Annotated in this window: 98 protein-coding genes and 1 tRNA gene (2 of these 99 only partly in view); 55 read left to right on the top strand and 44 right to left on the bottom strand. The window is 69.9% G+C overall.

The window, feature by feature from the left end; translation table 11 throughout:
- Together Ga0609869_RS12590 and Ga0609869_RS12585 are read left to right on the top strand one after the other, a co-directional pair.
- Positions 1-1231, top strand: the 3' portion of a protein-coding gene (locus Ga0609869_RS12590) for an aldehyde dehydrogenase family protein (RefSeq protein ID WP_125402979.1). It extends 146 nt beyond the left edge of the window; the window shows 1231 of its 1377 coding nt (coding positions 147-1377); its start codon lies off the left edge, out of view; its stop codon occupies positions 1229-1231.
- Between the two features lies 1 nt (position 1232).
- On the top strand, positions 1233-2378 hold the full coding sequence (locus Ga0609869_RS12585; protein WP_125402980.1) for an iron-containing alcohol dehydrogenase: 1146 nt from the start codon (positions 1233-1235) through the stop codon (positions 2376-2378).
- A gap of 151 nt (positions 2379-2529) precedes the next feature.
- Here Ga0609869_RS12585 and Ga0609869_RS12580 read toward each other — a convergent pair whose 3' ends face one another.
- The gene (locus Ga0609869_RS12580) at positions 2530-4125 is read right to left on the bottom strand and encodes a gamma-glutamyltransferase family protein (protein WP_125402981.1); all 1596 of its coding nucleotides are present in this window, start codon (positions 4123-4125) and stop codon (positions 2530-2532) included.
- A gap of 687 nt (positions 4126-4812) precedes the next feature.
- Here Ga0609869_RS12580 and Ga0609869_RS12575 point away from each other — a divergent pair.
- On the top strand, positions 4813-5817 hold the full coding sequence (locus Ga0609869_RS12575; RefSeq protein WP_125402982.1) for a BON domain-containing protein: 1005 nt from the start codon (positions 4813-4815) through the stop codon (positions 5815-5817).
- Positions 5818-5933: 116 nt separating this feature from the next.
- Here the strand turns inward: Ga0609869_RS12575 and Ga0609869_RS12570 are convergent, their stop codons facing one another.
- Positions 5934-7190: an aminotransferase class V-fold PLP-dependent enzyme gene (locus Ga0609869_RS12570; protein ID WP_125402983.1), complete on the bottom strand. Its 1257-nt coding sequence runs from the start codon at positions 7188-7190 to the stop codon at positions 5934-5936.
- Positions 7191-7347: 157 nt separating this feature from the next.
- Here Ga0609869_RS12570 and Ga0609869_RS12565 point away from each other — a divergent pair, with 157 nt between their 5' ends.
- Positions 7348-7719 carry a cupin domain-containing protein gene (locus tag Ga0609869_RS12565; RefSeq protein ID WP_125402984.1) on the top strand — a complete coding sequence of 124 codons (372 nt, stop codon included), beginning with the start codon at positions 7348-7350 and terminating at the stop codon, positions 7717-7719.
- Between the two features lie 57 nt (positions 7720-7776).
- Positions 7777-7953 (top strand): hypothetical protein, encoded by a 177-nt coding sequence (locus Ga0609869_RS12560; protein ID WP_170168728.1) that lies wholly within the window; start codon positions 7777-7779, stop codon positions 7951-7953.
- A 28-nt stretch (positions 7954-7981) separates the two neighbouring features.
- Here Ga0609869_RS12560 and Ga0609869_RS12555 read toward each other — a convergent pair whose 3' ends face one another.
- On the bottom strand, positions 7982-8590 hold the full coding sequence (locus tag Ga0609869_RS12555) for a hypothetical protein (RefSeq protein ID WP_125402985.1): 609 nt from the start codon (positions 8588-8590) through the stop codon (positions 7982-7984).
- A 4-nt stretch (positions 8591-8594) separates the two neighbouring features.
- Positions 8595-9458, bottom strand: coding sequence for a hypothetical protein (locus Ga0609869_RS12550; protein ID WP_369022866.1), 864 nt, complete (start codon positions 9456-9458; stop codon positions 8595-8597).
- A gap of 94 nt (positions 9459-9552) precedes the next feature.
- On the opposite strand from Ga0609869_RS12550, the gene Ga0609869_RS12545 reads away from it, so the two are divergent.
- Positions 9553-11013, top strand: a complete 1461-nt coding sequence (locus Ga0609869_RS12545) for a caspase family protein (protein WP_125402943.1) — start codon at positions 9553-9555, stop codon at positions 11011-11013.
- 295 nt (positions 11014-11308) lie between these two features.
- Here the strand turns inward: Ga0609869_RS12545 and Ga0609869_RS12540 are convergent, their stop codons facing one another.
- From Ga0609869_RS12540 to Ga0609869_RS12530, 3 genes are read right to left on the bottom strand one after another with little or no spacing between them, the layout of a single operon-like run.
- Positions 11309-12697, bottom strand: coding sequence for an SPASM domain-containing protein (locus Ga0609869_RS12540; protein WP_125402944.1), 1389 nt, complete (start codon positions 12695-12697; stop codon positions 11309-11311).
- 18 nt (positions 12698-12715) lie between these two features.
- Positions 12716-12892 (bottom strand): hypothetical protein, encoded by a 177-nt coding sequence (locus Ga0609869_RS12535; RefSeq protein WP_170168726.1) that lies wholly within the window; start codon positions 12890-12892, stop codon positions 12716-12718.
- 27 nt (positions 12893-12919) lie between these two features.
- Positions 12920-13321, bottom strand: a complete 402-nt coding sequence (locus Ga0609869_RS12530; RefSeq protein WP_170168727.1) for a hypothetical protein — start codon at positions 13319-13321, stop codon at positions 12920-12922.
- 66 nt (positions 13322-13387) lie between these two features.
- On the opposite strand from Ga0609869_RS12530, the gene Ga0609869_RS12525 reads away from it, so the two are divergent.
- Together Ga0609869_RS12525 and Ga0609869_RS12520 are read left to right on the top strand one after the other, a co-directional pair.
- Entirely contained in the window at positions 13388-15562 is a 2175-nt protein-coding gene (locus Ga0609869_RS12525; RefSeq protein ID WP_125402946.1) for a glycosyltransferase, read from the top strand.
- Positions 15563-15742: 180 nt separating this feature from the next.
- Entirely contained in the window at positions 15743-17752 is a 2010-nt protein-coding gene (locus Ga0609869_RS12520; RefSeq protein ID WP_211336763.1) for a caspase family protein, read from the top strand.
- A gap of 5 nt (positions 17753-17757) precedes the next feature.
- Here Ga0609869_RS12520 and Ga0609869_RS12515 read toward each other — a convergent pair whose 3' ends face one another.
- Positions 17758-18441, bottom strand: coding sequence for an OmpA family protein (locus Ga0609869_RS12515; RefSeq protein ID WP_125402948.1), 684 nt, complete (start codon positions 18439-18441; stop codon positions 17758-17760).
- Between the two features lie 138 nt (positions 18442-18579).
- On the opposite strand from Ga0609869_RS12515, the gene Ga0609869_RS12510 reads away from it, so the two are divergent.
- The 4 genes from Ga0609869_RS12510 to Ga0609869_RS12495 all read left to right on the top strand — a co-directional run bounded on the left by Ga0609869_RS12510 (position 18580) and on the right by Ga0609869_RS12495 (position 25111).
- The gene (locus Ga0609869_RS12510) at positions 18580-19335 is read left to right on the top strand and encodes a PP2C family protein-serine/threonine phosphatase (protein ID WP_125402949.1); all 756 of its coding nucleotides are present in this window, start codon (positions 18580-18582) and stop codon (positions 19333-19335) included.
- A 4-nt stretch (positions 19336-19339) separates the two neighbouring features.
- A complete protein-coding gene (locus Ga0609869_RS12505; protein ID WP_125402950.1) occupies positions 19340-20215 on the top strand; it encodes a M15 family metallopeptidase in 876 nt (291 codons plus the stop codon).
- Entirely contained in the window at positions 20215-22707 is a 2493-nt protein-coding gene (locus Ga0609869_RS12500; protein WP_125402951.1) for an ImcF-related family protein, read from the top strand. Before Ga0609869_RS12505 ends, Ga0609869_RS12500 begins: the two co-directional genes overlap by 1 nt.
- A 112-nt stretch (positions 22708-22819) precedes the next feature.
- Entirely contained in the window at positions 22820-25111 is a 2292-nt protein-coding gene (locus Ga0609869_RS12495) for a type VI secretion system Vgr family protein (RefSeq protein WP_125402952.1), read from the top strand.
- Here Ga0609869_RS12495 and tagF read toward each other — a convergent pair.
- From tagF to Ga0609869_RS12425, 14 genes are all read right to left on the bottom strand, one after another.
- Positions 25104-25601, bottom strand: a complete 498-nt coding sequence (tagF, locus tag Ga0609869_RS12490) for a type VI secretion system-associated protein TagF (protein ID WP_369022865.1) — start codon at positions 25599-25601, stop codon at positions 25104-25106. The genes Ga0609869_RS12495 and tagF overlap by 8 nt on opposite strands.
- Positions 25583-29113 (bottom strand): type VI secretion system membrane subunit TssM, encoded by a 3531-nt coding sequence (tssM, locus tag Ga0609869_RS12485; protein ID WP_125402910.1) that lies wholly within the window; start codon positions 29111-29113, stop codon positions 25583-25585. Before tssM ends, tagF begins: the two co-directional genes overlap by 19 nt.
- A 3-nt stretch (positions 29114-29116) precedes the next feature.
- Positions 29117-30481, bottom strand: a complete 1365-nt coding sequence (gene icmH, locus Ga0609869_RS12480; RefSeq protein WP_125402911.1) for a type IVB secretion system protein IcmH/DotU — start codon at positions 30479-30481, stop codon at positions 29117-29119.
- A 5-nt stretch (positions 30482-30486) separates the two neighbouring features.
- Positions 30487-31821, bottom strand: a complete 1335-nt coding sequence (gene tssK, locus Ga0609869_RS12475; RefSeq protein WP_125402912.1) for a type VI secretion system baseplate subunit TssK — start codon at positions 31819-31821, stop codon at positions 30487-30489.
- 17 nt (positions 31822-31838) lie between these two features.
- On the bottom strand, positions 31839-32294 hold the full coding sequence (tssJ, locus tag Ga0609869_RS12470; RefSeq protein WP_125402913.1) for a type VI secretion system lipoprotein TssJ: 456 nt from the start codon (positions 32292-32294) through the stop codon (positions 31839-31841).
- A 4-nt stretch (positions 32295-32298) separates the two neighbouring features.
- Positions 32299-33654, bottom strand: coding sequence for a type VI secretion system-associated FHA domain protein TagH (gene tagH, locus Ga0609869_RS12465; protein WP_369022864.1), 1356 nt, complete (start codon positions 33652-33654; stop codon positions 32299-32301).
- Entirely contained in the window at positions 33651-34709 is a 1059-nt protein-coding gene (gene tssG, locus Ga0609869_RS12460) for a type VI secretion system baseplate subunit TssG (RefSeq protein WP_125402941.1), read from the bottom strand. Before tssG ends, tagH begins: the two co-directional genes overlap by 4 nt.
- The gene (gene tssF, locus Ga0609869_RS12455) at positions 34673-36553 is read right to left on the bottom strand and encodes a type VI secretion system baseplate subunit TssF (RefSeq protein ID WP_125402940.1); all 1881 of its coding nucleotides are present in this window, start codon (positions 36551-36553) and stop codon (positions 34673-34675) included. The genes tssG and tssF overlap by 37 nt, the downstream gene beginning before the upstream one ends.
- Entirely contained in the window at positions 36553-37227 is a 675-nt protein-coding gene (locus Ga0609869_RS12450; RefSeq protein ID WP_245972070.1) for a type VI secretion system baseplate subunit TssE, read from the bottom strand. The genes tssF and Ga0609869_RS12450 overlap by 1 nt, the downstream gene beginning before the upstream one ends.
- A 58-nt stretch (positions 37228-37285) precedes the next feature.
- Complete coding sequence (locus Ga0609869_RS12445; RefSeq protein WP_125402938.1) at positions 37286-37768, bottom strand: Hcp family type VI secretion system effector; 483 nt, start codon at positions 37766-37768, stop codon at positions 37286-37288.
- A gap of 26 nt (positions 37769-37794) precedes the next feature.
- Positions 37795-39309 (bottom strand): type VI secretion system contractile sheath large subunit, encoded by a 1515-nt coding sequence (gene tssC / locus Ga0609869_RS12440; protein ID WP_125402937.1) that lies wholly within the window; start codon positions 39307-39309, stop codon positions 37795-37797.
- A 3-nt stretch (positions 39310-39312) separates the two neighbouring features.
- Positions 39313-39849, bottom strand: a complete 537-nt coding sequence (gene tssB, locus Ga0609869_RS12435; RefSeq protein ID WP_125402936.1) for a type VI secretion system contractile sheath small subunit — start codon at positions 39847-39849, stop codon at positions 39313-39315.
- 31 nt (positions 39850-39880) lie between these two features.
- Positions 39881-41047, bottom strand: coding sequence for a type VI secretion system protein TssA (locus tag Ga0609869_RS12430; protein ID WP_125402935.1), 1167 nt, complete (start codon positions 41045-41047; stop codon positions 39881-39883).
- Between the two features lie 78 nt (positions 41048-41125).
- Complete coding sequence (locus Ga0609869_RS12425) at positions 41126-43225, bottom strand: serine/threonine protein kinase (RefSeq protein WP_125402934.1); 2100 nt, start codon at positions 43223-43225, stop codon at positions 41126-41128.
- A 144-nt stretch (positions 43226-43369) separates the two neighbouring features.
- On the opposite strand from Ga0609869_RS12425, the gene tssH reads away from it, so the two are divergent.
- From tssH to Ga0609869_RS12400, 5 genes are read left to right on the top strand one after another with little or no spacing between them, the layout of a single operon-like run.
- Positions 43370-46141, top strand: a complete 2772-nt coding sequence (gene tssH / locus Ga0609869_RS12420; protein ID WP_125402933.1) for a type VI secretion system ATPase TssH — start codon at positions 43370-43372, stop codon at positions 46139-46141.
- A gap of 12 nt (positions 46142-46153) precedes the next feature.
- Positions 46154-47257 carry a DUF2169 family type VI secretion system accessory protein gene (locus Ga0609869_RS12415; protein ID WP_125402932.1) on the top strand — a complete coding sequence of 368 codons (1104 nt, stop codon included), beginning with the start codon at positions 46154-46156 and terminating at the stop codon, positions 47255-47257.
- Entirely contained in the window at positions 47254-48312 is a 1059-nt protein-coding gene (locus Ga0609869_RS12410) for a 3-oxoacyl-ACP synthase (RefSeq protein WP_369022863.1), read from the top strand. The genes Ga0609869_RS12415 and Ga0609869_RS12410 overlap by 4 nt, the downstream gene beginning before the upstream one ends.
- Positions 48309-49079 (top strand): DUF4150 domain-containing protein, encoded by a 771-nt coding sequence (locus Ga0609869_RS12405; protein ID WP_125404239.1) that lies wholly within the window; start codon positions 48309-48311, stop codon positions 49077-49079. The genes Ga0609869_RS12410 and Ga0609869_RS12405 overlap by 4 nt, the downstream gene beginning before the upstream one ends.
- A gap of 10 nt (positions 49080-49089) precedes the next feature.
- Positions 49090-49668, top strand: a complete 579-nt coding sequence (locus Ga0609869_RS12400) for an ankyrin repeat domain-containing protein (RefSeq protein ID WP_125404238.1) — start codon at positions 49090-49092, stop codon at positions 49666-49668.
- On the opposite strand, the gene Ga0609869_RS12395 is transcribed toward Ga0609869_RS12400, so the two are convergent.
- Both Ga0609869_RS12395 and Ga0609869_RS12390 read right to left on the bottom strand, forming a co-directional pair.
- Entirely contained in the window at positions 49651-50016 is a 366-nt protein-coding gene (locus Ga0609869_RS12395; RefSeq protein ID WP_125404237.1) for a hypothetical protein, read from the bottom strand. The two genes, Ga0609869_RS12400 and Ga0609869_RS12395, sit on opposite strands and share 18 nt — an antisense overlap.
- Positions 50016-50438 (bottom strand): DUF6484 domain-containing protein, encoded by a 423-nt coding sequence (locus Ga0609869_RS12390; protein WP_125404236.1) that lies wholly within the window; start codon positions 50436-50438, stop codon positions 50016-50018. Before Ga0609869_RS12390 ends, Ga0609869_RS12395 begins: the two co-directional genes overlap by 1 nt.
- 423 nt (positions 50439-50861) lie before the next feature.
- Between Ga0609869_RS12390 and urtA the strand changes: the two genes are divergently transcribed.
- From urtA to urtE, 5 genes are all read left to right on the top strand, one after another.
- Positions 50862-52139, top strand: coding sequence for an urea ABC transporter substrate-binding protein (gene urtA, locus Ga0609869_RS12385; protein WP_125404235.1), 1278 nt, complete (start codon positions 50862-50864; stop codon positions 52137-52139).
- A gap of 77 nt (positions 52140-52216) precedes the next feature.
- Positions 52217-54172, top strand: a complete 1956-nt coding sequence (gene urtB / locus Ga0609869_RS12380; RefSeq protein WP_125404234.1) for an urea ABC transporter permease subunit UrtB — start codon at positions 52217-52219, stop codon at positions 54170-54172.
- Positions 54173-54248: 76 nt separating this feature from the next.
- Complete coding sequence (gene urtC / locus Ga0609869_RS12375; protein ID WP_125404233.1) at positions 54249-55481, top strand: urea ABC transporter permease subunit UrtC; 1233 nt, start codon at positions 54249-54251, stop codon at positions 55479-55481.
- A complete protein-coding gene (gene urtD / locus Ga0609869_RS12370; protein WP_125404232.1) occupies positions 55478-56218 on the top strand; it encodes an urea ABC transporter ATP-binding protein UrtD in 741 nt (246 codons plus the stop codon). The genes urtC and urtD overlap by 4 nt, the downstream gene beginning before the upstream one ends.
- 3 nt (positions 56219-56221) lie before the next feature.
- Positions 56222-56917, top strand: a complete 696-nt coding sequence (urtE, locus tag Ga0609869_RS12365; protein WP_125404231.1) for an urea ABC transporter ATP-binding subunit UrtE — start codon at positions 56222-56224, stop codon at positions 56915-56917.
- Positions 56918-56921: 4 nt separating this feature from the next.
- Here urtE and Ga0609869_RS12360 read toward each other — a convergent pair whose 3' ends face one another.
- From Ga0609869_RS12360 to Ga0609869_RS12340, 5 genes are all read right to left on the bottom strand, one after another.
- Positions 56922-57683, bottom strand: coding sequence for an enoyl-CoA hydratase/isomerase family protein (locus Ga0609869_RS12360; RefSeq protein WP_125404230.1), 762 nt, complete (start codon positions 57681-57683; stop codon positions 56922-56924).
- Entirely contained in the window at positions 57680-58984 is a 1305-nt protein-coding gene (locus tag Ga0609869_RS12355; RefSeq protein ID WP_125404229.1) for a phenylacetate--CoA ligase family protein, read from the bottom strand. Before Ga0609869_RS12355 ends, Ga0609869_RS12360 begins: the two co-directional genes overlap by 4 nt.
- Complete coding sequence (locus Ga0609869_RS12350; RefSeq protein ID WP_245972185.1) at positions 58981-59634, bottom strand: TetR/AcrR family transcriptional regulator; 654 nt, start codon at positions 59632-59634, stop codon at positions 58981-58983. Before Ga0609869_RS12350 ends, Ga0609869_RS12355 begins: the two co-directional genes overlap by 4 nt.
- Before the next feature lie 75 nt (positions 59635-59709).
- Positions 59710-61461, bottom strand: a complete 1752-nt coding sequence (locus tag Ga0609869_RS12345; protein ID WP_125404228.1) for a hydantoinase B/oxoprolinase family protein — start codon at positions 61459-61461, stop codon at positions 59710-59712.
- Positions 61451-63517 (bottom strand): hydantoinase/oxoprolinase family protein, encoded by a 2067-nt coding sequence (locus Ga0609869_RS12340; protein ID WP_125404227.1) that lies wholly within the window; start codon positions 63515-63517, stop codon positions 61451-61453. Before Ga0609869_RS12340 ends, Ga0609869_RS12345 begins: the two co-directional genes overlap by 11 nt.
- A 142-nt stretch (positions 63518-63659) precedes the next feature.
- On the opposite strand from Ga0609869_RS12340, the gene Ga0609869_RS12335 reads away from it, so the two are divergent.
- The 6 genes from Ga0609869_RS12335 to Ga0609869_RS12310 all read left to right on the top strand — a co-directional run bounded on the left by Ga0609869_RS12335 (position 63660) and on the right by Ga0609869_RS12310 (position 70010).
- Positions 63660-65048, top strand: coding sequence for a hypothetical protein (locus tag Ga0609869_RS12335; RefSeq protein WP_125404226.1), 1389 nt, complete (start codon positions 63660-63662; stop codon positions 65046-65048).
- Positions 65049-65376: 328 nt separating this feature from the next.
- The gene (locus Ga0609869_RS12330; protein WP_125404225.1) at positions 65377-66669 is read left to right on the top strand and encodes an ABC transporter substrate-binding protein; all 1293 of its coding nucleotides are present in this window, start codon (positions 65377-65379) and stop codon (positions 66667-66669) included.
- A gap of 63 nt (positions 66670-66732) precedes the next feature.
- A complete protein-coding gene (locus Ga0609869_RS12325; protein ID WP_125404224.1) occupies positions 66733-67659 on the top strand; it encodes a branched-chain amino acid ABC transporter permease in 927 nt (308 codons plus the stop codon).
- Positions 67656-68600 (top strand): branched-chain amino acid ABC transporter permease, encoded by a 945-nt coding sequence (locus Ga0609869_RS12320; RefSeq protein ID WP_125404223.1) that lies wholly within the window; start codon positions 67656-67658, stop codon positions 68598-68600. The genes Ga0609869_RS12325 and Ga0609869_RS12320 overlap by 4 nt, the downstream gene beginning before the upstream one ends.
- Positions 68597-69322, top strand: a complete 726-nt coding sequence (locus tag Ga0609869_RS12315; RefSeq protein ID WP_125404222.1) for an ABC transporter ATP-binding protein — start codon at positions 68597-68599, stop codon at positions 69320-69322. Before Ga0609869_RS12320 ends, Ga0609869_RS12315 begins: the two co-directional genes overlap by 4 nt.
- Positions 69315-70010, top strand: a complete 696-nt coding sequence (locus Ga0609869_RS12310) for an ABC transporter ATP-binding protein (RefSeq protein ID WP_125404221.1) — start codon at positions 69315-69317, stop codon at positions 70008-70010. The genes Ga0609869_RS12315 and Ga0609869_RS12310 overlap by 8 nt, the downstream gene beginning before the upstream one ends.
- A gap of 297 nt (positions 70011-70307) precedes the next feature.
- On the opposite strand, the gene Ga0609869_RS12305 is transcribed toward Ga0609869_RS12310, so the two are convergent.
- A complete protein-coding gene (locus Ga0609869_RS12305) occupies positions 70308-70733 on the bottom strand; it encodes a MarR family winged helix-turn-helix transcriptional regulator (RefSeq protein ID WP_125404220.1) in 426 nt (141 codons plus the stop codon).
- Between the two features lie 66 nt (positions 70734-70799).
- Between Ga0609869_RS12305 and Ga0609869_RS12300 the strand changes: the two genes are divergently transcribed.
- Genes Ga0609869_RS12300 through Ga0609869_RS12280 form a run of 5 tightly spaced genes read left to right on the top strand, consistent with a single transcriptional unit; the run spans position 70800 to position 77253 of the window.
- Entirely contained in the window at positions 70800-71690 is an 891-nt protein-coding gene (locus Ga0609869_RS12300; protein ID WP_125404219.1) for an FAD binding domain-containing protein, read from the top strand.
- A complete protein-coding gene (locus Ga0609869_RS12295; RefSeq protein ID WP_211336796.1) occupies positions 71687-74410 on the top strand; it encodes a molybdopterin-dependent oxidoreductase in 2724 nt (907 codons plus the stop codon). The genes Ga0609869_RS12300 and Ga0609869_RS12295 overlap by 4 nt, the downstream gene beginning before the upstream one ends.
- A complete protein-coding gene (locus tag Ga0609869_RS12290) occupies positions 74407-75846 on the top strand; it encodes a 6-hydroxynicotinate reductase (protein WP_125404218.1) in 1440 nt (479 codons plus the stop codon). The genes Ga0609869_RS12295 and Ga0609869_RS12290 overlap by 4 nt, the downstream gene beginning before the upstream one ends.
- Positions 75843-76679, top strand: a complete 837-nt coding sequence (locus Ga0609869_RS12285; RefSeq protein ID WP_125404217.1) for a UPF0280 family protein — start codon at positions 75843-75845, stop codon at positions 76677-76679. Before Ga0609869_RS12290 ends, Ga0609869_RS12285 begins: the two co-directional genes overlap by 4 nt.
- Entirely contained in the window at positions 76672-77253 is a 582-nt protein-coding gene (locus tag Ga0609869_RS12280) for an amino acid synthesis family protein (protein WP_125404216.1), read from the top strand. Before Ga0609869_RS12285 ends, Ga0609869_RS12280 begins: the two co-directional genes overlap by 8 nt.
- Before the next feature lie 75 nt (positions 77254-77328).
- On the opposite strand, the gene Ga0609869_RS12275 is transcribed toward Ga0609869_RS12280, so the two are convergent.
- The 3 genes from Ga0609869_RS12275 to Ga0609869_RS12265 are packed head-to-tail and all read right to left on the bottom strand — an operon-like array spanning position 77329 to position 80618.
- Positions 77329-78276 carry a glucokinase gene (locus Ga0609869_RS12275; RefSeq protein WP_125404215.1) on the bottom strand — a complete coding sequence of 316 codons (948 nt, stop codon included), beginning with the start codon at positions 78274-78276 and terminating at the stop codon, positions 77329-77331.
- Positions 78273-79601, bottom strand: coding sequence for a GH1 family beta-glucosidase (locus Ga0609869_RS12270; protein ID WP_125404214.1), 1329 nt, complete (start codon positions 79599-79601; stop codon positions 78273-78275). The genes Ga0609869_RS12275 and Ga0609869_RS12270 overlap by 4 nt, the downstream gene beginning before the upstream one ends.
- A gap of 3 nt (positions 79602-79604) precedes the next feature.
- Complete coding sequence (locus Ga0609869_RS12265) at positions 79605-80618, bottom strand: LacI family DNA-binding transcriptional regulator (protein WP_125404213.1); 1014 nt, start codon at positions 80616-80618, stop codon at positions 79605-79607.
- Positions 80619-80841: 223 nt separating this feature from the next.
- On the opposite strand from Ga0609869_RS12265, the gene Ga0609869_RS12260 reads away from it, so the two are divergent.
- The 6 genes from Ga0609869_RS12260 to Ga0609869_RS12235 all read left to right on the top strand — a co-directional run bounded on the left by Ga0609869_RS12260 (position 80842) and on the right by Ga0609869_RS12235 (position 87507).
- On the top strand, positions 80842-82191 hold the full coding sequence (locus Ga0609869_RS12260; RefSeq protein ID WP_125404212.1) for an ABC transporter substrate-binding protein: 1350 nt from the start codon (positions 80842-80844) through the stop codon (positions 82189-82191).
- A 30-nt stretch (positions 82192-82221) separates the two neighbouring features.
- On the top strand, positions 82222-83202 hold the full coding sequence (locus Ga0609869_RS12255) for a carbohydrate ABC transporter permease (RefSeq protein ID WP_125404211.1): 981 nt from the start codon (positions 82222-82224) through the stop codon (positions 83200-83202).
- Positions 83199-84353: a carbohydrate ABC transporter permease gene (locus tag Ga0609869_RS12250; protein ID WP_125404247.1), complete on the top strand. Its 1155-nt coding sequence runs from the start codon at positions 83199-83201 to the stop codon at positions 84351-84353. Before Ga0609869_RS12255 ends, Ga0609869_RS12250 begins: the two co-directional genes overlap by 4 nt.
- 9 nt (positions 84354-84362) lie before the next feature.
- Complete coding sequence (locus tag Ga0609869_RS12245) at positions 84363-85994, top strand: alpha-glucosidase (RefSeq protein WP_125404210.1); 1632 nt, start codon at positions 84363-84365, stop codon at positions 85992-85994.
- A gap of 6 nt (positions 85995-86000) precedes the next feature.
- On the top strand, positions 86001-87095 hold the full coding sequence (locus Ga0609869_RS12240; protein WP_125404209.1) for an ABC transporter ATP-binding protein: 1095 nt from the start codon (positions 86001-86003) through the stop codon (positions 87093-87095).
- A gap of 169 nt (positions 87096-87264) precedes the next feature.
- A complete protein-coding gene (locus Ga0609869_RS12235; RefSeq protein WP_125404208.1) occupies positions 87265-87507 on the top strand; it encodes an FmdB family zinc ribbon protein in 243 nt (80 codons plus the stop codon).
- A 93-nt stretch (positions 87508-87600) separates the two neighbouring features.
- Here Ga0609869_RS12235 and Ga0609869_RS12230 read toward each other — a convergent pair whose 3' ends face one another.
- The 3 genes from Ga0609869_RS12230 to Ga0609869_RS12220 form a co-directional block, all read right to left on the bottom strand.
- A complete protein-coding gene (locus Ga0609869_RS12230) occupies positions 87601-89001 on the bottom strand; it encodes a TRAP transporter large permease (RefSeq protein WP_125404207.1) in 1401 nt (466 codons plus the stop codon).
- A gap of 9 nt (positions 89002-89010) precedes the next feature.
- Complete coding sequence (locus Ga0609869_RS12225) at positions 89011-89643, bottom strand: TRAP transporter small permease subunit (RefSeq protein WP_125404206.1); 633 nt, start codon at positions 89641-89643, stop codon at positions 89011-89013.
- 64 nt (positions 89644-89707) lie between these two features.
- Entirely contained in the window at positions 89708-90712 is a 1005-nt protein-coding gene (locus tag Ga0609869_RS12220) for a C4-dicarboxylate TRAP transporter substrate-binding protein (protein WP_125404205.1), read from the bottom strand.
- A gap of 95 nt (positions 90713-90807) precedes the next feature.
- On the opposite strand from Ga0609869_RS12220, the gene Ga0609869_RS12215 reads away from it, so the two are divergent.
- Positions 90808-91572 carry an aldolase/citrate lyase family protein gene (locus Ga0609869_RS12215; protein WP_125404204.1) on the top strand — a complete coding sequence of 255 codons (765 nt, stop codon included), beginning with the start codon at positions 90808-90810 and terminating at the stop codon, positions 91570-91572.
- Between the two features lie 125 nt (positions 91573-91697).
- The gene (locus Ga0609869_RS12210; protein ID WP_125404203.1) at positions 91698-91979 is read left to right on the top strand and encodes a hypothetical protein; all 282 of its coding nucleotides are present in this window, start codon (positions 91698-91700) and stop codon (positions 91977-91979) included.
- Between the two features lie 14 nt (positions 91980-91993).
- Here Ga0609869_RS12210 and speB read toward each other — a convergent pair whose 3' ends face one another.
- On the bottom strand, positions 91994-92956 hold the full coding sequence (gene speB, locus Ga0609869_RS12205; protein ID WP_125404202.1) for an agmatinase: 963 nt from the start codon (positions 92954-92956) through the stop codon (positions 91994-91996).
- A gap of 277 nt (positions 92957-93233) precedes the next feature.
- Between speB and Ga0609869_RS12200 the strand changes: the two genes are divergently transcribed.
- From Ga0609869_RS12200 to guaB, 4 genes are all read left to right on the top strand, one after another.
- A complete protein-coding gene (locus tag Ga0609869_RS12200) occupies positions 93234-94220 on the top strand; it encodes a TDT family transporter (protein ID WP_125404201.1) in 987 nt (328 codons plus the stop codon).
- A gap of 9 nt (positions 94221-94229) precedes the next feature.
- A complete protein-coding gene (locus tag Ga0609869_RS12195) occupies positions 94230-94862 on the top strand; it encodes a Crp/Fnr family transcriptional regulator (protein WP_125404200.1) in 633 nt (210 codons plus the stop codon).
- A 74-nt stretch (positions 94863-94936) separates the two neighbouring features.
- A complete protein-coding gene (gene cowN / locus Ga0609869_RS12190) occupies positions 94937-95215 on the top strand; it encodes a N(2)-fixation sustaining protein CowN (protein WP_125404199.1) in 279 nt (92 codons plus the stop codon).
- An 87-nt stretch (positions 95216-95302) separates the two neighbouring features.
- A complete protein-coding gene (gene guaB / locus Ga0609869_RS12185) occupies positions 95303-96751 on the top strand; it encodes an IMP dehydrogenase (RefSeq protein ID WP_125404198.1) in 1449 nt (482 codons plus the stop codon).
- A 170-nt stretch (positions 96752-96921) separates the two neighbouring features.
- Here guaB and Ga0609869_RS12180 read toward each other — a convergent pair whose 3' ends face one another.
- Positions 96922-97044, bottom strand: coding sequence for a hypothetical protein (locus Ga0609869_RS12180; RefSeq protein WP_281273268.1), 123 nt, complete (start codon positions 97042-97044; stop codon positions 96922-96924).
- A 212-nt stretch (positions 97045-97256) separates the two neighbouring features.
- Between Ga0609869_RS12180 and Ga0609869_RS12175 the strand changes: the two genes are divergently transcribed.
- From Ga0609869_RS12175 to Ga0609869_RS12135, 9 genes are all read left to right on the top strand, one after another.
- Positions 97257-98423 carry a M24 family metallopeptidase gene (locus tag Ga0609869_RS12175; RefSeq protein ID WP_125404197.1) on the top strand — a complete coding sequence of 389 codons (1167 nt, stop codon included), beginning with the start codon at positions 97257-97259 and terminating at the stop codon, positions 98421-98423.
- Positions 98420-99184, top strand: a complete 765-nt coding sequence (locus Ga0609869_RS12170) for a maleate cis-trans isomerase family protein (protein WP_125404196.1) — start codon at positions 98420-98422, stop codon at positions 99182-99184. Before Ga0609869_RS12175 ends, Ga0609869_RS12170 begins: the two co-directional genes overlap by 4 nt.
- Positions 99185-99250: 66 nt before the next feature.
- Positions 99251-100174, top strand: coding sequence for an AAA family ATPase (locus Ga0609869_RS12165; protein ID WP_125404195.1), 924 nt, complete (start codon positions 99251-99253; stop codon positions 100172-100174).
- 83 nt (positions 100175-100257) lie between these two features.
- Positions 100258-101529, top strand: a complete 1272-nt coding sequence (locus Ga0609869_RS12160; protein ID WP_125404194.1) for a vWA domain-containing protein — start codon at positions 100258-100260, stop codon at positions 101527-101529.
- A gap of 351 nt (positions 101530-101880) precedes the next feature.
- The gene (locus tag Ga0609869_RS12155; RefSeq protein WP_125404193.1) at positions 101881-102432 is read left to right on the top strand and encodes a YeeE/YedE thiosulfate transporter family protein; all 552 of its coding nucleotides are present in this window, start codon (positions 101881-101883) and stop codon (positions 102430-102432) included.
- A gap of 3 nt (positions 102433-102435) precedes the next feature.
- A complete protein-coding gene (locus tag Ga0609869_RS12150; protein ID WP_125404192.1) occupies positions 102436-103032 on the top strand; it encodes a DUF6691 family protein in 597 nt (198 codons plus the stop codon).
- 134 nt (positions 103033-103166) lie between these two features.
- Positions 103167-104153 (top strand): XdhC family protein, encoded by a 987-nt coding sequence (locus Ga0609869_RS12145; RefSeq protein ID WP_125404191.1) that lies wholly within the window; start codon positions 103167-103169, stop codon positions 104151-104153.
- The gene (locus Ga0609869_RS12140; protein ID WP_125404190.1) at positions 104153-105151 is read left to right on the top strand and encodes a molybdopterin-binding protein; all 999 of its coding nucleotides are present in this window, start codon (positions 104153-104155) and stop codon (positions 105149-105151) included. Before Ga0609869_RS12145 ends, Ga0609869_RS12140 begins: the two co-directional genes overlap by 1 nt.
- A gap of 103 nt (positions 105152-105254) precedes the next feature.
- Positions 105255-106625 carry a polysaccharide pyruvyl transferase family protein gene (locus Ga0609869_RS12135; RefSeq protein WP_125404189.1) on the top strand — a complete coding sequence of 457 codons (1371 nt, stop codon included), beginning with the start codon at positions 105255-105257 and terminating at the stop codon, positions 106623-106625.
- A 4-nt stretch (positions 106626-106629) separates the two neighbouring features.
- Here Ga0609869_RS12135 and Ga0609869_RS12130 read toward each other — a convergent pair whose 3' ends face one another.
- The 6 genes from Ga0609869_RS12130 to Ga0609869_RS12105 form a co-directional block, all read right to left on the bottom strand.
- A complete protein-coding gene (locus tag Ga0609869_RS12130; RefSeq protein ID WP_125404188.1) occupies positions 106630-107580 on the bottom strand; it encodes an MBL fold metallo-hydrolase in 951 nt (316 codons plus the stop codon).
- Positions 107577-108536 (bottom strand): fumarylacetoacetate hydrolase family protein, encoded by a 960-nt coding sequence (locus Ga0609869_RS12125; protein WP_125404187.1) that lies wholly within the window; start codon positions 108534-108536, stop codon positions 107577-107579. The genes Ga0609869_RS12130 and Ga0609869_RS12125 overlap by 4 nt, the downstream gene beginning before the upstream one ends.
- 19 nt (positions 108537-108555) lie before the next feature.
- Positions 108556-109917, bottom strand: a complete 1362-nt coding sequence (gene hmgA / locus Ga0609869_RS12120) for a homogentisate 1,2-dioxygenase (protein ID WP_125404186.1) — start codon at positions 109915-109917, stop codon at positions 108556-108558.
- A 623-nt stretch (positions 109918-110540) separates the two neighbouring features.
- On the bottom strand, positions 110541-111104 hold the full coding sequence (locus Ga0609869_RS12115; protein ID WP_125404185.1) for a contact-dependent growth inhibition system immunity protein: 564 nt from the start codon (positions 111102-111104) through the stop codon (positions 110541-110543).
- On the bottom strand, positions 111101-112684 hold the full coding sequence (locus Ga0609869_RS12110; RefSeq protein ID WP_125404184.1) for an endonuclease toxin domain-containing protein: 1584 nt from the start codon (positions 112682-112684) through the stop codon (positions 111101-111103). Before Ga0609869_RS12110 ends, Ga0609869_RS12115 begins: the two co-directional genes overlap by 4 nt.
- A 105-nt stretch (positions 112685-112789) precedes the next feature.
- Positions 112790-112879, bottom strand: a tRNA-Ser gene (locus tag Ga0609869_RS12105).
- A gap of 155 nt (positions 112880-113034) precedes the next feature.
- Here Ga0609869_RS12105 and Ga0609869_RS12100 point away from each other — a divergent pair.
- A protein-coding gene (locus Ga0609869_RS12100; protein WP_125404183.1) for a hypothetical protein crosses the window boundary here: on the top strand, positions 113035-113117 show its 5' end (the start). It continues 751 nt past the right edge of the window; only the first 83 of its 834 coding nucleotides appear in the window; it begins with the start codon at positions 113035-113037; its stop codon lies beyond the right edge, outside the window.

Here is a 113117-nt window from a genome sequence, read left to right as displayed (position 1 = left end):
CATCGCCCTTGTCCGCAAGGCAAACCAGATCATCGGCCAGTCGACCGACCGGATGACCCGCGAGCTTGCCCACCAGATGGGCCGCCCGGTGCGCTACGGCGGCGAATACGGCGGTTTCGACGAGCGGCTGAGCTACATGGCCGATGTCGCCCAAGAGGCGCTGGCGCCGGTCGAGATCGAGGCGAGCGACAGCTTTCACCGGATGATCAAGCGCGTGCCATGGGGCACGGTGCTGGTGGTCGCGCCATGGAACTATCCTTACATGACCGCGATCAACACCGTCGCGCCCGCGCTGATCGCCGGCAACACGGTGATCCTGAAACACGCCGCCCAAACCCTTCAGGTCGGCGAACATCTGGCCGAGGCATTCCACGAGGCCGGCGTGCCCGCGGACGTCTTTCAGAATGTCGTGCTCGATCACGACACCACCTCGGCGCTCTTGTCCGAGCGCGCGGTCGATTTCGTCAATTTCACCGGCTCCGTCGGCGGCGGGCAGGCGATGGAGCGCGCCGCGGCGGGCACCTTCATCCCCGTTTCGACCGAACTGGGCGGCAAGGACCCGGGCTATGTCCGCGCCGATGCCGATCTGGACGCGGCGGTCGAGACGCTGATGGACGGCGCGATGTTCAACTCGGGCCAGTGCTGCTGCGGGGTCGAGCGGATCTATGTGCATGACAGCCTCTTCGACGCCTTCCTGGACAAGGCCGTGGCCTGGGTACGAAAGCAGCGGCTGGGCAACCCGCTGGACCCCGACACCACCATCGGGCCGATGGCCAACATCCGGTTCGCACGCGAGGTGCGCGCCCAGATTGATGAGGCCGTGGCCGCCGGCGCCACCGCCCATATCGCGCCGATGGAGGCCGATGACGGCGGCGCCTACCTGACGCCGCAGATCCTGACCGGCGTCACCCACGACATGCGGGTGATGCGCGACGAGAGCTTCGGGCCGGTCGTCGGCATCATGGCGGTGAAGGACGACGAAGAGGCCATCGCGCTGATGAACGACAGCCGCTTCGGCCTGACCGCGGCGATCTGGACCGCCGATATCGAGGCCGCCGAACGCATCGGCGACCGGATCGAGACCGGCACCGTCTTCATGAACCGCTGCGATTATCTGGACCCGGCGCTGTGCTGGACCGGCTGCAAGGACACCGGCCGCGGCGCCGGGCTGTCGAAACTCGCCTACGCGGCGCTGACCCGCCCGAAATCCTATCACCTCCGGAACCTGTGACATGACGCTTACCGCCAACTGGTCCTACCCCACCGCGATCCGTTTCGGCGCGGGACGCATCGACGAGATCGGCCAGGCCTGCGCCGCCGCCTGCATCACCCGGCCGCTGCTGGTGACCGACCGGGGCCTCGCGACGATGGATATCACCGCGCGGACCCTCGACCTGATCGAGGCCGCCGGCCTCGGACGCGCGATCTTTGCCGAGGTCGACCCCAACCCCAACGAGGCCAATGTCGCGGCCGGGCTCGAGGTCTATCGCGCGGGCGGCTTCGACGGCGTCATCGCCTTCGGTGGCGGCTCGGGGCTGGATCTGGGCAAGGTGCTGGCCTTCATGGCCGGGCAGACCCGCCCGATCTGGGATTTCGAGGATATCGGCGACTGGTGGACCCGCGCCGACCCCGCCGGCATTCACCCGATCATCGCGGTGCCCACAACGGCGGGCACCGGGTCGGAGGTCGGGCGCGCCTCGGTCATCACCAACTCCGTCGCCCGCGAAAAGAAGATCATCTTCCACCCCCGGATGCTGCCGGCCGTGGTGATCTGCGACCCCGAACTGACCGTCGGGATGCCCAGGCCGATCACCGCGGGCACCGGGCTGGACGCCTTCGCCCACTGCGTCGAGGCCTATTCCTCGCCGCATTACCACCCGATGAGCCAGGGCATCGCGCTGGAGGGGATGCGGCTGGTGAAAGAGTATCTGCCGCGCGCCTATGACGACGGCACCGACATCGAGGCCCGCGCGCATCTGATGAGCGCGGCGGCCATGGGCGCCACGGCGTTTCAGAAAGGGCTGGGGGCGATCCACGCGCTGTCGCACCCCATCGGGGCGGTCCACCATACCCATCACGGAACCACCAACGCCGTGTGCATGCCCGAGGTGCTGAATTTCAACGCCCCGGCGATTGCCGGCCGTTTCGACGCCGCCGCCGCCTATCTGGGGATCGAGGGCGGGTTTGAGGGGTTCCGCCTGTTCGTGGACGAGTTCAACGCCCGCCTGGGCATTCCGAAAACCCTGACCGATCTCGGCGTGACGGACCCCGATATCGACACGCTGGTCGCCGCGGCCTTGCAGGACCCGTCGACCGGCGGCAACCCGGTCGAGATGACGCCGGAAAACACCCGCGCACTGATCGAGGCGCTGCTGTAGGACGCGCGGCTTGACGGGGCTTGACGGATAGGGCCGTCGGCGCCGTCCCCGGCGGGGGCCCTCTCGGCCTCTCCGGCGATGCTGGCGCTGGAATGGGCCGACGGCGGCGGCAGGCGGGGCGGGATGGTCCTGCCGCGCCGGTCCGGCGATGTCAGAACCCGACCGCCATGCCATCCTTGCGCGGGTCCGACCCGCCGGCATAGCCGCCACCCGGCAGCCGGTGAACCAGTTGCGCACCGCCAAAGCCGAAGGCGGTATCGGGCTCTTCCAGCGTCAGCGCGTGGCCCATCGCGGCCAGCGCCTCCAGCGTGGCGGCGGGCAGGGTGGTCTCGCAGGCCACGCCCAGCCCCTCGGTCACGCGCCAGCGCGGCGCGTCGGCGGCCTGCTGCACGTCCTGGTCCCAGAGCTGGGTCCGCAGCACCATCTGCACATGGCCCTGTGCCTGCATCGGCCCGCCCATCACGCCAAAGCTCATCACCGGGGCGTCGGGCCCCATCAGGAACCCCGGGATGATCGTGTGGAACGGGCGCTTTCGCGGGGCCACCACGTTCGGGCTGGCCGGGTCGAGCGAAAAGCCGCAGCCGCGGTTTTGCATGTGGATGCCGGTGCCCGGCACCGCCACGCCCGAGCCGAAGCCCATGTAGTTGGACTGGATGAACGACACCATCATCCCCGAGGCATCGGCGGTCGACAGGTAGACCGTGCCGCCGCGTTTCGGCGCGCCGGTGCCGTGGTCGGCGGCGCGGGCCGGGTCGATCAGCCTGGCCCGCGCGGCAAGATAGCCGTCGTCCAGCAGGTCGGCGGGCGTCACCGGGGCCATGTGGTCGATATCGCCGACAAAGGCGCGGGTGTCGGCCAGCGCCAGTTTCATCGCCTCGATCTGCAGGTGCATCGCCCGCGGGTCGTCGGCGTCGAGGTCGCGGATCGGGGTGTGCCCGAGGATGCCGAGCGCGATCAGCGCGGCGATGCCCTGGCCGTTGGGCGGGATCTCGTGCAGCGTTGCATCACCGAAGCTCTTGGAGATCGTGCCGCACCAGTCGGCCTCGTGCGCGGCAAGATCGTCCAGCGTCATCGCCCCGCCATGGGCTGCGGCATGGGCCACGATTTCCTCGGCCAGCGGGCCTTCGTAAAAGGCGCGTCCCTTGCTTTCGGCGATCAGCGTGAGGCTGCGGGCAAGGTCGGGGTTGACGAACCGGTCACCCGCGCCCGGAGGCCGGCCGCCGGGCAGGAACGTCTCGGCAAAGCCGGGCTGCTCGGCCAGGTACTCGGCCCCGCGCTCCCAGAGCTGGGCGATCTTGGGCGACACCGGGAATCCCCGCTCGGCATAGCCGATGGCGGGCTCGAAAAGCGTTTCGAAGGGCAGCTTGCCGAACCGGTCGGACATCGCCGCCCAGGCCGACACCGCGCCGGGCACGGTGACGCTGTCCCAGCCCAGCATCGGTATCGCCTCGGCCCCGGCGAACCGCTCGGGCGTCCAGGCGGCGGGGGCGCGGCCCGAGGCGTTGAGCCCGTGCAGCTCGGCCCCGTCCCACAGGATCGCGAAGGCGTCGGACCCCACGCCGTTGCCGGTGGGTTCGACCAGGGTCAGCGTGATCGCCGCGGCGACGGCGGCATCGGCGGCGTTGCCGCCGCGGGCCAGCATCGACAGGCCGGCCTGGGCGGCCAGCGGCTGCGAGGTGGCGACGATGTTGTCGGCCAGGACCGCCGAGCGGCGCGAAGGGTAGGCGTGGGCACTGCGAATCTGCATCGGTCGTGGTCTCCCTGTTATCCGTGTCTGTCGGCGCGCCGCTCGTCTTCGGCAACGCCGAGGCGATCCTATGGGCCGCGCGCGGGCCGCCGGCAAGGGCGGCCTGCCGTTCGTACATCGCAGCGTGGAAGCCGCAGGGGCATCCCCTCCACAAGACCGCGCTCGGGTCAGATATTACTCAAAGCTCCCATCGAATGGGGTCGTTCATCAACGAAGGGTCAGCCGCCATCGGGTGTAAACCCGGACGGCCCCATCAGCCGTACAAGGCCGGTGTCTCGCTCTTTCATCTGTGCCGCCATCGGTGCGGGGGCAAGGTCACTGTGCGCGGCGACTGCTCGGCACAGCAAATTCGGGATACAGACTCCGCCTGATCGGGCTGGTTTCTCAAGGGGCAGAGCGCGCGGCGACGCCCTCTGCCTGGCGGTGCCCCGGACGCGAGGCCGGTGGGCCGCCCGCCCGCAGACGGCGCACCGGCATTGTCACGGCAGGCGGGTCTGCTAGGATGCCGGTGGCGCGGCCGGACCGGTCGGGTTTGCGGTGGCAGGCCATTGCGAGGAAGATGACCGGTGTGTCCTTTCCCCCCGGAGACAGCCCGACAGGACCGGCGCCGTCCGCCGCGCATTCTTTTGACATTTTTTCCTTGTTAAATGACGCGTCGGGCGCGGAAGGGAGCGAGAGAGATCGACCATGGTGACATTGCAGGGACTGGTGAAGGCCGCGTTGGCCGCAATCGCACTCGCCACCGTCAGCATCAATATCAGCGTCCATTCCGCGGCGGCGCAATCGCTGGAATTGCAGGATGGTGGACCGACCTCCACGCTGGATGTCGCGGTCGATACCGCCGTCGTCCTGGAAAGCGACCAGCCCTTTGTGGAACTCTCGATTGCCAATCCCGAGATTGCCGATATCAGCACCCTGTCCGACAGCGCGATCTACGTTCTCGGCAAGACGCCGGGCCGGACGACGCTGATCTTGGTGGGCGAGGATGGCAAGATCCTCAACATCGTCAACATTCTGGTCACCCAGGACATCACCGAGTTCGAAACGCGCCTGCAAGAAATCCTGCCCGGCGAGGACATCACCGCGTTCACCGCCAATGACGGCATCGTCCTGTCGGGGACGGTGTCATCGGCGTCAAGCATGCAACAGGCCATCGCGCTGGCACAACGCTACGCGGGCGACCGCGTGACGAACCTGATGGTCGTCGAGGCGGCCGAGCCGCAAAGCGCAGAGATCGACATCGACGAATTCAGGGCCCGTCTCGCCGATCTGCTGCCGGACGAAGACATCACTGTCGGCGGCGCGAATGGCGGGCTGGTGCTGTCGGGCACGGTCAGCACGCGCCAGCGGCTGGGCCAGGCCGTCGATCTGGCGGAACGCTACGCGCCCGGCAAGGTGTCGAACCTGCTGACATCGGGCGAAGTGCAAGAGGCGCCGCCGGCGGATCTGTTGCTGGAACAGATCCGCGCGGTCTTTCCCCGGGAACGGATTTCAGTGAACACCGTGGCCAACACGGTCATCCTGTCGGGCACCGTGACCTCGGCCGACCGGATCGGCCAGACGCTCGAACTCGTCCGGGTTTTCGCACCCTCGGCAGAGATCACCAACCTGCTGTCGGTCCAGGACAAATGCACCATCAGGACGCGGCGCGGCGGCGAACTGGTCGAGACCACGGTGCCCTGCGCCGACTGAGACCGCGCGCGACCTCGGCAGCTTGCCGTTTCTTCGCCCGTTCCGCCGGATCGCGCTGGGTATCAGCCCTCCGCGGGCCGACATCCGGAAGTGCGTCGGGACGGCGGGCTGGCGGCTCAGCCCTGCACGATATCCTGCATCGCGGCGAGCAAGCGGGCGACCTCGGCTTCGGTGTTGTAGTGGCAGAGCGACACGCGCACGCAGGTCTCTAGCCCGAGGGGCGTCAGGATATTGCCCGAGTAGTGGTCGTCCTTGCGGGTATGGGTGCGCACCCCGGCGGCGTTCAGCGCCGCGACCAGCTCGGGCGCCGGGCGGCCGTCCAGCGCGAACGAGACCAGCCCCTCGCGCGCGGCGTTCTCGACGCCGCCGATCACGGTGACGCCCTCGATCTGCGCCAGGCCGGGCAGGTTGCCGGTGCCGTGCAGCATCGCCTCGGTCAGCCGCTGCTCGTGGGCGTGGATCGCCGCGCCCGCCGCCACGATCCGGGCGCGCCGGTCGTCGTGGTCCGAGACCTGCCCGCCCAGCCAGTCGAGATAGGCCACCACGTCGGAAAAGGTGGCGTAGGCGCCGGTGTCTCGGGTGCCCAGCTCCCACGGGGCGCCGCCCGGCGCGCCCATCAGCCCGTCATGGGGCAGCGCGGCCAGCCGGTCCGACAGCCAGGCCACGCCGTAGCCGTGGCGCGAGAAGGCCTTGTAGGGCGAGACCACGTAGCCGTCGATGCCATAGGCGGCGAGGTCGATCCGGCCATGGGCGGCGTGCTGGATGCCGTCGACGACGATATAGCACTCGGGCGCCACCTTGCGGATCGCGGCGGCGATGGCGGCCACGTCCACGCCGATGCCGGTGACCGGCGAGGTGTGCAGGATCGTGGCCACCCGCGTGTCGGGGGTGATCTCGGGCAGATAGGCGGCCGCGTCCACCGTGCCGGTCGCGTCGTCATGGGCGACCAACACATGGGCCTTGTCAGACAGGGGCGCATAGCGGGCCGCGGCGCTGCGCGAGGCCGGGTGTTCCAGCGTTGAGCCCAGCACCCGGCCCGGCCCGGTGCCCAGGCTCGCCGCCCCGATCAGCCGGAACAAGAGCTCGGTGCCGCTTTCGCCGACGATGAACTGCCCGCCCGGCGCGTTGAAGAACACGGCCATGTCCGCGCGCGCCTTGCCGATCACCTCGGCCAGTGCGTGCGAGGCGGTGTTGTCGCGCCCCTGGTTGTCGGGGATCGCGGCGAACCGGGCCGAGGTCTCGACCACCGAATTCAGAGTCAGCGCACCGCCGGCGTTTTCGAAAAACACCCGCTCGCCCTGGAACGGGCAGGTCTCGACATGGGCAAAGCGCGACCGGATGGCGTCGAGCAGGCCGGGAACGGTGTCGAACATGGGCGGGTCCTTGTCTTGTGCATGGTCTGACGGATGCGGACAGAATACCAACTCGGCGCCGACCGCAAGGTGGCGCAGGCGGCCGGCACCCGCTGGCCTCGGCCCGCGGCTGCGCCTATCCTGCCCCGCGACGACACCGGACACAGGAGACCGCACGATGAGCCAGCGCAAGGAATTCCACAGCCTCGACGATCTCTCCGACGGCCTGCTGCGCGAGTTGGCGCCGGGGCTGTCCACGCGCATCTTTGCCGGCGATCACGCGATGCTGTCGGTGGTCAGTTTCGCGCCCGGTGCAGAGGGCAAGGTCCACCACCACCCCGAAGAGCAATGGGGCGTGCTGCTGGAAGGCTCGGCCACGCGCATCCAGGGCGGCGAGGAGATCGCGGTGCGCAAGGGCGATTTCTGGCGCACCCCCGGCAACGTGCCGCACACCATGCGCGCCGGCCCCGAAGGTGCCCGCGTGCTGGACATCTTCAGCCCGCCCCGCGACGAATACCGCAAGCCGGGCGCGGGCTTTGGCACGGGCTAGCCGTGCGGCGGGGCCGTTCCGGTTGCGGCGCCAGGGCGGGAATGCGAAAGGCAGGGAATGAACAAGCTAGCCAACCGCGAAGCGATCGACGGCGTGCAGCAGATGCATCGGGGCCTGCAGATGGCGCTCCAAGAGCTTGTGCTGCACAAGGATTATGAGCGGGCCGAGGCGATCCTGCGCCAGCTCGACATCGCCATGGTCGACTGGATCGACGAGACCAAGACGCGCCGCTAGGCCTGTGCGGGCCCGATCGGGCCGCCGCTCAGAGCGAACGCAGCAGAACCTTGGTCGAGCCCACCGCGTCGGCGATGCGCTGGTAATGCACCATGCGGCGTTCCGAGTTCTCGGCCGAGCGCAGCAGCGTCGTCTCGGCCTCTTGCAGGATCCCCGCCGCCCGATCGTTCAGCGCGGATAGCGCGTCGCTGCGCACCGGGGTAATCGCGCGAGAGCTGCGCAGCGTCGGCGTGCGCAGCCGGGCGCGGGGCAGGGCGGGGTCGGCATTGCCGCGTGCCAGCGCGCGCAGATCGCGCGCCGCGGCGTCAATCGTCCGGCGGGCCTCGCGGTAATCGCCGCGCAGCGGGATGTTGTCGGCCACCGTGGCCAGCTGGTCGGCCAGGCAGTCGATCACGTATTCCTTCTGCGCGAGGCGCCCGCAGAAATCGCGGGCGGCGGAAATCTCGCGGACGATGCGGTCGGTGGTCTGGACGGTGGCGGTGGCGCGGGTCACGCCGGGCGGCGCGGTGGGCCCGGTCACCGGCGCGGGGACGAAAACGAACTGCGCCGCGGCGACCGCATGCTCGCCCGCGCCGCCGGGCCCGGGCAGTAGGCAGGCGGCCATCGCCGCGATGAGCGTCGGACGGGCATGTTTCATGGCATCATCTCCCGAAAGCGTTGCCGAGGGTCAGGTTGAACGACACGACCACGCGCTGGCTGTCCTCCTGGTCGAAGGCATCGACCAGCGAGGCCGTGAAATAGGCGTTGTCCACGCCGCGGGGGCGCAACGCGGCACCCAGCGTGACGTGGTCGCCGTACCACGCCGCGCTCGCGCCCAGCTCGGGCGTCAGCCCGATGCCGGCGCCGGCGAAGAGGCCCGGATCGGTTTCGAAATCGCGGATGTCGCTGCCGCCGCCCAGCGTGAACATCAGCGGCCAGATGCTGCCGTTACGCCCGGTGAGGGTGGGAAAAGCGGTCAGCGCGACGCTGCCGCTGGGATCGAGATTGGAGGAATCGCCCCAGGCCGCGACCTGGCTGACCGTCAGCCCGGCATAGACCGGCACCGCGCCGGCGGCGACGCGCCGCGAGGCGCTGAAGGCGAGATAGCCCGAATCGCCGGGCGAATCCGAAAGCGAGGTGAGATAGGCGGTCGCCTGGAGGCCCAGCCCCTCTTCGGCACTGCCGTGACCGAAGCCGAGCGCGAGCGAGCCGTCGCCGTCGTCGCTGGGGCCGACCCTGTCGGAACTGATCGAAAGCGAGGCAAAGACCAGCCCGTGCGGGGCCACCGTGGCCGAGGGGGCGCCCAGCAGCGTCACGTTCTTGGGCGCATGGGCCGGGGCCATGGCGTAGGGCTGGTCCTGCGCGGCGGCAGGTGCGGCGGCCAGCGCGCACGCGCTCAGCGCGGCGGCGGCGGCCGCGCGGCGGTGCGGCGGGCGGGGGGGCGGTCCGACGGCGATCATCCACTTTCCTCGGGTCTTGGCCGAACCGGCACGCTCGGCGAGGCCGAGGCTAGCACAGGTCTGCAAGCGGGCCAAACCTCACCGGCGCGCGCGCGGTTCTGTCGCCGGGGTGCGAATCGGATAACATCGGGCCATCCTCGGCACGGGCATGGGGGGTGCGATGCGCGTCTTTCTGATCATGGTTGTTCTTCTCGCGCCGCTGGCCGGCGCCGCGGCCGCGGCCGAACGGGTCGCGCTGGTCATCGGGATCGCCGCGTACCAGACGATTCCGCCGCTCAAGAACACCGTCAACGACGCCGCCGCCATCGCCCGCACCCTGCGCGGCATCGGGTTCGACGTCACGACGATGCTGGATACGTCAGAGGCCGATCTGCGCGCGGCGCTGGCCGATTTCGCCTTCGAGGCCGAAACCGCCGACCTGGCGCTGATCTATTTCGCCGGGCACGGGGTCGAGGTGCAGGGCGAAAACTTCCTGATCCCGGCCGATGCCGAAATCCGCTCGAACCGCGATATCCAGGGCCAGGCGCTGTCGCTTGGCGATCTGCTGCGCGCCGTCGACCGGGCGCGCCAGATGCGCATCGTCATCCTCGATTCCTGCCGCGACAACCCGTTCGGCGACCGTATCGAGATGCGGGCCGAGGCGCCGCGCCGGGGCGGGCTGGCGCCGCCCTCGCCCGACCGCGGCACGCTGGTGGCCTTTGCCGCCCGCGACGGGCAGGTCGCGCTCGACGGCGACGGGCAGAACAGCCCCTTCGCGCTGGCGCTGGTCGACCGGCTGGCCCAGCCTGGGCTGGAAATCTCGCTGATGTTCCGGCAGGTGCGCGACCTGGTGCTCGAACGCACCGGCAACCGGCAAGAGCCGCATACCTACGGCTCGCTCTCGGGACAGCCGTTTTACCTCGCCGGCCCGGCCGAGGCCGAGCCCGATGTCGCCACCGACGACCGCCGCATCGCCTGGTCGCGGCTGCGCCCCGAGCAGGAGGAACAGCTTGCCGCGCTGGCCGAAGAGGGCGATACCCGTTCGATCCTGGGGCTCGCCTATATGCGGCTGAACCCCGCCGAGGCGCGGTTCGACCCGGCCCAGGCGGCCAAGCTGTTGCGCCGGGCCGCCGAGGCGGGCTCGCCCGAGGCGCAGTTCGAGCTGGCCAAGCTCTACGAAAAGGGCCTCGGCGTGGCCCCCGACCCCGACCGCGCACTGGCGCTCTACCGGCAGGCGGCCGACCAGGATTTCGCCGACGCGCTGAACGACCTGGCCTTCATGCATTACCAGGGCGGTCTCGGGCTGCCGCGCGACCCCAAGGCCGCGATCGGGTTTTTCCAGCGCGCCGCCGAGCAGCGCCACCCGCAGGCGATGTTCAACTTCGCCGCGCTGATCGACGACGGGCTGGTGCCGGGCAAGGGGCCGGACGACGCCGCAGGCTATCTCTACGCGGCGCTGCGCTCGGGCAGCGAGGACGTGCTGACGCTGTTGACCGACCGCCCCGCGATGTTTGCCGAGCCCACGCGCCGCGCGCTGCAGGGCCTGCTGCGCGAGCACGACTTCTATGCCGGTGCCATCGATGGCGCTTTCGGCCCCAGCACCCAGCGCGGGCTGCGCCAGGCCTACGGGCTGGCCGAGTAGGGCGGCCGGATGGCCGGAGGAAGCCCCTGGCGATTTCCGGTTTCGCCGCGCTTCGCACCGCGACCCGCCGGGGGCCTTGCCCGGTCGCCATTGTCCCTCGGACCAACGGCGCGACAATGGCGACCCATTGGGTATTTGGACCAAGAAGAAGCCGGCAATGGGTTCTTCTGGCCCCAAATATCCCGGGGGGAGTCCGAAGGACGGGGGGCAGCGCCCCCCATGCGCCGCCGCACGCACGGTGTCCGCCCGGTCCGGCAAAGCGGTCCCCGGGCCTTCGGCGCCGGGCCCCGGGGGCTTACGCCGCCGCCCGGCCTGCCTCCGCGAGCGCCCGTTCCATGCCCCAGAATTCGACGTAAGGGCTGGCCAGCGCGGGGGCGCGCAACACTTCGAGGAAGGCGGCGTAGCCGGGATGGGCAGGGTCGGAGATGTCGGCCTCGGCGAATTGCTCGGGCGTGTAGCTGCCCCAGCTTCGGATCATCTGGAACTTGACCCCGTCGCAGCCCAGCCGCCGGGCCAGCGCCACCACCTCGGGCAATTCGTCTGCGTTGAGCGCCTGCACGACGACGTCGAGGCGGAACGCCTCGACCCGGTCTTCGCGGCGCAGCGCGGCGAAGAAATCGAGGTTGCGGCGCAGCTCGTCCCAGCGACCGCCCCGGCGCAGCACGGCGTAGGTTTCGGGCCGGGCCGCGTCGACCGAGACCAGCAGTTTTCCGACCTTGCCCTCAAGCCCCAGCCGGTCCCACAGGCGCGGGGTCAGCAGCGTGCCGTTGGTTTGCAGATCGACGATCAGGCGCGGGTTGTCGGCCCGGTCGAGATGGCGCAGCACGTACTGGAAATGGGCGCTGCCGAACGGGTCGCCGCTGGCGGTCACCCGCAGGCGGTCGGCGTGGCGCATCAGTGGAAAGAGCACCTTGTCGGCCATGTCGTTCATCGCCGCCTGTTCCTCGCGCCGGGCCAGGATCAGCCCCTTGCGGCAGGAGGGGCACGAGAGGTTGCACGACCGGTCGTGCGACAGTACGATCTTGCGCGGCCCGTCCTTTAGCGTGGTCGCGCCGCTTTCGGCCTGACGGCGCAGCCAGGGCGAGCTCAGCGCCGCGCGCCGGGGCAGGGTGCCCTCCGACAGTTTCGGGCAATGGGTGCGGCTGCAGAACCGGTACGACCCGTCATGGATCGAGGCGCGGATCGCCTGCGCGGCCGGAGAGTTCCAGATCTCGTCGGCGCTTTGGGTGTCGAGATTGCCGATCGGCACCGGCAGCCAGGCCGGGCAGCAGAAATGCACGTCGCCCCCCGGCTCGGTCTCGATATTCTCGAACGGGGCGGGGCAGAACCGGCCGGCCAGCGCGTCGGCCGGGCGCGACCGGCCCTCGGCCGTGTCGAGCAGGCGTTGCAGCGTCAGGTGGTTGGGCGCCCGCGCAAGCGCCCGGCGCAGCAACGCGGCGGCCGCTTTCGGTGTGCCGCCGTCGATCTCGGCGCGCGCGGCCAGCGCCAGGGCGACGACGCTGCCGCCAGCGGCCAGCCGTGTGAGCGCTGCGCGATCGGCGGCGCCCGCCGGGTGGCCCAGCAAGGCGCGGGCGGCGTTTTCGAGCACGCCGTCGCCGGCATCGGGGTCATGCGCCTGCAGATTGGCCGCGGCAAAGGCGCGGTCGAATTCGGCCAGTCGGACGGGGGCGTCGCTCTGTGCCACGGCGGGCGGACCCGGGCCTCAGTACGCGGAGTCGTCGTTGTCGTCGCGCATACCCGCCACGCTGCCGGAGGTCTTGTATCCGGATGCAGCGTCACGGTTGTCGGCCGTGCCGGCCTGTTCGACCGTGCAGGCGGCGAAGAGCGGAAGCATCATCATCGTCAGGCCGGTTTTGGCCAGATTGAAGCGCCGTTTCATGGACCGTTCCCCGCATGCGACAATTTTTCACAGGGTATCCGAAACAAGGCACGATTTCAAATAGTCATCTAAACTCAAGCCATAGGCGACCACCCAGCCCGGCTGCCACTTGCGCTGCAGCATCGCCCAGCGTTCGTCGAGATAGCCGGGCCAGTCGCCCATGCCGCAAAAGCGCTGAACCATCTCGGGCGCGGGCAGGTGTTCGAAAACGCAGCCGGCCTGCTGCAGCGGGCCGATATCGGGATCGGTCACGATGAAAACCGGCCGGTGGGTCTGGGCCGTGGCGTGCCGGGCCAGCGCGCGCGCGACCGCCGCGGGCGGCGCGACGAGCAGGGTGACCAGCACTGCCGGCCGCACCTCGCCCTCGGGCCGCTGCGCGAAAAGACCCGGTTCCGGCGCCGGCCGGCGCGAAAAAAGCCGTGACATCATGGGCATGCCTTGACAAGCCGCGCCGCTTGCCCCCGACACTGAGGGCGTTCGACACACGGTGCCAGAATGCCGCAAAGCCCCAGCCTCGTCTACTTTGCCGATCCGCGGTTTTCCGGCGGCACCTCGACGGCGCTTGACGCAGAGCTGACGGCGCTGGCGCGCGAGGGGGTGGTGCCGGGGCTCTGCCCGGTGCTGTCGGCGGTGTTTCCCGCGCCGCGCCCGCTGCACCCGGCCATTGCCGGCCACCTGGCCGAGGGGCGGGCGGTGCTGGTCGACCCGGCCCGCCCGGCCCGGGTGCCGCTGGTCGTGGTGCATCACCCGCGATGCTTTGAAAACATGCCGGCCGCGCCCTGCGCGCTGGAGGCCGAGCGGCTGGTGCTGGTGCTGCATCACCCGCCGGTCGATGGCCACGGCGCGCCGGAATACGACCTCGCCCGGATCGTCGCCAACCTGCGCGAGGTTTTCGGCGCCGACCCGGTGCTGGCCCCGGTGGGGCCGGCGGTGCGCGCGCGGCTGCCCGCGCCGTTGCCGCCGGGATGCACCGCGCTGGCGGAGGACTGGTCGAACCTCGTCGATTTCGACGCCTGGCCGTTTCGCGCGCCGCGCGCCCCGTCGAGCCAAATCGTGATCGGCCGCCATTCCCGGCCCCAGCGCAACAAATGGCCCGACAGCCGCGAAGCGGCGCTGACGGTCTATCCCGCGGCCGCCGATATCGAGCTGCGCGCGCTGGGATCGAGCGCCGAGATCGAAGACGATTTCGCGCCGTTGCCCGGCAACTGGCGGCTGCGCCCGTTCGACCCAGACCACGTGAAAGACTTTCTCGAAGGGCTGGATTTCTATGTCTATTTTCATGGATCGGACTGGGTAGAGGCGTTCGGGATGGGCGTGCTCGAGGCGCTGGCGACGGGCGTGCCCGCCATTTTGCCCGACAGCTTTCGCCCGTTGTTCGGCGAGGCGGCGCTCTATGCCGCGCCCGGCGAGGTCGAGCCGTTGATCCGCCGGCTGGCCGCCGACCCCGACGCGCTGGCCGAACAGGCGCGCCGCGCCCGCCGCGCGGTCGAGCGCCGCTTTGCGCTGGAAGGGTTCGTGCCGCGGCTCGACCGGCTGTTCCCCGGCTGGCGTGCGGCCCCCGTGCCCGCCGCGCCGCGCCGTCCGCGCCGGGTGCTGTTCATGACCTCCAACGGCACAGGGCTGGGGCACCTGACCCGCGCGATGGCGCTGGCCCGGCGCCTGCCCGAGGGCACCGAAACGGCGGTTTTCACCCTTAGCCAGGCGTTCCGCCTGGCCGTCGAGGCCGGGTTTCTCACCCAGTTCGTGCCGTTTCACCGGCTGACCGGCGCCGGCAACCGGCCCTGGAACGCGGCACTCGGCCTGGAGCTGTCGGATTTCATCGCGCTTTTCCGCCCCGACAGCCTGGTTTTTGACGGCAACGTGCCCTACGCGGGGCTGATCGACGCGCTCGACCGTCACCCCGAGGTGCGCCGCATCTGGGTGCGCCGCGCGCTCTGGGCGCCGGCCAACGAAAAGCTGATCGAGCGCAGCCGGCATTTCGACCTGATCGTGGAGCCCGGCGAGATATCGGAGCGGTTCGACGAGGGGCCGACCCGCGACGGGCGCGCCGCCGCGGTGCCGCCGATCCTGCATACCCAGCCCGACGAGCGGCTTTCGCGCGCGGCGGCGCGCGCCGAACTGGGCCTTGCCGACGACAAGACGGTGGTCGCGCTCAGCCTGGGCGCGGGCAACAATTTCGACCTTGCCCGCATCCGCGAGCGTCTGCTCGCCGCGCTGGCCCGGCACGACGATGTCGAGGTGGTCGAGCTGCTGCCGCCCATCGCCTTTGCGCCGCCCGCCGAGGGGCCGCACAGGCAGATCACCCTGTTCCCGGCCTTTCGCTACAGCCGCGGGTTCGACGCGGTGATTTCGGGGGCCGGTTACAACAGCTTTCACGAATGCCTTGCGGGGGCGGTGCCTGCGCTGTTCGTCGCCAACGAGGCGCCGGAGATGGACCTGCAGATCCTGCGCGCGCGCCACGCGGCGGTGGCGGGCTGGGCGCGGATGCTGCGCGCCTCGGACAGGATCGGCATCGGCGCCGAGGTCGCGGCGCTGCTCGACCCCGAGGCCCGCGCCGCCATGCTGCGCCGGATGCAGCGGCTGGAGATCGGCGACGGCGCGGGCGCCGCGGCCGGGCTGATCCACGTGCTGAGTCACGCCTGCCGGGCGCAGCGCGGGTTGTTGGGCTAACGCCGCCGAGTGCGCCACGACCGGCGACGGCCGTTTGGACGGCACATGATCTGACTCTTGCCCGCACAGCTTGCCGGAATCGCGCAGTGCGGCGATCATGACCGCGGGACCCATGTTCGGCCGTCTTGAGGCCGCGCCTGAAGGGAGGGCGGCAAATTGCTAGAAAAGATTAGAATTATCGTGTTCGGCATCTGGGCGTTGGCGGCGCTGCCGGCAATCGCGCAAGAGCGCTACGCGCTGGTGATCGGCAATGAGGCCTATTCGGTGGGCGCGCTGCGCAACCCGGTGAACGACGCACGCTCGATGACGGCGGTGCTGCTGCAATCGGGGTTCGAGACGACGCTGCGCGAAAACCTCACCGCCGCCGAGTTCGAGGCGGTACTGGCCGAATTCATTGCCAGCGTCCCCGAGGGGGCGGTGGGCCTGTTTTATTACGCCGGCCACGCGGTGCAGAGCGGGGGGCGCAATTTCCTGCTGCCGGTCGATATCCAGCCCGGCGCGGCAGAGACGATCCTCGGGCAAAGCGCCGATGCCGCGCAGATCATCGAACGGTTCCACGCCGGCGGGGTGGAGTTCGGCATCTTCATCCTCGACGCCTGCCGCGACAACCCCTTCGTCGCGGGCACCGGCGAGATCGGCCGCGGGCTGGCCTCGATGGAAAGCGACGTGGGCGAGACGCTGATCGGCTTTGCCACCCAGGCCGGCGAGGTCGCCTATGACGGCACCGGCCCCAACAGCCCCTATACCGGCGCGCTGATCAACGAAATCGACAAGGAGGGCAAGGACATCCTCGATGTCTTTCGCTCCGTCCGCCGTTCGGTGCGGATCTGGACCGACGGGCGCCAGCGCCCCTTCATCTCGGCCTCGATCGAGCGCGAGTTCACCTTTCGAGAGCCCACCGGCCGGGTGCGCGCGCAGGTGGCGCCCGGCGAGATCACCGCCGACAACGTGCTGAAGATCGTCGAGCGGCTGTGGTGGGATGCGATCCGCGACAGCCGCGTGCCCGAGGATTTTCGCGCTTTCGTGACCCATTTCCCCAATTCCACCAACGTGGCGCAGGCCCGCAACCTGGCCGTCGAGCTGGAGGAGACCGGGCAGGCGGTGCGCGGGCTGACGCTGGCGCAGTTCGCCGTGCCCGAGGACCGCCGCGCGCCCCAGGGCCTGTCGGCGGTGATCACCGATTGCGATATTGTCGCGGGCGATCCCGACGACCCGCGCCGCATCACCGATGGCGTGCCGTGGGGGCTGGTCAACATGCGCCGCGCGCTGCCCGATTGCGCCGCGGCGCTGGCCGAAGACCCGACCAATCCGAGGCTCTTGCACCAGATGGGCCGCATTCTCGACATCCAGGGCCGTTACGGCGAGGCCGAAGGGTTCTATCGCCTCGCCGGCGCCGGCGGCTATAGCGCGGCGCTGGTCAACCTGGGCTTTCTGCACGTCGCCGCCAAGGGGCGCGAGCGCGACTATGAAACCGCTTTGGGCTATTACCGCCGCGCCGCCGACCTGGGCAACCTGCGCGCCCGCACCAATATCGGCGAGATGTTCGAACGCGGCTGGTTCGTGGAAAAGAACCTCGACGAGGCGGTTCTGTGGTACCGGCTGGCGGCGCAGAACGGGTGGCCCAACGCGCTGGACACGCTGGCCAACCTCTACCGCCGGGGCCGCGACGACCAGGGCCGGGGCGTCGAGCGCGACCCCGAAGAGGCAGTCCGGCTATACAAGGTTGCCTCGGAACTGGGCAACACCAACGCGATGAACAACCTCGGGCGGATCTATCTCAGCGACGAACTGGGCGCGCCCGATATCGCGCGCGGGCTCGACTGGATGTCCCGCGCCGCCGAGCGGGGCAACCGATTTGCGCCGTTCAACCTGGGCCGCATCTACCGCGACGGCAAGCTGGTGGAGCGTGACAACGCAACCGCCCTCAGGCTGTTCGAGCGGTCCGCCGACCTGGGCTTTGCGCCGGCGCGCATCGCCATCGGGCGGATGTACGAAAACGGGCAGGGCGTCGAGCCAAGCAAGGCCGAGGCGGCGTTCCATTTCACCCTCGCCGCGATGACCGCCGACAGCAAGCGCCCGCGCCAGGAAGAGGAGGCGCGCGAACGGCTGGCGGGGCTGGGGCTGAACCAGGCCGAACTCGACATCGCCCGGCAGCGCGCCGAGACATGGATCCGGCTGAACGGCGGCTAGGCGCTCTAGCTCAGCGCCTGGAACTCGACCCGGCGGTTTTCGCCGGCGCGAGGCTCGTCTTCGTTGTAAAGGAACCGCTCGCCCATCCCCACGGCTTCCAGCCGGGTTGCCGCGATGCCGCATTCGTTGATGAAATACCGTTGCACCTCTTGGGCGCGCAGCACCGACAGGCGCTGGTTATACGCGTCGCTGCCCGACGCGTCGGTGTGGCCGACGATGCGGAACGTGGCGATGTCGCTGGCCTTCATCACCCGGCAGAGCTGGTCGAGCTTGGGCTTTTGCTCGGCCGACAGCGCGGCGGAGTCGAACGCGAACTGGACCCGCACATTGACCTGCAATTCGCGGTCGAGCTCGCCGAAGACCACCGGCGTGGCCTCGGGCACCAACGGTTTCAGCTCGGGCGGGCGGGTGCCGGTGCTCGGCGCCTCGGTCGTGACGGTCACGTCGCCGGCCTCGGCCGTTTCCTCTCCGGGCGCCGCCATCGCCGGGGCCTCGGTCGAGACCTCGACATCGTCGACGGTGATCAGCGTCAGGCCGCGGGTGCGGCCCATGCCGCTTTCCTGCGCCTTGCGGAACGTGTCGCGCTGGGTCTCGAAAAGTTCCAGCAGCTCTTCGTCGGTCATCTCCTGCGCCGCGGCGGGCAGGCCCGCCAGCAGGGCCACGAGCGCAATGGAAAGTACCTTTTTCATCGCCGTCGCTCCCTTTGCGAGAAAACCGGTTCATCTGTTGTGGAGTGTAAGGTATCCTTGGCAACCAATCAATTCGGACCAGGACGGGGAAGTCGGCATGTCAACCCGGCCCCAGCCACGGTCACGTGGCGCGCGACGATGACGGTGCCGACGACGCAGGTGCCGGGCACTGCGCTGCCCATGCCGCGGCCCGAGGGCGCGGGGATGACCCATCGCGGCCGGGTGCGCGAACGCAACGAGGATTCGATCCTGACCGATCCGGGCGGCACGCTCTGGGCGGTGGCCGACGGGATGGGCGGCTACGACCTGGGCGACGTGGCCTCGGACATGGTCATCGACGCCTTGGCCACGCTCAGCGACGACGGCGACCCGGTGGCCGACCTGACCGACCGGCTGATCCGCGCCAATGCCGCGGTGCTGGCGCGCGCGCGCGAGGCCGGGGGCGGGCCGATGGGCGCGACCGTGGTCGCCTGCATGATCCGGCGCGCGGTGGCCCATCTGGTCTGGGCCGGCGACAGCCGGGCCTACCTGATGCGCTCGGGGCACCTGCGGCTGCTGACCCGCGACCACACCGTCGTGCAGGACCTTGTCGAGGCCGGTGCGCTCAACCCCGACGAGGCCGGGCGCCACCCCGAATCGCATGTCGTTACCCGCGCGGTCGGCATGGGCGCCGATTTCGAGGTCGACAGCGTGTCGGTGCCGATTGTGCCGGGCGACCGGCTGCTTCTGTGCAGCGATGGCCTGCATGGCTGCCTGTCCGAAAGCCGGATCGCCACGGCGCTGGCCGGGCCGGTGGCGCCGGGCGAGGTCTGCAAGGGGCTCGTCGCCGACGCACTGGAGGCCGGTGCGCCCGACAACGTCTCGGTCATCGTCGTCGATCTGAAGGAGGGCTAGCGGCGTGCAGCAGGGCACCGTGATCGGCCCCATCATCATCGCCATCGGGGTGGTTGTCGCGGCGGTCAGCTTTGCGCTGGTCGGGGCACTGTTGCAGACCGCCGACAGCGGGGCCGAGCTGCGGCTGGCGCGCGCCGAGGCGCGGCTGGAAAACCTCGAGTCCGAACTCGCCCGCCAGGCGGGCGAGCTGCGCCAGGCCCGCGCCGACCTCGCGCGGCTGCGCGACGAGTTGTCCCTGCTGGCCAGCCGCGGCACGGCGGCGCCGCAGCCGCCTGTCACCGTGCCGGACGCGGGCGGCCAGACCGCGGCCATCGGCACCCATGACGAGACCGAGGAGGTGACCGAGGTGATGCGCCTGGCCCGGACGCGCTTCAACAAGGGCATCACCCAGCCGCGCAACTCGGTGATGCTGGAAATCCTGGGCCACCCGCGCGCAAGCTATTCCCAGACCTGCCAGCCGGTCACCAACCCCGATCTCAAGGCGCTGTTGGAGACCCGGCAGATCGCCAATATCCGCGCGACGATGCTGCGCCCCGCGCTCGACTCGCTCGAACGCATCATGGACCGCTTGAAGCAGAGCGATCCGGACATCCACGCCAAGGTGGGCACCGCCGGGGCGCTCTGCGCCCGGCTGATCCGCGGCTCGACCAGCGGCATTTCCAACCATAGCTGGGGCACCGCGATCGACCTCAAGCTCGAGGGGGTGCTCGACGGCTTTGCCGATGGCGGCACCCAGTTCGGCCTGCTGATCCTGGCCGAGTATTTCAACGACGAGGGCTGGTTCTGGGGCGCCACCTACAGCCGCGAGGATTCGATGCATTTCGAGGTGGGCGAGGAAACCCTGCGCCGCTGGCTGTCCGAAGGGCAGCTGGGCGGCTGATGCGGCGCCCGCGCGACGAGGCGAGAACCGTCTTGCCGCCGGCCGGCGGGTCCGGCCACAGGGCCGATCCCGGCCGGCTGCCGCGGCTGGCCCGGCCGGTCTTGGCATTTCACGACCGGATGGAGGACGGCGCGCGGCGCGGGGCCGGGGCGCTCTTGGCCGAGGCGCGCGCGCTGCTGGACCGGTTCGAGGCCGCCGCGCTGGCCGAGGGCGAACTTCCCAGCGCCGTGCCACCCGCGCGCTATACGCTGGCCGTGCTGATCGACCAGAAGGCCCGCAGCCTTGCCGGGCTGTCGGTGCGCGAATGGTCGGCGCTGGCGGGCCGGCAGTTGTTCGACGGGCGCGACATGTCGCTCGACCGGGTGCGCGGCTTTCGTGACACCGCCGCCGATGCGGGCCCCGAATACGCCGACCTGGCGCGATTCCTCGATCATCTGATCGAACGGGCCGAGGCCGCGCGCCGTGGCGGTCCGCGTCGCGCGCGGGGTGGCTGGGCGGGCTGGGCCGTGGCGGGGGTCGCGGCGCTGGCGCTGGCGCTGGGCGGCTACGCGGCGGCGCTGGAATACCGCTACCACGCCGACCTGACCGCCCGGTTCCGGGCCGAGGCGCTCGAGATCGGGCTCGACCGGGCCGATATCGGCGCCGACCTTGCCGCGCGGCTGGATCGGCTGTGGGCCGCGGCGTCCCGCGTGCAGGAGGCCGCCGCGCGGGCGCCGCTGGGCGGCGCGCTGCGCTTTGGCCCTTTCGATGCCGGGTCGCGGGCGCAGGCCGCCTACGAGGACGCGGTGGCGCGCCACCTGCCGGGCCGGCTGGCCGATGCCGTGGCCGAGGTGCTGGCGACCGAGGGCGCGGCGCTGCCGCTTTACGATACGCTGCGCGCGCGCGCGATCCTGACCGGAGAGACCGGGTGGAGCAGCGCCTACCTGGCCGGCTGGCTGGCCGATCTGGGCGCCGCCGAGCCCGCGCTTGCCGCGCTGGTGCCCCATGTCGCCGCGCTGGCCGGCCCGCCGCCCGCGCTGCCGCCCCAGGATGCCGAGCTGCTGACCCAGGCGCGGGGCTTTGCCGCCGAGGCCGACGAGCCTGCGCGCGCCTATCTCGAGATGCGCCGTTCCCAGGGCGCGGCGGCGCTGGAACGATGGCGCGCCGAGCGCGCCGTACCGGGCATCGAGGCGGTGCTGCTGCGCCGTTCGGGCAGGCCGATGACCGCGCCCCTGCCGGGGCTTTTCACCGCGGCGGGGTGGGACTGGGCGCGCGATTACGGCGCGGGGCTGGCGGTGCAGACCGCCCGCGCGGTCGGCCCCGACCTGCTGGGCCGAGCGCTGCCCGAGGCGCCCGCCGCACCTGACCGGGTGATGGACCGGCTGCACCGGGAAACGCTGGCCTTCTGGCGCGGCTACCTGGCCGATCTCAGGGTGCGGCCCTTCGGCGACGCGGCGGCCTCGATCCGCATCTCGGGCCTGCTGGCGGCGGAAAACTCGCCCCTGACGGCGCTCTTGCGCGAAGTCTGGGTGCAGGCCGGCGGCACCGACCGGCGCCGCAGCCATGCCCAGCAACTCAGGCTGGCGACGGTCTTCGGCCCGACGATCCAATATGTCGAGCAGGGCAAGATGGGCGAGATCGCCGCCCTTTTCGCCGCGCTCAACGTCGCGCTCGGCGCGATGGAGACGGACGATCCCGGCGCCGCCGAGCGGCTGATGAGCGTGCAGGACCGCGCCGCCTCGGTCGCCGCGCTGAAGACCGCGCCGCTGGTGGTGGTGCAGATCGTCGAGGACGTGCTGGCGCAGACCTCGGCGGCGCATGCCGACATCCTGACCAACCCGCTGACGCGGCGCTGGCAGAACGCGGTGCTGCCGCTGTGCCAGCGGACATTGGGCGGGCGCTACCCCTTTGCCGAGGGGCCAGATGCGGATACCGCCGATTTTGCCGCCCTGCTGGGCCCCGATGGGGCGTTGCAGCGGTTTTTTGCCGGTCAGCTGGCCCCCTACCTGGACACCACCGCCACGCCCTGGCGCTGGAAACCCGAGGCGCGGCTGGCCGGGCTTTCGCCCGAAAGCGCGGTTTTCTTCGAGCGCGCGCTATCGGCCGGGCCGGCGTTTTTCGGCGCCACGGGGGCGCTGTGGGCGCAGATGACGCTGGCCACGCTGGCCGAGCGCGGGCAGGCGGTGATGGCGCTGGGCGGCGCGGGCGCGCCGCTCAGGGCCGCGGGCGATCCGGCGCGGCTGGCCTGGCCGGGGCCCGCGCCCGAAGAGGGCGCCGAGGTCAGCTTCCGCGCGGGCGAGGCCACCGCGAAGCTTGCCCAGCCGGGGCCATGGGGTCTGTTGCGGCTGCTCGACGGGCTGCGGGTACGCCGCCGCGACGAGGGGCGGCGTTTCCTGGTGGATTTCCGCACCGAGCGCGGGCGGATCTTCGTCGAGATCCGGTTCGAGGCGCCGCTCAACCCGCTCAGCGCGCGCGGCCTGCTGGGCGGGCTGAGCTGCCCCACCACGCTCTAGCGCGGCCCCGGCGGGGGGCAGGAAAACCCGCGCGCCGGGCCGCGATTTCGGTATACTGAACGGGCCCTTGAAGAGCGCGCCCGGCCGGGCGGCAACCGAAAGGACCGGCGCCATGTTCGAAAACCGCCATTTCGCAGTCACCACCCCGCTCGGCCCGGATGTGCTGCGGTTTACCTATCTGCACGGCCATGACGAGATCGGCCGGCCGTTCGATCTGCGCCTCGGGCTGGCCAGCGAGGATTTCGACATCGAGGCCAATGCGATCCTCGGCAAGCCGATCACCGTGCGGCTGGGCGAGCCCGAGGACCCGCGGTTTATCCACGCCTTCGCCGCGGAATTCCGCTTCGACCGGTTCGAAAGCGGCTTTGCCCATTACGAACTGCGCCTGCGGCCCTGGCTGTGGTTTCTCGCCAATTCGACCGACAACCGCATCTTTCAGAACATGAGCGCGGTCGACATCGTCGAGGCGGTGTTCGAGGCCTACCCCGAGGCCGCCTACGACAAGCGGCTTCAGGCCAGCCCGGAGGCGCGCGAATACTGCGTGCAATACGGTGAAAGCGATCTCGATTTCGTCCAGCGGCTGATGGAGGACGAGGGGATCTTCTATTTCTTCGAGCATTCGGACTCGGGCCACACCCTCGTGATGACCGATGCCAATGCCAAGTTGAAACCGGCGCCTGGGCTGGACGCCATCGGCTTCATGGAGGACGCTTTCGCCTCGTTCCGCGACGGCGATTTCATCACAAACTGGCAGCCGCGGCGGGCCGTGGTCACCGGCGGCTACGTGCAGACCGATTACGATTTCGAAAAGCCCGGCGCCGACCTGGCCACCGTGGCGCTGACCCCGCGAGAGCACGCCCAGAGCGACGGCGCGCGCTATCACTATCCCGGCCGCTATACCGAGATCGGCCATGGCGATCAGCGCACCCAGACCCGGCTGGAAGAGGTGCAGGCCCCGGCCGAGCGGGCCGCGGCAGTGACCACCGCGCCCGCGCTCTGGTCGGGGCATGTGTTCGCGCTGACCGGGTTTGCGCGCGAGGCCGAGAACGACGACTACATGATCCTTCGGGTCGACTACGATGCCTGGGACGATCAGTACCGCAGCGGCCGGCGCGAGCGCGGGCGCCCGCCGGAGGGCTACCAGGCGAAACTGACCGTGGCGCCGGTCTCGCTGCCTTTCCGGCCCGAGCGGCGCACGCCGCGCCCGGTCATGAAGGGGCCGCAGACCGCCACCGTGGTGGGCCCGTCGGGCGCCGAGATATTCACCGACGCCTATTCGCGGGTGAAGGTGCAGTTCCACTGGGACAGGCTGGGCGGGAACGACGAGAATTCCTCGTGCTTCGTGCGGGTCAGTTCGGTCTGGGCCGGCGCGGGCTGGGGGTTCATCCAGATCCCGCGCATCGGGCAGGAGGTGATCGTCGATTTCCTCGAAGGCGATCCCGACCTGCCGCTGATCACCGGTCGGGTCTACAACGCCGCGCAGATGCCGCCCTACGAGTTGCCCGGCAACGCCACGCAATCGGGGTGGAAGTCGAACTCTTCGCCCGGCGGCGGCGGCTGGAACGAGCTGCGTTTCGAGGACAAGAAGGGCGAGGAAGAGGTCTATTTCCAGGCCGAGAAAGACCATAACGAGCTGGTCAAGAACGACGAGAGCCGCACCATCGGCCACGATTTCTCAGAGGATGTCGGCAATGACGCCACCCAGAGCGTCGGCCATGACCGGTCCGAATCGGTGGGCAACGACAAGGACACGACGGTGGGCAACAACCGCGTGGTCCAGATCGGCACCAACGATACCGAAACCGTGGGCGTCGACCGCAGCCTGAGCGTCGGGTCGAACGAGACGATCTCGATCGGCACCAACTCGTCCGAGACGATCGGCGTCAACCACAGCCAGTCGGTGGGCGCGGCGCAGACCATCAATGTCGGCGCGGCCCGCACCGACACCGTGGGCGCGGCCGAAACCCGCACCGTGGGCGCCGCGCAGGTCCAGACCGTCGGCGCCAGCCGCTCGGTCAGCGTCGGATCGGACCAGTCGCACAATGTCGGCGGCTCCGATGGCTGGGCCGTGGGCGGGGCGCGCTCGGCCGATATCGGCAAGGGCGACGCCACCAATGTGGGCGAGGATCAGGCCGTGCAGGTCGGCGGAAGCCGCGGGGTCGACGTGGGCAAGGACAGCGCCACCACGGTGGGCGACGACATGTCGGTCAAGGTCGGCAAGAATTTCGTGCTGGAGGCGGGCGACTCGATCACGCTGACCTGCGGCAAGGCGTCGATCGTGTTGAAAAAGGACGGCACGATCACCCTCGACGGCAAGGACATCACCGCCAAGGGCTCGGGCAAGATCACCATCAAGGCCAGTAGCGCCGTGGTGGTCAAGGGCAGCAAGATCGACCTCAACTGACCGGCCCCATCAGCGCCGCCAGCGCCTCGGCGGGGGGCTCGGCGGGCAGGGGCGCGCGGCCCGCGGCCCAGAGGCCGGGCTCGGCCGGGCCCTCGCCGCCGGGCAGGTCCGCCAGCGCCGCAAGCAGGGCGTCGGCGTCGATCTCGCCGGCGCGCGCGGCGCTGGCGGCCGGCAGCGCGGCGGTGCACCACGCCTCGGCCGCCCCGCGCGGCAGCCCCGGCAGGCGGCAGGCGGCCAGCGGAAAGGCACGGCCCGCGCGGTCTCGGCTGGGCAGGATCAGCGCGGTCAGGCTGGCACCGCCCAGCGTCAGCGTCGCGCGCAGCCCGCCCTCGGGCCAGTCGGCCGCCGCACGCCGCGCCAGGTGGACGGTCAGCCAGCGGTCGAGCGCCCCGCGCAGCCCGGCGGGAAACCCCCGCGCGACGAAATCGCCCCGGCACGGCAGTTTGCCGAACAGCGCCGCGCCGCCGCCCGCTAAAACCCGCCGGGACACGAAAACCCGCCGAAGAGCCTGAGGTCGAAGGGATTATCGACGCTGTTGGCGCGCAGATCGAACCGCGCCGAGAACCCGCCACGCGACAGGGTCAGGCGAAACAGCTCGGGCAGTTCGGTGGGGCGCATGTTGCCCTTGCGCAAGAGCCTGAGAAACGCCCAGGCGCCGGTTTCCGAGGTGATCACCTCGGCCGATCCGTCGACCGGCGAGAAGGAGAGCGAGACGAGGTTGGTGCCGTCGGGGCCGGGCCATGTCATCGGCATCGGCCGCGCCGCGGCGTTGAAATAGGCCAGGATCTGCCCGTCCACGTTCAGCGTGACGCGCGAGGCGTTGGGCGAGAGGTCCTTGGGCTCCAGCGTAAACGCGATCACCGGGCCCGCGCCGCCGGGGAACAGCCCGTCGCGGATCGCGCGGGCCTTTTCGAAGGGCACCAGCCGGTCGTCGGTCAGGCCGAAATCGGCCCGCCATGTCCAGGGCCGCGTCGCGGTGTCGATATAGGGGGCCAGGTGGTCGCTGGTAAAGCTGTCGATCAGCCCGCCGGGGCCGAAAAGCCGGGCGAAATCGGCGATGTTCACGTCGATCCGGCTGGAGGTGTCGAACGGGTAGCGCCCCGCCGTGGCCGAGCGGCAGAAGGGCAGCACATCGGCCCGCCAGCGGGCGTTGAGCTGGGCCAGCACCGCCTCGCGCGTCACCGATATCGCGTCGCCCGCGATACCGGCGATCCAGTCGTCGATCGGGTCGGGCAGCACGCTGGCCTCGTTGGCGATGGCCCCGGTCAGTTGCGGAAGGCCCCCGCGGGCCAGCAGCGCCGCCTGCGGATCGGGGCTGGCCGCGACGGTCTGCAACTCGTTCGAGAGCGCGGTCAGCGCGGCCACGGCGGGCTCCAGCGCGGGCGGCTGGCCGTCGATCTCCTCCACCGTGCCGCGGATCGGGGCGAAATGATCGGCCACCGGCGCGCCGGGCCTTTCCGGCTCGGCCCCGCCGACGCCGGCCTTCTTGGCGGTCTTGGCCGCCTTTCCGGCCAGCTTGCCGACCTTGCCCAGCGTCTTTTGCGCCAGCCGCGTGGCGCCCTTGGGCACGCCGCCGCCCGCGGCCTCTTCGCGGGTCAGGTGGGTTTCGGTCACCACCGCGCGCAGCAGCCGCTTGAGCGCGCTGTCGGCGCTGGACAGATCCTTGAGATTTTCCCGCGCGGCGCCGAGATCGGTGATCGGGGCCAGCCGGATATCGCGGAGGAACCCGTCCCATGCGGCGATGAAATCGTCGTAGTAGAGCTTGAGGATATCGGCCTCGAGCGTGGCCACCGAGGCCTCGGCGCTTTCGGTGCAGCCGCCGGCGAAAACCGTGCGGTCGAGCGCGGCCTGCGCCGCGGCCTCGGGCACCAGCGGCAGCACCGTCTGGTGAAAGCCGGCAAAGGTGAACGCGCCGGGCAGGCCGACCCTGAGGGTCTTTTCCGACAGCCGCGTCAGCACGCGCGACCCGTTCGGGCCCGCATGTTCGGCCGGGATCCACTCGGGCAGGGAGGCCACCTCGGGGTCGGCCAGCAGCGCGCGGTAGGCGCGCACCGCCAGCGGGATCGCGCAGACGCTGTCGAGCGCGGCGGACAGCAGTTCGGGGTCGGCGTCGATCTTGTCTTCCTCGCCGGTCAGCCGGCCCAGCGCGTCCAGCTGATGGTCGAGGGCGGCCTCGGTCGGGAACGGATCGACCGGGGCCAGGGCGGGCAATTCGCCCTGCCACCAGTCGCGGGCGAAATCCTCGTTGAAGGGGGCGAGCCCGGTCATCATCTGATAGACCTTGAGCGCCCCCAGCAAGGCGTCGGGGTCGCGGATGGTGCGCCACATCGTGGCCTCCAGCAGCGCCACCATGCGCGGCTCCAGGATATTGCGCAGGCTGTGCTCGTAGGCGATCCGCTGGGCGCGGTCCATCTCGCGGGTGGCGGTGGGGCCCAGCGCGGTGAGCGGCCCGCGCGGCACCTCTGTGCGCGCGGTATCGACCTCGGCCACGGCGTCCAGCGCGAGGTCCAGGTCCAGCGGGTCGGTCGGCGCCTGGCGCGCGGCCACGTTGGCCAGCCGCGATTGCAGCAGGGTCAACTGGCGTCCCTGGTCCTCGATGCCTCCCGAATAGCGTAGGAACGAGAACAAAAAGACCGAGGCCGCCAGCACGCAGACCAGCCCGGCGCCCGCCAGCGTGCCACGGAAGATCCAGGCGCGCCGTTCCTCGGCGCGGGGGTCGAAGGTGCCCAGGCCGGCCTCGGGAAAGATCAGCCGCGCCAGCAGATCGCGCAGGAAATAAGAGCGCGTCTCGCCATGGATGCGCGGCGCCGGGCGCGAAGCGGGCAGGCCGAACCGCGCGGCCATCTCGCCCACCAGCCGATCCACCGGGCTGCCCTCTTGCGTGGCCGAGGTGAAGTAGAAGCCCCGCAGCCAGGGGCTTTCCTCGTAGCGGCTTTCGCCGAACACCGTGTCGATCAGCGTTTTCAGCGGTGCGCTCAGCGCGCCCATCTGCGCGGGAAAGCGGAAGATCTCGCCGCGGGTTTCCAGCGGACGGTCGTCGGCCATGCGCGCGACCAGGCGCTCTTCCAGTTCGGCCACCAGCGCGGTCATCTCGCGGCTCACACTGACCCCGTCGACCCGCGCCTCGGTGCCCAGCGTGGCGCCCCAGACCTGTTCGCGCCCGCGGGTCGACAGATCGGCGAAGAACGGCTCGAACCCGGGGATCAGATCGGCCTTGGTGATCATCAGGTAGACCGGCAGGCGCAGCTGCAGCCGCTCGTAAAGCTCGGCCAGCCGCTTGCGGATCTCGCGCCCGTGGGCGCGCAGTTCGGCCTCGTCGCCGGTCAGCTCCAGCATCGACAGCGTGACGATCACCCCGTTCAGCGCGCGCCGTCCGCGGTGTCTCTTCAGCAGGTCGAGAAAGCCGCTCCATTCGGCGGCGTCGGTCTCGGGGTCGCTTTGCTGTTCGACATAGCGCCCGGCGGTGTCGATCAGCACCGCGTCCTCGGTAAAGAACCAGTCGCAGTTGCGGGTGCCGCCGACGCCCTTGAGGTCGTCGCTGAGGTCGATCGGGAAATGCAGCCCCGACTGGCGCAGCGCGGTGGTCTTGCCGGTGCCGGGGGGGCCGATGATGACGTACCACGGCATCTCGCGCAGGAATTTCCGCCCGCCCAGCTTGGAGCGCTTCATCTGGGTCAGCACGTCCTGAAACTTGTCGCTGACCTCGGCCAGGTTCTCGGCACCGGGCGCGAGCTCGGGTTCCTCGGGCTGGGCCAGTTCGGTGACGAACACCTGGTTGGCGCGCGCCGCGCGCAACTGGCGGACCAGCATCGAGACCAGCCACAGGATGACGATCAGCCCGATCACCACGATCCGCGTCAGTTCCGAGGCCAGCGGCGCGGCCTCGCCCACGCGGATCAGCGGGCCGAAGATCCAGATCAGGGCGCAGAGCAGGGTCAGCCCGACCAGCGTCCAGAACAGCCGCGAGATGAAAAAGCCGAAGATCGCCTTGAGAACGCCCATCGCTCAGACCTTCTTCTCGATGTAGATCTCTACCCGGCGGTTGCGCGCGCGCCCCGCGCGGGTGGCGTTGTCGGCGATGGGCTCGGTCGCGGCGCGGCCTTCGGAGGTCACGATATCGGCGGGGATGCCGAAGCCCACCAGCAGCTTGGCGATGGTCTCGGCCCGCGCCTCGGACAGGCCCTGGTTCGAGGCGAAGGGGTTGGCGCGCTGCACCGGCACGCTGTCGGTGTGGCCCACCACGCGCACGCCGCCGATGACCTCGCGGTTATCGAGGATCACCCGCGCGATCGAGGCGATCAGCGGGTTGTAGACATCGTTGATGTCGGACTTGGCCGAGCGGAACACCTCGGGGTCGGTGGCCTGCACGGCGATCACCGCCAGCGCCACGTCCTCGCGCCCGGTCAGCGCCTGGGCGGTGTCGGCGGGCGCGGCCTCGGCAAAGAGCGGCAACAGTTCAAGCACCACGGGTTCGGGCACGATCAGCGGCTCTGGCGGCGGCTCGCTCTCGCGCACGGGGCGGAAGATGCCGGCGCGATCGGCCGGCGGCAGCACCTGCGCGAGGGTGAAAAGCTGCTCTCCGCGGGTCGACAGCCGCATCCCCAGCCCGGCGTATATCGCCGTGATAAGCGCCGCGGCGACCAGCGCGATCGACCACAGCGGCACGCGAAAGCGCGGCGCCTCGTCGGTGGCGGTCACGCCCTGCCAGTGCGGCGCAAGGTCCGCGTCGGCGGCGTCGGGGCGGTGCAGGGCACGGGCCATCGAGGCGCGCAGCTGCGTCAGCGCCCCGTCGCCCGCCGCGCCCGAGACCCGGTGTTTGCCGCGAAAGCCGAGGCTGAGGCACATGAAGGCCAGTTCCAGCATCTCGGGGTCGCGCTCGGGATAGCGCAAAAGCTCTTCGGCGCGGTCGAAAAACTGGGTGCCCGCGTCCACGTCGCCCGAGAGCGACACCACCAGCGGCTGGCGCGGCCAGTCCGAATTCCCGCCCCAGGGGGTGTTGAGCGCGATATCGTCCAGCAGCGCGGCCACGAACCACCCCGCCCGGTCGGCCCGGCTGAGTGCCACGCCATCGCCCACCGCGGCATCGCGGGCATAGATCAGGTTGTCGAGCAGGCGCGCGCGCAGCGTCTCGGGGTTTTCCGGGGCCTCGGCGCGTTCGAGTTCCGGCGCGAGCCCCAGCAACGGCGCAAAGGCGGCGACCAGCGCGTTGTCGGTGGCCCGCGCCTGACGTACCCGCGGCGTGCCGCCCGGCGGCGGCGCGTCGTGGCCCGCGCCGGGGCGCTGGGTGCCGGGGCTGCGGCGCTTGGGCAGCGGCCGGATGCGGGTGCGCCCGGCGTCGTTTCCAAGTCCGAAGGGATCATCGCGGGTCATGGCCTTTACCTGTTGACCGCATAGCAGTCGATTTCCGGCTCGCGCTCCAGTGTGCCCGACACCCCGATCACGAAGCCCGCCGCGTCGGCAAGCGAGGCGTAATGCTCGGAGCCGCGGTCGAGTTCGAGGCACAGCCTGTCGCCATCATAGGGGATTTCGCGCGGCTGCGAGTGCAGGGGTTTCAGCGGGATGCCCGGCAGGCGCGATTTCCAAAGCGTGTCGAACTCGTCGGCGGCGCCCACCGTAGCCTGGTTGACGAAAAGCTTGCGCAGGCTTTCGTCGGACATGTCGGACCCCACGCGCAGCACGATACGCGAATTGGCCACAAGCTCGGGGTTGCCCAGCCGCACCGTCCAGACATTCTTGGAATGGCGCCGGACCTCCAGCGCGCGCGAGCGCGTCTCGACATGGCGCAACGACAGCATGAGCGAGCGCAGCGTGTCGGCCAGCGCGGCAAAGGCGGGCTGGGGGTCGGCATGGTCGTAATCGGGCAGCGCGCTCAGCCGGCGCGAATTCGACCCGAAGGTGGCCATCCGCCCCGCCAGCCCCGCCAGCTCGAGGTAGAATTCGGCGGGGTGGAACAGATCCTGCGCCAGCATGTGGGCGATGCGCGGGCGCGCGGTATTGGCCAGCTCCAGGATCAGCAGGTTCTCGACCGAGGCGCCGCTGCCGGCCAGCAGCAGCCCGCCATGCGCCTCGGCGATGCGGTCGAGCCCGGTCACCACCTCTTGCGCAAAGCGCGCGTACCAGGGCGCCGCCGAGGTGGCCAGCGCCGGCGGCAGGTAGCCGTCGACCAATGCCACCGCTCCTTCGGCGCCCAGCCCGTCGATGCGCGCCACCGGCAGCGCGGTAAAGCCTGCCATCTCGTGGCCGGGCAGCATCAGCCGGGGCTGAAGCTGCGCCACCTCGATCTCTTCGGGGTCGGCGCCGCCCTTCACGGTGTCGCGCGCCTCGACCAGCACGCCGCGGTAGCGCGCGCCGCCTGGCTCGGCATGGGCGGGCTCGATCGTGGCCGCGCCGGCGCGCTCCAGCGGCACGGCGAGGCTGACAAGGCCCGATGGCGTGTCGGGGCCGACCGGCACCGGCTCTGGCGCGGGCATCATGTCGGGCAGCGAAAACGGCGTGCCGTCGGGAAAGATGCCCTCGGCCGCCTCGATGCCCAGCCGGCCGGCATCCAGCGCCGCGGCGTCGAGCACCAGCCGGCGAAAGCCGAAATTCTGCAACGGCGAGGTCTGCATCGCGCCACGCACCATCGCCTCGGTCCAGCGGTCCTGCTGCTGGAAATGCTGGGTGCGCAGGAACAGCCCCTCCGACCAGACGACCCTGTTTCGTTCTGCCATGCCGGCCCCGCGCCCCCTCAGACCCGCGTGAGAGAGAGGCCGCCGGGCCCGACCCGCACGATCAGCCCCGCGTCACCCTTGGCCGGTGCGGCCGTCTTGACGCGAAAGACCTTGCCCGCCGGGTCGCGGAAGCCGCCGACCACGCCGATCACCGCCGCCCCGGTCTCGATCCCGATCACCCGTGAGGCCGAACCGCCGGGCGCCAGCACGATCTGGTCGGTCTTGATCAGATCGCCGCCCAGCGCCGCCGCGGGGGTTTGCAGCGCGTAGAAATCGGCGCCGTCGAACGCCGCCGCGCCGCGCAGTTGCATCACCGTCAGCGTCAGCGGGCGGTCGCTGCCGTCGGGGCCGGGGTTCATCCCCGCCGCGCCCTGCGCCGACACCGTGACTGCGCCGGGGCCGGCCTGGCACCCCGCCAGAAACAGCGCCGCGCCGCCCCCGGCCAGAATGTAGCGTCTGGGAATACGGGTCATGGTCTCACCTCCCTTGTCCATCCTCGTAAGCCTCGCGGAAATCGGCGCCGACCTCGCCGAGAAAGCGGTCCTCGGCCGACTCGGCGATCTCGCGGTAGCGTTCCTCGTAAAGCTGCCAGAGCTTGGCGCCGCGCCCGCCGGACAGCCATGTCTCGATCAGGCCCATGTCCTGAAGCTCCTTCTCGATCTCGGCCGGGTCGAACCGGTCGATCATCCGCCTCAGCGCCGCCTGCAGCGCGACCCATGTCCGCATCTGGTGGTCGGCCAGGTCACGGTAGGCCGCTGAAATGGCCGCGTCGGGGTCAAGATATCCCGGCCCGCGGGGGCGGACCAAAGCATCGACCCCTTCGGCGGGCGTGGCAAGGAATTTCAGCGGGTTGACGTCGGCGCTGCCAATCACCGTCTGGGCCACGCGCACGTTCTGCTTTTCCTGCGAGCGGGCGCGCAGCATCGCCATCAGCCCCTCGGTCAGCGCCCGGAACCGCGCGCCCAGCGCCTCCATCTCGGCCTCGGTGGTGGCGCCGTCGTCCGGCGGCGCGATGCCGAGACCGCGGTAAAAGGCATCGCGCAGCGCGGCGTCGGACGGGGTCGGGGCGGAGGGGCGTGCGGCGGGCGGGGCGCCTTGCGGCGGGGGCGGTGCGGCCTCTTCGGCGGCGGCCGGGGGCACCGGGCGCTGGCGCTGGCGCGGCGGTTCGGGGGCGGGGTCGGCCGGCCCGCCGATCGGCGCGTCGAGCGCGCCGAAATAGCCGCCGCCCCCGGCCGGCGGCGCGGGCGGGGTGTCGGGCCCGGTTTCGCGTTCGGGCGGCGGGGTCTTGCGGGCGCGCTCGGGGTCCAGCGTGAACGGATCGTCGAACTGGAAGGCGGCGGGGTCCTTGCCCGGCTCGGGCTCCGGCTCGGCATAGCCGCCGGTGGCCATGCTGCCGCGAAACCGCGGCGGCAGATCGGCGGGGCGCTCGGGCGCGGGTTCGTAGGCCGGGGCCTCGTCAAAGCTGAAATCGAACGGGCCGCTTTTGCGCGCCGGCTCGGGCGCGGCGGGCCGGTCCGTGGCGGGCAGGTCCACCCGCAGCACGAAATCGCCCAGCCGCAGGCGCATCCCCGGCTCCAGCCGCACGCTGTTGCCGGGCCCCAGCGGCTGGTCGGCCCCGTCCACGAACAGCCCGCCGCTGCTGGTATCGGTGACGGTAAAGCCGCCATCGTCGGCCAGCACCGTGCAATGCCGGCGCGAGACGTATTTTTCCGGGTCGTCGATCTGCCAGTCGGCCGAGGCATCGCGGCCGATGGTCAGCTCGCCCGCCTCCAGCCGGCGGCTGGTTTCGGCCTGCGGGTGGGGGGCGTTTTCCAGAACCAGTGTCAGGGTCATGCGGCCTCCCGTTGGGGCGGGGGCGGCGCGGTGACATCGGCAAGGCGCAGGTCGTCCGCGTCGCGCGGCGCCCGCGGCGTCAGCCAGGCGGTGCGGCCAAGGCGGCTGGCGCCCAGCCGGGCGGCCGGCACATCGTCGGCCGCCAGTACCAGCCGCAGGTCGGCGCCGATCTCGTGGCCCAGCGCGAACAGCACGGCGCGGCGCAGATCGCCCCGCGCGGGCCCGTCCTGCATCAGCGCGGTGAACCGCGGCAGGTCGAGCGGGCCGACCACGATCTCGACCCGCGCGTGGCGCGCAAAGCTGCGGCTGCCGGCCACCGCGCCGGTGCCCAGCCCGGCATGGGCCTGCCCCAGGCGGGTCTGCAGGCGGGCGGGGATCGGCGTCCAGACCCCCACGAATTCGCGCAAGTCCACCGGCGCGCCGATCACGTCGGAAAGATAGCGCGTCAGCCGCTCGACGCCCTGGACCTGCTGCGCCAGCGACGTGGCGTGGCGCAGCGCGTGCCGGTCGCCGCGCAGGCCGTCGCATTCGCCGCCGGGCAGCCCGACGCCCGCCAGCGCGCGGATCATCGCGCCGGTCCCGCCGCCGCTGCCATGGGCGATCTGCACCTCGGGCCGGGCATCGGCCCAGGCCCGCCAGTAAAGCGCGATCATCCGGTGTTGCAAAAGGTTGCAGAAATCCAGGAACGCGGTATCCGAGCTTGCCCCGGCCTTGTCGCCCGCGAACCAGCGGTTGGACAGCCGCGCCATCACCCAGCGCGTCATGTGCAGCGGCATCGGCCCCTCGGGGCCCAACAGCCCCAGCACGTTGACCTCGATGACGGGCGGGGTGCCTGCGCTCATCGATTCGACGTCGCGCGTGGCAAAGCTCAGCCGCAGTGCCTGGCCCAGCCGCGCCGGTTCGCGTTCCGGCCCGCCGTCGCGGCCAAAGCGGTGCGTGTCGGTCTCCATCAGCCGCAGCAACTGGAAAAAGCCGGTCTCGGCGGCCTCCAGGCCCGGCGGCAGGGCGGAGCTTTCGGTCAGATCGGGGCGCGACGGCCCGGCGTCATCGGCCATGTCACCTCCTGCTGTTGGCTGACCAGCCGCGTCTTGGTGCGGACGAAGGAATTGATCGCCGCATAGCGGCCGAAAAGCCGGTTCAACAACGCACTCAGCAGCAGCGTCGCGCCACCCGACAGCACCGTGTCGTCGATCTCCAGCGTGATCTGCGTGCCGTGGCCAAAGCAGATCGGCCCGGGAAGGCCCAGCCGCTCGACGCGGGGCGCCGAGGCTACGCGCTTGAGCGAATTGACATGCCGCGCCAGCGCCGGGTCGCCCCGGTCGGCATAGAGGTCGAGCAGCGCACGCAGCGGTTCGGCATCGGTGCCGGCCTCGGCCAGCGACAGGAAATTCAGGCTCAACTGGCCGATCCAGCGCCATGTCAGCGCATCCAGCGTCTGGCTGCCGCCGCGCCCCTCGGGCAGGCTGGCGGCCAGCGACGGGCGCGGACGGCGCAGCGCCCCCAAGAGCCGCACCTCGCCGACCGGATCGCCGGTTTCCAGCGTCAGGCGGGGCGTGTCGTCGAGGATCGGCAGGTCGCGGTTGGTGCAAAGCGCGCGGATGTCGAGCCGCCGGGCCAGCGCCGCCGCGCCGCTGCCCGGCGGGTGCGACAGCGACACGAAGACGTCGTCGCCGGCATAGCCGGTGCGGGTCTGGCCGCGGCGCAGCTCGTCCTCGCCGGGGCGGCGGCGGCGGCGCTCGGTGGCGTAGACCTGGCCGGTGGCGCCGCGGTTCTGCTCGACCGAAAACAGCGGCATGATCCGCCCCTCGGGGCCCTCGCGGTCGGCATCCTCGACCCGGATCATCCGGTAGATCTCGAAATCGCGCGGCCGCGTGCGGTCGGCATGCACAACGTGGGCAGCTCTGCGCGGGTCGATCTCGACGATGTTGCATTCCTTTTCGAAGAGATTGACCAAAGGCGTTGTGAAAAGGCGGAAATCGGCGATCGAGATATCGGCGATGGCGGGTTGCGCGCGGTCGAGCAGCAGCACGATTTCGACCCCGCCATCCCCCGCCGCGGCAATCGCGGGCGCCAGCCCGTCGAGCCGCGCGTAATGGAACCGCTCGGGCATCAGGAAATATTCCCGCAGCAGGCGGTAGCCCTCGAAGGCCGGGCGCACGCGGGGCAAGAGCGACTCGGCATCGGTGATGCCGATCATGGCGGGGGGCCGGGCGTCGTGAAAGGCGCCGTCGCCCTTGGCCGGGCGGGCCAGCACCCGCCGCCCCCAGCCGAAGATCGCGTCGAACAGTGCGCCGCCATTGGCCCGCCCGCCGAGATAGAGGTCGAGCCGGTCCAGCGAAAGCTGGCTCAGCGGCGTGGCGCCGGCCGCGGCGATCGTCACCCGCAGCCCGGCCTCGGCGCCGGCACAATGCCGTTCGGCCAGCCCTGCGGCGCGCAGCGCGCCGCGGTCTTGCAGGTATTCGACGCCGGCCAGGCGGATGGGCCAGAGCGCCACGTCCTGGGCGGTGGTGTAGGTCGCGCGGGTGGCCAGCCCTTCGCGCAGCCCCGCGGCCAGCCGGGTGCCGCGCCGCACCACATGGCCGCCGGGCATCGAATCGAGCTGCGGGCCCGGCGCGAGCTCGGCCATGGCCATGGCGGGGGCCGGTCCGGCGATGTCGGGGTAAAGCGCGTCGAGCAGGTTGCGCACGTGGCGGCTGGCCTCGGCATCGACCTTGAGCCGTGTGCGCGCGGCGAGGAAGGCCACGCCTTCGAGCAGCCGCTCGACATAGGGGTCGGGGCAGGGCACCGCGTCGAGCGCGAGGTTGCGCGCCACCGTTGGGTGCAGCCCGGCGAACTCGGCAGCGAGCGACCGGATATGGCTCAGCTCGTCCTCGTAATATGACAGGAAGGCACGGTCCATCAGACCGCCTCGACGGTGGTCAGCGCCTGACCGCTGTCCAGGTCGATCGTGGTCGACAGGCGCAGCCGCTCGGGCACTGGCGCAACCATGAGAATGCCGTCGATATCGACCCTGAGCCCGGTCTTGCGCCCGACCCTGACCTGCACCTTGAGGCTGTCGGATTTCAGCCGTGGCTCAAAGACTTGCAGCGTCGCCTTCAAATCGCGCGCGAGCTTGTCCTGGTCGAAATCGTTGCCCTTGTGCCCGGCAAAGGCCGGCACCCCGTAATTGACCACCGAGGCGCGGATCTCGGGGTAGTCGGCCAGCAAATCCGCGGGGTCTTCGCGGTCCGCGCGCTCGCGCGCGGTCAGCAGGAAATGCGCCTCGAGCCGCTCGATGTTGAACAGCGCCTCGATATCGCGGCGCACCGCCTCGCGCAGCACCTCGGGGGTGACGACGATGCCGCGATCTTCCAGCCGGCGGCGTTCGAGCTGGCGTTCGGCCAAAAGGACCAGCCGCCGCCGGGTGGCGTCGTCGAGGTCGGTTTCGCGCTCGATGGCGCGCAGGCCGCCGGCGGCCAGCGCATCGACACGCTCGGCGCCCAGCCGGGCGGCCAGTTCGGCGCGCAGCGCGTCGGTCTCGGCGACCAAACCCGGCAAGTCGTCGCGCAGCCGGTCCCAGAGGGACGGCTGCACGCGTTCGCTTCTGGCATGAAGGCCCGGATCGGGCATGGGTGACGTTCCCGGTATGGCGTTACTTGCCTGCAGCTATGTCGTACTCGACCTCGTGCTCGTCGCCCGCGGAATGGTCTTCGGCCTGAACGATGTATTTCAACTTGATCGTCTCACAGGCCAGCCCGACCTTTTCATGGATCGACTTGCTGTCCTGGTATTCGCCGAGGACCTCGTAATGCGAGATCGCCGTATTGGTGAGGGTGATCTGCAGATAGTCCAGGTGCGCATCGCCCGAATCCTTGCGCACCATGATGATGACCTCGTCGAAGGATTTGCCCTGCATGCAGGCCAGCGCGATGTAGGGCGAGGAGGCGTCGTACCATTTGAAGACGTGGATCGGGTGGATCTGTGCGCGGCCGCGGGTCCGCCCCGAGCCGATCTGCGCGTGCGAGGCCTGCTCGAGCACCCATTCGACGTCGTAGATGTCGATCTCGTCCTCGTGATCGGCCGATTTGGACTCGCCATCTATGTCGGGCAGTTTCATGTAAGCGGTCAAAGGCATTGTCTTTCTCCCTGGTTGTCAAAACGTCAGGACTTGACCGAAGGCAGCTCCGAGACCAGCCGCAGGCTGGCGTTGATCCCTTCGAGTTGGTAGTGCGGCCGCAGGAAGAACCGCGCGGCGTAGTAACCCGGACGCCCCTCCACGCTGTCGACCTGCACCTCGGCCATGGCCAGCGGGCGCTTGGCCTTGGCCGCGTCGTCGGCCATGGCGGGGTTGGCCAGCACGTAGCGGTTGATCCACTCGCTCAGCCAGACCTGCATGTCGGAGCGTTCCTTGAAGGTGCCCACCTTGTCGCGCGCGATCGCCTTGAGGTAGTGCGCGAAACGGCAGACCGGCAGCAGGTAGGGCAGGTTGGCCGACAGCCGTTCGTTGGCCTGGGCGTCGGGATCGACCAGCTTGCCCGCGCGGGCCTCGTCGTCCTGCAGCGTGTGGGCGCCGATAAAGGCGGCCACGTCGGTGTTCTTGCGGTGCAGGATCGGCATCATGCCCAGCTTGGCCAGCTCCGCCTCGCGGCGGTCGTCGATGGCGATCTCGGTCGGGCATTTCATCGCCACCGACCCGTCGTCGGTGGGGAAGGTATGGACCGGCAGGTTGGTCACCGTGCCGCCCGATTCCACGCCGCGGATCTGGCTGCCCCAGCCATAAAGCTTGTGGCTGCGGTTGATGTTGACGCCCATGGCGAAGGCCGCGTTCATCCAGACGTAGTTGTCGTGGTCGCCGTCGATCTTTTCCTCGAAGTCGAAGCCCTTGACCGGCACCGTCTCGGCGCCGTAGGGCAGGCGCCCCAGCACCCGCGGCATGGTCAGGCCGATATAGCGCGCATCCTCCGACTCGCGCAGGGACTGCCAGCTTGCGTAGTCGGGCGACGATACGATCTGTTCCAGGTCCTGCGGGTTGGGCAGTTCCTGCCAGCTTTCCATGCGGAAGAGTTGCGGCGCGGCCGCCGCGATGAACGGCGCGTGCGCCGCCGCGGCGATGCCCGAGAGGTTGCGCAACAGCCCCACGTCCTTGGGCTTGTGCGAGAACTCGTAGGCGCCGATGATCGCGCCGAAGGGCTCGCCGCCGAACATCGAGTATTCCTCGGTGTAGAGCTTCTTGAACACCGGCGACTGGTCCCACATCTGGCCCTCGTAATCCTCCAGGATGTCGGCCAGGTCGTCCTTCTTGATGTTGAGAACGCGGATCTTCAGCTTCTGGTCGGTCTCGGTGTTGTTCACCAGGTAATGCAGGCCGCGCCACGTGCCCTCGATCTGGCGCATCTCGGGGGCGTGCATCACCTCGTTCATCTGCTCGGTCAGCATGCTGTCCAGCCCTGCGATCAGCGACTTGATCGACTTGACGGCGTTGCCCGAGATGGTGGCGGTGCCGGACTTTTCGGTGGCCGCCAGCGCGAGGTTTGAGACCAGCGCCTTGAGCTTGTCGGCCTCGCTCTCCTTGATGCGGAAATCCTTTTCCAGCAGGTCGCTGAATTCGCCCAGGTCAAGCGCCTCGGCCTCGCCCGCGGCGCCGGCGGCGCCCGGTTTCTGCTCGGTATCGGCCATGGCTCAGCCCTCCTCGCCCTTGGTGTTTTTCATCGCCTCTTCGGCGGCCTGCGCCAGCAGCGGCTCGTTCGACAGCAACTGGGCGATGCGCTTTTCCGCGTCGACCTTGCCGTCCATGTAGCTCAGCAACTCCTCCAGTTGCTTGCGCATCTTCAACAGCTCGGCCAGCGGCGGGATCTGCTCGGCCACCTTGTCGGGCGCGAAATCGGACATGTTCTCGAAGGTCAGATCGACGAACATTTCCTCGTCGGCCTCCTCGCCCTCCTTGCTGGGCAGCTTGTTGGGAACGCGCGCCTTGACCCGCGGCGCCAGCGCCTCCATGAACTTGTTGAACCGCCCGGCATCGGTTTCCACGAAGGTGCGGTCGTTGACCGATTTCTTGGCCTCGGCGCTCTCGGAATCGCCGGCCAGATCGGCCATGACGCCCATCACGAAGGGCAGCTCGATCGTGGTGGGGCTTCCGTAATGCTCCACGTCATAGGCGATCTGCACCCGCGGGGCGCGGTTGCGTTCGATGACCTTCTGCTTGCTGTCGCTCATCTCCAGACCCGGTCCTTCCCTATTCGCTCTCTTATTTGCGTTTCTCGTCCGACACGCCGGCCACGTTGCGGAATTCCTTCACCCCGCCCGGGGCCAGTTCTTCGATCAGTTCCATGAAATCCATCGGCACCATCCGGCGCATGCGCCGCGCGAGATGCGGGATCGGGCTGGCCGGCTCGGTGCGCTCGTAAAAGGCGATGATCATGTCGAGGCAGTGCTCGACCTCTTCGCGGCTGTTGATCGCGCCGTTGGGCACGCCGCGCGCCGCGGCGGGCGCGGGGCGGGGCGCGGGCGACGCCCCCGCGGCCGGTGCGGTATCGGGCGCGGCCGCGTCGGCCGCATCGGCGCCGGCATGGGCGGCCGCCGCCGACAGCGTGGCCGCCACCCGTTCGAGAAACTGCGTCAGCTCGGCAAAGCGCACGCCCTCGCCCGGGCGCGCCTCAAGACGGGCATTCATCGTCTCGGCCAGCCCGGTCAGCGCCGCGCGCGCCGCGGCCAGATCGCCGCTGACCGCCGAAAACGCTTCGGGCGCCTCGGCCGCGAAGGCGCGCGTCGCCGCCTCGACCCGGTGCACCCGCGCCTCGTGCGCGTCGATCAGCGCGGCCTCTTCCTTGGCGCCCAGCCCCGAAGGCCCTTCGCGCAGGATGTCGTTGTCGGTCAGCGTTCCGGCGGCCAGATCGGCGCCGCTGACCGGCCCCAGCCCCCGCGGCGTGATTACCGCGTTCATCTCCAAATCGCCCAAAAGCCCGTTATCGTCGTTTTCCAGTTGCATCAGCGCGTTGATCCGCGCCAGCGCGGCGTCGCGCGGGCTGGGCCGGTCTTTCAGCGCGGGATGCAGGCTATCCCAGAAGGTGTCGAGCGTGGCCGACAGCATCTCCAGCCCCTGAGCGAGACCGGCATAGCCGCGGTAACCGGAGGCGGGGTCGATGCCGTCGACATTGGCCTGTGCCCGCGCCACGATCACCAAAAGCCGAAGGTCGCGGCCGGTCGCGGCCAGCGTCTCGGCCATGTCCAGCACCTCGGACCAGTCCACCGCCGCGGTGATCGCGGGGGGCGTTCCGGGCTCTTCGGTGCGGTTGTCGCGCGAGGCGGGAAGCAAAAGGCGTTCTATGGCGTGAAACTGCGGGTCGTTCCGCAGTTCGGCGCCGGAAGGATTTTCCCCGTCAAGCGGGGCGAGAAATGCGTCCAGGTTGGCCATCGCCCCAAAAACCGTTGCAACCGTATTGTACGAAATATTGTTTCAGAACGGTCCGAGTCTTGCAATGATTATGAAAGCTTATTGCCGCGCGTCGATGATGCGTGATGCCACGCCGAGGATCTGGTCCTCGCGCCCGTCCAGCGTCTCGGCCAGGGCCTCGGCCACCGAGGCGACGCTCTCGTCGCGGGGCCGGCGCATGTCGAACAGCGGGTCCTTCGACAGGATCGCCATGATCTCGCTCTTGCCGAAGTCGCCGTCGGTGATGCGGAAGGCCAGCTTCTTGGGGTCGTCGCGGAAGTCCTCGATCGAGTGCAGCACGCGGACGCGCCTCAGCCCCGCCTCGATGCGCCCAAGCTCGGCCAGGGCGTGTTCGGTGTGGTTGATCTGGGGCAGGACGTGAAACACCTTGCCGGTATTGTCCACGATCATCACCCAGAGCGAGCCTTCGGCGATGCTTTCGGGCACCAGCACCTCGGCCACCGGGTTTTCGCCCACCCGGTAGATGCCGGTGACATTGGCCTGGCCGGTCTCGCCATTGCCCAGCCAGACCGACAGCGTGCCCGCGCCGGTGGCCGGCAGCACCGACCGGATCGCGCAGAGATCGGGGTTGAGCAGCCGCGCCTCGACCTGCACCTGCCGGTCGCCGATCACCGGGGCGATGGCGTTGGCGATCGTGGCGCGGTCGGCGGCCTGGGCGATGTCGCCGGTCACCAGGATGGTCTCGCCCAGGCCGTAGATGCCGCCTGGGGGCGTCTGCTGGCGCAGCGGGCCGCAACTGGCGAGGCTGTCGAGCATGCCTTGCACGGTTTCGGCCTCCAGCCGCTCGGGCCCGGCGGCCAGCGCCGTGGCCAGCCGGATGCCGCTGTCGGCGGACCAGCCGTCGAGCGCGGCCTTGACCGCGTCGCGCGCCGCGCCGTCGGGGGCCAGCCCGCCCACGCGCCCGGCGCCGCCGGCCAGCGCGACCTCCCACCGCTCGAGCCGCGAGAGCGCGTCGATCAGCGCGGCCACCTGTGCCGGCCAGTCCTCCACCGGCATGCCGGTGGCCAGCGTCAGCTCGGTCGCGGCAGGGTCGGCGCCGGTGGCGCCGCGGTAGGCGCCCTGCAACAGCGCAACCGCCGCGTCGTCGGGGGCGTTGCCGGCCAGCCGGCCGGGCGCGCCCGGCGCGAACTCGGCGGTCAGGCGGTACGGCACGGCCTCTGGCAGGGGTTGGGGCAAAAACGGCGCGACGAGCCCGCCGAACCAGGCCGCCGCCAGCACGACGGCCAGCGCGGGCAGGGCGAGCCACAGGCCGCGCCGCCGTGGGCGGGTGTCGGTGCCGCGGGCGCCGGGTCCGGGTGCCTGGGTCTTGGGTTTGAGATGCGCCTCGATGCGGGCGCGCGCGGCCTCGGCGTCGGCGGGCCGGTCCGCGGGGTCGGGGGCGGCCAGCGCGTCGATCAGCCCCTTCAGCGGCTCGGGCACGCCCTCGGTGTCGAGCGGATGCGTCTTGCGCCGCACGATCTCGCCCGGGGTGGCGCCGAGATAGGGCACCTCGCCCTTCCAGGCGGCCAACAGCGACGCGCCCAGCGCGTAGAGGTCCGAGCGCGGCTCGGCCCGCCCGTCAAGCTGTTCGGGCGCGGCGTATTCATATTTGCCCGCGAACTGGTTACCGACGATTGTTCGCGCACCGGCCGAAGTGTCCTTGGCGATGCCGAAATCGATGATCGTGGCCTTGTCCGGCGCGCCGTCGCGCAGGATGATGTTGTCCGGCGACAGGTCGCGGTGAACGATGCCGCGGGCATGGGTCGCCACCAGCCCCTCGGCCACGCGGTGGGCGACGATCAGCAGGTCGTGGGCATCCAGCCGCTCGCGCATCATCAAATCGTTCAGCGACGGCCCGGCCACGTAATCCATCACCAGAAAGACATGGCCCTGGTCGGTGCGCGAGCATTCGGTATAGCGCACCACCGCGTCGTTCAGGATGTTGCGCATCTCTTCTTCGCGCTTCATCAGCTCGACATAATCGGCATTGCCCGAAAACTGCGCCGAAAGCGCTTTGATCGCCACCACCCGGTCCGAGATCTGGTTGCGGGCGCGGTAGACCTCGCCGGTGCCGCCGCGGCCCAGCACGCCCTCGATCTCGTAGGTATTGTTGAGCACCTGGCCCTTGCGGAAGATGTCCGACGGTAGCGGGTCGATCATGGGCGGGCTCCGGTCTTGGGGCGAGCTGCGGAAAATCGTCGCGTCACAGCAGGTTTTCGGCTTAGACTAACACGCGCGACGGGCCGCGGGGAACATTGCTGCGCGACCTTCGCGTCGTGGACGGTAAGCGGGGAGGCCGACGCCATGGCCCAGAGGGGTTCGCAGGAGACGATCAAGCGCAAGGAGCTGGTCGGAAAGCTCAACCCGGTCTGTCTCAAGGCGTTCTCGGCGGCCGCCCAGGCCGCCAAGGCGCGCGGCAACCCCTACGTCGAACTGGTTCATTTCGTCGCCGAGCTGGCCCATGCGCCGCGCTCTGACTTCGAGATATTGCTCAAGGCGGCCGAGGTCGATCTCGGCCGGCTCGACGCCGACATCGCGCGCGCCATCGACAGTCTGCCCCACGGGGCAAGCTCGGTCGAGGAGTTCTCCGACCACATCTTTCGCGCCATCCAGGAGGCGTGGAGCCACGGCCAGCTCGATTACGGCGACGAAACCGTGCGCTCTGCCTATCTGCTGCTCGCCGCGCTCGGCACGCCGGTGCTGGAGGCGATGCTGTTCAGGATCAGCCTGGAGTTCGACAAGATCGACGTCGCCGCGATGGGCGCCCAGCTCGACGAGCTGTTGCCGGACTCGGTCGAGGGGATGGGTGCCGCGCCCGAGCCTACGTCGCGCAAGGCCGCGCCGGGCGGACAATCGGCGCTGGCGCAGTTTTCCACCAACCTGACCGAACGGGCCAAGGCGGGCCGGATCGACCCGGTGGTGGGCCGCGACATGGAGATCCGCCAGATCGTCGACATCCTGATGCGGCGGCGGCAGAACAACCCGATCCTGACCGGTGAGGCCGGGGTGGGCAAGACGGCGGTGGTCGAGGGGTTTGCCCAGCGGCTGGCGCGCGGCGACGTGCCCCCCAGCCTGAGGGGCGTGCAGCTGCACCTGCTGGATGTCGGCCTGATGCAGGCCGGCGCCTCGGTGAAGGGTGAGTTCGAAAAGCGGCTGCGCGCGGTGATCGACGAGGTGCAAAGCTCGGACGTGCCGATCATCCTGTTCATCGACGAGGCGCACACGCTGATCGGCGCGGGCGGTGCGGCCGGCACGGGCGATGCGGCGAACCTGCTCAAACCCCCCTTGGCGCGCGGCGAGCTGCGCACCGTCGCCGCCACCACATGGTCGGAATACAAGCAGTATATCGAGCCCGACCCGGCGCTGACCCGCCGTTTCCAGGTGGTCAAGGTCGAAGAGCCCGCCGAGGCCGCAGCGGTGCGCATGTGCCGGGGCGTGGCCGGCGTGCTGGAGCGCCACCACAAGGTCGAGATCCTCGACGAGGCGCTGGAAGCCTCGGTCCAGCTCTCGCATCGCTACATTCCCGCCCGGCAACTGCCCGACAAGGCGATCAGCCTGCTCGACACCGCCTGCGCCCGCGTCGCGGTTTCGCAGCACGCCACGCCCGCGGCGGTCGAGGACGTGGACCGGCGCCTTGCCGCGCTGCGCATCGAACAGGGCATCGCCGAGCGCGAGGCCGCGATCGGTATCGACACCGAAGAGCGCATGGCCGGCATCCTTGCCGCGCTGGACGAGGCCGAGGCCGACCTGGCCGATGCCAATGCCCGCTGGGAGGCCGAAAAGGCGCTGGTCGACGAGGTGCTGGAACTGCGCGCCGAGCTGCGGGGCGGCGGCGCGGCGCTGGACGAGACCGGCGCGGTGGGCCACATGGCCGCGCCGCCGGTCGAAGAGACCGAGCCCGACGCGGGCGAGCCCGCAGAGGATGCGGCTGAGGACGGGGCAGGGGATGACATCCCGCCCCCGCCCGCGCCGATCTCCGACGAGGAGCGCGCCGAGAAACTCGCCACCCTGCGCGAGAAGATGGCCGCGCTGGCCGAGCAGCAGGGCGAAAACCCGCTGATCCTGCCCGCCGTCGACCGCAACGCGGTGGCCGGCGTGGTGCAGGACTGGACCGGCATCCCGACGGGCCGGATGATGGCCAGCCAGACCGAGCGCGCGCTGCACCTGCCGCAGATCCTGGGCGACCGGGTGGTCGGTCAGGACCACGCGATGGAGATGATCTCGAACCGCATCCAGACCTCGTTCGCGGGTCTCGGCGCGCCGGAAAAACCCATCGGGGTGTTCCTGCTTTGCGGACCTTCCGGCGTCGGCAAGACCGAAACCGCGCTGGCGCTGACCGACGCGCTTTATGGCGGCGAGCAGAACCTCATCTCGATCAACATGAGCGAGTTCCAGGAGGCGCATACGGTTTCGACGCTGAAAGGCGCGCCGCCGGGATATGTGGGCTATGGCAAGGGCGGGGTGCTGACCGAGGCGGTGCGCCGCCGGCCCTATTCGGTGGTGCTGTTCGACGAGGTGGAAAAGGCCCACCCCGATATCCACGAGGTGTTTTTCCAGGTCTTCGACAAGGGCATGATGGACGACAGCGAAGGCCGCCGGATCGATTTCAAGAACACGCTGATCCTGCTGACCTCGAACGTCGGCACCGAAGAGATCATGGCGCTGACCGACGAGGGCAAGACCCACGCCGAGCTCGACGAGTTGAACGCGGCGCTGCGCGCGCCGCTGTTGGACGTGTTCCCGCCCGCGCTGCTGGGCCGGCTGGTGACGATCCCCTATTATCCGCTGTCCGACGCGGCGATCGAGCTGATCGCGGGCCACAAGCTGAAGGGGATCGCCGGACGGCTGATGACCGGGCACGGCGCCGAGCTGGTGATCGGCGAGGGCACGATGGACCTGATCAAGGCGCGCTGCACCGAGATCGAGTCGGGCGGGCGGATGATCGACGCGATCCTCACCAACACGCTGTTGCCGGAACTCAGCCGCCAGATCCTCAACCGCAAGCTGGAGGGCACCGCGCTCGGCACGGTGACGGTGACCGGCTCGGAAGACGGGTTCGGCTACGCCTTCGCCTGAGGGGCGCTCGGGATGCAGATCTACAACCAGACCCGGTTCGTCCACGAATTCACCCAGGGGATGGACAAGGCCGGGCGTGAATACCTGCTTCTCGTGATCAAGGGCAGCTTCGACTTCCCCGAGGCCGAGGGCGCGGCGGCCCCGGTCAGCGCCGAACAGCGGCCGCTGGTGATGGCCGACGAATTCACCGGCGCGCCGGGGCTCTCGGCGCCGCTGTGGGAAACCGATTTCGCCTTTCGCAAGGCGCGCTGCGATGTGATTGCCCAGGGCGCGGCCCACGCCCCGGGCGGGCGGCCCGCCGAGGCGGTGCGGGTGGGGCTGCGCGTCGGCGGCTGGACCAAGATGTTCGACGTCGTCGGCGCACGGGAATGGCGCGTCGCGGGGCCGATGGTGACGGCCACGCGCCCGCACCCCTTCACCCGGATGGCGTTTTCCTACGACACCGCCTTTGGCGGCCCGGACGCGGCCGACCCCGACGACCCGGCGCCCGCGGTTTACGCACCCAACCCGGTCGGGCTCGGCTGGGGGCAGGTGCGCAACCAGGCGGGGCTGTCGGGCCGTCCGCTGCCCAACACCCAGGCCGTCGATGACCCCGTGACCTCGCCCTATGGCAGCTACCGCCCGATGGCCCTCGGGCCGGTCGGGCGCGGCTGGCCCGGGCGGCTGCGCCATGCCGGCACCTATGACCAGCACTGGCAGGACGCGGTCTTTCCGTTTCTGCCCGCCGATTTCGACGAGCGGTATTTCCAGCACGCCCCCGAGGACCAGCAGATCGACCCGCCGGTACCGGGCACGCCCGTGGCGCTGGCCAACCTCACGCCGCGCGGGCGCGAGGCGTTTCGCCTGCCGCCCGAGACGGCGCTGCCGGTGCGGGTGTTCCGCGGGTCCGAGACGGCGTTCGACGACACGCTGCACCCCGATACGCTGAGCTTCGATTGCGAGGCGCGGGTCATGATGATGGTCTGGCGCCTGTCGGTGCCGCTGCGCCGGATCATCAGCGAGTTCACCGAGGCCTGGATCGGCCCGCCGACCGAGGCGATGGAACGCGCCCGGCGCGAGGGTCGCGGCTACATGCGCGCGGTGGGCATGGCCGAGACGCCCGAGGGCGCCGAATGAGCGCGGCGCTGCATATCCTCGCCGCCGGCATGGTGACGGCGGTGGGCCTCGATGCGCCGTCGTCCTGCGCGGCGATGCGCGCCGGGCTCGACGGGTTTTGCGAGACCGAGTTCGTGGGGCCGGACGGCGCGTGGCTGGTCGGCGCGCCGGTGCCCCTGCCGCCCGCGCCGCCCGCCCCGCGCCCGCCCGCGGGGGCCGAGCGGCTGGCCCGCATGGCCGCCGGCGCCATTGCCGAGGTTCTGGCCGCGGTGCCCGGCGCCGAGGGCCGCAGCGCGCTGATCCTCTGCCTGCCCGAAGACGGCCGCCCGGGCCGCCCGCTGGGCGATGCCGCGCACCTGGCCGAAGAGATCGGCCGGATTGTCGAGCTGCCGCCGCGCACCCGCACCCGGATCGTCGCCCATGGCCGGCCCTCGGGCCTGGTCGCGCTGGGTCAGGCCCGGCGGCTGCTGGCCGAGGGCGGTATCGACTACGCCCTGATCGCCGGGGTCGACAGCTACCTGACCGGCCCGGCACTGGCCCATTACCTGGCCGACGAGCGGCTGCTGACCCAGGAAAATTCCAACGGCTTCATCCCCGGAGAGGCCGCGGCGGCGGTGCTGGTGGGGGCCGGCGGGCAGGGCGCGCTGGCGCTGGCCGGGCTCGGCCTCGCCCGCGAGGCGGCGTATCTTTATAACCGCCAGGCGGAGGACGGGCTCGACCTGCCGCTGCGCGGCGAGGGCATGGCGGCGGCCTACCGGCAGGCGCTCGACGAGGCCGGGCAGGGCTTCGACGGGGTCGATTTCCGGATCTCCGATGTCAGCGGCGAGCAGTATTTCTTTCGCCAGACGGCACTGGCCTCGACGCGCCTCTTGCGCGACCGCCACGAGATGCAGGACCTGTGGCTGCCCGCCGAGAGCCTGGGCAATGTCGGCGCGGCGGCGGTGCCGCTGATGATCGGCGCGGCGCTGGCCGCGGCCGCCAAGGGCTACGCGCCCGGCGCGCCGGTGCTGATCGAGGCCAGCGGCGACGACGGCGCCTGCGGGGCCGCGGTGCTGGTGCAGGGGGCGCGGCCATGACGGTGTTCGCCAACGGCAAGGAAGTGTCCTGCAAGGCGCAGCAATGCAAGGTCATTGCGGCCTTCCCCGATGTCTGCATGACCCCGCCGCAGACCCCGGCCACGCCGCCGGGCGTGCCGATCCCGTACCCCAATTTCGGCATGGATGCCGACACGACCAAGGGCACCTCGACGGTCAAGATCGGCGGCAAGACGATCAACCAGAAGAACAAGTCCTATTTCAGCAAGACCAGCGGCGACGAGGCCGGATGCGCCCCGAAAAAGGGTGTCGTCAGTTCCAAGAACATGGGCAAGAGCTATTCCCAGGCCTGGTCGATGGACGTGAAGGCCGATGGCCAGCCGGTCTGCCGCTTCACCGACATCTCGACCGGCAACCACGGTTCGCCGCCCAACACGCCGCCGATGCCGAAAGTGGGCGCGCAGGATTTCAACAAGGCCGGGATGTCCGACGATGAGCGAAAGGCCAAATGCCTGAAGCTGCGCGCCCAGTTGATGCACAAGAACAACGAGTTGCGAAAGGAATTTCGCAAATACGATCCGGTCAAGGATGCCAAGGGCGGCTTCAAGATGCGCGGCGGCAAGCTGACCAAGCCTTGCGGCCACTACACCGAGATGCGCAACCTGCAAAAGGGGATGCGCAACGATCTTATCCTGTTCAACAAGGAATGCGCCGAGTCGGGGGTCAAGATCGCCCGGACGGTGCGCGAATCCTCGGTGCGCGAGGTCGAGGTGCCGCCGGGCTGCACGCGCATCCCGATCAACGTGTAGGAACCGGGCGATGAACGAGCTGTTCGATGCGATCTACGACGGCGATCACGCGGCGCTTGGCGCGATGCTCGACGCCGACCCGGCGCGGGCCGACGCGGTGATGGTCGAGACCGGCGAGACCGCGCTGATGGCCGCCTGCGCGATTGGCGATTTGCGCGCGGTGCAGGTGCTGCTGGCCGCCGGCGCCGCGACCGACCCGCGCGACGATGCGGGCGAGACGGCGCTGCACATCGCCGCCTTTGCCGCCCCCGACCCGGTGGTCTTTGCCCTGATCGAGGCCGGCGCGGCGCTGGATGTGCGTTGCGATTTCGGCAAGACGCCGCTGATGGACGCGGCGCAAGAAGGCCGTGCCGAGGTCGTCGCGCGGCTGCTGAAGGCCGGCGCCGACCCGCGCGCGACCGACGAGGAGGGACGCACCGCGCTGCACTGGGCGATCATCGCCGACACCGATGCCTGGCCCGTCGTGCGCCTGCTGCAACAGGCCGGGCTGCGGCTGGACGCGCGCACCGCGGCGGGGCTGTCGGGCTACGACTATCTCGACACGCTCGACCGGCCGGCGATCCGTGCGGGCCTAGCCGCCGGCGGCTGACTCCCCGGTGCCGGGGCAGGTGGCCTCAAGATAGGCCCGCACCTTGGCAAGGTCGAGATCGCCGATCTGCAACCCCTCGGCGCCGGGCTGCAACATCCGCACCACGAACATCTCGCCCGCCTCGGGGTATTCGGCATAAAGCGCCTCGGCGATCTTCAGCCCCTCGCGCCCGGCCACGCGCAGCCCGTCGAGATGCGCCTCCAGCCGCTCGACGAGGCGGGCCAGGCGCTCTTCGTCCATTTCCTCGTTCTCGTCGGGGTGGCGCAGGTGGCGGTCGTAGACCGTCCACAGAAACGCCGCCTGCTCGGCATGCTGGCGCACGATATGCTCCAGCACCGGGCGGTCCATCAGTTGAGGTTGACCGACCCGCCGCGGATGCGGTTGGTCGCCGAGGCGTGAGAGGTCAGGTAGGTGCCGCGCAGCGTGATGCGCCCGTCCTTGAGCATCACCAGCGACGCCTTGCCGACGCGCAGCTCCAGCCGCTCGCCGGCCGTGACCTTGACGGTCTCGCCGTCGCTGATCACCACCGGCGCGGTGTCCCGTCGGGCCGGTTCGACCAGCTTTCCGACGATCAGCGGCCGGTCGCGCCGGCCGTCCTCGAACAAGAGCGCCACCTCGGCGCCGGTGTCATCGGCGTCCAGCGCGGTCAGCGACCGGGCCGGTATCGCGTGATCGCGGGGGTTTCCCGGGAACACCACCAGCGGCGCGCCGGCCTCGAACCCGAGGAAGACCCCGAGGACGACGCCGTCGATCTGGTCGGTTTGCGTCATGAGCTGTTCCTTCGCGATAGAAGGATCATTCCACGATTCCCGCGGCAGGCCAAGCCGGACGCCGCGGGCAGGGGCCGTCAGGTCCGACGATTCCGCTTTGCGCAAAACTTGACAGGGCTTCGAGACGCCGCCTTTCTTTGCGCCGCTCAATGCGGCGAACCGCCGCAGGTTCGGCCAAAAAACGGGCACCTGCAACCTTTCCGGCAGAATTCGCGCCATGACCCATGCAGATGTTTGCCTCTTGTTTCCGCGCAGGAAACTCTGGCGCTGCCCAGACCGGCGGGGACGTTCGATGGGTGCGCGATGGCTGTGACCGCAATGATTAGGCTGCCGCGCGGGGAAAAATCACAGCGGCCACACTGGCCGGGGCCGGGGTTTCGTACCGGTGCCCGACCGATGGCAGGCCGCGCATGGGAGACGTTCATGAACAGTGTGAAGAAAATCATTACCAGTGCCTTGGCGATGGGCGCGCTTGCCGCGCCGGCCTTCGCGCAAGACACGATCAAGGTGGGCGTGCTGCACTCGCTCTCCGGCACGATGGCGATTTCCGAGACGACGCTGAAGGATACCGTCGAGATGCTGGTCGAAGACCAGAACGCCAAGGGCGGCCTTCTCGGCATGCAGCTCGAGGCCGTGGTGGTCGACCCGGCCTCCGACTGGCCGCTCTTTGCCGAAAAGGCGCGCGAGCTGCTGACGGTGCAGGACGTGGACGTGATCTTTGGCTGCTGGACGTCCGTTTCCCGCAAATCGGTGCTGCCGGTGATCGAGGAACTCAACGGCCTGCTGTTCTACCCCGTCCAGTACGAGGGCGAGGAAAGCTCGAAAAACGTGTTCTATACCGGTGCGGCGCCCAACCAGCAGGCGATCCCGGCCACCGATTACTTCCTCGAAGAGCTGGGGGTCGAGAAATTCGCCCTGCTCGGCACCGACTACGTGTACCCGCGCACGACCAACAACATCCTTGAAAGCTATCTTCAGCAGAAGGGCATCGCCGAAGAGGACATCTTCGTCAACTATACCCCCTTCGGCCATTCGGACTGGTCCAAGATCGTGTCCGACGTGGTCGCGCTGGGCGCCGACGGCAAGAAGGTCGGCGTGATCTCGACGATCAACGGCGACGCCAATATCGGCTTCTACAAGGAACTCGCCGCCGCCGGCGTCTCGGCCGACGACATCCCCGTCGTCGCCTTCTCGGTCGGCGAGGAAGAGCTCTCGGGCCTCGACACCACCAACCTCGTCGGCCACCTCGCCGCGTGGAATTACTTCCAGTCCGCCGAATCCGACGCCAACGAGGAATTCGTCGCCAAGTGGAAAGAGCGCATGGGCGAAGAGCGGGTCACCAACGACCCGATGGAGGCCCATTACGTCGGCTTCAACATGTGGGTGAACGCGGTCGAGGCCGCCGGCACCACCGATGTCGATGCCGTGCGCGAGGCGATGTGGGGCCAGGAATTCCCCAACCTCACCGGCGGTACCGCGGTGATGGGCACCAACCATCACCTGGCCAAGCCGGTGCTGATCGGCGAGATCCAGGATGATGGCCAGTTCGACATCATCAGCGAGACCGAAGAAGTGCCGGGCGACGCCTGGACCGACTACCTGCCGGACTCGGCGGTGCTGGTCTCCGACTGGAAGGACCTCGGCTGCGGCATGTACAACACCGAGACCGAAAGCTGCGTGCAGATCAAGTCGAACTACTGATCGGCCAGCCCGACCGGGCCAAACGGGGGGCGGGCCGTCCCGCCCCCTCATTCCAACGATACAGGCAGTCTCCGCCCATGCGCATCCTCCTTGCGTCCGTTTACCTGTTCTTGCTGATCGCCGGCCCCGCTGCCGCTCAGGACAACCCGATCCAGCAGGTTCTGCAGGAAAACCGGGACCTTCTCGAGGAAAGCTCGCGCAGAACCATCGGACCGGCCATCGACGCGATCAGCGACAGCGGCCTTCCACAGGCGCAGGCCGTGCTGGAAAAATGGCAGGCCAAGGAGCTGTGGCAGCGCGAGGCGGACGGGCTGTTCTTCTTTGCCGAGGACATCGGGTCCGATACCTACCGCCTGATCGACATCGCCACCGGCGCGCCGGTGGGCAGCTACGACGAGGACGATCTCGACCAGCTCAAGCCCAATAGCGGGATCCGCGGCATGATCGGCGCCGCGCTGGTGCGGTTCCAGCTGATGGACCCCGACCCCGCCAAGCGCGCCGACGCGCTGGACGCGATCTCGCGCGATGCCGAGGCCAGCCATCTCGACGCGCTGCGCGGCAGCATCGCGGACGAGACCGACCCCGGGCTCAAGGCGCGCAAGGCCCGGCTGGAACGGATCTTGACGATCGCCTACGACCCCGACCCGGCCGCGCGCATCGCCGCGATCCAAAGCTTCAAGGGCGACCTGGGCGTCGATGCCCGCGCCGCGCTCAACCCGCTGGTGGCCACCACCCGCGCCGCCGTCACCGACGCGCCGCCCGAGGACGAGAACATCGCCCGCCTGCTGCGGCCCGGCAGCGACGCGCTGTCCGAGGTCGAGGCCTACGCGCTGCTGGTCGATGCCGGCCTCGCGCCGCCGCGCCTCAGCCTCGACGACCAGCGCGCCGCGCTCGCCGCCCATATCGAGAACGGCCGCGTCGGCGGCGTGCCGGTGGACCGGCTCGATACCGTGGCCGCGCGCGACCGCGCCTATTCCGCCCTGGCCGACGCCGGCACCGTGCCCGCCGCGGCCACCGAGGCCGAGGTCGCCCAGGCGCTCAGCTCGCATGTCTTCTACGAACGCTACGCCGAGACCGACCCGGCCGTGACCGAGGCCGCAAATGCCGCGCTCGGTGCCATCGCCTTCAAGGTGGGGCTCAACCAGGGCGCCGACCTCGCGCTCGACGCGCTCTCGCTCGCCTCGATCTACTTTCTCGCCGCGATCGGGCTTGCCATCACCTTCGGCGTGATGGGCGTGATCAACATGGCGCATGGCGAATTCATCATGATGGGCGCCTATACCGGCTACGTGGTCCAGCAGGTCGTGCCCAATTACACCGCCTCGATCCTGATCGCGCTGCCGCTGGCCTTCGTGCTCACCTTCGCCGCCGGCGTGGCGATGGAACGCCTGGTGATCCGCTGGCTCTACAACCGCCCGCTGGAAACGCTGCTGGCGACCTTCGGCATCTCCATCGCGCTGCAGCAGCTGGCCAAGAACATCTTCGGCACCCAGGCGCGCCCGCTGACCTCGCCCGACTGGCTGGACGGGGCGCTGGTCTTCAACGACGTGGTCTCGATCAGCTATATCCGCATCGCGATCTTCGTGCTCGCGCTGGCCTTCCTCGCGCTCTTCCTGTTCATCATGCGCCGCACGCGGCTGGGGCTCGAGGTGCGCGCGGTGACGCAAAACCCGCGCATGGCCGCCTCGATGGGGATCAATCCCGACCGCATCAACATGCTGACCTTCGGCCTCGGCTCGGGCATCGCCGGTGTCGCCGGCGTCGCCATCGGCCTTTACGCCAAGGTCACCTCCGAGCTGGGCCAGGACTATATCGTGCAAAGCTTCATGACCGTGGTCGTCGGCGGCGTGGGCAATATCTGGGGCACGCTTCTGGGCGCCACGCTGATCGGCTCGCTGCAAAAGGGCATCGAATGGCTGAACCCGTCCAACACGCTCGCCGCCCAGACCTACATGATCCTCTTCATCATCCTCTTCATCCAGTTCCGCCCGCGGGGCATCATCGCCCTGAGGGGCCGCGCCGCGGGGGATTAAGCCGCATGCCTGCTTCTTCTTGGTCCAAATACCCACAATCCGCCCCCCCGACCGGGCGCAGCGCCGGGGGCCGTGCATGAGGGACAGCTTCTTTGCCAAGAACCCGTCGGTGCTGATCTTCCTGACGCTGCTTGCGCTTTTCACGCTCGCGGTGACGCTCCTGGGCGAGGCGCACGGCACCGGCGCGATCTCCACGAGCTTCGTCAAGACCCTGGGCAAGACGCTCTGCCTGTGCCTCGTCGCCATCGCGATGGATCTCGTCTGGGGCTACACCGGCATCCTGTCGCTCGGCCATTTCGCGTTCTTCGGGCTCGGCGGCTACATGATCGGCATGTGGCTGATGTATGCCCGGACCGAGCTGATCGTGGCCGAGTCGCTCGCCCAGGCCGAGATCCCGCCGACCCCGGACGAGATCCGCGATGCCATCGCCACGCAGATCTTCGGCGTCGTGGGCGGCAGCGAGTTTCCGGCGGTTTGGGCCTTCGCCCATTCCCTGCCGATCCAGCTCGCGCTGGTGGTGCTGGTGCCGGGCGCGCTGGCGCTGGTCTTCGGCTGGCTGGCCTTCCGCAGCCGCGTCACCGGCGTCTACCTGTCGATCCTGACCCAGGCGATGACGCTGGCGCTGGCGCTCTACCTGTTCCAGAACGACAGCGGGCTGAGGGGCAATAACGGCCTGTCGGGGCTGCAGAACATTCCCGGCGCGGGCGACATTCCGCAATCGATCATCTCGATCCGGTTTTTCTGGGCCTCGGCCGCGGCGCTGGCGGCGGGATACCTGCTGGCCGCCTTCATGGTGTCGGGCAAGTTCGGCTCGGTGATCCGCGGCATCCGCGACGACGAGGCACGGGTGCGGTTCCTGGGATACTCGGTCGAGGGGTACAAGCTCTTCGTCTTCACGCTGACCGCGGTGATCGCGGGCGTCGCGGGGGCGCTCTATTACCCGCAGGCGGGTATCATCAACCCCGCCGAGGTTGCGCCCATCGCCTCGATCTACCTCGCGGTCTGGGTCGCCATCGGCGGGCGCGGGCGGCTTTACGGCGCGGTGATCGGCGCGGCCCTCGTCTCGCTTCTGTCGACATGGTTCACCGGCGGCCAGGCGCCCGCCCTGCCGCTGGGCTTTTACACCGTCGACTGGGTCGACTGGTGGCAGGTGCTGCTCGGGCTGGGCTTCGTCCTCGTCACCCTCTTCGCGCCCTCGGGCATCGGCGGGCTCTTCGACCTGGTCGCGGGCCGCCGCCATCCCGACCGCCACGGTGCCGATCTCGGCCCCGACAAGGGGTCGTTCCGCGAACGGGAGGCCGAGCAATGACCTCGCTTCTGGAAGTTTCGGGCGTTTCGGTCAGCTTCGACGGGTTCAACGCGATCAACAACCTGTCCTTCGAGATCGGCCCGGCCGAGCTGCGCGCGATCATCGGGCCCAACGGTGCGGGCAAGACCACCTTCATGGACATCGTCACCGGCAAGACCCGCCCCGACGAGGGCCACGTGCTGTGGGGCGGGATGAACAAATCCCTGTTGAAGATGAACGAAAGCCAGATCGCGCGCGAGGGCGTCGGCCGCAAGTTCCAGCGCCCCACGGTGTTCGAGGACCAGTCGGTTTTCGACAACCTGATGATGGCGCTGAAAAAGAACCGCGCGCCCTGGTCCGTCCTGTTCTATCGCCAGTCCGCCGCCGACCGCGCGCGGGTCGCCGAGCTGGCCGAAGAGATCGGGCTGTCCGACCAGCTGCACCGCAAGTCGGGCGAGCTGAGCCACGGGCAGAAGCAATGGCTGGAAATCGGCATGCTGCTGGCGCAGGAGCCCAAGCTCCTGCTGGTGGACGAGCCCGCCGCGGGCATGACGCTGGCCGAGCGCGAGCATACCACCGACCTGTTGAAGGAGGCCGCGAAAACCCGCGCCGTGGTGGTGGTCGAGCATGACATGGAATTCGTCCGCCGGCTGGGCTGCAAGGTGACGGTCCTGCACGAGGGCGCGGTGCTGGCCGAGGGCAGCATCGACCACGTCACGCAGAACCGGCAGGTGATCGATGTCTATCTGGGGCGCTGAGCGATGCTGAAAACCACTGGCCTGACGCTGCATTACGGCGGTTCGCAAATCCTGCACGGGATCGACCTCGAGGCCCGCGCGGGCCAGGTGACCTGCGTGATGGGCACCAACGGCGTGGGCAAGACCAGCCTGTTGAAGGCGATCTCGGGCACCCATCTGCGTTCGGGCGGCGCGCTCGAGCTGGACGGCGCCAAGGTGGGCCGAGTGCCGGCCCAGGCCATGGCCCGGCGCGGCGTCGGCTACGTGCCCCAGGGGCGCGACATCTTTCCGCTGCTGACCGTGCGCGAGAACCTGGAAACGGGTTATGCCTGCCTGCCGCGCGGCGAGCGGGTCGTCCCCGACGAGATTTACGAGCTGTTCCCGGTGCTCAAGGACATGACCGGCCGGCGCGGCGGCGATCTGTCGGGCGGGCAGCAGCAGCAGCTTGCCATCGCGCGCGCGATGATCCCCCAGCCCAAGCTGTTGTTGCTGGACGAGCCCACAGAGGGCATCCAGCCCAACATCATCCAGCAGATCGGCCGCGTCATCGAATACCTGCGCGACCAGGGGCGCATGGCGATCGTGCTGGTCGAGCAGTATTTCGAATTCGCCTACGGGCTGGCCGACCGGTTTTACGTGATGGAACGCGGGGCGGTCACCGTGTCGGGCACCAAGGCCGAACTGCCGAAGGAACGCCTGTTGCAGGCCGTGTCCGTCTGAGCGCTCAGAACGCCTTCAGCCGGCGCGTGGTTTCGGGGTCGAGAAAGCCCGCCACCGTCGCGTCGGTTTCCAGCGCCAGCGCGCGGTCGAGGTCGGGCAGGGCGGCGGCGTTCAGCACCCGCTTCATCGCCCGGACCGACAGCGTCGGCAGCGCGGCCAGCTTGCGCGCCGTCGCCACCGCCTCGTCCATCAGCAGATCGTCGGGCACCACCTTCCACGCCACCCCCAGCTCGGCCAGGTCCGCCGCGCCGTAGCGCTCGCCCAGAAACAGCATCTCGCGCGCCTTGGCCAGCCCGACCAGCGCGGGCAGGCAGGCGGTGACCGCGCCGGTGACGAAGAGGTTCAGCGACACCTCGGGGAAAAACCCCCTGGCGCTCTCGGCCCAGAGCGGGAAATCGCAATTGATCGCCCATTCGAACCCGCCGCCGACCGCCCAGCCGTTGATCGCGCCCACCACGGGTTTCGGCCCCAGCACGATGGCCCGCGTGGCCGCCTGGATCGCCTCGACCAGCGCGCGCGCCTCGGCCTCGGTCTCGGGGTGGACATGGGCCTTGCGGTCGTCGCCGGCGCAGAACGCCGTGCCGGCCCCGGTGAAAAGGATCGCCCGTGTCTCGGGGTCCGCGTTGGCGTCGTCGAAGGCCCGGGCCACGTCGTCGATCAGCGCGCGGTTCATGGCGTTCAGCCGCTCGGGGCGGTTCAGCGTGATGGTCCGCACGCCCTCGGCGTCGCGGGTGCTCAGCACCGTGTCATAGCTGAAGGCGTTCATCTGTCCTCCCGGATCACGCGTTTGGTCTTGCCCTCGGTGCGGGGGAAGTGGCCCGCCGGGCGGATCTCGACCGTTGCGGTGGCCCCCAGCTTGGCCTTGATCGCGGCGGCCACGCGGGCGGGCAGGTCGGCCGTATCGGGCACGCCATCGGCATATTCCGCGACGACCGGCAGGGCGTCGTAGGGCGGCGGCCCGGGCAGGGGGATGCGGTAGTCGCCCGAAAGCTCTGGAAACTCGTTGATCACCGCGGCCACCATCGAGGGGAACATGTTCAGCCCGCGCACCACCACCATGTCGTCGGACCGGCCCACCACGGAAAAGCGAAAGCCGGTGCGCCCGCAGGTGCAGGGCCCGGTTTCCGCCACCTCGATGATGTCGCCGGTGCGAAAGCGGACCAGCGGCTGGCAGTCGCGCACCAGGTGCGTCAGCACCAGTTCGCCCGATTGGCCCGGCTCCAGCGCCAGCGGCGCGCCGGTCTCGGGCTCGACCAGTTCGGGGTGAAGCACGTCGGCCGCCATGAAGTGGAGATGCGTGTCATGCGGGCATTCGGCTGCAAAGTTGGAAAACACGTCCGACACGCCGTAATTGGCGTTGCGGGGCTGCATTCCCCAGGTCTCGGCCAGCCGCGCGCGGAAGGCCGGGTCGTCGACCCCCGGCTCGCCGCCGAAAAGCCCCAGCCTGAGGCCGAGGTCGCGCGGCGCAAGGCCGGCAAACTTCTCGGCGATCACGCGCTCCAGCACCGCCGGGTAGGAGGGCGTGCAGGAGATCGCCGTGACGCCCACCTCGCGCATCGTGCGCACCAGCAGTTCCGTCGCCCCAACGCCGAACGGGATGACCAGCGCGCCGGTGGCCTCAAGCGTCAGGTGGTCGGTCACGCCGCCCATCCACATCTGGTAATTCAGGCAATGGACCACCGTGTGATCGGGGCCGAGCCCCGCGGCGGCGTGGCAGCGCCCGCCGACCTCTTGGGTAATCGCCGCGTCGCGGGCGGAAAGCGCCAGGTTCATCGCCTGGCCGGTGGTGCCCGAGGTGCGGTGCAGCCGCACCGCCGCGGCCCGTGGCGCGGCGAGGTAGCTGCCGAAGGGCGGATGGGCCGCCTGCGACAGCCGCAGCCCGGCCTTGTCCGACAGCGGCAGCTCTGGCAGGTCGCGCAGGTCGGCCGGGGGCGGGCGGCCCTGCCAGAGCGCGCGGTAGAACTCGGAATGGGCCGCCACATGGGCACGCTGGGCGTCCCAGGCCGCGGCGACATGCGCGGCCAGCTCGGTCGCGGGCTGGCGGTCGGCCCCCGGTATCGTCGTCATGCCGTCATCCCCCGTTTCCAGATCAGCGAAAGCGTGTCGAGCACAGCCGCCTCGTCGCGCGACAGCGCCACGAGCGCGGGATCGCGCGACAGGTAAAGGCTCGACAGGTACTGGTCGACCATGCCGCCCAGCGCGTAGGCGCGGCGCATCAGCTCGTCATGCGGCACGCCGTGCCGCTTCCGCTCGGTCGCGGCCACGACCGTTTCCAGCCAGTCCCGGTTCAGCCGCTGAAACGCGGCCTGCGCCTCGGGAAAGCCGTCGAGATGGTGGACGAGGCAACGCATCAGCCCACGGTTTTCACGGAAGAGCGCGATATAGGCGCGGGTCGCGTCGCGGATCGGGTCGTCGCGCCCGGCCTGGTGCATGCAGGAGCGGACGAACCGGGCAAAGCCCGTCAGCAGCTCGGTCAACAGCGCGGCGAGATCGGGGAAGTAGATATAGGCGGTTCCCTTGGCCAGCCCCGCGGCGCGGGCGATCGCGGCGATGCTCAGCCCCTGGGGGCCCTCGGCATCCAGCACCGTGCAGGCCGCTATCAGCAGGCGGGCGCGTGTGCGCTCGCCCTTGGGGCGCGCGGCGCTCTCGGCGGCCAGGACGCGGGCATAGGCCATCTCTTGCGGGTCGGTCGTGGCGGGGCTGGGGGCGGGGTTCATTGGGAGGCCTTGGGTAAATATGACGCCATCGTCATAAAAATGCGCTGTTTTGTAAAGCCCTAGGTGAAAATCGTCTCAGCCGCCTCGGCGCGCCCGGCGCAGGGCCTCGGTCGCCGCCATGTCGGGGGCGGGTGGCGCGCCCGCCAGCACCACGCCGAAAAGCGCCGCGGCCTGATCGGCGGTGTAGCGGCCCAGCCGCACGTCCTCGGCCACCGCGCCGGGGGCGCGGGTCAGCGGGTCGCCGTAGCCGCCGCCACCGGGCGTCTTCACCCGCACCCGGTCGCCGGGGGACAGGGGGATGTCCTGCGCCTTGGACAGATGCTCGGGCGTCTCGGCCACGCCGCCCCGGATCACCTGCACCACGTTCGGCGCGCCGTCGCCGCCCCCCAGTGCGCCTTGCGGGCCGAAGCGTCCGTGATCCATCACAAAGCTTGCCTGCGCGGCGCCGCGCCGGAGCTCCACCTCGTAATCCAGCCCGAAGCCGCCGCGCTGCCGCCCCGCGCCGCCCGATCCCTCGTGCAGGCGGTAATGCCGGTAGAGCACCGGGAACTTCTGCTCCATGATCTCGACCGGCGGGGCCTTGGAAATGCCGATGGTCGAACAGCCATTGGCCAGCCCGTCATGGTCGGCATTGCCGCCATAGCCGCCGCCGGAAAGCTGGTACATCACGTAGTCGCTGCCCTTGGCCGGGTCGTGGCCCCCCAGCGCGAAATTGCCCGAGGTGCCGGCGGGGGCGGCGGTCACGCGGTCGGGCAGGGCGTCCACCAGTGCGGCGAACACTGCCTCGGCAATGCGCTGGCTGACCTCCGCCGCGCAGCCCGACACCGGGCGCGGGTAATGGGCATCGAGGAACGTGCCCCGGTGCCCCGTCACCCTGAGCGGCGCGAAGGCCCCGGCGCTGATCGGCACTTCGGGGGCGATGTGGCGCATGGCGAGGTAGACGGAACTGAGCGTGGTGGCCTCGACCGAGTTCATCGGCCCGGCGCAGGGCGGCGAGGAGCCGGTGAAATCGAACACCAGGTCCGCGCCGTCGCGGGTGACGCTCAGCCGGATCTCCAGCGGTTCGTTGACCACCCCGTCGCTGTCGACATAGGCCACCGAGCGGTGCGTGCCGTCGGGGATGGTGGCGATGAAGGCGCGCATCTGCCGGGCGGCGCGGGCGGAAAGCTCGGCAATCGCCGCGCGCACGGTGTCGTCGCCGTAGCGGTCGAGCAGGGCCGAGAGCCGTTCCTCGCCGACCGACAGCGCCGCCGCCTGCGCCTTCACGTCGCCGATGCGCTGGTCTGCCACGCGGATGTTGGAACAGATGATCTGGTAAATCTCGCGGTCCATCTCGCCGCGTTTGAACAGCTTCACCGGCGGCAGGCGCAGCCCCTCCTGTTCCACCGCCGTGGCCGAGGCGGAAAAGCCGCCGGGCACCGCGCCGCCGGTATCGGGCCAGTGGCCGGTATTGGACAGCCAGCAGAAAATCCCGCCCTTGCGGTAGAACGGCCGGGCAAAGCGCACGTCCATCAGGTGGGTGCCGCCAAGGTAGGGGTCGTTGACGATATAGGTGTCGCCGGGCTCGGGCGGGGCGGTGAGGCCCGCGGCGATGCGTTCGATCAGCACGCGGGTGGAATACTGCATCGTGCCCACGAAGACCGGCAGCCCGCCCGCGCCCTGCGCGATCAGCGCGCCGTTCTCGGCGGCGTAGATGCCGTCGGACCGGTCGTTGGCCTCGGCGATCACCGGCGAAAAGGCGGCGCGGGAAAAGCTCAGGTCCATCTCGTCGCAGACCTGCGTCAGCCCCGCCTGGATCACCGACAGCGTGATCGGGTCAAGCGCCATGGGCCGTGCCTCCAATGGTGACGATCAGGTTGCCCTCGGCATCGGGGTCGGCGCGGTCGCCGGGCTCGACCAGGATCGTGGTGTCCATCTGTTCGACGATGGCCGGGCCGGTGAGGGCGAACTGCGCCGGCAGGTGGTCGCGCCAGTAGACCGGCGTGTCGTGCCACGCCCCGTCGAAATGACAGGGCCGCGTGCCGGTTTGTGCCTGGTCGAGCGTTGCCTTGCGGCCCTCGGGCGCGATCAGCGTCGACAGGTCCAGCCCCTCGCGCGCGCCGATGACCGAGCAATTGGCGTTGATGATGGCGGCCCGGCCTTCGCCGAGCTCGACCCGGAAGCGGGCGAAATAGGCGGCGGCGAATTTCCGGCGCAGGGTGTCCGGGTCGGTCTCTGGACCGTCCAGTTCCACCCGCAAAAGATGCGTCTGGCCAATGAATTGCATGTCGAGGCTATAGCGATGCCTCAGGGCGCCGAGCGCCACGTTCTCGCGCCGGACCAGCGCCTCGCCCTCGGCGGCCTGCTCGGCAAAGACGGTGGCCAGCCGGGTAGGGTCAAGCTTGTCGAGCGGCGCGTTGAGCGTGGTGACGAAGTCGTGGCGCAGGTCGGCCACGACGCAGCCGACCGCATTGGTGATGCCGGGCCGGGCCGGCACCAGCACGCGGGGGATGCCCAACTCGCGCGCCAGTGCCGCGGCGTGCAACGGGCCGGCGCCGCCGAAGGCCAGCAGCGCGAAATCCCGCGGGTCGGCCCCCAGCGAGACCGACACCATGCGAATCGCGCCGGCCATCTTGACATTGGCCAGCCGGATCACCGCCTCGGCGGCACCCACCGCGTCGAGGCCCAGGGGCGCGCCCAGCCGCTCGTCGAAGACCTGCGCGACGGCGGCCGCATCACCCTCTGCGACCGAGGGCAGCTTGGCCGGGTCGAGCCGGCCGAGCACGAGGTTGGCGTCGGAAATGGTGGGCTCGGTGCCGCCGCGGCCATAGCAGACCGGGCCGGGTTCGGCGCCCGCGCTTTCCGGCCCCACCTCCAACAGACCGGCGGCGTTGACCTTGGCGATCGACCCGCCGCCGGCGCCCACGGTGCGCACGTCGACCATCGGCACGTGGATCGGCAGGGCATATTCGATCTCGATCTCGTTCGAGACCGGCGGCTCGGCCCCGCGGATCAGCGCGACATCGGTCGAGGTGCCGCCCATGTCGTAGGAAATGAGATCGGGAATGCCCGCCCGCCGCCCGATATGGGCCGCGGCCATCACGCCCGAGGCCGGCCCCGACATCACCGTCTTGGCGGCCTCGCGCGCCACCAGCCGCGACGAGACCATGCCGCCATTGCCGTTCATCACCAAGAGATCGCCGCGATAGCCGCCCGCCGCCAGGTCGTCGGTCAGCCGTGCGATGTAGCGTTCCAGCAGGGGCTGCACCGCGGCGTTGACGGCGGCCGTCACCCCGCGCTCGAACTCGCGGCTTTCCGACAACAGCGCGTGGCCGAGGGTGACATGTGCGTTGGGCCAGAGCCCCGCGAGGATTTCGCCGGCGCGCAGCTCGTGCGCCGGGTTGGCATAGGCGTGCAGGAAATGCACCACCACCGATTCGCACCCCGCCGCCAGCAGGGCGCGCGCGGCGGCGGCCAGCGCGGCCTCGTCCAGCGGCGTCACCACGCGGCCCTCGGCATCCATCCGCTCGGGCACCTCCAGGCGCAGGTCGCGCGGGATGAGGGGGGTGAAGCGGCCGGTCATGCCGTAGGGTTGCGGGCGCGTGCGGCGGCCCAGTTCCAGCACGTCGCGGAAGCCTTGGGTCGTGATCAGCCCGGTGCGGGCAAGCTTGCGTTCCAGCACCGCGTTGGTGGTGGTGGTCGTGCCGTGCACGATCAGCGCGAGGCGCGACAGCTCCGCCCCCGCCGCCTCGAGCGCGGCGCGCACGCCGTAGGCCTGATTGTCGGGCGTTGTCGGCACCTTGGCCAGCCGCACCGCCCCGGTGGCGGGATCGAGCAGCACCAGGTCGGTGAAGGTGCCGCCGACATCGATGCCGGCCACCTGGCCCGCGCTTTGGCTGTCCATCCCGGCGTCTCCCTGACCGGCCGATACCGTTGGTGTGCAAACGTTCCTCCGGCATCGGGCGAAAGTCAACGCGGGGCGCGCGCGTGCAGGCGCGACGCGACGGGCATTTCCAAAGGGCGGCGAAATCGCGCAAACTCGGGGCATGAAACGACCCATCGCTCTCTTGCCGCTATTCGTTGCGCTCTTGCCCGGTGCGGCGCTGGCCCATGCCACCGAAGGCGGCGTGGTGCTGCTCTTGCCCACCGGGCTTTACATCGCGGGGGGCGTGGCGGCGGTGGTGCTGACGGTGCTGCTGCTCTCGGTCCTGCCGGACCGGGCGGCGATCGGCCTTTTCCGGCCCCTGCCGCTGATCCGCAGCCGCGGCGCGCGGCCCTGGTCCTGGGTGAGCGTGGCGGGGGCCGTGGTGCTGGCCGCGCTGGTGGTCCTGGGGCTGCTGGGCGAACACAACCCGATGCACAACCCCCTGTCGCTGGCGGTCTGGAGCCTGTTCTGGATCGTGCTGGTGCTGGGGCAGGGGATCTGGGGCGATCTCTGGCGCTGGATCAACCCGTGGCACGGGCCCTACACGCTGCTGGCGCGGCGCCTGGGCTGGCGGCGGATCCTGCGCCTGCCGGGCTGGCTGGGCTACTTGCCGGCGCTTGTCAGCTTTCTCGCCTTTGCCGCGGTGCTGCTGGCGCACCCGGCGCCGGCCGATCCCGAGCGGCTGGCGGCGATGGTGGCCTGCTACTGGGCGGCGCATTTCGCGCTGACGCTGGTCTTCGGGCCGAAATGGCTGCGCCGGGGCGAGGGGATATCGGTGCTGATGTCGGCCTATGCGCGCATCGCGCCGCTGGGCAAGGCGCGCGGGCGCTGGCGGCTGGGCCTTTGGGGGTGGAAGGCCATGGCCCGCCGCGCGCCGCCCGTCGGGCTGGCCGTCTTCATGATCGTGCTGCTGGCGGTGGGCAGCTACGACGGGCTGAACGAGACCTACTGGTGGTTCGGCCAAATCGGTTTGAACCCGCTGGAATTTCCCGGCCGTTCGGCGGTGGTGAAGGAAAACCTCCTCGGCGTGGCCGGGGCGGTGGTGGCCCTGCCCCTGGTCTTCGCGGCGGCGATCGCGCTGGGGCTGGCGCTGGCCGGAGAGATCGGCCGCTTCGCCGCGGCGTTCCTGGCGTTGGCGCCGGCGCTCTTGCCGATCGCGCTGGGGTATCACTTCGCCCATTACCTGCCGTCGATCCTGCTCGAGGGGCAGTACATGCTGGCCGTCGCCAACGACCCGCTGGACAGTGGCCTGCACCTGCTGGGGCTCGACGCGTTCCGCGTCACCACTGGATTTTTCAACACCACCGACACGGTGCGGGTGATCTTCCTCGCGCAGGCGGGCGCGGTGGTGCTGGGCCATGCAGTGGCCATCGCGCTGTCGCATGCGCTGGCCGCGCGCATGTTCGGCAGCGGGCGCAAGGCCGCGCTGAGCCAGGCGCCGCTGGCGCTCTTCATGGTGGGCTATACGCTGTTCGGGCTGTGGCTCTTGGCCTCGCCGCGGGGGGTCTGATCCGACCCCGTTGCGAACCTTGGGTTTCGCCGCGCGTTCGCGCGGCGACCGACCGGGGGCTCCGCCCCCGGACCCCCGGGATATTTTTGGCCAGAAGAAGAAGGTGGGGTTCTTCTGGCCCGGAAATATCCCGGGGGAGTCCGAAGGACGGGGGCAGAGCCCCCTTGCCCGGTCGCAATCCCGCGCTCCGCCTGGTCCGCAAAGCGGATCGATACCGAACCGCTGCCATCCCCCGACGCAAAAAAATGGACAAGCCCGGCGGGCCTGTTCAAACTGAGCACAGAAGAGGAGGAGCCATCCTCCCGCGCCTTCAACAGGGATGATTGCCATGTCCGAGAGTTTCAAACCCGCCGACCCCGCGCGCCGCGGCGCGCTGAAGACGCTGGCCGGGGCCGCCGCCGGCGCCGCCAGCCTGCCGCTCTGGGCGCGCTATGCCGGCGCGCAGAGCGCCGAACCCATCCGCATAGGGTTCCAGATGCACGCCACCGGCATCGGCGCGGCCTACGGGCGCTGGTACGACCGCACCACCCGCGCCGCCACCAGCCTGATCAACGAGGCCGGCGGGATCAACGGCCGGCCCGTCGAGATCGTCACCGAGGATGACGGGACCGACCCCAAGCGCGGTGCCGAGGTGGTGGAGAAATTCGCCAACCAGCACAACTGCGACGTGGGCTACGGCACGCTCTTCAGCCATGTGGTGATGGGCTCGGCGCCGCGGGCGGGCGAGTTGAAGATGCCCTATTTCGTGGTCTCCGAGGGGCACCACGTGGCCTCGGGCGCGCTCAACCGCTGGACCGTCCAGCCCGGCATCTGCGACGTGAAAAGCCAGGTGCTGGCGATGGCGCCCTTCGTCAGCCAGACCCTGGGCAAGAAGGTCACGATGATCTTTCCCGATTACGCCTTCGGCCACGATCACCGCGATTTCTTTTCCGAGGCGATGGCGGCCAATGGCGGCGAGGTGATCGCCAAGCTGGCGATCCCGCCCACCGAGACCTCGTTCACCAAGTATTTCCCCAAAATCCCGCGCGAAACCGAGGTGATCTACCACGTCATGGTCGGCCCCGCGGTGCTGACCTTCGTCAAGGAGATGGGCGAGTTCTTCGGGCCCTCGCGCCCCGAGATCTTCGGCTTCATCGACAGCCTCGAGGCGGTCGACCTGTCGAGCCCGGGCCTGGAATTCCTGGAGGGCACCTATTTCTGGGAAGGGATGCCGCGCTATGCCCAGCCCGACCAGACGCCCTATGACGCGCATTACCGTGCGGCCGTCGGCGTCGATGAGACCGGCGCCTCGGTGAACGATCCCAAGGACGTGTCGACCTATGCCCACATGTTCGGGTGCTGGGAGACGCTTTACGTGATCAAGGCCGGGATGGAGGCCGCGGGCTACCAGGGGCCGGCCGACCGGCAAAAGCTGATCGAGGCGGTCGAGGCGATGACCGACATGCCCCATTCCAACGAACACCCGCAAGGGGCCAAGCGGTTTAACGGCAAGACCCACCAGGTGTTCGGGCCGCAATATATCTCCAAGCTCGAAGGCGGGCGGCTGGACGTGATCCACACCGCCAGCCTGGAAGAGACCTTCTATCCCGACGAGGTGGATTACACCGCGCGGTCGTTCTGAGCCTGACACGTATCGCCCGGGGGCGCCCGCCCCCGGCGCTTTCCTCCCGAAAACGGAGACCGCATGGATTTCGGTCCCTATCTCTTGCTCGCCTCGCTGGAGGGCGCGGTGACGGCGGCCGTGCTGGCGCTGATGGCCGCGGGGCTCAGCCTGGTCTTCGGTGTGATGCGGGTGGTCAACGTGGCCCATGGCGAGTTTTACATGCTGGGCGCGGTGCTGGCCTGGGTCGTGGCCTCGGCGGTGGGGGGCGGGCCGGTGCTGGGTTTCGTCGCGGCGCTGGTCGTGGCGCCGCTGCTGGTGGGCGCGCTCGCCGCGGCGGCGGACGTCACCGTGCTGAAGCGGCTGGATTACGACCCCGAACGGACCATCGTGGCCACGATCGGGCTGCTTTACATCCTGCAACAGCTCACGCTGATGGGCTATGGCCCCGAGGCGCGGCCCGTGGCGCCGCCCTTCAACGCGCGCCTCGCGCTGCCCTGGGTGGAATGGGGCGACGCGGGTCCGCAGCTTTACTGGCCCTGGGGGCTGAGCATCACCAGCTACAAGCTGTTCGTGATCGGCGCCGCGGTGGCGGTGCTGGCGGGGTTGTGGCTGTTCATGACCCGCACGCGGGTGGGGCTGGTGATGCGCGCGACGCAGCTTGACGGCGAGATGGCGCAGGCCTTCGGCATCCCGGTGGAACGGGTCTATGCCGGGGTCTTCGGCCTGGGCGCGGCGCTGGCCGCGCTGGCGGGCGTGCTGATCGTGCCGATCCAGCAGGCGCATTACCTGATGGGGGGCGAGGCGCTGCTGCTGAGCTTCATCGTGGTCATCATCGGCGGCTTGGGCAGCCTCGCGGGCACGGTCATTGCCGCGGTGCTGATCGGCATGTCCGACGGGATCATCTCGGTCTTCTTTTCGCCGACGCTGGCCAAGATCATCGCCACGCTGCTGGTGGCCTTCGTGCTGGTCTTTCGCCCGCGCGGGCTGATGGGAAAGGCGGCGCGATGACCGGCCGCGGACGCGAGATCGCGCTGCATGGCGGTCTGGTGGCGCTGCTGGCGGTGCTGGCCTTCGTGCTGCCGGCCTATCACCACGGCAACGTGGCGCGGGTGATGGTGCTGGCGGTCTACGCCATGGGCTACAACCTGGCCTTCGGCTATACCGGGCTGCTCAGCCTCGGGCACGCGATGTTCTTTGCCGCGGGCATGTATGGCATGGGCCTGCCGGCCTATCACCTCGGCCTCGGGGCCGGGCTGTCGTTCGTCGCCGGGCTGGCCGCGGCCGCGGGGCTGGCGCTGGCGGTGGGGGTGCTGGCGCTGCGCACGGCGGGGGTCGCGTTTATGATCGTGACGCTGATGTTCTCGCAGGCGGCCTATCTGACGATCCTGCTGTTCGGCACCTATACGAGGGGCGACGAGGGGCTGGTGCTGACCCGCGCCTCGCGCGTCTTGGCCGGGGTCGATCTGAGCGACCCGATGGCGCGCTACGTCGCGGCGCTGGGCCTGTTCGCGGTGGCGCTCTTCTTCACCCTCTGGCTGGTGCGCCAGCCGGAGGGGCGGGTGCTGGTGGCGATCCGTGAGAACGAGGAGCGGGCGGAACTCTTGGGATACAACGTCTTCCGGCACAAGCTGGCGGCGATCGTGCTGTCGGGCACGATGTCGGGCGCGGCGGGGGCGGCCTATGGCCTGTTGTTCGGCTATGTCGGCGCCAGCTTCGCCGAGGTGCAATATTCGATCTTCCCGCTCTTGTGGGTGCTGCTGGGCGGGGCGGGCACGGTGATCGGGCCGTTTCTCGGCACGCTCTTCATGTTCTACCTGATCGATTTGTCGGCCGATATCACCAGCGCCTACATGCTGATCGCGGGGCTGGCGCTGGTGCTGCTGACGCTGTTCGCGCCGCAGGGGCTGGGGGGCGAGATACGCCGGCGCTGGGCCGGGTGGCTGCCATGAGCACGCTTTTGTCCACCCGCGCGCTGAGCAAGCGTTTCGGCGGGCTGACCGCCGTTCACGAGGTCGATTTCGACCTGCCCGAGGGCGAGATCCGCGCGCTGATCGGGCCCAACGGCGCGGGCAAGACCACCTTCGTGTCGATGCTGATCGGGCGGGTCGCGCCGAGTGCGGGGGCGGTGGTATTCGACGGGCAGGACGTGACCGGCCTGCCGGCCCATTCCCGGGTTGCGCTGGGGATGGCCTATACCTTCCAGATCACCTCGGTGTTCGCGCGCCTCGCGGTGGCCGAGAACGTGGCGCTGGCCGCGCGGCGGCGGCTGGGGCGCGACCGGGCAGCGGTGCGCGAGGCCACGGCCCGGGCGCTCGACCGGGTCGGGCTGTCGGACCGGTCGGGCGCGCTGGCCGGCGATCTCAGCTATGGGCACCAGCGGCTTCTGGAGGTCGCCATGGGGCTGGCGCAGCGCCCCCGCCTGTTGATCCTCGACGAGCCGACGCAGGGCCTGTCCGATAGCGAGATCGCCGCGTTCAAGGCGCTTATCCGGGGGCTGGCGGCCGAGACCACGATCCTGTTGATCGAGCACAACATGGCCGTGGTGATGGAGCTGGCCGACACGGTGACGGTGCTGAATTTCGGCGAGGTGCTGGCCGAGGGCACGCCCGCCGAGATCCACGCCAGCGCCGCGGTGCAGGCGGCCTACCTGGGGACCGGCGCGGATGCTTGAGATCGACGGCATCGACGTCGCCTACGGCCCGGCGCAGGTGCTGCGCGGGCTCTCGCTGACCGCCCGGCCGGGCGAGATCACCTGCCTTCTGGGCCGCAACGGCGCGGGCAAGACCACGACGATGAAGGCGATCATGGGGCTTTTGCCGCTCAGGGCGGGCAGCATCACGCTGGATGGCGAAGATATCGGGCGGCTGCCGGCGCACGAGGTGCCCAGGCGCGGCATCGGCTACATCCCGCAGGGCCGGCGGCTCTTTGCCGAGCTGACCGTGGCGCAGAACCTCGAAATCGGGCTCCGGGCGCGGCGCCGGGGCGACGAGGTGCGCGCGCGCGTGCTGGGTCTCTTTCCGCGGCTGGCCGACCGGCTGGGCCAGCGCGCCGAGACGCTGTCGGGCGGCGAGCAGCAGATGCTGGCCACCGCCCGCGCGCTCTGCCTCGAGCCGCGGGTGCTGCTGCTCGACGAGCCCACCGAGGGGCTTCAGCCCTCGATGATCGCGCTGATCCGCGAGGTGGTGGTCGAGCTGCGCCGGCAGGGCGTGGCGATCGTGCTGGTGGAACAGCGCATCGACGCGGTTCTCTCTGCCGCCGACCGGGTGGTCTTCATCGAGAACGGCCAGAGCCGGGCGGCGGTCGACGCCGCCGAACTGCGCGACGACCCGGCCTTGCTGAAGCGGTATCTCGGGGTTTGAGGGGCCTTGCCCCGTCGCCATTGTCCCTCGGGCCAATGCGCGGCAATGGCGACCCCCCAGGGTATTTGGACCAAGAAGAAGCCGGCAATGGGTTCTTCTGGCCGCAAATATCCCGGGGGGAGTCCGAAGGACGGGGGGCAGCGCCCCCCTTGCGCCGCTGCAGTCGCGGTGTCCGCGCCCTCGGCAAGCCTGCCAGTGCCGTGTCCGCCGTCGCCGATGGCGTCGCGGCATCTGCGCCTCTCCTGGCGGTCGCGTTCTGCATCCTCTCAGGCGATTGCAGGTGCGGTCCCGGCGCCCTCAGCCCAGCTTTTCCAGCAGGCGCAGGAATTCCGCCCGCTCGGCCTCGGCCAGGGGGGCCAGCGTCTCGCGCGTGACCCGATGCGCCGCGGCCACCTGCGCCTCGAACAGCGCCCGGCCCGCCGGGGTGGGCCGCACGAAGATGCGGCGCTGGTCGCGGTCGTCCGGTGCGGTGTCGACCAGCCCCTTGGCGCGCAGCCGGTCGATGACGCCCTTGATCGTCGCGGCATCCATCGCCGTGGCCCGGCCCAGCGCGTTCTGCGACCGCGGCCCGGCCTCGCAGAGCTTGGCCAGCGCGGCGAACTGGGTGGGGGTCAGCCCCTCGATATGCGCGGCAAAGATCGCCAGGTGCCGCTGGTTGGCCCGGCGCATCAGGAAACCGACCTGAGCGTCCAGCAGGTAGGGCTCGGTTCCGGTCTCGTGCATCGCGGCGGGCTCCTTGGCGTCGGGAATTCCATGTTGACAGGGTTGGGGCCCGCGCTCAACGTTTGCATGCGAACAATCGTCCAACAGGGCACGAGGTGCACCGCTTTGGCCGGCTATGTCAGGCCCGATACCCTTGATTCCGCGCTGGCGGCGCGGGCAAAGGGCCTGCGCGTCGCCGCGGGCTGCACCGATCTCTTCGCGGCGGTCCGGGGGCCGGCGCTGTCTGGCGGCATTCTCGATATCACAGCGATCCCGGAGCTCAGGGCGATTTCCGAAACGCCCGAGCACTGGCGCCTCGGCGCGACCGCGACCTGGAGCGACATCCGCCTTGCGCCCCTGCCGCCGGCGTTTGACGGGCTCAAGGCGGCGGCGCGCGAACTGGGCGCGGCGCAGGTGCAAAACGCCGGCACCCTGGGCGGCAACCTGGTCAACGCCTCGCCCGCCGCGGACGGGGCGCCCTGCCTGCTGACGCTGGAGGCCGAGGTCGAGCTGGCCTCGCGGCGCGGCACCCGGCGGCTGGCGCTGGGCGATTTCCTGACCGGGCCGCGGCAGACGGCGCTGGCCGAGGACGAGTTGCTGACCGCCGTGCTGGTGCCCAAATCCGCCGCTGCGGGGCACGGGGCGTTCCTGAAACTCGGGGCGCGGCGGTTTCTGGTGATCTCGATCGCCATGGCCGCCGCGCGGCTGGACCTCGACGGCGGCAGGGTGCGCCACGCCGCGCTGGCCGTGGGCGCCTGTTCGGCCACCGCCCGGCGTCTGCCGGCGGCGGAGGCCGCGCTGGCCGGGGCGCGCGCCGATGCCGGGCTGGCCGCGGCGATCACCGCCGACCTGGTGGTGCCCGGTCTTTCGCCCATCGACGATCTGCGCGCCAGCGCCGACTACCGGGCGGCGGCGGCGGTCACGCTGTTGCGCCGGGCCGTGGCCGGGCTTTGCACGGGTCGGGAGGCCGCGGCATGACCGGGATGCGCCTGTCGCTGACCGTCAACGGGGCGACGCACCATGTGGCCGCGCCGCCGGGCCGGCGCCTGTCGGAGGTGCTGCGCGGCGAGCTGGGGCTTTTCGGTACCAAGGTGGGCTGCGACGCGGGTGATTGCGGGGCCTGCACGGTCCTGATCGACGGCGCGCCGGTCTGCGCCTGCCTGACGCCCGCGGCGCAGGCGGCGGGGCGGGCAATCAGCACGGTCGAGGGGCTTTCGGGCGAGGGGCTGTCGCGCCTGCAACGGGCGTTTCTGCACCACGGGGCGGCGCAATGCGGCATCTGCACGCCGGGGATGCTGATGGTGGCGACGGCGCTCTTGGCCGACCGGCCCCGGCCCAGCCGCGCCGAGGTGGAAGAGGCGCTGGGCGGCGTGCTGTGCCGCTGCACCGGGTACACCAAGATCGTCGACGCGGTCTGCGATGCGGCCGATGCCGAGGCGCCGGGGACGCCGCCCCGGGCGGGCCGCGCGGTGGGCGCGGCGGTCGAGCGGCTGGACGGCGTGCCCAAGGTCGCGGGGCAGGAATGCTTTGGCGCCGACGCGCCGCCCGCGGGGGCGTGGCTGGTGCGGGCCGTGCGCTCGCCCCACCCGGCGGCGCGGTTTTCCTTTGGCGACCTGGCGGGCTGGGCCGACCGCAACGGCGTTCGGGTCTTTACCGCCGCCGATTTGCCGGGGGAAAACCGCTTTGGCGTGATCCCGCCCTTTGCCGACCAGCCGGCGCTGGCCGAGGGCGCGGCCCGGTTCCGGGGCGAGGCGGTGGCCATCGTCGCCGGACCCGAGGCCGCGGTCGAGGCGCTGGACCTCGACGCCTTTCCGGTGACGTGGGAGCGGCTGGAGGCGATCGAGGCCCCCGAGGCGGCGAGGGCGGCACGCCTGCTGCACGACGCCCGGCCCGGCAACCTCTTGACCGGCGGGCGGGTCGTTACCGGCGATGCCGACGCGGCGCTGGCGGCCGCCGCCCACGTGGTGGCGGGCGAGATGCGCACCCGGTTCGTCGAACACGCCTATATCGAGCCCGAGGCCGGCTGGGCGCGGGTCGAGCCCGACGGCACGCTGACGATCCGTGCCTGTACCCAGGCCCCGGTGATGGACCGCGACGATACCGCCCGCGTGCTGGGCCTGCCGCCCGCGGCGGTGCGCATCCAGCCCGCGGCGGCGGGCGGCGGCTTCGGCGCCAAGCTGGACCTGTCGCTGCAACCGCTGGTGGGGCTCGCCGCGCTCAAGACCGGGCGGCCCTGCCGGATGGTCTTTGGCCGGGCCGAGTCGATGATGGCCACGACCAAGCGGCACCCGGGGCGGATGCGCGCGCGGGTGGGGTGCGATGCCGAGGGCCGCATCGAGGGTATGGATTTCGACGGGGTCTTCGACACCGGTGCCTATGCCAGCTGGGGGCCCACCGTGGCCACCCGCGTGCCGGTCCACGCCTCGGGGCCCTACCGCATCCCCGCCTACCGGGCCGAGACCGAGGCGATACATACCAACAACCCGGTCGCCGGCGCCTTTCGCGGCTTTGGCGTGCCGCAGGCGGCGATCCTGCAAGAGACGCTGTTCGACGAGCTGGCCGAGGCGGCGGGGCTGGACCGCCTGGACTTCCGTTTGAAGAACGCGTTGCTGGATGGCGAACGCAGCGTCTGCGGGCAAGAGCTGTGGGGCGTGGGCATCGCCGAATGCCTGCAGGCGCTGGCGCCCCGCTGGCAGGCCGCGCTGGCTGCGGCGGCCGCGGCCAATGCCGGCGGCGGGCCGCTGCGCCACGGCGTGGGCCTTTCGTCGTGCTGGTACGGCTGCGGCAACACCGCGCTGCCGAACCCCTCGACCGTGCGGGTGGGCATCACCGCTAAGGGGCGGCTGCGGCTGCACCAGGGCGCCACCGATATCGGACAGGGGGCGAACACGGTCATTGCCCAGCTTCTTGCCGACGCGCTGGGGCTGCCGCTGGCGGATGTCGATCTGATCGGTCCCGATACCGCGCTGACGCCCGATTGCGGCAAGACCTCGGCCTCGCGCCAGACCTACGTCACCGGCAAGGCCGCGGTTGCGGCGGGCGGGGCGCTGCGCGCCCTGATCCTGGCCCGCGCGAACCGGGGCGAGGATTCGACGCTCAGGCTGGAGGGCGGGCGGCTGATCGTCGCCGACGCCCAGGGCGAGACGGTGCTCGGCCTCTCCGACCTGCCCGAACAGGACCACGGCTATGTGCTGATGGCCGAGGAAAGCTATGACCCGCCCACCGTGCCGCTCGACGAAGACGGGCAGGGGGTGCCTTACGCCGTCTACGGCTACGGCGCGCAGATCGCCGAGCTGTCGGTCGATACCGAACTGGGCACCGTCAGCGTGCATCGCATCACCGCCGCCCACGATCTGGGCCGTGTCATCAACCCGCTGCTGGCCGAGGGGCAGGTGCAGGGCGGCATCGCGCAAGGTCTCGGCCTCGCGCTGATGGAGGAATACCTGCCCGGCCGCACCGAAAACCTGCACGACTACCTGATCCCCACCACCGGCGACATGCCCGAGATCGAGACGATCTTCATCGAAAAGCCCGACCCCGAGGGGCCGATGGGCGCCAAGGGGCTGGGCGAGCATGTGCTGATCCCCACCGCGCCGGCGATCCTGAACGCGATCCGCCACGCCACCGGCGCGCGGCTGACCGAGGTGCCCGCGCTGCCCCACCGGGTGCTGGCGGCGCTCCGCGAGGCGGGGCGATGAGCGGGGGCAAGATCCGCTGCGAGGCCTGCCCGGTGATGTGCTACGTCGCCGAGGGCCAGACCGGCGCCTGCGACCGCTACGCAAATGAGGGCGGGCGCATCGTGCGCTGCGACCCGCTGACGATCTTCGACCGGCGGCTTGAGGCAGGCGACGAAATGCGCCCCTTCCTGGGGGGCGAATGGGACGGCAACCCGCTGGCCGACAGCACCCTTTTCGTCAGCGCCGTGGGCGCGGGCACCACCTATCCCGATTACAAGCCCGCCCCCTTCATCGTCAGCCGCGAGATCGACGGGGTGGATTTCGTCACCGTCGTCACCGAGGCGATCTATTCCTATTGCGGCGTCAAGGTGAAGATCGATACCGACCGCCACCTCGGGCCCGAGGGCGCCGTGGTGCGCGCCGCGGGCGAACCCGTGGGCCTCGTCATCACCTCCGAATACGGCTCGCAGATGCTGTCGCTGGGGGGCGTCGACCACCTGACCGGCGGCTCAAAGGCCGAGGGCCGGGTGACCTGCGACACGCTGATGGCGCTGTGCAACAAGGCGCCGGTCGAACTGGAGGTCGAGGGCGGCGCGCGGGTCACGGTGCAGGCCGGACAGCCACCGGTGGTGGACGGGCAGGTGGAAACCCGGATGCGCGTCGGCTGCGGCTCGGCCGCGGTGGGGATGTTCGCGGCGCATTGGCAGGGGCTGGTCGACGAGGTGGTGGTCGTCGACGACCACATCACCGGGGTGATGTCGGAACACCAGGCGGGCAAGGTGCTGGGCTGGAAACCGACCGGCATCCGCATCAGGGGGCGACGGTCGACGCCGGGGCGGTATTTCCAGGTGGCGGCGCCGGGCCTTGGCTGGGGCGGCACCGATCTGAGCGACCCGTTGACGATCCTCGGCAAATGGGAGGCGAAAAAGGGCGCGCGGCCGGGGCTGAGCCTGTTGATGGTCTCGACCACCGGCGAACACGCGGGGTATTACGTGCTGGACGACGGACTGCGCCCCGTGGCGCAGGAGATGCCCCGCGTGCTGGCCGAAACCGTCGATCTCATCGCCGAGAATTGCGAGCCCGCGCTGTGCAACGTCCTGTTCGCCGCGGGGGCCGGGGGGTCGTTGCGCGCGGGCGTCACGCGCAACCCGGTGCGCCTGACCCGATCGGTCAAGGCGCTGAAGACCCGCGTCACCTGCGGCGGGGCACCGGCCTGGATCTGGCCGGGGGGCGGCATCACGCTGATGGTCGACGTGACGCGCATGCCCGACGGCTCGTTCGGCTCGGTGCCGACGCCGGCGCTGGTCGCGCCGCTGGAATTCACCCTGCCGCGGGCCGATTACCGGGCGCTCGGCGGCCATGACGAGGCCGTGCGCAGCGTCTCTGACATCCTGGAAAAGGGCGGCGAATACGGCGGCGCGGTGCGCGGACTGGGCCCGCGGGAGCAGATGCCGTGAACGGGCCGCAGTCACAGCGCCTGCCGGGCGACAGGCTGCACCTGCACCACGGGCCGATCGACCTGGTGATCGGGGCCAACCAAGCGGCGCGCGCGGCGGCCTTCGCCTTGGCCGCCGCGCGGTTCGACGGGCTGCTGGAAGAGCTGGTGGCGGAACTGCCCGCGCTGCGCCGGCCCACGGGCGAGGCGGTGCTGAAGGGCCCCGTGGCCCGCGCCATGGCGAAGGCGACGCGGCCCTTCCGCCCGGCCTTCGTCACGCCGATGGCGGCGGTGGCCGGTGCCGTGGCAGATGCCGTTCTGGAAACGATGGCGCGCGCGCCGGGGCTTTCGCGCGCCTATGTCAACAATGGCGGTGACGTGGCCCTGTTCCTGGCGCCCGGCGAAACCATGGCGGCGGCCATGGCCGGCGGGCGGATCGCGCTGTCTGGCGACGACCCCTGGCGCGGGGTCGCCACCTCGGGGCGGGGCGGGCGCAGCCAGTCCCTGGGCATCGCCGACGCGGTCAGCGTCGTGGCGCGGACCGCCGCGCGGGCCGACGCCGCGGCCACGATGATCGCCAACGCCGTGGACCTGCCGGGCCATCCTGCGGTGCGCCGCCGGCCGGCCTGCGAGATCGCCCCGGACAGCGATCTCGGGGCGCGGCCGGTCACCGTGGGGCTGGGGCCGCTGGCTGCCGAAGACGCCGCCCTTGCGCTGGACCGCGGTGTCGGCCTCGCCGAAACCTTGCGCGCCCGCGGCCTGATCGGCGGCGCGCATCTCAGCCTGCGCGGCCAGCACCGGACGGTGGATCCGGCGGCCGCGATACGCCAAAGAGAGGACGCCGAAAATGCCTGAATTTCCAATCCGCAAGACGATGATCCTGCTAGAGGACATCCACCACGAGGGGGGGCCGCCGCCCGCCGCCCCGCGCCAGCGCGGCGCGATCCTGGCGCTGGTGAAAAACCCCTATGCGGGGGGCTATGTCGCGCAATTGCAGGGCGGCATGGACGACCTCAAGCCGCTGGGCCTGATGCTGACCGACCGGCTGATCGCGGCGATGGGCGGGCGCGCGGGGATCGACGGCTACGGCAAGGCCGCGATGGCGGGCGCGGCGGGCGAGTCCGAGCACGCGGCGCTTTGGCACGTGCCCGGCGGCTATGCCATGCGCGAACGGCTGGGCGAGGCCAAGGCCATCGTGCCCTCGGCGATGAAGGTGGGCGGCATGGGCGCGCGGATCGACATTCCGCTCGGTCATATCAACGCGGCCTACGTGCGCAGCCATTTCGACGCGATGGAGGTCGGCATCCCCGATGGGCCCCGGCCCGACGAATTGCTTCTGGCGCTGGCGATGAGCCGGGGCCCGCGGGTGCATGACCGGATGGGCGGGCTGGCCGCCAGAGATGTGAAGGGAGAGGATGGCCTGCGATAGGAGCGAAAAAAACAATCCCTTGGCAATGCTTTGCGGTCAGAAAGTGATGTGCCGCGCGAGGTATCCTTTCGCCGCTCAGCCTTGCGCCGAAAGATAGCCGGCGCAGCCGGTGAGCGCCGCGAAATCGTCCTCGACGGTAAAGACCGCGATGTCATGCAAGAGGCGTGAAAACCGGCCCTTGGCGCGGAACGCGCGGGTAAAGCCGCAGGGCTCCAGATGCGGCGTGACCGCGCGGGCCACGCCCCCGGTGAGGTAAAGGCCGCCGAAGGGCAGAAAGGTCAGCCCGAGATTGCCGGTCACGCGCCCCAGCATATGCGCGAAAAGCGTCAGCGCGGCGCGGGCCTCGGGGCTGTCGGCCGCCTCGGCGATGATCTCGGCCGCGCTGCGCCTTGGCGCGGCGTCGCCGCGCGTGACCCAGGCGTGGACGGCCTCGAGACCGCGGCCCGACAGCACGTCCTCGACCGCCGCAAAGCCGTCGGCGCCGGCGACGAAGCGCGCCATCTCCTGCCCCTCGGCGTCGTCGACCGGCAGGTTGACATGGCCCGCCTCGCAGGCCGGCACGTGCAGCCCCGCGCCGGTGGCATAGACCGGTGCGGCGTTGAACCCGGTGCCGACCCCCACCACCAGCCGCGGCGCGCCCGGCTGCACGGGCGCGTCGATCACCGGCACGCAGGCGTCCGGCGCGAGATGGTCGAGCGCGTGGCCCTGCGCCTGCAGATCGTTGAGCAGGGTGACATGGGGCAGCGCCAGCGCGCGGCGCAACTCGGCCTCGTCGAGCGTCCAGTCGAGATTGGTCAGCCGCCCGACGCCGTCCCGCACCGGGCCGGCCAGCGCGAAACATCCGCCCGAGAGCGCCGGCGCCCCCTGCGCCGCGAGATAGGCGGCCAGCAGCGGCGCCAGCCCGGCATGGTCGGCGTTGCGGTAGCGGCAGACCGAGCCGGGCAGCAGCTCCGGCCCCTCGGCCAGCGCCACGCGGGTATTGGTGCCGCCGATATCGGCGACCAGCGAAAGCGGGGCGCTCATGCCGTCCTCCCTGTCAGCGCGCGGGCCAGGGCATGGTACGACGCCTTGGGCGTGCGCGCGAGGCTGTCGAAATCGACATGCACCAGGCCAAAGCGCTTGGCATAGCCCAGGGCCCATTCGTAATTGTCCAGCAGCGACCAGACCATGTAGCCCTTCAGCGGCACGCCGGCGGCGATGGCGGCGCGCGCGACGTCCAGATGGGCGTCGAGATAGGCGATGCGGTCGGCATCGTCGATCGCGCCCGCCTGCTTTCGGTCGGGCGCGGCCATGCCGTTTTCGGTGACGTAAAGCGGCAGATCGCCGGTGTAGCCGGGCACCAGGTTCAGCACATGGGCCAGGCCCTCGGGGCAGATTTCCCATCCCATGTCGGTTTTCGGCAAGGGGCCGGGGCGCTCGGCCAGGCCCGGCCAGGGCCCCGGCGCGGCGACCAGCCGCTTGCAGGTGTAGTAATTGATCCCCAGCCAGTCGAGCGGTGCGCGGATCGTGTCGAAATCGCGCTCCCACCCCCGCGGCAGGTGCGGGCCCAGCCCGGCCAGCGCCGCCTCTGGATAGCCGCCGCGAAACAGCGCCTCGAGGAAGAACCGGTTGTAGCAGGCATCGTAGGTCGCCGCGGCCGTGACGGCGCCGGGGTTGTCCTCGGCGGGCAGGGCGTATTCGAAGTTCAGCACGGCGCCGAGATTGCCCAGCCCCGCCGCGCGCCAGGCGGCAACGGTCTGGCCGTGGGCCAGCAGGATGTGGTGCGCGGCCCGCGCCGTGGCGCGGATGTCGCGCAGGCCGGGCGCGTGGACCCCGTGAAAATGACCCAGCCAGGCGATGCACCACGGCTCGTTGACCGGCGCGGCCGACCACAGCCGGTCGCCCAGCCGCGCGGCGACGATCTGGCCGAACTCTGCCAGGCGCGGGGCGATGTCGCGGTTGGCCCAGCCGCCGCGGTCGGCCAGCGGCGCGGGTAGCTCCCAGTGGTAGAGGGTCAGCGCGGGCCGCAGGCCGCGGGCCAGTGCCGCGTCGACCAGCCGGTCGTAGAAATCCAGACCCTGCGGGTTGGGTGCGCCCGTCCCCTCGGGCTGGATGCGCGCCCAGGAGGTGGAAAAGCGGTAGATGTCGAACCCCGCCCCTGCGGCGAGGTCGAGGTCCTGCGCGTACCGGTGGTAATGGTCGCAGGCGCGCGCGCCGGTCTCGGCGCCGGCGACGTTGCCCGGGGTGGCGGCGAAACTATCCCAATGGGTGGGTCCGGCGCCGCCATGGGCGTGCCCCTCGATCTGGTAGGCCGAGGTTGCTGTGCCGAAGAGGAAACCGTGCGGGAAATCGGCGCGGCGCGTCCGCATGGCTCAGGCGTCCTGCGGGGCGGGGCCGGTACTGGCGCCTTCGACGAAATCGGCGCCGATCAGCGCGGGGGCGGACGCGGTGCCGGGCTGTGCGATGCGTTTGAGCAACAGCTCGGCCGCGCGCCGCCCGGCGCTTTCGGCCGGATAGCGCAGCGCGGTGACCGACGGGTCACCCGGACCCGCATCGAACACGATGAGCGACGCCTCGCGCCCGGGGGTCGCGCCGCGCTCGGCCAGCGCGCGGCGCACGCCGATGCCCGAGGCGGCCGAGGCGGCCAGGAACGCGGTCGGCGGGGCATCGGCGGCCAGCAGGCGCTGCGCGGCGTCACGCGCGGCGGCCTCGCTCAGATCGGTGGCGACGATGTGCGCCGGTGCCAGGTCGAGCCCGATCTTGCGCGTCAGCCGCAGCACCCAGTGCAGGCGCTGCGCGGCCTGCAAATCGTCCTCGGGGCCGTTGATCAGGGCGATGCGCAGGTGGCCCAGCCCGGCCAGGCTGTTGAGCGCGAGCCGTACCGACCGGCGGTGGTTCTCGTCGACCCACTGGTAGCTGTCCTCGGGCGCACCGGTGCGACCGTGCACCGCGAAGGGCAGGCCGAGCCCGGCCAGCAGCGCCGGGCGCGGATCGTTTTCGCGCGGGGCGTGCACGATCACCCCGTCGACCGCGCGCCGCGCGGCGAGTTCACGGTAGGCGGTCTCTTCCTCGGCGGCGTCATGGGCGACGCTCAGCAGCATTTCATACCCCGCCTCGCGGCACGCCGCGCCGCACCCGGCGACAAACCCGGCACAGCCCGGCGCCGTCAGCGCGCCCGGCCCGGTGGCCGACAGCACGTGGCCCAGCGTCAGCGACCGCCCGGTTGCGAGGCTGCGCGCACGCGCGTTGGGGCGGTAGCCGTGGCGCTGCGCGGCCTCGCGCACGCGCAGGCGCGTGGCCTCCGCCACCTCGGGATAGCCGTTCAGCGCCCGGCTGACGGTGGTCTGCGACAAGCCGAGATGGGCCGCGAGTTCCTTGAGATTCATGGCCGGCCTCCAAAGCGCTTTCTTTTACGGAAATCCTAGCCTTGGGGGGCTTGCCCGTCAAAACCAAAAGCCGGTCGGAATCGCCGCACGGGCCGCGCGACTCCGACGCAAGGTTGACCCTCGGGAGGCGATGCGCAACCTTCTGCGTATCGGAACAGCCCGCCGGAGGACCGGCGGGAGGCTACAAACGCGGGCGCAGAACCGCGCCCGATCGGAGGTTGACATGTACCGACTTTACAGCGCTGCGCTCTGCGCGGCTCTTGCCGTGCCCGCCGCGGCGCAGGACCTCGTCTTCGCCCCCGGCGAGGACGACCGCTTCTCATGGGCAAGCTATCAGGGCTTTGCCGCCGAACACGATCTGTCGGGCCAGTCGCTGTCGATCACCGGCCCCTGGGTCGGCCCCGACAAGGAACTTGTGGAATCGGTGCTGGCCTATTTCGCCGCCGCCACAGGGGCCGAGGTGCTCTATTCGGGGTCGGACAGCTTCGAGCAGGACATCGTCATCGCCGCCGAGGCAGGATCGCCCCCCGATGTCGCGGTCTTTCCGCAGCCGGGGCTGGCCGCCGACATGGCGGGCCGGGGCTACCTGACGCCGCTGGGCGACGAAACCGCCGGCTGGGTGCGCGAGAACTACGCGGCGGGGCAATCCTGGGTCGATCTGGGCACCTATGGCAACGAGGGCGGCGCGGACGAGCTGTTCGGCTTTTTCTACAAGGTCGATCTGAAATCCATGGTCTGGTACGTGCCCGACGCGTTCGACGAGGCGGGCTATGAGATCCCGCAGACGATGGAAGAGCTGAAGGCGCTGACCGAGCAGATCGTGGCGGACGGCGGCACGCCGTGGTGCATCGGGCTGGGCTCGGGCGCGGCGACGGGCTGGCCCGCCACCGACTGGGTGGAGGACCTGATGCTGCGCACCCAGCCGCCCGAGGTCTATGACGACTGGGTGGCCAACGCCATCCCCTTCGACGACCCGCGCGTGATCGCCGCGATCGAGGAATACGGCTGGTTCGCGCGCAACGACGAATTTGTCGCCGGCGGTTCGGACGCGGTGGTCGGCACCGATTTCCGCGACAGCCCGGCGGGCCTCTTCACCTTCCCGCCCGAGTGCTACATGCACCGGCAGGCAAGCTTCATTCCCACCTTCTTCCCCGAAGGCACCGAGATGGGGCTGGATGTCGATTTCTTCTATTTCCCGGCCTACGCGGAAAAGGATCTGGGCAAGCCGGTCCTCGGCGCCGGCACCCTCTGGGCGATCACCAAGGACAGCCCCGCCGCGCATGCCTTCATCGGCTTTCTCAAGACGCCCGTCGCGCATGAGGTGTGGATGGCGCAATCGGGCCTGCTGACCCCGCTGAAAACGGCCAACTCCGCGGCCTACGCCACCGAAACGATGAAGGCGCAGGGCGACATCCTGCTCAATGCCACCACGTTCCGCTTCGACGGGTCCGACCTGATGCCGGGCGAGATCGGGGCCGATGCGTTCTGGAAGGGCATGGTCGCCTACACCGGGGGCGAAAGCGCCGAGAGCGTGGCGCAGGGCATCCAGGACCGCTGGGACGCGATCCGCTAACGCGCGGCGGATGCGGACGGGGAGGGTGCGATGACGCCGCTGTTGCAGGGTCTTGTGACGATCGTCCTGGGGGTAGGCGGGTGCATCGCCTATTTCTATGGCGCCAACCTGCTGCTGGACAAGGTGCTCTTCCCGGCCCGCGGCCCCAAAATCGGGCGCAACATCACCCGCGCCAACATGGTGCGGCCCTGGCTGTTCCTGTTCCCGGCGCTCTTCGTGCTGGGGCTTTACCTGGCCTACCCGGTGGTGGGGTCGTTCTGGCGCTCGCTTTACGGGCGCGACGGCGACAGCTTTATCGGGTTGGGCAACTACCAGGCGCTCTTCGCCGACGAGACGTTCCGCACGGCGGTGGTCAACAACCTGCTGTGGGTGCTGGTGGTGCCCGCCGCGGCCACCTTCTTCGGGCTGATCGCGGCGCAGCTGACCGACCGGCTGAGCTGGGGCAACATCGCCAAGTCGATCATCTTCATGCCGATGGCGATTTCCTTCGTGGGTGCCTCGCTGATCTGGAAATTCGTCTACGCCAACGACGCCGATATCGGGCTGATCAACGCCATCCGCACGGGTCTGGGCGCGGACGAGGCGGTGGACGTGATGCAGGTCCCGTTCTGGAACAACTTCTTCCTGATGGTCATCCTGATCTGGATTCAAACCGGGTTCGCCATGGTGATCCTGTCCGCCGCGCTCAGGGGCATTCCCGAGGAGACCGTCGAGGCCGCGATCATCGACGGGGCCAATCCGTTCCAGATCTTTTTTCGCATCAAGGTGCCGCAGATCATGGGCACCATCGTGGTGGTCTGGACGACGATCACCTTCCTGGTGCTCAAGGTGTTCGACATCGTCTACACCATGACGGGGGGCAATTTCGGCACCCAGATCCTGCCAAGCTACATGATGAGCTACATGTTCCGCGACGACGGGCGGGCCACGGCCGTGGCCTTCGTCATCATGCTGATCGTGCTGCCGGTGATGGTCTGGAACATCCTCCAGGCCCGCAAGGAGCTGCGCTGATGCAAGTCGCCGGTCAAAAGTCGCGGCTCGCCTGGGCGGTGCACCTGTCGGTGGCGGCTCTGGTGGTGCTGTGGATCATCCCCACGGTGGGCCTCTTGATCTCGTCTTTCCGCGACCGTGACCAGATCTCGGCCAGCGGCTGGTGGCAATCCCCCCTCGCGGTCGAGCAGACCTATCGCACCCGCGCCGATGCCGGGGCCGAACGGCAGGAGGGCGGGCTTTACGTCATCGAGGGCAACGTCTTTGCGGGCGAGGAGAACGCCGACGCCTTTGCCGCCGCGCGCGGCACCGTCACCGGTTTCGGCATCACCGGCCGGGCGCCGGCGGCCTTTGCGCCGGGGTCCGAGGCCGAGCTGAGGGGCGGCGGCACGCTAACGGTGGCGCAAGACGGCGCCTTTCGCGCCGCGGCTTCGGACAGTTTCGGCCGCCGCGGCCCGACCATCTATTTCGAGGCCGAGACGCCGCCGCGCTTCACGCTGGAAAATTACAGCCGCGTGCTGGGCGCCGACCAGATGAACCTCGCCTTCATCAACACGCTGACCGTGACGGTGCCCGCCACCGTCATCCCCATCCTGATCGCCGCGTTCGCGGCCTACGCGCTGGCCTGGATGGAGTTCCCCGGCCGGGGCCTGTTGATCGCCGCGGTGGTGGGGCTCTTGGTGGTGCCCCTGCAACTGGCGCTGGTGCCGCTCTTGTCGCTGCATTTCAAGGTCGGCGTCGGGCAAAGCTTTCTGGGCATCTGGATGGCCCATACGGGCTTCGGCCTGCCGCTGGCGGTCTACCTGCTGCGCAACTACATGGCGGGGCTGCCGCGCGACATCATCGAAAGCGCGCGGGTCGACGGGGCGACCGACTTCCAGATCTTCACCCGCATCGTGCTGCCGCTGTCGTTCCCGGCGCTGGCCAGCTTTGCCATCTTCCAGTTCCTGTGGGTCTGGAACGACCTGCTGGTGGCCAAGGTCTTCCTGCCCTCGACCGACGAGGCCAAGGTGATGACCGTCAAGATCGCCGACGACCTGCTCGGCTCGCGCGGGGGCGACTGGGGCATCCTGGCCGCCGCCGCCTTCATCTCGATCGCGGTGCCGCTCTTGGTGTTCTTCACCCTGCAACGGTATCTGGTGCGCGGCCTGCTGGCCGGGTCGGTCAAATAGGGGGCGGCGATGGCGCGAGAGGAATGGTGGCGCGGCGCGGTGATCTACCAGATCTACCCCCGCAGCTTTCAAGACAGCAACGGCGACGGCATCGGCGACCTGCTGGGCGTGGTCGAGCGGCTGCCCTACGTGGCCGCGCTGGGGGTCGACGCGATCTGGGTCTCGCCGTTCTTTCCCTCGCCGATGAAGGATTTCGGCTACGACGTATCCGACTATTGCGACGTCGACCCGAACTTCGGCAGCCTGGCCGATTTCGACGCGCTGGTGGACACCGCCCACGCCCTGGGGCTGAAGGTGATCATCGACCTGGTGCTCAGCCACAGCTCCGATCAGCACCCTTGGTTCATCGAAAGCCGGGCCAGCCGCGACAACCCCAAGGCCGACTGGTACGTCTGGGCCGACCCCAAGCCCGACGGCACGCCGCCCAACAACTGGCTGTCGATCTTCGGCGGTTCGGCCTGGGCCTGGGACGGGCAGCGGCTGCAATATTTCCTGCACAACTTCCTGTCCTCGCAGCCCGATCTGAATTTCCACAACCCGCAGGTGCAGGAGGCGCTCTTGGACACCGCGCGGTTCTGGCTCGACCGGGGCGTCGATGGGTTTCGCCTGGATACCGTCAATTTCTATTTCCATGACAAGGAATTACGCGACAATCCTCCGCTGCCGCCCGAAGAGCGGAACGATTCCATCGCGCCGGCGGTCAACCCCTACAACTACCAGCGCCACCTCTACTCGAAGACCCAGCCGGAAAACCTTGAGTTCCTGCGCCGGTTCCGCGCCGTTCTCGATGAATACCCGGGCGCCACGACCGTGGGCGAGGTGGGCGACGCGCAATACGGGCTGGAGATCCTGGGCCGCTACACCTCGGGCGGCGACAAGCTGCACATGTGCTACGCATTCGAATTCCTCGCCAACTGGCAGCCCACCGCCGGCTACATCGCCGAGGTCTTCGCCCGGCTCGATGAGGTGGCCGGCGACGGCTGGGCCTGCTGGGCGTTCTCCAACCACGACGTGATGCGCCACGCCACGCGCTGGAACCTCAGCGCCGCCGCCCTGCGGGCCTATCTGACGCTCATCCTGTGCCTGCGCGGGTCGGTCTGCCTCTACCAGGGCGAAGAGCTGGACCTGCCCGAGGCAGAGCTGGCCTTCGAGGATCTGCAGGACCCTTACGGCATCGCCTTCTGGCCCGAGTTCAAGGGCCGCGACGGCTGCCGCACGCCGATGGTCTGGGATGCGCGCGAAAGCCATGCGGGCTTTTCCGCCGCGCCGCGCACCTGGCTGCCGATCCCGGCGGCGCATATGCATCTCGACGTCGCCACGCAGGAACACGCCCCCGAGGCGCCGCTGCATCACTATCGCCGGGCCATCGCCTTTCGCCACGCCAACCCGGTGCTGGCCACCGGCGCGATGGAGGGGATGCGCGCCGCTGGCGACGTGCTGTCCTTTACCCGCCGCGACGCCGGGGCCGAGATGTTCTGCGCCTTCAACCTGTCGGACAGGCCCGCAGTGCTGGCCATGCCGCCGGGCGACTGGCACGCGGTCGGCGGCGAGGTGAACTCGGCCCATGCGGGGCCCGACGGCGCGGTGCACCTGGGGCCCTGGCAGCCCTGCCTGGCGCTCAGACGCAAGGAAAGGGAGTGACGAGGCATGGCTGATCTGCGGCTGAAGGGCGTCGGCAAGAGCTACGGCGCGGTCGAGGTCCTCAAGGATATCGACCTCGATATCGGCACCGGCGAGCTGGTGGTCTTCGTCGGGCCCTCGGGCTGCGGCAAGTCGACGTTGCTCAGGATGATCGCGGGGCTGGAAAAGATCACCGCCGGCACGCTGGACATCGACGGCGTGGCGATGAACGACGTGCCGCCGGCGCAGCGCGGCATCGCCATGGTGTTCCAGTCCTACGCGCTCTACCCGCATATGAGCGTGCGCGACAACATGGCGTTTTCCCTCAAGATCGCGCGGAAAACCCGCGCCGAGATCGACGCCGCCGTGGAAAAGGCCGCGCGGATGCTGCAACTCGAACCGTATCTCGACCGGCTGCCCAAGGCGCTGTCGGGCGGCCAGCGCCAGCGGGTGGCGATCGGCCGGGCCATCGTGCGCGACCCCAAGGTCTATCTCTTCGACGAGCCGCTCTCGAACCTCGACGCCGCGCTGCGCGTGGCCACCCGCATCGAGATCGCGCAGCTGAAAGAGGCGATGCCGCAAAGCACGATGATCTACGTCACCCACGACCAGGTCGAGGCGATGACGCTGGCCGACCGTATCGTGGTGCTGGCCGACAAGCGCATCGCCCAGGCGGGCCCGCCGCTCGAGCTTTACCAGCGCCCGATGACCGAGTTCGTGGCCCAGTTCATCGGCTCGCCGGCGATGAACCTGCTCGCCGGCGAGATCGCCGAAGCGGGCGAGGTCACCCGCCTGCGCCTGCCCGAGGGCGGCGGTACGATCGCGGCCGACATCCCGACCCGGCCCGACGATGTCGGGCGCAAGGTCAATGTCGGCATCCGCCCCGAGGACATGGTGGCGACCGACGGCGACGATTACGCCTACGAGGGGCGGGTCGAGATCGTCGAGGCCCTGGGCGAGGTCACCCAGCTTTATTTCGAACGCTCCAGGCCCGAGCACGACCCGGTCATCGCCAAGCTGCCGGGCGTGCATACCGGGCTGCGGGGCGAGGCGGTGCGCATGACGGCCGATCCCGCCAGGGTGCACCTTTTCGCCGAGGGCCGGTCGCTTCTGTGGCGCTAGAGCGCCGCGCAGTTGGGCAAAGCCGCGCGCGGGCGCATGTCTGGCGGGCAAATCCGGTCCCGGCCCTGCGACGCATCGGCCCCCTGGCCCCGGCGGGCATTGACGGGGCGGGCCGCGCCCCGACAGTGGCTTGCGTCCGGCCCCCGAACCGACGCGAAAGGATCACGCGATGCCGATCTACAATTACCGCTGCCAGGACTGCGCGGCATCCTTCGAACGGCTGGTGCCGATGACCGACGACACCCCGCCCGCCTGTCCCGAATGCGCAAGCACCGACGTGGCGCGCCTGCTCTCGCGCGTCTCCCCGCCGGGCAAAAGCGCCGGGCTGGTCGCGGAGGGCCGCCGCCAGGCCGCGAAAGAGGGCCATTTCTCGAACTACTCCAAGGCCGAGCGGTCCAAGCTCAAACCCTGAGGTCCGGGTGCTGCCCGCCCTGCTTCTTCTTGGCCGAAATACCCGATTTCCGACGTGGGCCGCACGCGCGCGGCCTCAGGTGACGCGCCCGGCTCAGGCCAGGCTCGGCAGCCACAGCACGATGCCGGGCACCATGACCAGCGTGGCGATGGTCACCGCGTCGGCGATGAAGAACGGCGTCACGCCGCGAAAGACGTCCTGCACGCTGAGGTCGGGCCGCACCCCGGCCACGACGAAACAGTTCAGCCCGATGGGCGGCGTGATCAGGCAGAACTCGGCCATCTTGACCACCAGGATGCCGAACCAGATCGCGCACATCGGGCCCGACATGCCAAAGGCGCTGTCGGCGGCCGAGACGAACTCGCCCCCGTTCAGCGCCATCACCGCGGGGTAGACCACCGGCAGCGTCAAGAGCAGCATCCCGATCGCGTCCATGAACATGCCCAGCACCGCGTAGGCCAGGAGGATGCACACCAGGATCAGCAAGGGCGGCATCTCGAGCGAGGTGATCCAGTTGGAAAACGCCCCCGGCAGGTCGGCAAAGCCCAGGAAGCGGACATAGATCAGAACGCCCCAGATGATGGTGAAGATCATCACCGACAGCTTGGCCGTCTCCATCAGGGCGTCGCGCAGCTGCCGCCACCGCATGCCGCGCAAAAGCGCCATCACGAACACCACGAAGGCCCCCAGCGCGCCGCCCTCGGTCGGCGTGCCCCACGCGTCGCCGCCCAGCGGGTTGTAGATGAAGAAGATGATGATCACGACGACGAAGACGATAGGCAGCGCCGGGGGCAGGGCGCGGAGCCGCTGGCCCCAGGTGAAGCCCCCGACCGGCGGGCCGAAGCCGGGCATCGCCAGCGCCATCCCGACGATCAGCCCGGCATAGATCAGCGCCGAGACCACCCCGGGGATGAACCCCGCGAGCAACAGCTTGCCGACGTCCTGTTCCACGATGATCGCGTAGATCACCAGGATCGCCGAGGGCGGAATGAGGCTCGCCAGCGTGCCGCCGGCGGCCACGACACCGGCGGCGAACCGCTTGTCATAGCCGATCTTCAGCATCTCGGGGATCGCGATCCGGGCAAAGACGGCGGCGGTCGCCACCGAGGCGCCCGATACCGCCGCGAAGCCGGCCGTGGCAAAGACGGTCGAGACCGCCAGCCCCCCCGGCAGCCAGCCGACCCAGCGTTTCGCCGCCTCGAACAGCGCCTTGGTCAGCCCCGCGTAATAGGCAAGATACCCGATCATGATGAAGGTCGGGATCAGGCTGAGCGCCTGGCTGGACACCTTGGAATGGGGCACCTGGCCCGCGGTCTTGACCGCCACGCTCAGCGCCCAGCCGAACTCGTCGGGGTCGTACCCCTTCTTCGACCAGAAGATCCAGATCAGCCCCACGAGCCCCGCCAGCGCCGCGGCGAAGGCCACGCGCATGCCCAGCACCACCAGCACGAACAGAACGGCGGTGACCGCGATCCCGATGTCGATCGGTTCCATCCCGCCCCCTTACCCGTCCGTGTCGGACAAAAGCTCCGCCTCGGCGGCCGCCTGTTCGGCGGCGCTTTTCACCAGCGGCACCGCGATGGGCTCGCTCAGGCCCAGCCACAGCGCCCGGCCATAGCCCCAAAGCTGCAGCACCAGCCTGACGCAGAGCACCGAAAAGGCGATCGGCGCCAGCAATTTCGCAGGCCACAAAGGCAGATGGATGTCAAAGCTCGAGTCGCGGCTCCACATCGGCGCGGCAAAGTCGAAGCTGCGCTGGAAATGCGCAAAGCTGCCCCAGACCAGCAGCACCATCAGCACCAGCATGGCCAGCGTGGTGACGAATTCCGCGGCCCACAGTACCCGCCCGCGCAGCGCGCCCACCAGGATGTCCATGCGGATATGCCCGCCGTCGCGCTGCGCGAAGGCAATGCCCATGAAGGCGATCAGCGGCATCGCCTGCTGGATCCAGTCGACATAGCCCGGCAGCGGCTGGTTGAAGAAGTTGCGCCCGCTGACCGACAGCACGGCCAGCACCATCAGCCCGAAGACGGCCAGACCCGAGATCAGCGCCAGCACCCGCTCGATGCGGTAAAGGCCGCGGTCGAGCCGGCTGAGGGTGCTGCCATCCTCCAGGACCGAGGCATGTACCGCCATGGCCGCTCCGATACGGATTGAATGAGACGGGGCCGCGCAGCGGCGCGGCCCCCAAGGCCAAGGCTTACTGCCCGATCATGCCGGTGACGAGGTCGTACAGCTCTTGCGCGGGCAGGCCGCGGGCGCTGTTCTCCTCGATCCAGGCTTGGGCGGCGGGGCCGGCGGCGGCCTCCTTGAACGCGGCCAGTTCGCTTTCGGGGAAGGTCACGCGCTCGATCCCGCGCTCGTCCAGTGCCGGGCCCCAACGCTCCATCGTGTTGGAGTTGTAGTAGTCGATGTAATAGTCCAGCGCCTCGTCGACCGAGCCCAGCAACGCCTCCCGATGCGCGTCCGACAGCCCGTTCAGCGCGTCGGTGTTCACCACCACCGGGCAGTTCACCGTGCCGGGGTTGAGGTTGGTGGTCCACCACTCGCCGGTCTCGATGGTGCCGAAGGACATATGCGCGTGCGGCGCAAAGCTGACGCCCTTGACGACACCGGAATCCAGCGCCTGGCGCACCTCGGTGGCCGACATCGAGGTCGGCACCGCGCCGATGGCGGCCATGGCGACGCCGATGCCGCCGGTCGCGCGCACCGCGAAACCCTCGAAATCGGCCAGCGACTCGGGGGCCACGCCCACGCCCACCACGTTATATTGCGGCAGCGGCGAGGGCATCACGAGCGTGGCGTTCCAGCGCGCCAGGTCGGCCTGCACCGCCGGGTGGTCATAGACCGCCATGCTGATCTCGCGCTCCTGCTCCAGGCTGTCGACGCCCAGGAAGGGCAGCTCGAGCACGGTGATCGAGGGGTTCTTGTCGCGGTGATAGCCGGCGCAGAACTGCGCCATCTCGAAGGCGCCGATCGAGATTCCGTCGAGGTTCTCGGTGTTCTTCGACAGCCCCCCGTAGGAGATGTTCAGCGTGAACTCGCCATTGGTCTTGTCGCTCACCAGCTCGGCCAGCTTTTCCACGTGTTCGGTAAAGGCGCGGCGCTTGCCCCAGAGCGAGACATTCCATTCCTCGGCCATTGCCTCGGTAGCAAAGCCCAATGCGAGTGCGGCAAGCCCCACACGGCCCAGAAGATTGTTCATGATGTTTCCTCCCTTGTATGCTTATTGGGCGAAAGACTAACGGGCCGGCCCGTGGCGACAAGGCAAAATTTTCCGGCCGGGCGAGGGAGAGCGGCATGAAACTGGCAAGGAACGGTCTCAAGGCGGCGCTGGCCGAGGGGCGTTTGCAGCGCGGGCTGTGGCTGGCGCTGGGCAGTCCGGCGGTGGCGGAACTGGCCGGCCAGGCGGGGTTCGACTGGTGTCTCGTCGATGGCGAGCACGCGCCCTACGACATCACCGCGATCCGCGATCAGCTGCTCGCGCTGGCCGGCACGCCGGCCGCGGCGGTGGTGCGCGTGCCCGCGGCCGAGCCGTGGCTGATCAAGCAGGTACTGGACATCGGCGCGCAGACGCTGCTGGTGCCGATGGTCGACAGTGCCGAGGCCGCGCGGGCGGTTGTCGCCGCCTGCCGCTACCCGCCGGCGGGCATCCGCGGGGTGGGCGCGGCGCTGGGGCGGGCGTCGGGCTATAACGCGATTGCCGATTACACGACCGGCGCCGATCGGGAAATCTGCGTCATCGTCCAGGCCGAGACCCGCGCGTCGCTGGCAGATCTCGATGCCATCGCCGCGACCGAGGGCGTCGACGCGGTCTTCATCGGCCCGGCCGATCTCTCTGCCGATATGGGCCATCCGGGCGACCCCGGCGCGCCCGAGGTGACTGCGGCCATCGAAGATGCCATCGGGCGCATCCGCGCGGCGGGCAAGGCGGTCGGCATCATCGACCTGCGCCCGGGCATGGCAGAGCATTACCGCGATCTGGGCGTCGGCTTCGTGGGCGTCGGCGCCGATGTCACCGCTTTGGGCGCCGCGCTGCGCGGGCTGGCCGCCGGGCAGGGATGATCCGTCGTCGAAAGCGTGATTTTTCCTCTGCCGCCGAACCCGCTAGGCTGAAGCGGCAGCAATAGTCGATAGACCGGGCGCGCGGCCTCGCCGCTCGGTGCGCCCGACGGCTACAGGAGGCCGCCATGTTCCGCCTTGCCCTTCTTCTCGTGCTGGTCGCCGCCGGCCCCGCCGCCGCGCAGTCGCAACTGGCCCGAGGCCTGATCCCCGATCTTCGCCGCGCCGGCGTGGACGAGGCCTGCATCGCGTCGCTAAGGTCTCACGATTTCGCCGTGCTCAAGGGCATCAGGGACAACCCCGACATCAGCGCCGGCGAAAGACGCCTGCGCCTTCGCCAGCGCGCCGACAAGGGGTGTGGCGGCGCGCCCAGCTTTCTCAGGGAAGTGATATCCTTGCCCCGGGGATAGCGCGGCGGCGTCGCTCAGCCGCCCGCGCCGCGCGCGTGAAAGACAAAGCCCAGCACGTTCAGCAGCAGTTGCGCGGCCAGGATCGCGGTCGACCCGGTCGGGTCGTAATCCGGCGCCACTTCGACCAGGTCGAGCCCGATCACTTCGTGCCGCCGCGCCACCCCCTGCAACAGCTCCAGCACCTCGTAATAGAGAAACCCGCCATGGCTGGGCGTGCCGGTGCCCGGCGCGATCGAGGGGCAGAAGGCGTCGATGTCGATGGTCACGTAGACCCGCGCACCGGTCGGGATTCGCGCAAGCACACCCTCGGTGCCGAACTGGCGCACCTGCCGCACCGACAGGATGTCAGAGCCCATGGCGCGCGCGGCCTCGTAGCCCTCGCGGGCAGTGGAGGACACGTTGCGGATGCCCACCTGGGTCAACCCGGTCACATAGTCTTTTTCCGCCGCGCGGCGCATCGGGTTGCCGTGGCCGTGGCGCACCCCGTGGCGTTCGTCCACGAAATCGAGATGCGCGTCGATCTGCAGGATATGAAACGGCCCTTGCCCGTCGAAGGCGCGGATCGCGGGGATGTTGACCGAATGATCGCCCCCGATCAGCACCGGCAGCGCGCCGGCGCCGAGTGCGGCGCGCAGCCCGGCCTCGATATTGGCGTGGCTCGTCTCGGTGTCGGTGTGCACGATGTCGGCGTCGCCCATGTCGACGATGCCGACCTCGGGGCCCAGATAGGTGGCGTCGTCCTCGTGATCGTAGGCGCCGGCATGGCCGAAAGAGAACAGCGTCGAGGCCTCGCGCACCGCGCGCGGCCCGAACCGCGCCCCGGGACGGTATTGCGTGCCGCCGTCGAAGGGTGCGCCCAGCACCGCCGCGTCGGCCGCGAAATCCGACCAGTCGGCCACCACCGGCCGCTTGGCAAAGCTCGCGATCCCGACAAAGGGCAGGTCCAGCCGCCCGGTCTCGTACCCATGTCCCGTCATGGCCCCTCCTTGGCTGGGGCCCAGAGTGCGGCGCCGGGGCGCGGGTGGCAAGCGTCCGTGCGCCCCGGCGATGGACGGGCGGGCCGGGCGCGCCAGCATGGCGCGGCGACAGGAGAAACCGATGACACGGCGCTTTTTGCCCCTTGCTGCCGGGCTGCCGCTGCTCGCCAGCGCGCTGCCGGGGCTGGGGCTGATGCGCCGCCGCAAAGGCTGAGCGCCGGCCGGCCGGTCCGAGGCCCCTTGCCCTGCGGCCCGCCGCCGTGGCAAAGCTCGCGTCATGACCGCGTCACCGCCGCCTTTCCTCGCCCCGCAGCCGCGCTTCGGCGAACAGACCCCGCCGGCGATCTTTCCGCCGATCATGGGCGCCTTCGGCCTGGGCCTTGCCTGGCGCCGGGGGGCCGAGGCGCTGGCCGCGCCCGCGGCGGTCGGCGACCTGGTGCTGGGCGCGGTGACGCTGCTGTTTCTGTTCTGCGCGGGGGCCTATCTGCGCAAGGTGCTGCGCCGGCCCGGCGTGGTGATCGAGGATCTCAAGGTGCTGCCCGGCCGGGCCGGGCTGGCCGCGATGGTGCTGTCGGTCTACCTGCTGGCCGCCGCGCTGGTGCCGTTTTCGCCCGGGGCCGCCCTGGGGCTGATGTCGCTGGCGCTGGCGCTGAATGCCGGGCTGGCGGCGCTTGTCCTTTACGTGCTGGTGACCGGCCCGGCCGAACAGCGCGCGGTGACGCCGGTCTGGCACCTGCAATTCGTGGGCTTCATCCTGGCCGGGCTGACCTCGGCGCCGCTGGGATATGACGGGCTGAGCGCGCTCCTGCTTTACGGCACGGGCGCGGTGGCCGTGCTGATCTGGGCGCTGAGCCTTGTTCAGATCGTCCGCCGCGATCCGCCGCCGCCGCTGCGCCCGCTGCTGGCGATCCACCTCGCGCCGGCGGCGGTGCTGGGGACCGTGGCGCTCTTGGCCGGGCAGACCGCGCTGGCACTCGGGCTTGCGGCGCTCGCCGCGGCGCTCTTCGCCGCGCTGGCGCTGCGTGCGCCCTATATCCTGCGCGCGGGGTTCAGCCCGCTCTGGGGCGCCTTCACCTTCCCGCTGGCCGCGTTCGCCAGCCTTCTGCTGGGGCTGGGCGCGGCCGGGCAGGGCGGTGGGCTGGCCATTGCCGGCGGGCTGGTGCTGGTCGCCGCGACGCTGGTCATTCCGCCGATCCTGGTCAAGGTCTTGCAGGCCTGGGCCAAGGGCGGGCTGGCGCCCAAGACCAACGCCGCCCGCGCCTGAGCCCGCCCGATGGACGCCGCCCCGCCGCCCCCTTCGGGCCCCGAATGGCTGTCGCGGCTCGACGGCGGCGTTCGGCGCAGCCATGCGCCGGGTGCCGCGATCTCGGTGCCCGATGCCGGGGAGAACCGGATCTTCGTGCTGGAAGCCGGACTGGCGCGTATCTCGCTGGCGGGCGAGGCGCGCGCCCTGACGCTTGGCTATCTCCGGCCCGGGGGCATCTTCGTGACGCATACCCGCGGCTGGGTCGAGGCGCTGGAGCCCTGCGAGGTGCAAAGCTGGCCGGTGATGGCGATGCTGGGCCTGATCGCGCGCGAGCCCGAGATGGGCGTCGCCGCCTTCCGCGAGGTCGGGGTGCTGCTGCACGAGGCGCTAAACCTGATCGAGGATCTCGCCTTTCGGCCGGTCGATGCACGCCTGGCCCGGTTTCTGCTGTCCGAACGGCGGATCCAGGGCAGCGACAGCATCCGGCTGCTCGGCACCACCGAGGCGCTGGCCACCGCGCTCGGCACGTCGCGGCAGACGCTGTCGACGCTGCTCAACCAGATGGTCCGCGAGGGCGTGATCGCGCGGCCCGACCGCCAGCGCGTGCAGATCCTCGACTGCGGCACCTTGGTCACGCGCGCGGCGCTGTCGTCCGGCTGACAGACGGCGACGGGACACCCGACTAGAGTGATCGGGATTTCCGATTTCATGATCCAAGCTCGAAAGGCCCCGCCATGAACGACGCCACACCCGATCGCTATGTCAGCTTCGTCGGAATCGACTGCGACGGAAATGCCGACCGGCTGATGGACCTGCTGGTCGCGCGCATGGCCGGATGCAATTCCCGCTGGGTCGGGTATTTCGACCAGAAGCTTGCCGAGAAGGCCCGCATGGGCAACGACAACCTGTATTTCATCGGCAGCCAGGTAAACAGCCTCAGCGCGTTTTTCGAAGAGATCGGAGACGACGAGGGGCTGGCGCTGCTGGCCTATCTGGAAAAGACCTGCTGCTAGGGCGGGGCGCTTGCGCATTCCCCCTTTCCTTTTCGGCCCCCCCGTGAAATAGGGAAGCGCCAAACGAAAACTCCGCAGGAGACTCCCATGGAGATTCGCGAGGCTCTCACTTTCGACGACGTTCTTCTGGTTCCCGCCGCCAGCGCGGTGCTGCCCAACCAGGCCGATACCGGCACCTGGGTCACCCGGTCGATCCGGCTGAACATCCCGCTGATCAGCTCGGCCATGGACACGGTGACCGAACACCGCATGGCCATCGCCATGGCCCAGACGGGCGGCATGGGGGTGATCCACCGCAACCTGACCGTCGACGAGCAGGCGCGCGAGGTCAGGCGGGTCAAGCGGTTCGAAAGCGGGGTGGTCTACAACCCGATCACGCTGACCCCCGACCAGACGCTGGCCGACGCCAAGGCGATGATCGAGCGGTATAATTTCACGGGCTTCCCGGTGATCGACACCAAGGGCCGCGTGGTCGGCATCGTCACCAACCGCGACATGCGCTTCGCCCAAGACGATTCCACTCCGGTGCGCACGATGATGACGTCGGACAACCTCGCCGTGCTGAAAGAGCCCGTCGACCGCGGCGAGGCGCTGAGTCTGATGAAGGAACGGCGCATCGAGAAACTGCTGATCACCGATGCCGACGGCAAGCTCACCGGCTTGCTGACGCTGAAGGATACCGAGCAGGCGGTGATGAACCCGCAGGCCTGCAAGGACGATCTGGGGCGGCTCAGGGTCGCCGCGGCCTCGACGGTGGGGGACGCGGGCTTCGAGCGGTCCGAGGCGCTGATCGACGCCGGCGTGGACATGGTGGTGATCGACACCGCGCACGGCCATTCCGAGGGCGTCGCTCTTGCCGTGGAACGCATCAAGAAGATGACCAACGCGGTGCAGGTCGTGGCCGGCAACGTCGCCACGACCGAGGGCACCCGCGCGCTGATCGACGCGGGCGCGGACGCGGTGAAGGTGGGCATCGGCCCGGGCTCGATCTGCACCACGCGGATGGTCGCGGGCGTCGGCATGCCCCAGCTCACCGCGATCATGGATTGTGCCCAGGCCGCGGGCGATGTGCCGGTGATCGCCGATGGCGGCATCAAGTTCTCGGGCGATTTCGCCAAGGCGATCGCGGCGGGCGCCTCCTGCGCGATGGTCGGCTCGATGCTGGCCGGCACCGACGAAAGCCCGGGCGAGGTGATCCTCTACCAGGGCCGGTCGTTCAAGGCCTATCGCGGCATGGGTTCGCTTGCCGCCATGGCCCGCGGCTCGGCCGACCGCTATTTCCAGAAAGAGGCCGCCTCGGACAAGCTGGTGCCCGAGGGCATCGAGGGGCAGGTGCCCTACAAGGGCGCGGCCGGCGCGGTGGTTCACCAGTTGGTGGGCGGGTTGCGCGCGGCGATGGGCTATACCGGAAACGCCACGGTCGAGGCGATGCGCAGCAACAGCCGTTTCGTGCGCATCACCGGGGCCGGGCTGAAGGAAAGCCACGTCCACGACGTGCAGATCACGCGCGAGTCGCCGAATTACAGGATGGCGTGACCAAGTGGCCAGGATAGTCGTTTCGCAACCGCGTTGACATCAGTGCAGCCATGACGGCCCGGCGGGCCGTCATGGGGCCCCGGCGCCAAAGGCACGCGAGCCTGGGTTTCCCGGCACTCTGATCTGCCTGAAACAGGTAAGAAATTCCGCCAGCCTCCGGCTTCAGGGCGTCAGGGCGTCGCGCAGGGGCGCGCGAACGCCGCGGTTTCGCCGGCCAGAAGGATGACCAGCCCAAGCCAGCCGAGTAGGGAGACCGAGGTCATCTTGCTGCCTGCCTCTTCCAGCAATGCCATCAGTTCCGGCGATCATGGACCGATGCGCGGGTGGCTTGCGCCATATGCGTGACAGTTCAGCGACGTTTGGCGCGACCGGCGGCGGCGTTGGCTGCGCCCCAGAATTTTCGGGAAATGCGGCCGGCGCGGCGATATGCTGGCCCGGCAAGCGCAGGAGGCGGTGATGCCGACACCCCATGACCGGCCCGAACGGCCAGCGGCCGATGCCGCCGATGGCTGAGCGGTCGCTGATCTTTCCCGCGGCAGAGTACCGCCGCCGCGCCGCCGCGCTTCAGGGCGAAATGGCCGGGGCCGGGCTCGACGCGCTCTTGCTGACGACCGCGCCCGACATCTTTTACCTGACGGGGTTCCTGACTCGGTTCTGGGAAAGCCCGGCGCGGCCCTGGTTCGTGGTGCTGCCGGCCCGGGGCGCGCCCGTCGCGGTGATCCCGGCCATCGGGGCCGAGCTGATGGGCCGCACATGGGTGTCCGAGATCCGCACATGGCCCGCGCCGGACCCGGCCGATGACGGCGTCACGCTGCTGGCCGACACGCTTTGCGCGCTTGTTCCGGCGGGCGGGGCCATCGGTCTGCCCATGGGGCCCGAAACCCATCTGCGGATGCCGCTGGCCGATCACGCCCGCGTCGGCCAGCGGATCGCGCCGCGCCGCTTTGCCGATGCCACGGCGGTCGTGCACCGGGTGCGCGAGGTCAAGTCCGAGGCCGAGATCGACAAGATCCGCGCCGCCTGCGGCGTGGCCGACCGCGCCTTTGACCGGGTGCCCGACTTCGCCCGTGCCGGCCGTCCGCTGGCCGAGGTGTTCCGCGACTTCCAGATCGCGCTGCTCCAGGAAGGCGCCGACTGGGTCAGCTATGTCGCGGGCGGGGCCGGGCCCTCGGGCTATGGCGACGTGATCTCGCCGGCCGATTCGCGGCCGCTGGCGCCGGGCGACGTGCTGATGCTGGATACCGGCGCGGTGCGCGACGGGTATTTTTGCGATTTCGACCGGAATTTCGCCATCGGCCGGGCCGGCGCGGGCGCCCGCCGCGCCCATGCCGCGCTCTACGACGCGACCGACCGCGCGCTGGCCGCGCTGCGCCCCGGCATGACCGCGCGCGAGGTGCACCGCGTGATGGCCGAGGCGCTGACCCGCGCGGGGGTCACGCCGGCCGCCGGGCGCTTCGGCCACGGGCTGGGCCTGGCGCTGACCGAATGGCCCTCGCTGTCGGAGGCCGACGACACCGTGCTGCGCGCCGGCATGGTGCTGACGCTGGAACCGGGCGTCGAAATCGCCCCGGGGCGGATCATGGTGCATGAGGAAAACCTGGTGCTGCGCGCGTCGGGGCCAGAACTCTTGTCGGCCCGAGCGCCCGCCGACCTGCCCGAGATCGACCGGTGAGCCCGCACCCCTATCGCCTGACCGGCCCGATCGGTGCGCGCGCCACGCTGGGGCTGATCGTGCTTCAGGTCGACGAGACCGTGGAACAGGATTTCCGGCGGATCTTCACCGCCCCCGACATCGCGCTTTATGTCAGCCGCATCCCCTCGGGCGCCGACCTGACGCCCGAAACCATCGCCACGATGGCGCAGACGCTGCCCGCCGCCGCCGCGCTGCTGCCCCCCTCCGCGGCGTTCGACGCGATCGGCTACGCCTGCACCTCGGGCACCACGCTGATCGGCGCGGACCGGGTGGCCGGGCTGGTGGGGCAGGCGGCCGCCACCCGCGCGGTGACCGAGCCGCTGAGCGCGGCGCGCGCCGCGTTCGGCGCCGTTGGCGCGCGCTCGGTCGCGCTGGTCTCCCCCTATATCGACGCGGTGGCCGGCCCGCTGCGCGCAGCCTTCGAGACGTCGGGTATCGCGGTGCCGGTCACCGTCTCTTTCGGAGAGCGGGTCGAGGCGCGGGTCGCGCGCATCGACCCGGCCTCGATCCGCGACGCGGCGCTCGCCGCCGGGCGCGCGCCGGGGGTCGAGGCGGTGTTCCTCTCCTGCACCAACCTGCGCACGCTCGACATCATCGACGATCTCGAGGCGCAGTTGGGTCTGCCGGTGATCGCCAGCAACCAGGCGTTGGCCTGGCACATGGCGCGACTCTCGGGCGCGGGGCCCGGGGGCGTCGCGCCGGGGCGGCTTTTCGCCCAAGCCCTGCCGCGGCCCGGCTGAGGCCGCGCGGCTGCGCCCTTGACCGCCGCCGCACCGCGTGCAGTCTGACGCAAGGGGAGGACGGACATGGCCGAAGAAATCGCGTCGATCGACCAGGTGCAAACGCTGCTGGACGGGCAGAACTACGTCTGCGGGCGGGCGCTGGCCACCGTGGCCTTCCTCGCGCTGCGCCTCGGCCGGCCGCTGTTTCTCGAGGGTGAGGCCGGCACCGGCAAGACCGAGATCGCCAAGGCGATCGCCGCCGCGCTCGGCCGCCGGCTGATCCGCCTGCAATGCTACGAGGGGCTCGATGCCTCCTCAGCCGTCTACGAATGGAATTTCGCCGAGCAGATGATCGCCATCCGCACCGCCGAGGCGATGGGTTTCGACGGCGCCGGCGCCGACCGCGAGGCGCTCAAGGACGAGCTCTTCTCGCAGCACTACCTGATCGAACGCCCGCTGCTGCAGGCGCTGCGCCCCCATGTCGAGGGGCCGCCGGTGCTCCTGATCGACGAGATCGACCGCACCGACGAACCCTTCGAGGCCTTCCTGCTCGAGGCGCTGTCCGATTACCAGGTCACGATCCCCGAACTGGGCACGGTCCAGGCCGCGCATCCGCCCATCGTCATCCTCACCTCGAACCGCACCCGCGAGGTGCATGACGCGCTCAAGCGCCGCTGCCTCTACCACTGGGTCGACTATCCCGATTTCGAGCGCGAGATCGAAATCCTCCACGCCCGCGCGCCGGAGGCCGCCGAAACCCTTTCCCGCGAGATCGTCGCCTTCGTGCAGAAACTCCGCACCGAGGATCTGTTCAAGAAACCCGGCGTCGCCGAAACCATCGACTGGGCCAAATGCCTGCTGGCGCTCGACGTGATCGACCTCTCGCCGCAGGTGATCGCCGACACGATCGGCGCGCTTTTGAAATACCAGGACGATATCCAGAAGATCGAGGGCTCCGAGGCCAAGCGCCTGCTCGACGAGATCCGCGCCGAGCTCGCCCCGGCCTGAGCTTCTTCTGGCCTAAAATATCCTCCGGGGGGTCCGGGGGGTGGAAAACCCCCCGGCCTCTCCGCCCGACCCCGAGGTCCGCCATGACAGAGCTGCCCCCGCTCGACATCCCCGACCACGGAAAGCTGAGCCACAACATCACCCATTTCGCCCGCGCGCTGCGCGCCGCGGGCCTGCCGGTGGGGCCGGGCCGGGTGATCGACGCGGTGCGCGCGGTCGAGGCGGCGGGGTTCTCCGAACGCGGCGATTTCTACCACACGCTGGCGGCCTGTTTCCTGTCGCGGCCCGAACACCGCCAGGTCTTCGACCAGGTCTTCCGGCTCTACTGGCGCGACCCGCGGTTTCTCGAGCACATGATGGGGCTGATGCTGCCCTCGCTCAGGGGCGTGGCCGAAGAGCGCAAGGCCAGGGCGGCCGAGCGGCGCGCGGCCGAGGCGCTGCTCGACGGGGCCGAGCGCGAGATGCCCGAGATCGACCCCGGCGAGCCCGCGGGCGAGGAGATCGAGATCGACGCGAGCCAGACCGCCTCGGGGCGCGAACGGCTCAAGACCCTGGATTTCGAACAGATGAGCCTGGCCGAGATCGCCGAGGCCAAGCGGATGCTGGCCCGTCTGCGTTTGCCCGTGAAACCCCTGGTCTCGCGCCGCACCCGGCCCGCGACCCTCGGGCGGCTGCCCGATTGGCGCGGCACGATGCGCGCGGCGCAGCGCCGTGGCGGCGAGATCGGCGCGCTTGCCTATCGTGACCGGCGCACCCGCTGGCCCAACCTGGTGGTGCTTTGCGACATCTCCGGCTCGATGTCGCAATACTCGCGCATGGTGCTGCATTTCCTGCACGCGGTGGCCAATGAAAAGGGCGCGGGCTGGGCCAAGGTGCACGCCTTCACCTTCGGCACGCGGCTGACCAACATCACCCGGCAACTGGCCACCCGCGACGTCGACGCCGCGCTGGCCGCCGCGGGATCGGAGGCGCAGGACTGGGAGGGCGGCACCCGAATCGGCGATGCGCTGCACGCCTTCAACCGCGACTGGTCGCGCCGGGTGCTGGGCAGCGGTGCGGTGGTGCTCCTGATCACCGACGGGCTCGATCGCGGCGCGGTGGACATTCTGTCGCGCGAGATCGAGCGCCTGCACCTCTCCGCGCGCCGGCTGATCTGGATAAACCCGTTGCTGCGTTGGGATGGATTCGCGCCGAAAGCCCAGGGAATCAAGGCGATGCTGCCCCATGTCGACTGTTTTCGCGCGGGCCATTCGATCGCCGCGCTGGAGGATCTGGCCGCGGCGATTTCCAGCGCCGGCGACGCCGGAGAGCGCGACCGGATGCGCGCCCTGCTGCGGCAGGATGAACCGGTTTGATCTAAATCAAAGTCGCCCGGCCGGCAAAGCTACATTTGAAAAACATAGTTTGCACGGTGCGTTTTTCCCGACGCATTCCCGCCGTGCAGGCGGCCCCCTGTCGTTTCCCAACATGGGGGGTTGGTGTTCAGGGCCCTCCCTCCCTGTCCGCCGCAGTTGACGCCGAGGGCCTCCCTCCCGAAGCGTCGCAAACAGAACGCCGTGGGCCTCCCTCCCACGGCGTTTTTTCGTGGCAAAATGCCCCGTTGATCCAGATCAAGGCCCGTGGTCAACCTCTTGCCGAGATCAAATTCGATTACGCGAATAATTCGCGTCACTTGGCTACCGCTAAAAGAAGGGTGGGAGGTCCCCATGGTGCTCAACTGGAAATGGGGCGGGCTGCTTCTAGGGCTCGTCTTTTTCATCGCCGTGCTGCTGGTCAAACCGATCGGCGTCTCGACGCAATTCGTCATCCTCGACGGGATCGGCTGGGATATCCAGTCACCCGATGTCGTCACCCAGACCGAGGATGGGTATACCTCGACCAATGCCTATCTCGCCAAGTCCGACGGGAAATACGCGGCATCCGTCGCCAACCCGCTGAACTATTCCTTCGTCTTCGTCGGCGCGATGATGCTGGGGGCGGGGCTGTCCTCGGTGCTGCGCGGCGGCGTGCCGAAGGGCGAATACATGGTGCCCGCGCTCTGGCGCGCGAATTTCGGCGGCAACGTGCTGAAACGCTGGATCGCGGCCTTCGTCGGCGGTTTCATCGTGCTTTACGGCGCGCGGCTGGCGGGCGGCTGCACCTCGGGGCACATGATGTCGGGGATGATGCAGACCTCGGTCTCGGGCTACATCTTCGCGCTCGGCGCCTTCATGGCGGCGTTTCCGGCCGCGATCTACCTCTTCAACAGGGAGGCCTGAGCCATGTTGCAGATCGCACTTGCCATCGTCATCGGCGCCGCCTTCGGCACGGTTCTCGACCGGATCGGGGCGACCAACCCCAACTGGATCGGCCGGATGCTGAACCTGACCAACCTGCACCTGATGAAGACCATCCTGCTGGCCATCGGCGTGGCCTCCGTGCTGCTTTTCGGCGGGCAGATGCTGGGCCTCGTCGAGGTCGCCCACATGTCGGTCAAGACCGCCTATGTCGGCGTCTTCATCGGCGGTATCATGCTGGGCCTGGGCTGGGCGCTGGCGGGCTATTGCCCGGGCACCGGCGTCTGCGCGCTGGCCTCGGGCCGGATCGACGCGCTGTTCTTCGTGGCCGGGGGCCTTCTGGGCGCGGCAGCCTATATGCTGAGCTATCCGTTCTGGGCCGACCTCGGGATGCTGGAGGGCGAGAAATGGACGCTGGGGGCCGTGCCCGGCGCGGACTACCCGGCGGCGATTCCGACGCTGCAGGGCGATCTGGCGGGCATCGCCGTCGGCGCGGCCTTCATCGTGATCGCGTTCATCCTGCCCAAGCGAATCAAGGGCCGCCGCGCGCCGCTTGGCGGCGCCGAGACGCCGGCCGAGTAAACCGGCCTCGTGCCGCGCCGCGGGCCATCGGCCCGCGGGACCCTGTAACGCCGCGGGCCGGGCGCCCGCGGCGTTTTTTTGCGTCTGGTCCCGAACCGCGGGGCGCGCCATGATCGGGGCAGGGAGGACGACACATGCAAAGCTTGGACCATGACGCGATCCCCGAGGCGGCGCTGGCCTGGCACCGGGCCGGGCGCGGCGCGGCGCTGGCCACGGTGGTCGAGACCTGGGGCAGCGCGCCGCGGCCGGTGGGCAGCCAGCTGGCGATTTCGGGCGATGCCGAGATGGCGGGCTCGGTCTCGGGCGGCTGCGTCGAGGGCGCGGTGATCGCCGAGGCGCTGGAGGCGCTGGAGGACGGCCAGCCGCGTCTGTTGGATTACGGTGTCAGCGACGACGACGCCTTTGCCGTGGGGCTGGCCTGCGGCGGGCGCATCCGCGTGCTGGTCGAGCCGGTGGGAAAGGCATTGCCAGAGGTGTTGCTGGCCGATCTGGCGGCGGCGCGGGCCGCGCGTCGCGCGGTGGCCTACGTGGTCGACCCCGGCGCGGGCGCCCGGCGGCTGGCAGGCCCCGAGGATGCGCAACTGGGAGAGGCCATCGCCGAGCGGATGCGCGCCGACAAGTCGGGCTTCGAGGGCGAGTGTTTCGTCAACATCCACAATCCGCCGCTGCGCATGTCCATTGTCGGCGCTGTGCATATTGCCCAGCCGCTGGTGGCGATGGCCCGGCTGGCGGGTTTTGCGCCCGCGCTGATCGACCCGCGTCCGGCCTTCGGCGCCGAGGCGCGCTTTCCCGGCGAGACGATCCTCGACGACTGGCCCGACGCGGCGCTCAAGGCGCGCGGTCTGGACGCGCGCACCGCCGTGGTCACGCTGACCCACGACCCCAAGCTCGACGACCCCGCGATCCTGGCCGCGCTGGAGTCGGACGTCTTTTACCTAGGCTGCCTCGGCTCGACCCGGACCCACGCCAAGCGCGTGACGCGGCTTGAGGAAGCCGGCGTAAGCCCCCAGGATATCGCGCGAATTCATGCGCCCGTGGGCCTTGACATCGGGGCGAAATCGCCCGCCGAGATCGCGGTGTCGATCCTGGCGGAGATCGTCCAGCGGCTGAGGCAGGGCTGATGCGGTTCGGTCCGGTACCGTTGGACGAGGCCGCGGGGGCGGTTCTGGCGCATTCCCAGCGGCTGGAGGGGCGCGTGCTGAAAAAGGGCCTGGTGCTGGGCGAGGACGAGCTTGCCGCCTTGCGCGCGGCCGGGGTGTCCGAGGTGACGGTGGCCCGTCTCGACCCCGGCGACCTGGCCGAGGATGCCGCGGCCGCGCAGCTGGCCCGCGCTCTGGTGCCGGACCCGGCGGCCGCCGGGCTGCGGGTCGGGCCGGCGGCGCGGGGGCGGGTCAACCTGCACGCCGACGCGGCGGGCGTGATCGGGCTCGATACCGCTGCCATTCATGCGCTGAACCGGGTCGATCCGGGCATTACGCTGGCCACCCTCGCGCCGCTGACGCGGGTCACGCCGGGGCTGTTGGCCGGGACGGTCAAGATCATCCCCTACGCGGTGCCCGGCGCCGCGCTGGCCACGGCCTGCGACGCGGCGCCGGGGGCGCTGAGGGTGCACAGGGTGCGGCTGAAAACGGCGGGGCTGATCCTGTCGGAGGTGCCGGGGCAAAAGCCCGGCCTGGCCGAGAAGGGCCGGGCGGCGGTGGCGGCCCGGCTCGATGCGCTCGGCATCGCGCTCGGCGCGGTCGAGACGGTGCCCCACGCGGTCGGCCCCATGGCCGCGGCGCTGGCGGCGCTGCCCGGCGACATGGCGCTGATCCTGACCGGCTCGGCCACCTCCGACGCGCATGACACCGGCCCCGAGGCGCTGCGCGCCGCGGGCGGGCGGGTGATGCGCTTTGGCATGCCGGTGGACCCCGGCAACCTGTTGTTCCTGGGCGATCTTGCGGGGCGGCCGGTGATCGGCCTGCCGGGCTGCGCGCGCAGCCCCGCGCTGAACGGCGCCGACTGGGTGCTGGAGCGGGTGGCCTGCGGGCTGACGGTCGGCGACGACGCGGTCGCGGCGATGGGGGTGGGTGGCCTTCTCAAGGAAATCCCCTCGCGCCCGCAGCCGCGCGAAGGGTAGTGGCCTCGGGCGCGCCGGGCCGCGGGCGGCGCCCTGTCCGTGATGGCCGTAATCCGTGCAAGCCGTGGACGCGGGGCCGGCGCTGGCCTAGAAGGGCGCGGCGATGAAAGCGGTCATTCTGAACTTTACCGGCGGGCGCGAGAACTGGGGCTGCCAGGCCACAAGCTGGGGCCTGCACGCGTTTCTGGCGCGCCGGCTGGCGCCCGTGGGCCTGCGCGAGCTGTCGGTCGTGCCGTTCCTGCCGCGCCACCGGATCGACCGCGCGATCGAGCGCCGCCACGGGGCGCGGATCGCGGCGATCCAGGGCGACCCGGCGCCCGCAGCCGACGACCTTCGCTTTCTCGAAGGGCTGGCCGCGCGGCGCTTCGGCCCGCTGCTCGACCGGGTGCGCGGGGCCGATCTGGTGGTCTTCCAGGGCGAGGGGACGATGGGCGCGCCCGCGCTTTACCGGCGGGTGGCGTTTTTCACCCTGCCGGTGCTGGCGCGCCATCTCTACGGCAAGCCGGTGTTCAGCCTCAACCAGTCCTTCGTGACCGAAAGCGCGGCGGATGCGGCGCGCGCGCGGGCGATCTTCGGCGGGTTCGACATGGTCGCATTGCGCGAGTTCCGGTCCTATTCGCTGGTCCGGGGGCTGGGGCTGGAGGGCGCGCTCTTGTGCCCCGACATGGCGTTCGTGGCGCCGCAGGACGCAACCCGCCCACCGGCCGGGCTGCCGTCGGGCGGGTATTTCTGCGTCACCGGATCGGCGGCGCTGGCGGGCTATGACGTGGCCGCCTATCTCGACGGGCTCAAACGCATCGCCGACGCCCACGGTCTGATGCCGGTTTTCCTCTATTCCCGCCCGCTTGACCGGGCGCTTTACGACAGTGCCGTGGCGGCCTGGGGGCCGGCGGCCTGCCGCGCGATCTCGTCCCGCGACGCGCCCGATTTTCGCGCCCTGCTGCCCGTGCTGAAGGGGGCCGCGCTGGTGGTGGGCGGGCGCTATCACAGTTCGGTCTCGGCGCTGTCGCAGGGCACGCCGGTGATCCCGACCGCGGGCAATTCGCACAAGGCCGAGGGGCTGTCGGCCCTGATGGGCTGCGACATCCCCGTGCTGGAACATGACCGGCCCGAGGCGCTGGCCGCGCGCGCCGATGCCATCCTCGCCGCGCCCGGTGCGGCGCGGGCCGAGGTGGCCGAGGGCATGGCGCGGGTGCGGGCGCGCATCGACGCCTTCGGGGAACACCTGGCCGCTGCGGCGTCGGCGCGGCTGTCGGGCCGCGCCGCGCCGCCGCCGCCGGCCATGCTGCGGCCGGCCCCCGAACTGTTGCAGAGCACGCCCACCAATGCCGCGCTTTATCGTGGGCGGGCGGGCGCGGGGCTGGTGCGGCGCTGGCACCGCGACGACGCCGTGCGCGCCGGCGAAGACCTGCGCCGCAAGCTGTCGCTGGCGCATAACCTGGCCGTCTACGACGTGCCTACCCGGCGGCTCTAGCCGCTCAGCCCTGCAGGGCCGCCCACATCTGCCGGTCGCGCTCGGCCGTCCAGATGCGGGGCGTGTCGATCCCCAGCGCCTCGTCATAGGCGCGCGCGACGTTGAAGGGCAGGCAATGCTCGTAAATCGCGTAATCGCCGAATTTCGGGTCGCAGGCGGCGCGGGCCGCCGCCATCGCCTCGGCCAGCGTGCCGCCGCCCTGCGCGACACGCGCCACCGCGCGGTAGGTGGAGGTGACGAAATCGGCGGTGTTGTCCAGCGCGGCGTCGACCATCTCGCGCCCGACAAGCGCATCGCCGCGCCCCGGCGCGATCGCGTCGAGATCGAAGGCCCGGATCGCGTCCAGCGTGGCGGGCCAGTCCTGCAGATGAGCGTCGCCGCAATAGCAGGCGGAATGGTATTCGACGATATCGCCGGTGAACATCACGCCCGCGTCGGGGACGTGCGCCACGATATCGCCCGCCGTGTGGGCGCGGCCCAGATGCATCAGGTCGACCCGGCGCCGGCCAAGGTAGACGGTCATCCGGTCGGTGAAGGTCAGCGTGGGCCAGGTCAGGCCCGGGATGCTTTCGTGCCCCTCGAAAAGGCGGGGGAAGCGGGCGAACTCGCTTTCCCAATCCTCTTGTCCGCGCTCGGCCACCATCGCCCGTGCGGCGGCGCCCATCACGATGTCCTGCGCGTCATAGGCCGAGGCGCCCAACACCCGCACCGCGTGGTAATGGGTCAGCACGACGTGGCTGATCGGCTTGTCGGTGACGGTGCGGATCTTGTCGACCACCATGCCCGCCAGTCGCGGCGTGGCCTGGGCGTCGATCACCATGACGCTGTCCTCGCCGATGATGACGCCGCTGTTGGGGTCGCCCTCGGCGGTAAAGGCCCAGAGCCCCTCGCCGACCTCGGTGAAGGATATCGTCTTGGGCGTCAGGTCGCCGGCCGAGGCGAATGTCTTGCTCATGGGGCTCTCACCTCCTGGTCCAGGGTGCCGAAAATCGAGCGGCCCTCTGCGTCGTCCATCCAGATCCGCACCCGGTCGCCGGGCGACAGGAAGGGCGTGCGCGGCGCGCCGGTCAGAATCGTCTCTACCATGCGCTGTTCGGCGATGCAGGCATAGCCGCGCCCGCCATCGGCCACGGGCGCGCCCGGCCCGCCATCCGCGCCCCGGTTCGACACCGTGCCCGAGCCGACGATGGTGCCGGGGGCCAGGCTGCGGGTGCGGGCGGCATGGGCGATCAGCGCGGGAAAGCCGAAAGTCATGTCTTCGCCCGCCTCGACCCGGCCGAAGGGGGCGCCGTTCAGATCGACCGACAGCGTGCCGTGCAGCCTGCCGTCGCGCCAGCCGGGGCAGGCATCGACCGCGACGGCGACCGGGGAAAACGCGCTGGCGGGTTTCGACTGGACGAAGCCGAAGCCCTTGGCCAGCTCGTCGGGGATGAGCGCCCTGAGCGAGATGTCGTTGCAGAGCATCACGTAACGAATTGAAGCGGCAGCCTGATCCCGGTTGGCGCCTTGGGGCACATACCCGGTGATCACCGCGATCTCGGCCTCGAAGTCTGGGCCCCATGCGGGGTCGGCCACGATGTCCTCGGTCGGCCCGAGGCACCCGTCAGAGGCGCCCTGGTACATCAGCGGGTCGGTCCAGAACCGGCCTGGCATCGCGGCGCCGCGCGCCTGCCGGACAAGGGCGACGTGGTTGACATAGGCCGACCCGTCGAGGAACTGGTAGGCCCGCGGCAGCGGCGCGGCGCAGAGCGCGGGCGCGAAGGGGCGTTCCTCGTAGGCCGGGACGAGGCGGTCGCTGTCGAGCGCGGCCTGCAGCGTCGGCTCGGTGCAGGCGCGCTGGGTCGTCAGGTCGTCCGAGACCGCCACCAGCCGCCCGTCGGGCGTGCCGTCGTTCAGCGTGGCGACCTTCATCGCATCGGACCCGGCCCGGTCATTTCACCCCCGGCGTGCCGTCGAACTTCTTTTCCAGGCTATCCCAGCAGTCGATGTAGTCATCCTGCAAGGGCGCCTCTTTCGCTGCGAATTCAGTCAGATGCTGGGGAAAGCGCGTCTCGAACATGAACGACATCGTGTTGTCGAGCTTTTGCGGGTTCAGCTCGGCATTGGACGCGCCCTCGAACGCCTCGCGGTCGGGGCCGTGCGGCAGCATCATGTTGTGCAGGCTCATCCCGCCGGGGACGAATCCCTGCGGCTTGGCATCGTACTGGCCGTAGATGTTGCCCATCAGCTCCGACATGACGTTGCGGTGGTACCAGGGCGGGCGAAAGGTGCCTTCGGCCACCAGCCAGCGTTCGCGGAACAGCACGAAGTCGATATTGGCGGTGCCCGGTACGCCCGAGGGTGCCGTCAGCACGGTAAAGATCGACGGGTCGGGGTGGTCGAACAGCACCGCGCCGACCGGGCAATAGGTCGACAAATCATACTTGCAGGGCGCGTAATTGCCGTGCCACGCCACCACGTCGAGCGGGCTTTGCCCGATCTCGGTGACGAAGAACCGCCCGCCCCATTTGACCGTGACGGTCGAGGGCACCTCGCGGTCCTCGAACGCCGCGACGGGCGTCTTGAAATCGCGGCGGTTGGCCATGCAATTGGCGCCGATCGGCCCGCGCCCGGGCAGGTCGAACTTCTGCCCGTAATTCTCGCAGACAAAGCCGCGGGCGGGGCCCTCCAGCACCTCGACGCGGTAGACCATGCCGCGGGGGATCAGGGCGATGTCCTGCGGCCCCGCATCGATCACCCCCAACTCGGTGCAAAACCGCAGCCGCCCCTCTTGGGGCACGACCAGAAGCTCGCTGTCGGCGGAGTAGAAATAGGCATCCTCCATCGAGCGGGTGACGAGGTAGATATGCGCGGCCATGCCGGTCTGGGTGTTGACGTCGCCTGCCGTGGTCATGGTGCGCATGCCCGTCAGCCAGGTCAGCGGCGCGTCCTCCATCGGCACCGGGTCCCAGCGGAACTGGCCGAGGCTGACGATGCCGGGCCTGATGTCGGGGGCGCTGCGCCAGTAGGGAAGGTCAAGCTCGGCATAGCGGCGCGAATGCTTGACCGAGGGGCGGATGCGATAGCACCAGGTGCGCTCGTTCTGGTGGCTGGGCGCGGTGAAGGCGGTGCCCGAAAGCTGTTCGCCGTAAAGCCCGTAGGCGCATTTCTGCGGGCTGTTCATGCCCTGGGGCAGGGCGCCGGGCAGGGCCTCTGTCTCGAAATCGTTGCCGAAGCCGGGCATGTAGCCCCGGTGCGGCCCGCCGGGGCTGGCGGCACGGGTCAGGCCGCCGGGCCGATCCTGCTGGGTCATCGCGTCCTCCCTGAAAGGCGATGGGTCCCTTTGGGGTAGTGGCTGGAAAATCGACTCACAAGCGCAAAGCGCTTTCATCCACTCGGTGCGCTGCGGTCTCGCTTGATGATCGCGCCAAGGATTACCGTCATCGCTTTCGGGTCGGCAAAGTGACGTTCGCCAATGTTCAAGACGAAGCGGCCAGTCAAAGCCGGTATCGGCGCGGTTCGGGTTCGGGCGTTGCAGATAGGCTCGGGCGAGGTCCTGGGCTTCGTCGAACAGCGTCGTTTCCGACCGCCACATCTGCCAGATGTCATGATCCTACGGCGAAGTTCTAAGTCGCTCCTTCGTGATGCCCTTCTTAAAAGGCGACGCTTGGCAAGCAGTTCGCAAGCGAAGCCGAGGAGAAGACAGGCGGACGGCAACCACCCACTACGTGGCTGGCTGCAAACAACCGCAGCATTCCGAACGAAATCTTCCGCACGAGCGAGGTATTGATCGCAAGTAGGAGGTTGGGGGTGCATCTGCCCACTCATTGCAGGAAGCAGAGGTGGAAAATGGCGGACAGGACGGGACCGGGATCGGACGTTCTCCACCTTTCCGACAATCAACGCCGCGGACCAATATATATTCTTATCAATGTCTTACGAATTTCTGCTGATCTCGATGGCCGCAGTTACGGCGTCGCCGAGCTCGGCGTCTGAGACAGAGGCCGGCAACCGTCTTGGCTCGTGTCCCCTGATCCCTTCCCAAGCTCCGCGGCCGCGGTGGCGCAAAGGACTCAGTTCGATCTGTCCATCCTGTAGGGTGACTGCAACACTTCCCACACCTTTGTAGAGAGCCTTGTTGGTTTTCACACCGGCGCGGCGTTTCAGGTCGTCTTCCCGCGCCTTGATCTCGTCTGCGGTCGGCGGGCGCATAACGGTGTCCCATTCGGGATGGTCGGGGGTGATGAAGCGGCTCGCGGCAAGCGCATCATGCAACGCCCTACCGAGATCCTCGCGCGCAGGTTCTGCATCGAGAAACGCCGCATAGCCCTTGGGGTCGCCAACCGCCGCACTGTAAACAGCCTGCGAGAACACATGCGTGAACTGTCGATAGGCCTCGACGGTCGCCTCTCTGCTTTCAGCGGGCGGCGGCGGGGGGGGCGGCTTCGGCTTCCGCGCATTCTGAGCTTTCATCTGAGCCAGCGCTTTTTCAAAGCTCATTGCACGAACCTCACGTTCACCTCGATCCCGCGATCGATAGCATAGTCGATGGCGCGTTGAATTTGTATTGCCTGTTCAGGTGTCGTGTCGAATGGCACCGCCAGTTCCAGCCGGCGCCGTTCGATCTGGCCCGGCCGTATCCGGAAGACGCCGCTGCTGCCCTGTTCGAACCGCTCGATCCGGTCGATGTAGTCCCGCAGCCTGCCAAAGATGCGGCTCGGGCGATCTGCATAGGTGGGCGCTCGGGTGTCGAGGGTCTTGGCGCTCGTCGCGAGACGGCTATCGAAGTCAAAGAAATCGAACGTTGGGAACGTCGGCGGCGAACGCAGGCCATGGTCACCTCCGGCCTCCAGAAGGTCCTCCCATGGCTCGCCTTGCGATGTGATCGGGCCCGACCATGCGATGCCGGGATTGTCGATCGCGTCCCAGTCCACATCCGCCGGGTGGCGTCGGGCGCGCGCGGCTTCGGCCAGCAACGCGTCGGCGAGATCGTCCGTCCGGTCGCCGTCGCCCCGGCGCCCGCGCCGCCGCAGCAGCCGCGCGGCCATGACCCCCGGTGCGACGTTGAGAAGGATCACCGTCTCGAGATACGCGCGTTCGCGATGCGCCGCCTCGACCTGTGCGCGCGTCGCGAGCCCGGCGCGATAGGCCTCGTCGGCCAGTTCGGGGCGTGTCCTTACGGCGGCGACATACTCCAGAAACGCCGCCGCGATTCCCGGGCTGTCGCGCCAGAACTCGACGATCTCCTGGACGTGATCATCGAGCGACCGTCGCAATTCTGCAAGTTCGGCACGTTGCTCCACGGACAAGTTGCCCGCCGCGTCGCGCGCCACGAGCCATGCGAAGCGGGCTGCCGTCCTTACCTGGCCGGGCAGGTCGGAGATTGCTTCGAGGAGACCGACGCCGAAATCTCGTCCGGCCTCTGCGGTCCCTTCAACCTCCGCACCGAAGCGCGCGGCCGTGTAGGCGATGCCAGTGTCCGGAACGTAATCGGGCTCATCCGGCAGGAACGGTTCGGCATGGCAGCGGCAATTGTACTCTTGGCCCGGATGGCCTCCCTCGGGCGGCGTGTCCCAGTCGAAGATCCTGTCGTCGAAATCGGCGTGGCTGTCGCGAACGCGCGCATCATCCCGAGACCGCCAGACATACTGCTCGATCCCGAGTGCGCGTTGGCGCAGCTCGTTGACCAGACCCCGAAACCCGGTCAGAAGACCGTCTTCCATAGACTGACGGATGGGGCGCAGGCGCTGTGGATGCGAGTGCCACTCGGCCCAGATCGTTTCCATCCGCCTGTCCCACTCCGCCAGCGTTGCGCTGCGAGCACTTGACATGTCGGTTAGATCGGCGCCCGTCAGCGGTGGAGAGAAGGAACTGCCGATCGCCCGGAGGATCGTCGTGGCGTTGTCCTCGACCGCGCGGACGAGCCGCCCCTCGAACGCGCTTCGCAGGGTCTCGTAACCGGGGAACTCCGACTTGAGCGACAGGCCGACACGGCGTCCGACCCAGCCACGTGCCGTGCGCGACAGAACAAACTCGCCATTTCCTCCAGTTCGAAGGAACTGGCTGAAGCTGCTCTGCATGATGCCACCGATAACTGAATGCGTGGCGAGAACCCTACGGCGGATTGGTTAATGCGTGGGAAACGAACCGCGCTCCGTTCACCGAGGGTTGGATCCCAGTCGCGTTGGCGGAGAGACAGGGATTCGAACCCTGGGAGCCCGTGAAGGCTCAACGGTTTTCGAGACCGCCCCGTTCGACCACTCCGGCACCTCTCCGCGGGGCCATGGCCTTGTGGGAGGTCGATCTAATGGCAAGCGCGGTGCGGCGCAAGCGGTTTTCTCGCCTGTGGCCCGTGCGGCGTGCGGCGGTTGGAAATGGTGCCGCGAACCACTAGATTTTCACTAAACCCCTCTAGCCTGAGAGCTCGCCCATGCTGCGCCGTTACCTGCCCGTCCTGCTGCTCCCCCTTGCCATTGTGCTGGCGGGGCCGCTGCGCGCCGCGCCCTCCGCCGA

This window comes from Rhodovulum iodosum (assembly GCF_041020385.1).
Lineage (GTDB): Bacteria > Pseudomonadota > Alphaproteobacteria > Rhodobacterales > Rhodobacteraceae > Rhodovulum > Rhodovulum iodosum.
The sequence above is the reverse complement of the archived record's forward strand: the minus strand, read 5'-3'. Positions and strand labels throughout refer to the sequence as shown.

Coding starts and splice junctions, on each gene's coding strand:
- Ga0609869_RS12135 (WP_125404189.1), top strand. CDS start 105,255: ATGAAAGCGGTCATTCTGAACTTTACCGGCGGGCGCGAGAACTGGGGC.
- Ga0609869_RS12430 (WP_125402935.1), bottom strand. CDS start 41,047: ATGGCCAACCTGGACGCATTTCTCGCCCCGCTTGACGGGGAAAATCCT.
- urtB (WP_125404234.1), top strand. CDS start 52,217: ATGCGCATCCTCCTTGCGTCCGTTTACCTGTTCTTGCTGATCGCCGGC.
- Ga0609869_RS12545 (WP_125402943.1), top strand. CDS start 9,553: ATGCGCGTCTTTCTGATCATGGTTGTTCTTCTCGCGCCGCTGGCCGGC.
- Ga0609869_RS12510 (WP_125402949.1), top strand. CDS start 18,580: ATGACGGTGCCGACGACGCAGGTGCCGGGCACTGCGCTGCCCATGCCG.
- Ga0609869_RS12260 (WP_125404212.1), top strand. CDS start 80,842: ATGTACCGACTTTACAGCGCTGCGCTCTGCGCGGCTCTTGCCGTGCCC.
- Ga0609869_RS12140 (WP_125404190.1), top strand. CDS start 104,153: ATGCGGTTCGGTCCGGTACCGTTGGACGAGGCCGCGGGGGCGGTTCTG.
- Ga0609869_RS12335 (WP_125404226.1), top strand. CDS start 63,660: ATGAAACGACCCATCGCTCTCTTGCCGCTATTCGTTGCGCTCTTGCCC.
- Ga0609869_RS12325 (WP_125404224.1), top strand. CDS start 66,733: ATGGATTTCGGTCCCTATCTCTTGCTCGCCTCGCTGGAGGGCGCGGTG.
- Ga0609869_RS12225 (WP_125404206.1), bottom strand. CDS start 89,643: ATGGCGGTACATGCCTCGGTCCTGGAGGATGGCAGCACCCTCAGCCGG.
- Ga0609869_RS12340 (WP_125404227.1), bottom strand. CDS start 63,517: ATGGACAGCCAAAGCGCGGGCCAGGTGGCCGGCATCGATGTCGGCGGC.
- Ga0609869_RS12515 (WP_125402948.1), bottom strand. CDS start 18,441: ATGAAAAAGGTACTTTCCATTGCGCTCGTGGCCCTGCTGGCGGGCCTG.
- Ga0609869_RS12230 (WP_125404207.1), bottom strand. CDS start 89,001: ATGGAACCGATCGACATCGGGATCGCGGTCACCGCCGTTCTGTTCGTG.
- Ga0609869_RS12345 (WP_125404228.1), bottom strand. CDS start 61,461: ATGGCGCTTGACCCGATCACGCTGTCGGTGATCCAGGCGGGGCTGACG.
- Ga0609869_RS12395 (WP_125404237.1), bottom strand. CDS start 50,016: ATGGACCGCCCGGTGCTGGAGCATATCGTGCGCCAGCATGCCGAGCAG.
- Ga0609869_RS12155 (WP_125404193.1), top strand. CDS start 101,881: ATGGTGCTCAACTGGAAATGGGGCGGGCTGCTTCTAGGGCTCGTCTTT.
- Ga0609869_RS12255 (WP_125404211.1), top strand. CDS start 82,222: ATGACGCCGCTGTTGCAGGGTCTTGTGACGATCGTCCTGGGGGTAGGC.
- Ga0609869_RS12175 (WP_125404197.1), top strand. CDS start 97,257: ATGGCTGAGCGGTCGCTGATCTTTCCCGCGGCAGAGTACCGCCGCCGC.
- Ga0609869_RS12355 (WP_125404229.1), bottom strand. CDS start 58,984: ATGACGACGATACCGGGGGCCGACCGCCAGCCCGCGACCGAGCTGGCC.
- urtC (WP_125404233.1), top strand. CDS start 54,249: ATGAGGGACAGCTTCTTTGCCAAGAACCCGTCGGTGCTGATCTTCCTG.
- Ga0609869_RS12555 (WP_125402985.1), bottom strand. CDS start 8,590: ATGAAACATGCCCGTCCGACGCTCATCGCGGCGATGGCCGCCTGCCTA.
- tagH (WP_369022864.1), bottom strand. CDS start 33,654: ATGACCCTGACACTGGTTCTGGAAAACGCCCCCCACCCGCAGGCCGAA.
- Ga0609869_RS12320 (WP_125404223.1), top strand. CDS start 67,656: ATGACCGGCCGCGGACGCGAGATCGCGCTGCATGGCGGTCTGGTGGCG.
- Ga0609869_RS12290 (WP_125404218.1), top strand. CDS start 74,407: ATGAGCGGGGGCAAGATCCGCTGCGAGGCCTGCCCGGTGATGTGCTAC.
- Ga0609869_RS12425 (WP_125402934.1), bottom strand. CDS start 43,225: ATGATCGACCCGCTACCGTCGGACATCTTCCGCAAGGGCCAGGTGCTC.
- Ga0609869_RS12530 (WP_170168727.1), bottom strand. CDS start 13,321: ATGATGTCACGGCTTTTTTCGCGCCGGCCGGCGCCGGAACCGGGTCTT.
- guaB (WP_125404198.1), top strand. CDS start 95,303: ATGGAGATTCGCGAGGCTCTCACTTTCGACGACGTTCTTCTGGTTCCC.
- Ga0609869_RS12180 (WP_281273268.1), bottom strand. CDS start 97,044: ATGGCATTGCTGGAAGAGGCAGGCAGCAAGATGACCTCGGTCTCCCTA.
- Ga0609869_RS12115 (WP_125404185.1), bottom strand. CDS start 111,104: ATGAGCTTTGAAAAAGCGCTGGCTCAGATGAAAGCTCAGAATGCGCGG.
- Ga0609869_RS12300 (WP_125404219.1), top strand. CDS start 70,800: ATGCGAACAATCGTCCAACAGGGCACGAGGTGCACCGCTTTGGCCGGC.
- Ga0609869_RS12445 (WP_125402938.1), bottom strand. CDS start 37,768: ATGCCTTTGACCGCTTACATGAAACTGCCCGACATAGATGGCGAGTCC.
- Ga0609869_RS12350 (WP_245972185.1), bottom strand. CDS start 59,634: ATGAACCCCGCCCCCAGCCCCGCCACGACCGACCCGCAAGAGATGGCC.
- Ga0609869_RS12270 (WP_125404214.1), bottom strand. CDS start 79,601: ATGCGGACGCGCCGCGCCGATTTCCCGCACGGTTTCCTCTTCGGCACA.
- Ga0609869_RS12495 (WP_125402952.1), top strand. CDS start 22,820: ATGTTCGAAAACCGCCATTTCGCAGTCACCACCCCGCTCGGCCCGGAT.
- urtD (WP_125404232.1), top strand. CDS start 55,478: ATGACCTCGCTTCTGGAAGTTTCGGGCGTTTCGGTCAGCTTCGACGGG.
- Ga0609869_RS12265 (WP_125404213.1), bottom strand. CDS start 80,618: ATGAATCTCAAGGAACTCGCGGCCCATCTCGGCTTGTCGCAGACCACC.
- Ga0609869_RS12405 (WP_125404239.1), top strand. CDS start 48,309: ATGACGGTGTTCGCCAACGGCAAGGAAGTGTCCTGCAAGGCGCAGCAA.
- tssK (WP_125402912.1), bottom strand. CDS start 31,821: ATGGCAGAACGAAACAGGGTCGTCTGGTCGGAGGGGCTGTTCCTGCGC.
- tssH (WP_125402933.1), top strand. CDS start 43,370: ATGGCCCAGAGGGGTTCGCAGGAGACGATCAAGCGCAAGGAGCTGGTC.
- tssG (WP_125402941.1), bottom strand. CDS start 34,709: ATGGCCGATGACGCCGGGCCGTCGCGCCCCGATCTGACCGAAAGCTCC.
- cowN (WP_125404199.1), top strand. CDS start 94,937: ATGAACGACGCCACACCCGATCGCTATGTCAGCTTCGTCGGAATCGAC.
- Ga0609869_RS12165 (WP_125404195.1), top strand. CDS start 99,251: ATGGCCGAAGAAATCGCGTCGATCGACCAGGTGCAAACGCTGCTGGAC.
- Ga0609869_RS12235 (WP_125404208.1), top strand. CDS start 87,265: ATGCCGATCTACAATTACCGCTGCCAGGACTGCGCGGCATCCTTCGAA.
- Ga0609869_RS12195 (WP_125404200.1), top strand. CDS start 94,230: ATGGACGCCGCCCCGCCGCCCCCTTCGGGCCCCGAATGGCTGTCGCGG.
- tssF (WP_125402940.1), bottom strand. CDS start 36,553: ATGGACCGTGCCTTCCTGTCATATTACGAGGACGAGCTGAGCCATATC.
- Ga0609869_RS12400 (WP_125404238.1), top strand. CDS start 49,090: ATGAACGAGCTGTTCGATGCGATCTACGACGGCGATCACGCGGCGCTT.
- Ga0609869_RS12560 (WP_170168728.1), top strand. CDS start 7,777: ATGAACAAGCTAGCCAACCGCGAAGCGATCGACGGCGTGCAGCAGATG.
- Ga0609869_RS12565 (WP_125402984.1), top strand. CDS start 7,348: ATGAGCCAGCGCAAGGAATTCCACAGCCTCGACGATCTCTCCGACGGC.
- urtE (WP_125404231.1), top strand. CDS start 56,222: ATGCTGAAAACCACTGGCCTGACGCTGCATTACGGCGGTTCGCAAATC.
- Ga0609869_RS12215 (WP_125404204.1), top strand. CDS start 90,808: ATGAAACTGGCAAGGAACGGTCTCAAGGCGGCGCTGGCCGAGGGGCGT.
- Ga0609869_RS12310 (WP_125404221.1), top strand. CDS start 69,315: ATGCTTGAGATCGACGGCATCGACGTCGCCTACGGCCCGGCGCAGGTG.
- hmgA (WP_125404186.1), bottom strand. CDS start 109,917: ATGACCCAGCAGGATCGGCCCGGCGGCCTGACCCGTGCCGCCAGCCCC.
- Ga0609869_RS12125 (WP_125404187.1), bottom strand. CDS start 108,536: ATGAAGGTCGCCACGCTGAACGACGGCACGCCCGACGGGCGGCTGGTG.
- Ga0609869_RS12110 (WP_125404184.1), bottom strand. CDS start 112,684: ATGCAGAGCAGCTTCAGCCAGTTCCTTCGAACTGGAGGAAATGGCGAG.
- Ga0609869_RS12150 (WP_125404192.1), top strand. CDS start 102,436: ATGTTGCAGATCGCACTTGCCATCGTCATCGGCGCCGCCTTCGGCACG.
- Ga0609869_RS12280 (WP_125404216.1), top strand. CDS start 76,672: ATGCCTGAATTTCCAATCCGCAAGACGATGATCCTGCTAGAGGACATC.
- Ga0609869_RS12500 (WP_125402951.1), top strand. CDS start 20,215: ATGCGGCGCCCGCGCGACGAGGCGAGAACCGTCTTGCCGCCGGCCGGC.
- Ga0609869_RS12410 (WP_369022863.1), top strand. CDS start 47,254: ATGAGCGCGGCGCTGCATATCCTCGCCGCCGGCATGGTGACGGCGGTG.
- Ga0609869_RS12330 (WP_125404225.1), top strand. CDS start 65,377: ATGTCCGAGAGTTTCAAACCCGCCGACCCCGCGCGCCGCGGCGCGCTG.
- Ga0609869_RS12145 (WP_125404191.1), top strand. CDS start 103,167: ATGCAAAGCTTGGACCATGACGCGATCCCCGAGGCGGCGCTGGCCTGG.
- icmH (WP_125402911.1), bottom strand. CDS start 30,481: ATGACCCGCGATGATCCCTTCGGACTTGGAAACGACGCCGGGCGCACC.
- tssC (WP_125402937.1), bottom strand. CDS start 39,309: ATGGCCGATACCGAGCAGAAACCGGGCGCCGCCGGCGCCGCGGGCGAG.
- Ga0609869_RS12575 (WP_125402982.1), top strand. CDS start 4,813: ATGGTGACATTGCAGGGACTGGTGAAGGCCGCGTTGGCCGCAATCGCA.
- Ga0609869_RS12210 (WP_125404203.1), top strand. CDS start 91,698: ATGTTCCGCCTTGCCCTTCTTCTCGTGCTGGTCGCCGCCGGCCCCGCC.
- tssM (WP_125402910.1), bottom strand. CDS start 29,113: ATGGGCGTTCTCAAGGCGATCTTCGGCTTTTTCATCTCGCGGCTGTTC.
- Ga0609869_RS12305 (WP_125404220.1), bottom strand. CDS start 70,733: ATGCACGAGACCGGAACCGAGCCCTACCTGCTGGACGCTCAGGTCGGT.
- Ga0609869_RS12535 (WP_170168726.1), bottom strand. CDS start 12,892: ATGAAACGGCGCTTCAATCTGGCCAAAACCGGCCTGACGATGATGATG.
- Ga0609869_RS12245 (WP_125404210.1), top strand. CDS start 84,363: ATGGCGCGAGAGGAATGGTGGCGCGGCGCGGTGATCTACCAGATCTAC.
- Ga0609869_RS12200 (WP_125404201.1), top strand. CDS start 93,234: ATGACCGCGTCACCGCCGCCTTTCCTCGCCCCGCAGCCGCGCTTCGGC.
- Ga0609869_RS12360 (WP_125404230.1), bottom strand. CDS start 57,683: ATGAACGCCTTCAGCTATGACACGGTGCTGAGCACCCGCGACGCCGAG.
- Ga0609869_RS12130 (WP_125404188.1), bottom strand. CDS start 107,580: ATGAGCAAGACATTCGCCTCGGCCGGCGACCTGACGCCCAAGACGATA.
- Ga0609869_RS12315 (WP_125404222.1), top strand. CDS start 68,597: ATGAGCACGCTTTTGTCCACCCGCGCGCTGAGCAAGCGTTTCGGCGGG.
- Ga0609869_RS12570 (WP_125402983.1), bottom strand. CDS start 7,190: ATGTTCGACACCGTTCCCGGCCTGCTCGACGCCATCCGGTCGCGCTTT.
- Ga0609869_RS12275 (WP_125404215.1), bottom strand. CDS start 78,276: ATGAGCGCCCCGCTTTCGCTGGTCGCCGATATCGGCGGCACCAATACC.
- tssB (WP_125402936.1), bottom strand. CDS start 39,849: ATGAGCGACAGCAAGCAGAAGGTCATCGAACGCAACCGCGCCCCGCGG.
- Ga0609869_RS12580 (WP_125402981.1), bottom strand. CDS start 4,125: ATGCAGATTCGCAGTGCCCACGCCTACCCTTCGCGCCGCTCGGCGGTC.
- Ga0609869_RS12415 (WP_125402932.1), top strand. CDS start 46,154: ATGCAGATCTACAACCAGACCCGGTTCGTCCACGAATTCACCCAGGGG.
- Ga0609869_RS12160 (WP_125404194.1), top strand. CDS start 100,258: ATGACAGAGCTGCCCCCGCTCGACATCCCCGACCACGGAAAGCTGAGC.
- Ga0609869_RS12240 (WP_125404209.1), top strand. CDS start 86,001: ATGGCTGATCTGCGGCTGAAGGGCGTCGGCAAGAGCTACGGCGCGGTC.
- Ga0609869_RS12525 (WP_125402946.1), top strand. CDS start 13,388: ATGCCGCAAAGCCCCAGCCTCGTCTACTTTGCCGATCCGCGGTTTTCC.
- speB (WP_125404202.1), bottom strand. CDS start 92,956: ATGACGGGACATGGGTACGAGACCGGGCGGCTGGACCTGCCCTTTGTC.
- Ga0609869_RS12295 (WP_211336796.1), top strand. CDS start 71,687: ATGACCGGGATGCGCCTGTCGCTGACCGTCAACGGGGCGACGCACCAT.
- urtA (WP_125404235.1), top strand. CDS start 50,862: ATGAACAGTGTGAAGAAAATCATTACCAGTGCCTTGGCGATGGGCGCG.
- Ga0609869_RS12390 (WP_125404236.1), bottom strand. CDS start 50,438: ATGACGCAAACCGACCAGATCGACGGCGTCGTCCTCGGGGTCTTCCTC.
- tssJ (WP_125402913.1), bottom strand. CDS start 32,294: ATGACCCGTATTCCCAGACGCTACATTCTGGCCGGGGGCGGCGCGGCG.
- Ga0609869_RS12220 (WP_125404205.1), bottom strand. CDS start 90,712: ATGAACAATCTTCTGGGCCGTGTGGGGCTTGCCGCACTCGCATTGGGC.
- Ga0609869_RS12585 (WP_125402980.1), top strand. CDS start 1,233: ATGACGCTTACCGCCAACTGGTCCTACCCCACCGCGATCCGTTTCGGC.